At 58.7% G+C, this 115,343-nt stretch carries 93 protein-coding genes, 3 tRNA genes and 8 pseudogenes; 42 read left to right on the top strand and 62 right to left on the bottom strand.

The genetic code is table 11. From position 1 onward, the window contains the following. Positions 1-94 precede the first annotated feature (94 nt). The 5 genes from P5704_000520 to P5704_000500 all read left to right on the top strand — a co-directional run bounded on the left by P5704_000520 (position 95) and on the right by P5704_000500 (position 4,406). Positions 95-472, top strand: coding sequence for a hypothetical protein (locus P5704_000520; protein WOF79030.1), 378 nt, complete (start codon positions 95-97; stop codon positions 470-472). Positions 473-729: 257 nt separating this feature from the next. After that, positions 730-2,067 carry a TRZ/ATZ family hydrolase gene (locus P5704_000515; GenBank protein WOF79029.1) on the top strand — a complete coding sequence of 446 codons (1,338 nt, stop codon included), beginning with the start codon at positions 730-732 and terminating at the stop codon, positions 2,065-2,067. A 143-nt stretch (positions 2,068-2,210) separates the two neighbouring features. Beyond that, positions 2,211-2,909 (top strand): bifunctional 2-polyprenyl-6-hydroxyphenol methylase/3-demethylubiquinol 3-O-methyltransferase UbiG, encoded by a 699-nt coding sequence (gene ubiG / locus P5704_000510; protein WOF79028.1) that lies wholly within the window; start codon positions 2,211-2,213, stop codon positions 2,907-2,909. After that, complete coding sequence (gene mupP, locus P5704_000505) at positions 2,909-3,580, top strand: N-acetylmuramic acid 6-phosphate phosphatase MupP (GenBank protein WOF79027.1); 672 nt, start codon at positions 2,909-2,911, stop codon at positions 3,578-3,580. Before ubiG ends, mupP begins: the two co-directional genes overlap by 1 nt. Positions 3,581-3,665: 85 nt before the next feature. Further along, the gene (locus P5704_000500; protein ID WOF79026.1) at positions 3,666-4,406 is read left to right on the top strand and encodes a YciK family oxidoreductase; all 741 of its coding nucleotides are present in this window, start codon (positions 3,666-3,668) and stop codon (positions 4,404-4,406) included. Positions 4,407-4,473: 67 nt separating this feature from the next. On the opposite strand, the gene P5704_000495 is transcribed toward P5704_000500, so the two are convergent. The 5 genes from P5704_000495 to prmB form a co-directional block, all read right to left on the bottom strand. Further along, the gene (locus P5704_000495) at positions 4,474-5,607 is read right to left on the bottom strand and encodes a pseudouridine synthase (protein WOF79025.1); all 1,134 of its coding nucleotides are present in this window, start codon (positions 5,605-5,607) and stop codon (positions 4,474-4,476) included. A gap of 112 nt (positions 5,608-5,719) precedes the next feature. Next, entirely contained in the window at positions 5,720-6,364 is a 645-nt protein-coding gene (locus P5704_000490; GenBank protein ID WOF79024.1) for a bifunctional 4-hydroxy-2-oxoglutarate aldolase/2-dehydro-3-deoxy-phosphogluconate aldolase, read from the bottom strand. Between the two features lie 17 nt (positions 6,365-6,381). Next, positions 6,382-7,095: a 6-phosphogluconolactonase gene (gene pgl, locus P5704_000485; GenBank protein WOF79023.1), complete on the bottom strand. Its 714-nt coding sequence runs from the start codon at positions 7,093-7,095 to the stop codon at positions 6,382-6,384. Continuing rightward, complete coding sequence (gene zwf, locus P5704_000480; GenBank protein WOF79022.1) at positions 7,082-8,551, bottom strand: glucose-6-phosphate dehydrogenase; 1,470 nt, start codon at positions 8,549-8,551, stop codon at positions 7,082-7,084. The genes pgl and zwf overlap by 14 nt, the downstream gene beginning before the upstream one ends. 226 nt (positions 8,552-8,777) lie before the next feature. After that, a complete protein-coding gene (prmB, locus tag P5704_000475; protein ID WOF79021.1) occupies positions 8,778-9,701 on the bottom strand; it encodes a 50S ribosomal protein L3 N(5)-glutamine methyltransferase in 924 nt (307 codons plus the stop codon). A gap of 312 nt (positions 9,702-10,013) precedes the next feature. Between prmB and P5704_000470 the strand changes: the two genes are divergently transcribed. The 3 genes from P5704_000470 to folE all read left to right on the top strand — a co-directional run bounded on the left by P5704_000470 (position 10,014) and on the right by folE (position 11,961). Further along, positions 10,014-10,610 (top strand): cysteine hydrolase family protein, encoded by a 597-nt coding sequence (locus tag P5704_000470; protein ID WOF79020.1) that lies wholly within the window; start codon positions 10,014-10,016, stop codon positions 10,608-10,610. Positions 10,611-10,762: 152 nt separating this feature from the next. Then, on the top strand, positions 10,763-11,320 hold the full coding sequence (locus P5704_000465; GenBank protein ID WOF79019.1) for a Smr/MutS family protein: 558 nt from the start codon (positions 10,763-10,765) through the stop codon (positions 11,318-11,320). 95 nt (positions 11,321-11,415) lie between these two features. Next, complete coding sequence (folE, locus tag P5704_000460; protein WOF79018.1) at positions 11,416-11,961, top strand: GTP cyclohydrolase I FolE; 546 nt, start codon at positions 11,416-11,418, stop codon at positions 11,959-11,961. Positions 11,962-12,005: 44 nt separating this feature from the next. Here folE and P5704_000455 read toward each other — a convergent pair whose 3' ends face one another. Together P5704_000455 and P5704_000450 are read right to left on the bottom strand one after the other, a co-directional pair. Next, positions 12,006-12,608, bottom strand: a complete 603-nt coding sequence (locus tag P5704_000455; GenBank protein ID WOF79017.1) for a glutathione S-transferase family protein — start codon at positions 12,606-12,608, stop codon at positions 12,006-12,008. Between the two features lie 41 nt (positions 12,609-12,649). Then, a complete protein-coding gene (locus P5704_000450; GenBank protein ID WOF79016.1) occupies positions 12,650-13,816 on the bottom strand; it encodes a PLP-dependent aminotransferase family protein in 1,167 nt (388 codons plus the stop codon). Between the two features lie 80 nt (positions 13,817-13,896). Between P5704_000450 and P5704_000445 the strand changes: the two genes are divergently transcribed. After that, positions 13,897-14,340: a MarR family transcriptional regulator gene (locus tag P5704_000445; protein WOF79015.1), complete on the top strand. Its 444-nt coding sequence runs from the start codon at positions 13,897-13,899 to the stop codon at positions 14,338-14,340. A 30-nt stretch (positions 14,341-14,370) separates the two neighbouring features. On the opposite strand, the pseudogene P5704_000440 reads toward P5704_000445, so the two are convergent. Then, positions 14,371-15,098 (bottom strand): annotated as a pseudogene (locus P5704_000440) (IS3 family transposase). 39 nt (positions 15,099-15,137) lie between these two features. On the opposite strand from P5704_000440, the pseudogene P5704_000435 reads away from it, so the two are divergent. Next, positions 15,138-16,289 (top strand): annotated as a pseudogene (locus tag P5704_000435) (IS3 family transposase). Between the two features lie 176 nt (positions 16,290-16,465). Here the strand turns inward: P5704_000435 and rpsA are convergent. The 9 genes from rpsA to P5704_000390 form a co-directional block, all read right to left on the bottom strand. Then, positions 16,466-18,148, bottom strand: a complete 1,683-nt coding sequence (rpsA, locus tag P5704_000430) for a 30S ribosomal protein S1 (GenBank protein WOF79014.1) — start codon at positions 18,146-18,148, stop codon at positions 16,466-16,468. A 193-nt stretch (positions 18,149-18,341) separates the two neighbouring features. Then, complete coding sequence (cmk, locus tag P5704_000425) at positions 18,342-19,031, bottom strand: (d)CMP kinase (protein WOF79013.1); 690 nt, start codon at positions 19,029-19,031, stop codon at positions 18,342-18,344. Continuing rightward, positions 19,028-21,271 (bottom strand): bifunctional prephenate dehydrogenase/3-phosphoshikimate 1-carboxyvinyltransferase, encoded by a 2,244-nt coding sequence (locus P5704_000420; GenBank protein ID WOF79012.1) that lies wholly within the window; start codon positions 21,269-21,271, stop codon positions 19,028-19,030. The genes cmk and P5704_000420 overlap by 4 nt, the downstream gene beginning before the upstream one ends. Next, positions 21,268-22,377, bottom strand: coding sequence for a histidinol-phosphate transaminase (hisC, locus tag P5704_000415; protein WOF79011.1), 1,110 nt, complete (start codon positions 22,375-22,377; stop codon positions 21,268-21,270). Before hisC ends, P5704_000420 begins: the two co-directional genes overlap by 4 nt. Positions 22,378-22,505: 128 nt before the next feature. Then, entirely contained in the window at positions 22,506-23,603 is a 1,098-nt protein-coding gene (pheA, locus tag P5704_000410; protein ID WOF79010.1) for a prephenate dehydratase, read from the bottom strand. Beyond that, positions 23,603-24,688 carry a 3-phosphoserine/phosphohydroxythreonine transaminase gene (gene serC / locus P5704_000405; protein ID WOF79009.1) on the bottom strand — a complete coding sequence of 362 codons (1,086 nt, stop codon included), beginning with the start codon at positions 24,686-24,688 and terminating at the stop codon, positions 23,603-23,605. Before serC ends, pheA begins: the two co-directional genes overlap by 1 nt. 102 nt (positions 24,689-24,790) lie before the next feature. Next, positions 24,791-27,601 (bottom strand): DNA gyrase subunit A, encoded by a 2,811-nt coding sequence (gene gyrA, locus P5704_000400; protein ID WOF79008.1) that lies wholly within the window; start codon positions 27,599-27,601, stop codon positions 24,791-24,793. Positions 27,602-27,735: 134 nt separating this feature from the next. Then, positions 27,736-28,812 (bottom strand): S-methyl-5-thioribose-1-phosphate isomerase, encoded by a 1,077-nt coding sequence (mtnA, locus tag P5704_000395; GenBank protein ID WOF79007.1) that lies wholly within the window; start codon positions 28,810-28,812, stop codon positions 27,736-27,738. A 361-nt stretch (positions 28,813-29,173) separates the two neighbouring features. Continuing rightward, positions 29,174-30,967, bottom strand: a complete 1,794-nt coding sequence (locus P5704_000390) for a thiamine pyrophosphate-requiring protein (GenBank protein WOF79006.1) — start codon at positions 30,965-30,967, stop codon at positions 29,174-29,176. 199 nt (positions 30,968-31,166) lie between these two features. Here P5704_000390 and P5704_000385 point away from each other — a divergent pair, with 199 nt between their 5' ends. Continuing rightward, a complete protein-coding gene (locus P5704_000385) occupies positions 31,167-31,508 on the top strand; it encodes a type II toxin-antitoxin system RelE/ParE family toxin (GenBank protein WOF81323.1) in 342 nt (113 codons plus the stop codon). Positions 31,509-31,527: 19 nt separating this feature from the next. After that, positions 31,528-31,830, top strand: a complete 303-nt coding sequence (locus P5704_000380; protein ID WOF79005.1) for a helix-turn-helix transcriptional regulator — start codon at positions 31,528-31,530, stop codon at positions 31,828-31,830. A 1-nt stretch (position 31,831) separates the two neighbouring features. Here the strand turns inward: P5704_000380 and P5704_000375 are convergent, their stop codons facing one another. From P5704_000375 to P5704_000360, 4 genes are read right to left on the bottom strand one after another with little or no spacing between them, the layout of a single operon-like run. After that, entirely contained in the window at positions 31,832-32,161 is a 330-nt protein-coding gene (locus tag P5704_000375; protein WOF79004.1) for a DUF2149 domain-containing protein, read from the bottom strand. Further along, positions 32,161-32,637: a MotA/TolQ/ExbB proton channel family protein gene (locus tag P5704_000370; GenBank protein WOF79003.1), complete on the bottom strand. Its 477-nt coding sequence runs from the start codon at positions 32,635-32,637 to the stop codon at positions 32,161-32,163. Before P5704_000370 ends, P5704_000375 begins: the two co-directional genes overlap by 1 nt. Beyond that, a complete protein-coding gene (gene cobN, locus P5704_000365) occupies positions 32,638-36,489 on the bottom strand; it encodes a cobaltochelatase subunit CobN (GenBank protein ID WOF79002.1) in 3,852 nt (1,283 codons plus the stop codon). After that, complete coding sequence (locus P5704_000360; protein ID WOF79001.1) at positions 36,489-38,444, bottom strand: TonB-dependent receptor; 1,956 nt, start codon at positions 38,442-38,444, stop codon at positions 36,489-36,491. Before P5704_000360 ends, cobN begins: the two co-directional genes overlap by 1 nt. A 164-nt stretch (positions 38,445-38,608) precedes the next feature. Between P5704_000360 and imuA the strand changes: the two genes are divergently transcribed. From imuA to tcyN, 7 genes and pseudogenes are all read left to right on the top strand, one after another. Beyond that, a complete protein-coding gene (gene imuA, locus P5704_000355; protein WOF79000.1) occupies positions 38,609-39,226 on the top strand; it encodes a translesion DNA synthesis-associated protein ImuA in 618 nt (205 codons plus the stop codon). A 7-nt stretch (positions 39,227-39,233) separates the two neighbouring features. Beyond that, positions 39,234-40,649: a DNA polymerase Y family protein gene (locus tag P5704_000350; GenBank protein WOF78999.1), complete on the top strand. Its 1,416-nt coding sequence runs from the start codon at positions 39,234-39,236 to the stop codon at positions 40,647-40,649. Further along, positions 40,646-43,729, top strand: a complete 3,084-nt coding sequence (locus P5704_000345; protein WOF78998.1) for an error-prone DNA polymerase — start codon at positions 40,646-40,648, stop codon at positions 43,727-43,729. The genes P5704_000350 and P5704_000345 overlap by 4 nt, the downstream gene beginning before the upstream one ends. A 231-nt stretch (positions 43,730-43,960) precedes the next feature. Further along, positions 43,961-44,223: pseudogene (locus tag P5704_000340) on the top strand (IS30 family transposase). Between the two features lie 389 nt (positions 44,224-44,612). Next, positions 44,613-45,407 (top strand): cystine ABC transporter substrate-binding protein, encoded by a 795-nt coding sequence (gene tcyJ / locus P5704_000335; GenBank protein WOF78997.1) that lies wholly within the window; start codon positions 44,613-44,615, stop codon positions 45,405-45,407. Then, complete coding sequence (tcyL, locus tag P5704_000330) at positions 45,404-46,072, top strand: cystine ABC transporter permease (protein WOF78996.1); 669 nt, start codon at positions 45,404-45,406, stop codon at positions 46,070-46,072. Before tcyJ ends, tcyL begins: the two co-directional genes overlap by 4 nt. Continuing rightward, positions 46,072-46,830, top strand: coding sequence for an L-cystine ABC transporter ATP-binding protein TcyN (tcyN, locus tag P5704_000325; GenBank protein ID WOF78995.1), 759 nt, complete (start codon positions 46,072-46,074; stop codon positions 46,828-46,830). Before tcyL ends, tcyN begins: the two co-directional genes overlap by 1 nt. An 84-nt stretch (positions 46,831-46,914) precedes the next feature. Here the strand turns inward: tcyN and P5704_000320 are convergent, their stop codons facing one another. Both P5704_000320 and P5704_000315 read right to left on the bottom strand, forming a co-directional pair. After that, positions 46,915-47,394: a VOC family protein gene (locus P5704_000320; protein WOF78994.1), complete on the bottom strand. Its 480-nt coding sequence runs from the start codon at positions 47,392-47,394 to the stop codon at positions 46,915-46,917. A gap of 214 nt (positions 47,395-47,608) precedes the next feature. Next, the gene (locus P5704_000315) at positions 47,609-47,890 is read right to left on the bottom strand and encodes an ATP-binding cassette domain-containing protein (GenBank protein ID WOF78993.1); all 282 of its coding nucleotides are present in this window, start codon (positions 47,888-47,890) and stop codon (positions 47,609-47,611) included. Between the two features lie 362 nt (positions 47,891-48,252). On the opposite strand from P5704_000315, the pseudogene P5704_000310 reads away from it, so the two are divergent. Together P5704_000310 and P5704_000305 are read left to right on the top strand one after the other, a co-directional pair. After that, positions 48,253-48,454: pseudogene (locus P5704_000310) on the top strand (site-specific integrase). Positions 48,455-48,759: 305 nt separating this feature from the next. Next, positions 48,760-50,163: a tyrosine-type recombinase/integrase gene (locus P5704_000305; protein WOF78992.1), complete on the top strand. Its 1,404-nt coding sequence runs from the start codon at positions 48,760-48,762 to the stop codon at positions 50,161-50,163. Here P5704_000305 and P5704_000300 read toward each other — a convergent pair. From P5704_000300 to P5704_000290, 3 genes are all read right to left on the bottom strand, one after another. Continuing rightward, entirely contained in the window at positions 50,157-50,450 is a 294-nt protein-coding gene (locus P5704_000300) for a type II toxin-antitoxin system RelE/ParE family toxin (protein ID WOF78991.1), read from the bottom strand. The two genes, P5704_000305 and P5704_000300, sit on opposite strands and share 7 nt — an antisense overlap. After that, positions 50,438-50,710 (bottom strand): CopG family ribbon-helix-helix protein, encoded by a 273-nt coding sequence (locus P5704_000295; GenBank protein ID WOF78990.1) that lies wholly within the window; start codon positions 50,708-50,710, stop codon positions 50,438-50,440. Before P5704_000295 ends, P5704_000300 begins: the two co-directional genes overlap by 13 nt. A 700-nt stretch (positions 50,711-51,410) precedes the next feature. Beyond that, positions 51,411-52,949, bottom strand: a complete 1,539-nt coding sequence (locus P5704_000290; protein WOF78989.1) for an SEC-C metal-binding domain-containing protein — start codon at positions 52,947-52,949, stop codon at positions 51,411-51,413. A gap of 329 nt (positions 52,950-53,278) precedes the next feature. On the opposite strand from P5704_000290, the pseudogene P5704_000285 reads away from it, so the two are divergent. From P5704_000285 to P5704_000270, 4 genes and pseudogenes are all read left to right on the top strand, one after another. Next, a pseudogene (locus tag P5704_000285) lies at positions 53,279-54,647 on the top strand (IS1182 family transposase). 367 nt (positions 54,648-55,014) lie between these two features. After that, positions 55,015-55,527 (top strand): annotated as a pseudogene (locus tag P5704_000280) (IS5-like element ISPa16 family transposase). Between the two features lie 519 nt (positions 55,528-56,046). Next, entirely contained in the window at positions 56,047-57,315 is a 1,269-nt protein-coding gene (gene ltrA / locus P5704_000275) for a group II intron reverse transcriptase/maturase (protein WOF78988.1), read from the top strand. A 59-nt stretch (positions 57,316-57,374) separates the two neighbouring features. Beyond that, positions 57,375-57,845, top strand: a pseudogene (locus tag P5704_000270) (IS5 family transposase). A 213-nt stretch (positions 57,846-58,058) separates the two neighbouring features. Here the strand turns inward: P5704_000270 and P5704_000265 are convergent. From P5704_000265 to P5704_000195, 15 genes are all read right to left on the bottom strand, one after another. Continuing rightward, positions 58,059-60,470, bottom strand: coding sequence for a DUF262 domain-containing protein (locus P5704_000265; GenBank protein ID WOF78987.1), 2,412 nt, complete (start codon positions 60,468-60,470; stop codon positions 58,059-58,061). After that, complete coding sequence (locus P5704_000260) at positions 60,467-62,263, bottom strand: DUF262 domain-containing protein (GenBank protein ID WOF78986.1); 1,797 nt, start codon at positions 62,261-62,263, stop codon at positions 60,467-60,469. The genes P5704_000265 and P5704_000260 overlap by 4 nt, the downstream gene beginning before the upstream one ends. A gap of 273 nt (positions 62,264-62,536) precedes the next feature. Beyond that, positions 62,537-64,720, bottom strand: coding sequence for a helicase-related protein (locus P5704_000255; protein WOF78985.1), 2,184 nt, complete (start codon positions 64,718-64,720; stop codon positions 62,537-62,539). Then, positions 64,717-66,333, bottom strand: coding sequence for a dsDNA nuclease domain-containing protein (locus P5704_000250; GenBank protein WOF78984.1), 1,617 nt, complete (start codon positions 66,331-66,333; stop codon positions 64,717-64,719). Before P5704_000250 ends, P5704_000255 begins: the two co-directional genes overlap by 4 nt. A gap of 154 nt (positions 66,334-66,487) precedes the next feature. Then, the gene (gene brxL, locus P5704_000245; protein ID WOF78983.1) at positions 66,488-68,539 is read right to left on the bottom strand and encodes a protease Lon-related BREX system protein BrxL; all 2,052 of its coding nucleotides are present in this window, start codon (positions 68,537-68,539) and stop codon (positions 66,488-66,490) included. Then, positions 68,536-70,857, bottom strand: coding sequence for a BREX-1 system phosphatase PglZ type B (gene pglZ / locus P5704_000240; GenBank protein WOF78982.1), 2,322 nt, complete (start codon positions 70,855-70,857; stop codon positions 68,536-68,538). Before pglZ ends, brxL begins: the two co-directional genes overlap by 4 nt. A 125-nt stretch (positions 70,858-70,982) precedes the next feature. Continuing rightward, a complete protein-coding gene (locus P5704_000235) occupies positions 70,983-71,954 on the bottom strand; it encodes a hypothetical protein (GenBank protein ID WOF78981.1) in 972 nt (323 codons plus the stop codon). Beyond that, positions 71,951-73,627, bottom strand: coding sequence for a hypothetical protein (locus tag P5704_000230; protein ID WOF78980.1), 1,677 nt, complete (start codon positions 73,625-73,627; stop codon positions 71,951-71,953). The genes P5704_000235 and P5704_000230 overlap by 4 nt, the downstream gene beginning before the upstream one ends. 8 nt (positions 73,628-73,635) lie before the next feature. Further along, entirely contained in the window at positions 73,636-74,148 is a 513-nt protein-coding gene (locus P5704_000225; GenBank protein WOF78979.1) for an SMI1/KNR4 family protein, read from the bottom strand. Between the two features lie 57 nt (positions 74,149-74,205). After that, positions 74,206-77,538, bottom strand: a complete 3,333-nt coding sequence (locus tag P5704_000220; protein WOF78978.1) for an N-6 DNA methylase — start codon at positions 77,536-77,538, stop codon at positions 74,206-74,208. Between the two features lie 160 nt (positions 77,539-77,698). Further along, positions 77,699-81,163 (bottom strand): BREX system P-loop protein BrxC, encoded by a 3,465-nt coding sequence (brxC, locus tag P5704_000215; protein WOF78977.1) that lies wholly within the window; start codon positions 81,161-81,163, stop codon positions 77,699-77,701. 23 nt (positions 81,164-81,186) lie between these two features. Further along, positions 81,187-81,732, bottom strand: a complete 546-nt coding sequence (locus tag P5704_000210; protein ID WOF78976.1) for a DUF1788 domain-containing protein — start codon at positions 81,730-81,732, stop codon at positions 81,187-81,189. Beyond that, positions 81,725-82,504, bottom strand: coding sequence for a hypothetical protein (locus P5704_000205; protein ID WOF78975.1), 780 nt, complete (start codon positions 82,502-82,504; stop codon positions 81,725-81,727). The genes P5704_000210 and P5704_000205 overlap by 8 nt, the downstream gene beginning before the upstream one ends. A gap of 489 nt (positions 82,505-82,993) precedes the next feature. Continuing rightward, positions 82,994-84,004: a competence protein CoiA family protein gene (locus tag P5704_000200; protein WOF78974.1), complete on the bottom strand. Its 1,011-nt coding sequence runs from the start codon at positions 84,002-84,004 to the stop codon at positions 82,994-82,996. Positions 84,005-84,082: 78 nt separating this feature from the next. Then, positions 84,083-85,735: a nuclease-related domain-containing protein gene (locus P5704_000195; GenBank protein ID WOF78973.1), complete on the bottom strand. Its 1,653-nt coding sequence runs from the start codon at positions 85,733-85,735 to the stop codon at positions 84,083-84,085. 227 nt (positions 85,736-85,962) lie between these two features. On the opposite strand from P5704_000195, the gene P5704_000190 reads away from it, so the two are divergent. The 5 genes from P5704_000190 to radC all read left to right on the top strand — a co-directional run bounded on the left by P5704_000190 (position 85,963) and on the right by radC (position 89,912). Continuing rightward, the gene (locus P5704_000190) at positions 85,963-86,295 is read left to right on the top strand and encodes a hypothetical protein (protein ID WOF78972.1); all 333 of its coding nucleotides are present in this window, start codon (positions 85,963-85,965) and stop codon (positions 86,293-86,295) included. A gap of 57 nt (positions 86,296-86,352) precedes the next feature. After that, positions 86,353-87,321, top strand: coding sequence for a DUF932 domain-containing protein (locus P5704_000185; GenBank protein WOF78971.1), 969 nt, complete (start codon positions 86,353-86,355; stop codon positions 87,319-87,321). Positions 87,322-87,393: 72 nt separating this feature from the next. After that, positions 87,394-88,398 carry a YqaJ viral recombinase family protein gene (locus P5704_000180; GenBank protein WOF78970.1) on the top strand — a complete coding sequence of 335 codons (1,005 nt, stop codon included), beginning with the start codon at positions 87,394-87,396 and terminating at the stop codon, positions 88,396-88,398. An 85-nt stretch (positions 88,399-88,483) separates the two neighbouring features. Beyond that, positions 88,484-89,386: a hydrolase or metal-binding protein gene (locus P5704_000175; protein WOF78969.1), complete on the top strand. Its 903-nt coding sequence runs from the start codon at positions 88,484-88,486 to the stop codon at positions 89,384-89,386. Positions 89,387-89,414: 28 nt separating this feature from the next. Further along, complete coding sequence (gene radC, locus P5704_000170) at positions 89,415-89,912, top strand: DNA repair protein RadC (GenBank protein ID WOF78968.1); 498 nt, start codon at positions 89,415-89,417, stop codon at positions 89,910-89,912. Positions 89,913-90,231: 319 nt separating this feature from the next. On the opposite strand, the gene P5704_000165 is transcribed toward radC, so the two are convergent. From P5704_000165 to P5704_000145, 5 genes are all read right to left on the bottom strand, one after another. Next, positions 90,232-90,513, bottom strand: coding sequence for a type II toxin-antitoxin system RelE/ParE family toxin (locus P5704_000165; GenBank protein ID WOF78967.1), 282 nt, complete (start codon positions 90,511-90,513; stop codon positions 90,232-90,234). Beyond that, positions 90,503-90,748, bottom strand: a complete 246-nt coding sequence (locus P5704_000160; GenBank protein ID WOF81322.1) for a type II toxin-antitoxin system prevent-host-death family antitoxin — start codon at positions 90,746-90,748, stop codon at positions 90,503-90,505. Before P5704_000160 ends, P5704_000165 begins: the two co-directional genes overlap by 11 nt. 110 nt (positions 90,749-90,858) lie before the next feature. After that, a protein-coding gene (locus tag P5704_000155; protein ID WOF78966.1) for an IS3 family transposase occupies positions 90,859-92,012 on the bottom strand; the annotation gives its coding sequence in 2 pieces (ribosomal slippage) (positions 90,859-91,766 and positions 91,766-92,012; 1,155 coding nt in all). A 64-nt stretch (positions 92,013-92,076) separates the two neighbouring features. Then, the gene (locus P5704_000150) at positions 92,077-92,733 is read right to left on the bottom strand and encodes an inovirus Gp2 family protein (protein WOF78965.1); all 657 of its coding nucleotides are present in this window, start codon (positions 92,731-92,733) and stop codon (positions 92,077-92,079) included. Positions 92,734-93,046: 313 nt separating this feature from the next. Next, entirely contained in the window at positions 93,047-93,241 is a 195-nt protein-coding gene (locus P5704_000145; protein ID WOF78964.1) for an AlpA family transcriptional regulator, read from the bottom strand. 332 nt (positions 93,242-93,573) lie between these two features. Here P5704_000145 and P5704_000140 point away from each other — a divergent pair, with 332 nt between their 5' ends. Further along, positions 93,574-94,473: a hypothetical protein gene (locus P5704_000140; GenBank protein ID WOF78963.1), complete on the top strand. Its 900-nt coding sequence runs from the start codon at positions 93,574-93,576 to the stop codon at positions 94,471-94,473. On the opposite strand, the pseudogene P5704_000135 reads toward P5704_000140, so the two are convergent. The 11 genes and pseudogenes from P5704_000135 to P5704_000085 form a co-directional block, all read right to left on the bottom strand. Beyond that, positions 94,444-95,224 (bottom strand): annotated as a pseudogene (locus P5704_000135) (IS5 family transposase). The gene P5704_000140 and the pseudogene P5704_000135 sit on opposite strands and share 30 nt — an antisense overlap. Before the next feature lie 325 nt (positions 95,225-95,549). Further along, positions 95,550-95,626 (bottom strand) — tRNA-Pro (locus P5704_000130). Between the two features lie 85 nt (positions 95,627-95,711). Then, a complete protein-coding gene (locus P5704_000125) occupies positions 95,712-96,068 on the bottom strand; it encodes a MerR family transcriptional regulator (protein WOF78962.1) in 357 nt (118 codons plus the stop codon). Further along, complete coding sequence (gene ihfA / locus P5704_000120) at positions 96,049-96,351, bottom strand: integration host factor subunit alpha (protein ID WOF78961.1); 303 nt, start codon at positions 96,349-96,351, stop codon at positions 96,049-96,051. Before ihfA ends, P5704_000125 begins: the two co-directional genes overlap by 20 nt. A gap of 3 nt (positions 96,352-96,354) precedes the next feature. Then, positions 96,355-98,733, bottom strand: coding sequence for a phenylalanine--tRNA ligase subunit beta (pheT, locus tag P5704_000115; GenBank protein WOF78960.1), 2,379 nt, complete (start codon positions 98,731-98,733; stop codon positions 96,355-96,357). Positions 98,734-98,769: 36 nt separating this feature from the next. After that, positions 98,770-99,786, bottom strand: coding sequence for a phenylalanine--tRNA ligase subunit alpha (gene pheS / locus P5704_000110; protein WOF81321.1), 1,017 nt, complete (start codon positions 99,784-99,786; stop codon positions 98,770-98,772). A 173-nt stretch (positions 99,787-99,959) separates the two neighbouring features. Then, entirely contained in the window at positions 99,960-100,316 is a 357-nt protein-coding gene (gene rplT / locus P5704_000105; protein WOF78959.1) for a 50S ribosomal protein L20, read from the bottom strand. Between the two features lie 27 nt (positions 100,317-100,343). After that, on the bottom strand, positions 100,344-100,538 hold the full coding sequence (rpmI, locus tag P5704_000100; GenBank protein ID WOF78958.1) for a 50S ribosomal protein L35: 195 nt from the start codon (positions 100,536-100,538) through the stop codon (positions 100,344-100,346). A gap of 62 nt (positions 100,539-100,600) precedes the next feature. Beyond that, on the bottom strand, positions 100,601-101,152 hold the full coding sequence (gene infC, locus P5704_000095) for a translation initiation factor IF-3 (GenBank protein ID WOF78957.1): 552 nt from the start codon (positions 101,150-101,152) through the stop codon (positions 100,601-100,603). Next, positions 101,152-103,074 (bottom strand): threonine--tRNA ligase, encoded by a 1,923-nt coding sequence (gene thrS / locus P5704_000090; GenBank protein WOF78956.1) that lies wholly within the window; start codon positions 103,072-103,074, stop codon positions 101,152-101,154. Before thrS ends, infC begins: the two co-directional genes overlap by 1 nt. Before the next feature lie 227 nt (positions 103,075-103,301). Then, positions 103,302-103,378: transfer RNA gene (locus P5704_000085), tRNA-Val, on the bottom strand. Between the two features lie 168 nt (positions 103,379-103,546). On the opposite strand from P5704_000085, the gene P5704_000080 reads away from it, so the two are divergent. After that, positions 103,547-104,830, top strand: a complete 1,284-nt coding sequence (locus P5704_000080; GenBank protein WOF78955.1) for an FAD-binding oxidoreductase — start codon at positions 103,547-103,549, stop codon at positions 104,828-104,830. A gap of 6 nt (positions 104,831-104,836) precedes the next feature. On the opposite strand, the gene P5704_000075 is transcribed toward P5704_000080, so the two are convergent. Together P5704_000075 and P5704_000070 are read right to left on the bottom strand one after the other, a co-directional pair. Beyond that, complete coding sequence (locus P5704_000075) at positions 104,837-105,790, bottom strand: PA2778 family cysteine peptidase (protein WOF78954.1); 954 nt, start codon at positions 105,788-105,790, stop codon at positions 104,837-104,839. Continuing rightward, positions 105,787-106,188: a PA2779 family protein gene (locus P5704_000070; protein ID WOF78953.1), complete on the bottom strand. Its 402-nt coding sequence runs from the start codon at positions 106,186-106,188 to the stop codon at positions 105,787-105,789. Before P5704_000070 ends, P5704_000075 begins: the two co-directional genes overlap by 4 nt. A gap of 183 nt (positions 106,189-106,371) precedes the next feature. Here P5704_000070 and P5704_000065 point away from each other — a divergent pair, with 183 nt between their 5' ends. Beyond that, the gene (locus P5704_000065) at positions 106,372-106,689 is read left to right on the top strand and encodes an I78 family peptidase inhibitor (protein WOF78952.1); all 318 of its coding nucleotides are present in this window, start codon (positions 106,372-106,374) and stop codon (positions 106,687-106,689) included. A 73-nt stretch (positions 106,690-106,762) separates the two neighbouring features. On the opposite strand, the gene P5704_000060 is transcribed toward P5704_000065, so the two are convergent. Further along, entirely contained in the window at positions 106,763-107,794 is a 1,032-nt protein-coding gene (locus P5704_000060; GenBank protein WOF78951.1) for an acyltransferase, read from the bottom strand. A gap of 241 nt (positions 107,795-108,035) precedes the next feature. Here P5704_000060 and mobA point away from each other — a divergent pair, with 241 nt between their 5' ends. The 3 genes from mobA (at position 108,036) to P5704_000045 (ending at position 109,149) form a co-directional block, all read left to right on the top strand. Continuing rightward, positions 108,036-108,644, top strand: coding sequence for a molybdenum cofactor guanylyltransferase MobA (gene mobA, locus P5704_000055; protein ID WOF78950.1), 609 nt, complete (start codon positions 108,036-108,038; stop codon positions 108,642-108,644). A gap of 46 nt (positions 108,645-108,690) precedes the next feature. Then, positions 108,691-108,912, top strand: coding sequence for a YgdI/YgdR family lipoprotein (locus P5704_000050; GenBank protein WOF78949.1), 222 nt, complete (start codon positions 108,691-108,693; stop codon positions 108,910-108,912). A gap of 160 nt (positions 108,913-109,072) precedes the next feature. Next, a tRNA-Pro gene (locus P5704_000045) sits at positions 109,073-109,149 on the top strand. 85 nt (positions 109,150-109,234) lie between these two features. Here P5704_000045 and P5704_000040 read toward each other — a convergent pair. Next, positions 109,235-109,480 carry a glutaredoxin family protein gene (locus tag P5704_000040; protein ID WOF78948.1) on the bottom strand — a complete coding sequence of 82 codons (246 nt, stop codon included), beginning with the start codon at positions 109,478-109,480 and terminating at the stop codon, positions 109,235-109,237. 421 nt (positions 109,481-109,901) lie between these two features. On the opposite strand from P5704_000040, the gene P5704_000035 reads away from it, so the two are divergent. From P5704_000035 to P5704_000010, 6 genes are all read left to right on the top strand, one after another. Beyond that, positions 109,902-111,152: an OprD family porin gene (locus P5704_000035; GenBank protein ID WOF78947.1), complete on the top strand. Its 1,251-nt coding sequence runs from the start codon at positions 109,902-109,904 to the stop codon at positions 111,150-111,152. Between the two features lie 201 nt (positions 111,153-111,353). Beyond that, a complete protein-coding gene (locus P5704_000030; GenBank protein WOF78946.1) occupies positions 111,354-111,755 on the top strand; it encodes a DUF883 family protein in 402 nt (133 codons plus the stop codon). Between the two features lie 14 nt (positions 111,756-111,769). Next, entirely contained in the window at positions 111,770-112,150 is a 381-nt protein-coding gene (locus P5704_000025) for a phage holin family protein (GenBank protein ID WOF78945.1), read from the top strand. Continuing rightward, positions 112,147-112,467, top strand: coding sequence for a hypothetical protein (locus tag P5704_000020; GenBank protein ID WOF78944.1), 321 nt, complete (start codon positions 112,147-112,149; stop codon positions 112,465-112,467). Before P5704_000025 ends, P5704_000020 begins: the two co-directional genes overlap by 4 nt. Positions 112,468-112,632: 165 nt before the next feature. After that, positions 112,633-113,964: a deoxyguanosinetriphosphate triphosphohydrolase gene (locus tag P5704_000015; GenBank protein WOF78943.1), complete on the top strand. Its 1,332-nt coding sequence runs from the start codon at positions 112,633-112,635 to the stop codon at positions 113,962-113,964. Positions 113,965-113,969: 5 nt separating this feature from the next. Continuing rightward, a complete protein-coding gene (locus P5704_000010; protein WOF78942.1) occupies positions 113,970-115,064 on the top strand; it encodes an FUSC family protein in 1,095 nt (364 codons plus the stop codon). Here P5704_000010 and P5704_000005 read toward each other — a convergent pair. After that, complete coding sequence (locus P5704_000005; GenBank protein WOF81320.1) at positions 115,048-115,296, bottom strand: 50S ribosome-binding protein YggL; 249 nt, start codon at positions 115,294-115,296, stop codon at positions 115,048-115,050. The two genes, P5704_000010 and P5704_000005, sit on opposite strands and share 17 nt — an antisense overlap. Positions 115,297-115,343 lie beyond the last annotated feature (47 nt).

The following is a 115,343-nucleotide window of genomic DNA, read 5'->3' as shown; positions in this document are numbered from 1 at the left end:
TGCTTGGGTTTTGAGAAAACCCTAAACTTGGCTCAGCAATCGCAAATCCCTTTAACGAGTAAAGAGTAACTCTCGAATAAACGAGTGTTGCTTTGTGATGCTGATAATCTATCTGACCATCAGTCTTACATTCACAAGCACCCACACGAATTGCTTGATTCAGTTGTTAAAGAGCGTTTCGATCAAGCCTTTCGTCTCAACCGAGGCCGCGCATTCTACAGCAGCCTTGTTACCTGTCAAGCTGTTTTTGAAGAAGTTTTTCTTTCTTCTCAACCGCTTGCGCTTCAGATCAACCCAGCGTCTCTCATCAGCGGGAGGCGAATCATACAGCGTTCAAATCCGCTGTCAACCACCTCTTTCAACCGCTTCCGATCAACCTGACCGAAGCCGCCAACAGGACTCAACCACCACCCTGCCAGCCCGGCGCATTCTACTCGAATCCGCCACCGGTGCAACCCTTTTATTTCGCTAACCTTTTGATTTACAAGAGGTTTTGCTTAAGGACTGCGCCGGAAGTGGTGCGCATTATAGGGACCTGAAAACTGCCGTCAACCGTTTATTTCAGTTTTATTCAGATGGCGACCCGGCGAGCCCCAAAGTAACAACCGTACGAGTGATACCAGCTACAGCTATATAAGGAGCACTACAAAGAATCATGGCTCGCTCGTTTCTTCAATCCTAAGTCACCAGCCTTTACACTAGCCTTCTCCTCCCAAGTCATGGCCCCACATGTCCCGGCACAGCGATGCTCCGCTCGATCTGCTTTTATTTCCCACCTGGCTCGTTCCGGTGGAACCGGCTGGCGTGGTACTGAAGGGGCACGGGCTCGGCGTTCGAGCCGGACGCATTGCACTCATCGCTCCGCGTGCCGAGGCGCTCAAACATCAGGCGATAGAAACGCGAGAGCTCGAGGGGATGCTTCTTGCTCCAGGCATGATCAATTCGCATGGGCATGCCGCGATGACCCTGTTTCGTGGCCTCGCTGATGACCTCCCCCTGCAGCGCTGGCTTAAAGATCACATCTGGCCAGCCGAATCACGCTGGGTCGACGAGGATTTCGTTCGCTGTGGCACCGAGCTGGCGATTGCCGAGCAATTGAAAAGCGGGATCACCTGTTTTTCTGACATGTACTTCTATCCCAATGTCGTCAGCGAACTGGTGCACAAGCACGGCGTGCGAGCGCAAATCACCGTCCCGGTTCTTGACTTCCCCATTCCCGGCGCACGCGATGCGGATGAAGCGCTACGCAAAGGCGTGGCGCTGTTCGACGATCTCAAGCATCACTCCCGCATCACGATCGCCTTCGGGCCGCATGCTCCTTATTCGGTTGCCGACGATAAACTTGAAAGCATTCGCGTTCTGGTAGCGGAGATGGATGCAGGCATCCAGATGCACGTCCATGAAACCGCCCATGAAGTCCAAGAGGCGTTGCGGAAACACGGTGAGCGGCCGCTAGCGCGATTAGCAAGATTGCAACTGCTAGGGCCGCGGTTTCAGGCAGTGCACATGACTCAGGTAGATGATGAAGATCTCGCGCTGCTCACCGAGCATAATTGCAGCGTTATTCACTGCCCGGAATCCAACCTCAAGCTCGCCAGTGGCTTCTGTCCAGTTGAGCGCCTGTGGGAAGCGGGAATCAACGTGGCAGTCGGCACGGATGGGGCGGCAAGCAATAACGACCTAGACCTGCTAGGCGAAACTCGTATGGCAGCGCTGCTGGCCAAGGCCGTCGCTGGTTCGGCCACGGCACTGGACGCCCATCGCGCTCTGCGCATGGCCACACTGAATGGCGCCCGAGCGCTGGGCATCGATGAGCACACCGGCTCTCTGGAGACAGGCAAATTCGCCGATCTCGTCGCGCTGGATCTTTCCGGTCTGGCACAACAACCGATATACGACCCGGTTTCCCAATTGATCTACGCCACCGGTAGAGACGCGGTGCGACATGTATGGGTAGGCGGCAAGCAACTGCTGGAACACGGTCGCCTTACGCGAATGGACGAACAGCGAGTGATTGCGAACGCTCGCCAATGGGGCGAGAGAATTGCGAGCACCGATCAACGCTGAATCAGACCAACCATACACGGCCTCTGCGCGACCAAATGACATACAAATCACGGCGGCTACCATGCCCTCGACCTTAGCTGAAGCTGGCAACATGAGCCCTTGCAGCTCAAGCTTCTCCCTCAAGCTTTCAAACGGACCGGATCATGAGCAACGTCGACCACGCTGAAATCGCCAAATTCGAAGCCCTTGCACATCGCTGGTGGGATCGCGAAAGCGAGTTCAAGCCGCTTCACGAAATCAACCCGCTTCGGGTGAACTGGATAGACGAGCACATTTCCCTGGCGGGCAAGAAGGTTATCGATATCGGTTGCGGAGGCGGCATTCTCAGCGAAGCCATGGCTCAGCGAGGCGCTCAGGTCACCGGCATAGACATGGGTGAGGCGCCGCTTTCGGTAGCACGCTTGCACCTGCTGGAATCCGGACTCGAAATCGATTATCGGCAGATCACTGCCGAAGCCATGGCCGAGGAAGCTCCCGAGCAATTCGATGTGGTCACCTGTCTCGAAATGCTCGAGCACGTGCCGGACCCGGCATCGGTCATCCGGGCCTGCTGTGCACTGGTCAAGCCAGGCGGGCAGGTCTTCTTCTCGACGATCAACCGCAACCCGAAAGCCTATGCGTTCGCCATTATCGGCGCTGAGTACGTATTGCAGCTACTGCCGCGCGGCACCCACGACTTCAAGAAATTCATTCGCCCCTCAGAACTGGGAGCCTGGAGTCGCGATGCGGGCCTGGTCGTCAAGGACATCATCGGTCTTACCTACAACCCGCTGACCAAGCACTACAAGCTGGCTGCGGACGTCGATGTCAACTACATGGTCCAGACCATCAAGGAGGCATGATGCGCCTGCGAGCTGTTCTGTTCGACATGGACGGTACTCTGCTCGATACCGCCCCCGACTTCATTGCCGTCGTGCAAGCCATGCGAGGCGCCAGGGGACTGGCACCGGTTTCCGAACAACAGGTTCGTGATGTCGTGTCAGGCGGAGCGAGGGCCATGGTGCTCAGCGCTTTCGATGTCGACCCGCTATCGGCCGAGTTCGAAGAACTGCGTCTCGAGTTCCTCGCGCGGTATCAGGAGAACTGCGCGGTGCACAGTCATCTTTACGATGGCATGGCCGAACTGCTCGACGAGATCGAACGGGCGAACCTGATCTGGGGCGTAGTGACCAACAAACCGCTGCGCTTCGCCGAGCCGATCATGCATCAACTGGGCCTGGCTTCCCGCTCCGCCGTGCTGATCTGCCCTGATCATGTCACCAAGAGCAAGCCTGATCCCGAACCCATGCTCTTGGCCTGCAGCCAACTCGACCTGGATCCATCCACGGTCCTGTTCGTCGGCGACGACCTGCGAGACATCGAATCAGGTCGCGCGGCAGGCAGTCGAACAGCCGCAGTGCGGTATGGCTACATTCACCCCGAAGACAACCCGGGAAGCTGGGGCGCTGATGTGGTGGTAGACCACCCGCTGGAGCTCCGGCAAGTCCTGGATAGGGCACTGTGCAGTTGCTGAAACAGCGACAGCGCAAACCACCCTAGCCTTATCGTCCGACGCACACTTGTCGGACGCCACCTACCATCGATTCAAGAGGCATCCGATGTTCGAGTATTCCGCCCGCCCCGACTTGCTCGCAGGGCGCATCATTCTGGTTACGGGAGCCGGCCGCGGTATCGGAGAAGCTGCCGCGAAAGCCTATGCAGCACACGGGGCAACCGTACTGCTGCTTGGCAAGAATGAAGACAACCTGAACCGGGTTTACGATGACATCGAAGCCGCGGGCCATCCTTGTCCTGCCGTTATTCCGTTCAATCTGGAAACCGCACTGCCGCACCAGTACGACGAACTGGCCGCCATGATCGAACGTGAGTTCGGTCATCTCGACGGCCTTTTGCACAACGCTGCGATCGTTGGTCCGCGGACACCGCTTGAGCAGTTGTCCGGCGACAACTTCATGCGCGTGATGCAAGTGAATGTAAACGCGATGTTCATGTTGACGAGCACCCTGCTGCCGCTGCTGAAGTTAGCCAAGGACGCTTCGGTGATCTTCACGTCGAGCAGCGTCGGCCGCAAGGGACGCGCATATTGGGGCGCCTACGCTGTATCGAAGTTTGCCACCGAAGGGCTGATGCAGGTGCTGGCGGATGAAGTGGATGACACCGCTGCGGTCCGCGCCAACAGCGTCAATCCGGGGGCCACTCGTACCGACATGCGCGCGAAGGCTTATCCCGGCGAGAACCCGCTGGTGAACCCGCTCCCCGAGGAAATCATGCCTGTCTATCTGTACCTGATGGGCCCGGACAGCATCGGCGTGAATGGCCAGGCGCTGGACGCGCAATAACCAGGGCTTGCCAAAGCAAAACCGCTGCGCAGCGGCTTCGACCACTGCGCAGCGCTGGATACAGCGATCAGGTGCGTTTGCTACGCCCGAAGCCTGGGCGCTGACCATCTCCGGCCGGCCTTTTACCTGGCCCCGACGGACGCCCTGCCCCGTCCTTACGCTTACCACCTTTACGCGCGTCGCCCGGACGCTCAGCGACCGGCGTTCCACGCGTTTTTTCACTACGCCCTTCGCTGACACGTGGCTTGCGCCCGCCTTCACCACCCTTCGGTGCCCGCGGCTTTTCCGAAGCTGGCACATCGGCCTCGCTTGACGAACGCAGCACGCGAGGTCGCCGCTCACCGCGGCTCAACGGCTTCGCCACCTTGCGCTGCATGCGATCGATCTTTTCCTTGGCCTTGGCTTTCATGCTCGGCAATGCAACCGGCTTGAGCCCAACCTCCTGGCTGAGAATATCCACTTCGGTTTGCGACATTTCTCGCCAGCGGCCCATCGGCAGATCGGAGGTCATGAAGACCGGACCGAAACGCACACGCTTCAATCGACTTACGACCAATCCCTGGGACTCCCACAGACGGCGAACCTCGCGATTACGGCCTTCCATCACCACGCAGTGATACCAATGATTGAAGCCTTCACCGCCGGGCGCTTCCTGGATGTCAGTGAAGCGTGCCGGACCGTCTTCCAGCATCACACCGGCCTTCAGCCTCTCGATCATCTCGTCGTCGACTTCCCCACGCACCCGCACCGCATACTCGCGGTCCATCTCATAAGAAGGATGCATGAGACGGTTGGCCAGTTCGCCGTCGGTGGTGAACAGCAGAAGGCCGGTGGTGTTGATGTCGAGACGACCGATATTGATCCACCGCCCCTCCTTCGGGCGCGGCAGACGGTCAAACACCGTTGGGCGACCTTCCGGATCGTTGCGTGTGCAGATCTCGCCGTCCGGCTTGTTGTAGATCAGTACACGGCGGACTACTTCGCTGACCTCTTCCCGCTTGAGCAGGCGGCCGTCGACTGCGATCGCATCATGAGAGTCGACGCGCTGGCCCAGGCTCGCGACTACGCCATTGACCTTGACGCGACCTTCGGAAATCCATTTTTCGACATCGCGACGCGACGCCATGCCCAAGCGAGCCAGGACTTTCTGCAGCTTTTCGCCGTGAGTAACGTGAGTGCTTGTTTCTTCGTGCTCGGTCATCTGGGCACCTCCCGGTGTGGCAATCCGATTGAAAGGGCGCGAATCATACGCGCATCGCTGCCGCTACGCACCAATCACAGCGTAGCAGCGATCCCGACCAGCGCTGGCAGCGTTACACTAGTGCGGCCAGTGCCTGAGCGGTGCGTCGTTGAATGCCGGCCCAGTCGCCCGAGCGGAGGCTCGCACCGTCGATCATCCAGGTGCCGCCGACGCACATCACGTTCGCCAGGGCCAGATATTGCGCGGCGTTTGCTGCGTTTACGCCGCCGGTCGGGCAGAAACGCACGTCGGCAAAGGGGCCGCCGAGCGCCTTCAGCGCAGCGATGCCGCCACAGATCTCTGCCGGGAAGAGCTTGAAGCGGCGATAACCCAGCGCGTAGCCCTCCATAACATCCGATGCGCTACTGGTACCTGGCAGCAGTGGCACCGAGCAGCTCACCCCCGCTTCCAGGATTTCCCGCGTGGAGCCGGGTGTGACGATGAACTGCGCCCCCGCCGCCTCCACTTCATCCATCATGCGTCGGTCCAGAACGGTACCAGCGCCGATACAAAGATCAGGACGCTCTTCACGGAGCCGTCGAATGGCTGTCAGGCCATGACTGGATCGCAGGGTGATCTCCAGCGTACGAAGGCCGCCAGCGGCCAATGCGTCAGCAAGAGGCAGGATCTGCTCTTCGCTACCGATGGTGATGACCGGCAGGATCCGCGCATCTGCACAGATTCGTTCGATCAGAGCGTTCTTCTGGTCCATGGTCATGCGAAAGTCCTCGGGCCTCACGGGCACCAATAGATTTCGAGCGGGGAATGCAGGAATGCGCGAATCGGCATCTGCAACGGATCGACATTCAGTGCCGCGCGCAGCGTTTCGAGCTTGTCAGCGCCCTGGATAGCCAGACACTGCATTCGAGCACCAGCGAGCAGCGGATAGGTCATCGTCAGGCGTGCCTGCGGATCGACCGGCGCCTGCATCGGCAGGCACCGCTCCGGACAGTCATCGCGCAACGCATGTGGCAGATTCGGGTTGCCGGGAAACAGCGAAGCGGTATGACCATCGTCCCCCATTCCCAGTATCAGCACATCGATAGGCCGCTGCAGCTGCGCCAGGGCATGGTCGCCGAACGATGCAGCCTGCTCGACGGATTCAGCCGGATGGTACAGCCCGATCAGCCGCGCCTCGCGCGCCGCATTCTGCAGCAGATGACGCCGCACCAAGCCTTCGTTGCTGGCCGGTTCGGTCACAGGCACCCAGCGCTCGTCAGCCAGACTGATCTGCACCTTCGACCAGTTCAGTTCTCGTGTCGACAAAGCTTCGAAGAATGCAATCGGACTGCGCCCACCGGATACGACGAGACAGGCTATGCCATGGGTCTGCACCGCATAGGCCAGCGCCTTGGCCACGTTGTCAGCCATCAGTTCGGCCTGCCGTTGCGGATTGGCCAAACTATGTGCCACCACACCGGTAGGAAGATCCAGTTCAGAGATCGCCATACCACGCCCTCCCGTCGCGTGTGATCAGTGCAATCGAAGCAACTGGCCCCCAGGAGCCAGCGGGATAAAGCTTGAGCTCTGCGCCGAGACGATTCCAGCCCTCGATCAGCTGATCGCACCAATGCCATGCGTACTCGATTTCATCCCTGCGCACAAAGAGGTTCTGGTTGCCCTGCATGACCTCAAGCAGAAGACGCTCATAGGCATCTGGAATGCGCGTGCTCTTGTAGGTCTCGGAGAAATTCAGCTGCAAGGGTCCGCTGCGCAGATGCATGCCTTTGTCCAATCCCTGCTCCTTGGTCATCACCTGCAGCGAGATGCCCTCGTCAGGCTGCAGTCGAATGATCAGGCGATTGCTGATCAGCGCTCGCTGCTCAGGGGCGAAGATGTAGAACGGTGGCTCCTTGAAATGAATCACGATCTGCGAAAGCTTCTGCGCCATGCGTTTGCCGGTACGCAGATAGAACGGTACGCCCGACCAGCGCCAGTTGCAGATATCGGCACGCAACGCGACGAAGGTTTCCGTACTGCTTTCAGCGTTCGAGTTCTCTTCGTCCAAATAGCCTGGCACCGAAACGCCCGCAACGTTGCCGGCGGCGTACTGGCCCCGCACCACCCGCTGATGAAGGGATTCGGCAGTGATCGGTGCCAGCGCCTTGAGCACCTTCACCTTCTCATCGCGGATGCTGTCGGCGGTCAGATTGCTCGGCGGGTCCATGGCGATCAGGCAGAGCAGTTGCAGCAAATGGTTCTGGACCATGTCACGCAGTTGGCCGGCCTGGTCGAAATAGCCCCAGCGTCCTTCGATGCCGACCGTTTCGGCCACGGTGATTTCTACATGGGAGATATGATGCTGGTCCCACTGCGTCTCGAACAGGCTATTGGCGAAGCGCAGCGCTATGAGGTTCTGGACCGTTTCCTTGCCCAGATAGTGATCGATGCGATAGATGCGACTCTCGGGAAAGTGCTCGGCGACCGCATCGTTGATGACGCGCGAAGACGCCAGATCATGGCCGATGGGCTTTTCCAGAACGACCCGCGCCTGCTCGGCGAGCCCTGCCGCAGCCAGGAACCTGCAGATGTCACCGTAGACCGCCGCGGGCGTCGCGAAATAGGCGATCAGGGGTTGCTCGGCCGGCACGCAGTCACATAGCGCGGTGTAACCCTCGGGGCGACGAAAATCCATCGCCAGATAGTGCAGCCGGACGCTGAAGCGATCGAGGGCCTGCTCATCCAGCTCGCCCGCAGGAACACGCGTACGCAATGCCTGCTCGATTCGCGCCTTGTGTGTGGCCGGCTCACCGCTCTCACGCGATAGCGCCAGGATCTGGGTATCGGCATGTAGCAGGCCGGCGCGATCCAACTGATACAGCGCGGGAAACAGCTTGCGCAACGCCAGGTCGCCCAGGGCGCCGAACAACGAGAATGTGATGGGTTCTACCATAATGCCTGGCATGGTCCGTCCGCTTGAATGCAGGATGCAATGACGTGCAACGCGAGCACGACGATGACCGGTCAACGAGTTCGCGCTCGTCGCCTTCCGATCAGACGCCACATGCAACAGACCACTCGGCGACTCAAATGCTCAGGTATCGGCGGAAAATTCCCAAGGTTGCCGCGCCGCAGGAACAGCACGAACACCTGAGCGCGACAGCTCGGTCGTTAATGGGGACCAACCTGGATCAGTTTCCTGCGAGGCGTGCGCGGAACAGGGCCTGATGCTTTCGGCACTGCTGCGCTGCGAGCAGGAAGACGCCATGCCCCCCGCGCGAGAACTCCAGCCAGGTGAAATCCACCTCGGGATAAAGAGCCTGGACATGAACCTGACTATTTCCCACTTCGACGATCAGGATGCCATCCTCAGTGAGGTGATCCGCGGCTTCGGCGAGCATACGTCGCACCAGATCCAGTCCGTCTTCACCGCATGCCAGGCCCAGGGCCGGTTCGTGATGAAACTCAGCGGGCATGTCGTCGAAATCTTCGGCATCGACATAGGGAGGATTGGAAACGATCAGATCGAAACGTTGGTTTGGCAGCCCGTCGAAACCATCGCTTTGCACGGTATAAACCCGCTCTTCGAGTCCGTGATGCTCGATGTTTCGGTTGGCCACCTCGATCGCATCGAACGACAGGTCAGCGAGCACCACCTCGGCCTTGAGAAACTCGTAAGCGCAAGCGATGCCGATGCAGCCTGACCCTGCGCACAGATCGAGAATCCGCTTGGGCGTGTCGGGCAGCCAGGGTTCGAAGCGATGCTCGATCAACTCAGCAATCGGCGAACGTGGAATCAGCACGCGCTCGTCTACGATAAAGGGCAAGCCGCAGAACCAGGCTTGCCCAAGGAGATAAGCGGTCGGCACACGCTCCTCGATACGGCGACGCAGCAGTTCCTGTAGATGCTCGCACTCGTCAAGTTCGAGTCGGCAGTCCAGATAGCTGTCAGCCATTTCCCATGGCAGGTGCAGCGCACCCAGCACCAACTGGCGCGCATCATCCCAGGCATTGTCGGTGCCATGGCCGAAGAACAACTGCTCCGCCTGAAACCGGCTGACGGCCCAGCGGATATGGTCACGCAGCGTACGCAAGCGGGAGAGCGAAGCGGTCACAAGGGCGTCTCCTGTAAAAAGGGCGCGAGTGTAGCAGGCATACGAAAACCCGAGCCATGCCTGCTATGACCACGCGAGCAAGGCTCTCGAGCCACCCACTCAGGTTGTAAATACTCAATTCGTTTCAACACCAGATGAGCGGCCGGCATTACCCTTCGGCTCGCAGTCGGGGCCCGATATCTCCGACATATCGTGCGGCCATGCAGTTCGACTGAGCAGTCAGCAAAACGTCCAGCGAAACATGAGCCGGACGGTTCACATCGGCGCATTCTGGCGCCACAATCAGCCCCCTCACAGCACAAGGAGCCGAAAATGACCAAGCCACAGACCATGCTTCAGCTCAGTGGCCGCAGCTATAACCCGGCGACGCTGACGAATGCCACCTTGCTGGTCATCGATGTGCAGGAAGAGTACCGCAGTGGTGTTCTTGCCCTGCCTGCCCTGGATCGGGCACTTCCGGAAATCACCCGTTTGCTGGCAGCCGCGCGCGAAGCTGGCGCGCCGATCGTGCACGTGCATCACCTGGGTATCAGCGGTGGCCTTTTCGATCCGCAGGGCTTCCGTGGGCAGATCATGCCGGAAGCGGCACCGCTGCCCGGAGAGGCAGTGGTTGCCAAACGCTTGCCGAACGCCTTCTCCGGCACCGAGCTCCACGAACTGCTGCAGAAACTGGGTCATCTGGATTTGATCGTTTGCGGCTTCATGACCCACTCCAGCATCAGCACAACGGTTCGGGCTGCCAAGGATTACGGCTATCGCTGCACCCTGGTGGACAGCGCCTGTGCCACACGCAATCTGCCGATGGGCGAAGGCAGCATCGATGCCGAACAGGTGCACCGCATCGAGATGACCATTCTTGCCGACAACTTTGCCGTTTGCGTGCAAGACGCTGCGGCGCTGGCGCGCTGAAGACCCACGATTCAAACGCTGCCTGAGCTGAACGAGCTGGCAGCTTTTCCAGACACACGCCGCCTGATGCAAACAAAAATACGCCTGGATGGAAGGCTCGTCCGCCAGGCGCCGTGACTGGGGTAAACTGCCGTCCTGTTTGGAGGCTCCCCATGCAAGACGATGACTTCTCTCTCTTCCAGTCGGCCGTGCGCGGCGTCAAGCCGATCAAGCACGACCGCGCCGAAATCGGCAAAGCGCGCAGCAATCGCGAACAGATCGCGACTCGCCGCAGCAACGCCACCGTCAGCAACGAAACCACACGCGTCGACGGTTTATCGGATCAGTTCGTCATCGACGTAGGCGCCGAAGACGAGCTTTATTGGGCCCGCGACGGGGTGCAGGACAGTCAGGTCCGCAAGCTCAAAGCCGGCCAGATCCCATTCGAGGGAAGCCTCGACCTGCATGGCATGAGCGTCGAGAAAGCCCGGGAGCTGTTATGGGATTTCATCGCCGAAGCGACACGGCTCGAAGTACGCTGCGTCCGCGTGACCCATGGCAAGGCGGCAAGGCTCGACGGCAAGCGGCCACTGATCAAGAGCCACGTCAACACCTGGTTGCGGCAGCATCCGCAAGTGCTCGGCTTCACCTCCTGCCTGCCACGTCATGGCGGTACCGGAGCCATTTACGTGATGCTCAAACGCACCATGCTGGAAGGCCGGGACGAATGAGCCGTGGCCAGCGTCTCGCTCGCCATACTTGCCAGCCGAGCGGCGGCCCCCTACCCTTCGCGTTCGCGACCCCATGAAGCCTGACAGGTAGCTCAATGTCCCTGGAACAACACTACACCGCGATCCTCGGCCAACTCGGCGAGGACGTTAGCCGCGAAGGCCTGCTCGACACGCCCAAGCGCGCCGCCAAAGCCATGCAGTACCTGTGCAAGGGCTATCAGCAAACCCTCGAGGAAGTCACCAACGGCGCACTGTTCACGTCAGATAACAGCGAGATGGTGCTGGTCAAGAATATCGAGCTGTACTCGCTGTGCGAGCATCACATGCTGCCTTTCATCGGCAAGGCGCACGTTGCGTATCTTCCCAATGGCAAGGTACTCGGCCTCTCGAAGGTCGCTCGCATCGTGGATATGTATGCGCGCCGCCTGCAGATTCAGGAAAACCTGACTCGTGAAATCGCCGAGGCGATGCAGCAGGTTACCGGCGCATCAGGTGTGGCGGTGGTCATCGAAGCCCAGCACATGTGCATGATGATGCGCGGCGTGGAAAAGCAGAACTCGTCGATGGTCACATCGGTGATGCTGGGTCAGTTCCGCGATAGCGCCGCGACCCGCAGCGAGTTTCTCGGCTTGGTGAAATAGCCCCGACCACAGTAAAACAGGGCCGTTGCGGCCCTGTTTTTCATTCAATCGTACATACCTACATGCCGCGGATGACTGGCGACACGCTCCAGCCATCGGCGAATTGCGGGATAGTCATCGAGCCTGAACCCTCCCTCTTCAGCCACATGCGTGTAGGCGTACAGCGCAACGTCGGCAATCGAGTAATGCTCACCCACCAGGTAGGGCGTGCGTAGCAACTGCTGCTCCATAACGTTCAACGCATGGTAGCCATCGAGCTGCTTGGCCTCGTACTCCTCACGGCGATCCTCCGGCATGCCGAGATACACCTTGATATAGCGGGCGACAGCCAGAAACGGCTCATGGCTGTACTGCTCGAAGAACTGCCACTGCAGCACCTGGGTGCGCAGCCGCGGGTCCGCCGGAAGAAACTCGCTGCCGTCGGCCAGATAGTTGAGGATGGCGTTGGACTCCCACAGGCAGGCGCCATCCTCCAACTCCAGAACCGGAATCTTGCCGTTCGGATTCTTCTTGAGAAACTCCTCGGAGCGGGACTCACCGCGAAGGATATTGATCGAAATCCATTCGTAAGGCTGCTCCAGCAGGTGCAGCATCAGCTTGACCTTGTAGCAATTACCCGACCGGTAATCACCATAGACTTTCAACATGCTCCCTCCGATCGACCCGCAACGCAGGCCGGCGATATCTCTCAGGCGGCTTGCAGCACGGCACCTTCGCGGATGACCTGCGCCAGACGACGCACCCCTTCTTCCATTCTCTCAGCAGCCACATGGCTGAAGTTCAGCCGCAGATAACCCGGATTGGCGTCCGGGTCCACGAAAAAGGGCTCACCTGGCATGAACACCACATCATTGGCGAGCGCCCGGTCAAGCAGGGTTCGCGTATCCAGCGGCTGCTTCAGCGTCAGCCAGAAGAACAGCCCTCCCTGCGGCAGCTGCCAGGTCGCGAGATCACCGAAGTGCTCGCTGAGCGCAGCCTGCATGGCATCACGACGAACGCGATAGAAATCGCGAAGCTCCGCCAGATGCGCCTGATACCGCTCGCTACCCAGCCACTGCAGCGCCTGCCACTGCCCGATCCGGTTGGTGTGCAGATCAGCCGACTGCTTCAGTCGTAGCAAATAAGGGAACAGATCCGGTGAGGCGATCAGATAGCCGACGCGCAGCCCGGGCAGCAGCGTTTTGGATACGGTGCCGGTGTAAATCCAGCTTGCTCGTTGCAGACGTGACACGATGGGCCGGGCACTGCCCTGATCGAAAACCAGCTCGCGGTAGGGCTCATCCTCGAGCAGCGTCACGCCAAACTCGTCCAGTAATGCAGCGACAGCGTCACGCTTGTCTTCGCTGTAGCGAACGGCAGATGGATTCTGGAACGTAGGAATCAGATAGGCGAAAGCAGGTTTGTGCTGCTCCAGCGTGGCGCGCAGAGCAGCCAGATCCGGACCATCGGCCTGCTGGGGAACCGCCAGGCATTCGGCTCCGAACAATTGAAAGGACTGCAGCGCGGCGAGATAGGTTGGCGCCTCAACCAACACTTCTGTGCCCGAGTCGATAAACAGCTTCGACGCGAGATCCAGCGTCTGCTGCGAGCCACTGACGATCAGCACCTGGCTCGCCTCACAGGGTACGCCCAATGCTCGTGCCTGCGCCGCAATGGCTTCTCGAAGAGCAGGTTCGCCTTCGCTCATGCCGTACTGCCCCATGCCTGCTGGCAGCTCGGCCCAATCGACCGCGGGCAGCATCGCCTCGGCCGGCAGGCCGCCAGCGAAGGACATCACTTCCGGACGCTGGGCTGCAGCTAGGATTTCACGAATGAGAGAACTTTTAAGGCGAGTAATACGTTCGGAGAAGGCCATTTTCATACCAGATGCGAGGCGCTGCAAAATAAGTCAAACTTCTTGACCGAAATTACGCCTCTCACGATAAATACGTCAATATGCCTGACCTAAAAAAAAGCGCAGTGCAGCGCCAGATCATGGAGAGCTTCTTTCTCGGCTATCAGGCCTTCACGGCCAAGCCTGACGAAATGCTCGCCCGCCGCGGCCTATCCCGCGTGCATCACCGCATTCTTTTCTTTATCGCCAGCTACCCGGACCTGAGCGTCAAGGAGTTGCTGAGCTATCTCGGTGTCTCCAAGCAGGCACTGAATACACCGCTACGCCAGTTAATCGAAATGCACCTGGTGGAGAGCCTGACTGCAGAGGATGACAAGCGAAAGCGCATGCTGCGCTTTACCGCAGAGGGGGCAAAGCTGGAGCAGGCCTTGCGCAGGGAACAGGTCCGTCTGCTTCAACGGGCCTTCAATGATGTCGGCGAGCAAGCCGTGGATGGCTGGCTGGTAGTCAACCAGGCACTTGCCATGGAAAAGGCCAGAGGCTAGGCGAGGACTCGGCGACCCGAGCGGACGGCAGACTTGCTCCGGGCCGCTTGGAACCACCTGATCAGGACCCGGTTTGAGCAGGTTCGGATGTCGCCGAAAGCGATGATGGCTTTCAGTCGTTTTGTGATACGCCCGCTTGCGGGCCACCAATAAACGTCTCTCGCGCAGAATGGAAAACAGGCGATCTCGGCCCACTTGCAGCTCATGCTGTGGCTGACAATGCATCAAATAATGCAGCTTTCGCGTCCCCATGCGGGGTTGCCGCAGACGTTTTTGGGTAACGAAATCAACAACTTCCTGATCCAGTACCAAACGAGCAGCATAGGCGCGATTGCGCTTGTAGTAAGCCTGTCGGCTTATCCCCATGAACTGGCAAGCCCTGCTGATGCTCAGGTTTTGGATTCGTTTTTGCGAGAGGACTTGCCGGGACGCTTTTTTACGACAGAAAGACCGTAGTCAGTTTGCAACACATCCACGACAGCTTCGAAAAACTGCGCTTTTTGATTCGACAGAGCAAGCTGCTCTTCAAGCTCTTTGATGCGTTGCTCTGGCGTCAATGGGCGGTTTTGCTCGGGCATGATCCCCATCCTCGGCGAGCCAAGATATGCGCCTGGATTCCAGTTTTGCCGACCATGCTTGCGTAACCACGTCAGAACGGTCGTCTTGCCTTGGATCCCGTAACGCTCCTGAGCCTCCTTATAACTCAGCTCGCCTTTTTCGACCTGGTCGACATGTAGTGGTCTGCTGATCCCGGACACCCATTTAGGGCGAGAATACTCGCCATAGAGAGGTGTCTGATGACCAAGCAACGTCGTTCCTTTACGCCCGAGTTCAAACGGGAGGCCGCCAGTCTGGTGCTCGACCAGGGCTATAGCCATATCGAAGCAGCCCGTTCATTGGGGCTGGTTGAGTCAGCTCTGCGTCGATGGGTAAAACAGCTTCAAGAGGAGCGCGCGGGCGTTACCCCGAAGAGTAAAGCACTGACTCCCGAGCAGCAGAAAATCCAGGAGCTGGAAGCCAGGATCGACCGGCTGGAACGGGAGAAAACGATCCTAAAAAAGGCTACCGCTCTCTTGATGTCGGATGAGTTCAATCGTACGTGCTGATAGACCAGTTAAGTGAGCAGGAGTCGGTGGAAGTGGTCTGTTCAGCGTTCGACGTGGTGCGATCTTGCTACTACGCCCATCGTCTACGCCACTACCGTGTTGATGCACACCGCGTTGCACTGCGCAGTCAGGTCAATCAGCTGTTCAACCAGAGTCGAGGGTCGGCTGGCAGCCGAAGCATTCTGGGCATGCTGCGTGAGGATGGCGTAAGCATTGGCCGCTTTCGCGTGCGTCGGTTGATGCGCGAGTTGGGCCTGGTCAGCAAACAACCAGGCTCGCACGCGTACAAGCAGGCTACGGTTGAGCGGCCAGATATCCCGAACCGGCTGAACCGCGAGTTCACCGCTGAGCGCACCAATCAGGTGTGGTGCGGCGACATCACCTACATCTGGGCGCAAGGCCGCTGGAATTACTTAGCGGTGGTGCTGGATCTGCATGCACGGCGAGTAATTGGCTGGGCATTCTCCGCCAAGCCGGATGCGGCATTGGTCATCAAGGCGCTGGATATGGCCTACGAACAACGAGGTAAACCGCAGCAGGTGCTGTTAGGGCAGCCAGTACGCCAGCCGCCTGTTTCGGCAGCGGTTGTGGCGATATCGGATGGAGCAGAGCATGAGTCGCCGGGGAAACTGTTGGGACAACTCGCCAATGGAACGACTGTTCCGCAGCTTGAAATCCGAATGGATTCCGGCGACAGGCTACGTGACCGCTTCGGAAGCTCAACGGGACATCAGTCATTACCTGATGCACCGTTACAACTGGATCAGGCCGCATCAGTTCAACGACGGACTGCCACCTGCGGTGGCCGAAGAAAAACTTAATCCACTGTCCGGGATGGGTTGACCACTACAACAACCGACAATTTAAAAGTCATCGTGTAGTCCCGCTGGCTGCGCCTTTTTGCTGCTTCCATTACATCCTCCTGAAAATCGATCAGAAGGTGTAAACCCTATTCAGGACGGGACAACAGACACAAAAAAGGGCGACCGAAGTCGCCCTTTTTCATGAAGAACCCGAACTTAGTTCTGGTTTTCCATCTGAGCACGAATCAGATCACCAATGGTGGTCGGGCCAGTGCTTTCTACGTCCTGCTTGGTGCGCAGCTCTTTCATCGCATCCTTTTCGTCTTCGACGTCTTTGGACTTGATGGACAGGCTGATCACGCGGGACTTGCGGTCGATGCTGATGATCTTGGCTTCGACTTCGTCGCCTTCCTTCAGCACATTGCGTGCGTCTTCAACGCGGTCGCGGCTGATTTCGGAAGCTTTCAGAGTGGCTTCGATATCGTTGCCCAGATCGATGATGGCGCCCTTGGCGTCAACTTCTTTCACGGTACCGCGAACGATGCTGCCCTTGTCATTGACAGCAGCGTAGTTGGAGAACGGATCGTCTTCCAGCTGCTTGATGCCCAGGGAGATGCGCTCACGCTCCGGGTCGACCGACAGGATGACGGTATCCAGCTCGTCGCCCTTCTTGAAGCGGCGGACGGCTTCTTCACCCGGCTCGTTCCAGGAGATGTCGGACAGGTGCACCAGACCGTCGATGCCGCCGTCCAGACCAATGAAGATACCGAAATCGGTGATCGACTTGATGGTGCCGGAGATGCGGTCGCCCTTGTTGAACTGGCCAGAGAAGTCTTCCCATGGGTTGGACTTGCACTGCTTGATGCCCAGGGAGATGCGACGACGCTCTTCGTCGATGTCCAGAACCATGACTTCCACTTCGTCGCCGACCTGTACGACCTTCGACGGGTGGATGTTCTTGTTGGTCCAATCCATTTCGGAAACGTGTACCAGACCTTCGACGCCTTCTTCCAACTCGGCAAAGCAGCCGTAGTCGGTGAGGTTGGTGACGCGCGCCTGAACGCGGGTGCCTTCCGGGTAACGAGCCTTGATGGCAACCCATGGGTCTTCGCCCAGCTGCTTCAGGCCCAGGGAGACGCGGTTGCGCTCGCGGTCGAACTTCAGCACCTTGACGTCGATCTCGTCGCCAACGTTGACGATTTCGGACGGATGCTTGATACGCTTCCAGGCCATGTCGGTGATGTGCAGCAGGCCATCTACGCCGCCCAGGTCAACGAACGCACCGTAGTCGGTGAGGTTCTTGACGATACCCTTGACCTGCTGACCTTCCTGCAGGGACTCGAGCAGAGCTTCGCGCTCGGCGCTGTTCTCGGCTTCCAGTACGCTGCGGCGGGAAACGACAACGTTGTTGCGCTTCTGGTCCAGCTTGATGACCTTGAACTCGAGCTCTTTGCCTTCCAGGTGGGTGGTGTCGCGCACAGGGCGGACATCGACCAGGGAACCCGGCAGGAACGCACGAATGCCGTTGACGTCGACGGTGAAGCCACCTTTGACTTTGCCGTTGATGACGCCCTTGACCACTTCTTCTGCAGCGAAAGCCGCTTCCAGAACAATCCAGGATTCCGCGCGCTTGGCTTTTTCACGGGACAGCTTGGTTTCGCCAAAGCCATCTTCAACCGCGTCCAGAGCAACGTGGACCTCGTCACCCACCTTGATGGTCAGCTCGCCCTGCTCGTTGTAGAACTGCTCGACCGGGATGACGCCCTCGGACTTGAGGCCGGCATGCACGGTGACCCAGTCACCGTCGATGTCGACCACGATGCCGGTGATGATGGCGCCCGGCTGCATGTCGAGGGATTTAAGGCTTTCTTCAAATAGTTCTGCGAAGCTTTCGCTCATGTTGATTCCTGCTGTTTTCAGGCGAGAATCCGCCCAATCTCCACACTCCAGACAATGTGGGTTCATTCATATAAAAAAAGGCCTGTGGGACTGGATCTGGTCTCCCACATGCCTCCTTGTTAACGGCCCCGAGCACACAACCTACTGGCTGCAATTTACTCAAGGTCCGTTTGGCCGCCTTTCGGCGTTCCGATCATCCAGCCAAATCGCGCTCGGCGACTTCGCTCAGAATCTTTTGCAACACCTCTTCGATGGAGAGTGTAGTGGAATCCAGTTGAACGGCATCGTCTGCCGGCTTCAGCGGTGCCACCGCACGTTGGGTATCGCGCTCATCGCGCTCCCGGATCTCCTCAAGAAGACTCGCGAGATTAACATCATCGCCCCGCGCCTTCAACTGCAAGTAACGTCTGCGAGCACGTTCTTCCGCACTTGCAGTGAGGAATATCTTCAACGGTGCATCGGGAAACACCACGGTGCCCATATCACGTCCGTCGGCGACCAATCCCGGCGCCTCGCGAAACGCCTTCTGTCGCTGCAGCAAAGCAGTGCGAACCACCGGTAACGCGGCGACCTGGGATGCGCCGGCGCCGACCTGCTCGTTACGGATGGACTCGGTGACCTCCTCCCCTTCCAGAGTGATGATCATGCCGCGCCCATCGCGAGCAGCACCAAACTGAACATCGAGGTGCTCGGCGAGCACTTTCAGCGCTTCTTCGTTGGTCAGATCGACGCCGTGGTTACGCGCTGCGAATGCCAGCAGGCGATACAAGGCACCCGAGTCGAGGAAATTCCAGCCAAGCTTGCCCGCGAGCAAGGCTGCGACTGTGCCCTTTCCCGAGCCACTCGGCCCGTCGATGGTGATGACCGGAACGGGCCTGATCATGAATCACCCTCCGAATGAACCTGCATGCCGGCACGCTGCGCCAGGGCGAGGAAGTTGGGGAACGACGTTGCCACGTTGGCGCAGTCATGGATTCGGATCGGGCCATTGGCTCGCAGCGCAGCCACGCTGAAGGACATCGCGATGCGGTGATCGCCATGCGCCCAGACTTCACCGGAGCCGATTGCGCCACCTTCGATGACAATCCCGTCCGGGGTCGGTTCAGCCTTGACCCCCAGCGTCTGCAGGCCGTCAGCCATCACCTGGATGCGGTCAGACTCCTTGACGCGCAGCTCTTCGGCACCGCGCAACGTGGTGCGACCTTCGGCACAGGCCGCAGCTACGAAGAGCACCGGGAATTCGTCGATCGCCAGCGGAACCAGATCCTCAGGAATGTCGATACCCTTGAGTTGCGCGCCACGCACGCGAATATCCGCTACCGGCTCGCCGCCCACCTCGCGCGGATTCTCCAGAGAGAGGTCACCGCCCATCAACTTCAGAATGTCGATTACGCCGGTACGGGTCGGATTCACGCCGACATGCTCGAGCACGATCTCTGAACCCTGCGCAATGCTCGCCGCCACCATGAAGAAGGCCGCTGAAGAAATATCGGCGGGCACTTCAATATGGGTACCACGCAGCTTGTGCCCTGGCTCGACAACCGCAGTACTGCCTTTGACGGTCACCGGATAGCCGAAACCGCGAAGCATCCGCTCGGTGTGATCACGCGTCGGAGCCGGTTCGGTTACCGAGGTCTGATCAGCTGCATACAGGCCAGCCAGTAACAGACAGGACTTTACCTGCGCACTGGCCATCGGCATTTCGTAATGCATGCCGGACAGACGCTGGCCGCCGCGAATGGTCAGCGGCGGGCGCCCTTCCGGCGCCGTTTCGATCACAGCTCCCATCTCGCGCAGCGGCTTGGCGACGCGGTTCATCGGCCGCTTGGACAGAGACGCATCACCTGTCAGCGTCGTATCGAACGGCTGCGCCGCGAGCAGACCGGACAGCAGCCGCATGGAAGTTCCGGAGTTGCCCAGGTAGATCGGCCCGGGCGGAACCTTGAGGCCGTGCAGGCCGACACCATGGACCGTCACGCGCCCCTGATGAGGGCCCTCGATGACGACGCCCATGTCCCGGAACGCCTGAATGGTCGCCAGAGCATCTTCGCCTTCGAGGAAGCCTTCGACTTCCGTCACGCCCTCGGCAAGGGAGCCGAGCATGATCGAACGGTGAGAAATGGATTTGTCGCCTGGCACACGTAGATGGCCAGTCAGGCTGCCGCCGGGGTTGGCGAGGAAAACGAGGTCATTGGAATGCATAACGTCCACATAGGCTCGGCGAGCCAGTATTTTACTGAAATGTTCCCGGGCCGCCTTGGCGCGAGTGAAAACGCCCAACAGCTTGTGCCCGTCTCCTTCATCGACCGCGGCGCGCAGCGCGTCGAGATCGGCACGAAAATCGTCCAGGGTGTGCAGCACGGCCTCGCGATTGGCGAGAAAAATGTCGTGCCACATCACCGGATCGCTACCGGCGATACGGGTGAAATCGCGAAAGCCACCTGCCGCGTAACGGAAGATCTCGAGATTTTCATGGCGCTTGGCGAGCGAATCAACCAGACCGAAGGCCAGCAGATGCGGTAAATGACTAGTGGCAGCCAGCACCTCATCGTGATGCGCCACCTCCATATGCTCGACATCCGCACCCAGCGCCGACCAGAGCTTGCTCACCAGCGCGAGCGCTTGTGGATCGGTATTTTCCAGCGGCGTCAGGATCACCTTGTGCCGCCGAAACAGCGTACTGTTCGCCGCCGTCACGCCACTGAGTTCGGAGCCGGCGATGGGATGGCCAGGCACGAACCTTGAAGGCATGCTGCCGAACACCTTGCACGCACAGCGCACGACATTGCCCTTGGCGCTGCCGACGTCAGTGATCACTGCGTCGCCCAGTTCAATGTTTGCCAGCTCGGCGAGCAGCCGCTCCAGCGCAAGAATAGGCGTCGCGAGCTGAATCACCTCAGCCCCATGACAAGCCTCCGCAAGCGTCTCGGCGCAGCGATCCACCACGCCCAGCTCGACCGCCAGCTCACGCGAGCGTGCATCCAGATCGAAACCGATCACCTCGCGACAAAAGCCAGCCTCACGCAAGCCTTTGGCGAATGAGCCGCCAATCAGCCCGAGGCCGATCACCGCCAGACGATTCACAATGGGCGAAGGCTGCTGCGCGTGACGAACGTGATTCACTTAGCGAGCACCTGGCGCAATACATCGAGAAAGCGTGCATTTTCCTGCTCGGTGCCAATTGAGACACGCAGGAACGTTGGCATACCGTATCCGGCCACAGAACGCACAATCACCCCTTCACGCAACAGCGCCTGATTGATCGGCGCGGCGTCGCGGGCGAAGTCCACCGCGATGAAGTTGCCCTTCGAAGGAATCCAGTCCAGCCCCAGTTGACGGAACCCCTCCTCCAGTTGGTGCATGCCGGCATCGTTGAGGCGGCGGCTGGCGGCCAGGTAGTCGACGTCATCCAGCGCGGCGCAGGCCGCCGCCTGGGCGAGGCTGTTGACGTTGAACGGCTGGCGGACGCGGTTGAGCACATCGGCGATGACCGGCGAACTGATCGCATAGCCAACCCGCAACGCAGCAAGCCCATAAGCCTTGGAGAACGTGCGCGAAACCAGCAGGTTCGGATAGTCGGCCAGAAACGCCAGGCCATCCGGCAACTCCTGCCCTTCGGCATATTCAATATAGGCCTCGTCCAGCACCACCAGCACGTGCGGCGGCACGCGCGCGAGGAATTCGCCCAGCGCTGCAGCATCGAACCAGGTACCGGTGGGGTTGTTGGGGTTGGCGACGAAGACCACCTGGGAATTCTCGTCGACGGCCGCCACCATTGCGTCGAGGTCGTGGCCCCAGTTGCTGGCCGGCACGGCACGTCCCTCGGCCCCAACCGCCTGCGTCGCAATCGGATAGACAGCGAAGGCATGTTCACTGAACACGGCGTTGAGCCCCGGTGCCAGATAGGCGCGCGCAACCAGCTCAAGAATGTCGTTGGAACCGTTGCCCAGGGTGACCTGATTGATGCCGACCGAATAGCGTTCGGCGAGTCGCTGCTTGAGCGCGAAACCGTTGCCGTCCGGGTAGCGAGTCAGCTCCGAAAGCTCAGCCCTGATCGCATCAAGCACTTTCGGGCTTGGCCCCAGCGGGTTCTCGTTGCTGGCCAGCTTGACGATTCCAACGGGATCCAAATTCAGCTCACGCGCCAGCTCGTCAACCGGCTTGCCGGGCACGTAGGGCGACAGCTTTTGCACACCCGGCTGGGCCAGGGCGAGGAAATCACAGGGCATAGCTACAAGCCTCAAGCTACAAGCTTCAAGAAAAAAGCCAACTCACAACGGCGCCACCAGCCTCGAGCGACAAGCCGTGCAAAGAGCGATACTCCGCGCTCTTGCGGCTTGAGCTTGAAGCTTGCAGCTCAAAGTACGGCTTTGGGGTAGGAGCCCAACACTTTCAGCGCTACCGCTTCCTGGCCGATCTTCTCCAGCACGTCCTTGATCAGCGGGTCCTGATGGTGACCGAGGAAGTCGATGAAGAACACGTAGGTCCATTTGCCGCTGCGCGACGGCCGCGTTTCGATGCGGGTGAGGTCGATGCCGTTGGCATGGAACGGCACCAGCAGCTCGTGCAGCGCGCCCGGCTTGTTGCGCGTGGAGACGATGATCGAGGTCTTGTCGTCGCCGGTCGGCGGCACTTCCTGGCTGCCAATGATCAGGAATCGCGTGGAGTTGTCCGGGCGATCCTCGATCTTCTCCGCCAGCTTGGTCAGCCCGTACAGCTGCGCCGCCATGTCGCCGGCGATGGCCGCCGAGTTCCACTCGCTCTTCACCCGCCTGGCAGCGTCGGCGTTGCTGGAAACCGCTACACGCTCGACATTCGGGTAGTGGGCATCAAGCCACTTGCGGCACTGCGCCAGCGATTGCGCATGGGAATAGATACGCGTGATGCGATCGGTCTTGGTCGTCTCGCCCACCAACAAATGGTGGTGGATACGCAGCTCCACTTCGCCGCAGATCACGATGTCGTGCTCGAGAAAGCTGTCCAGCGTGTGATTGACTGCACCTTCTGTGGAGTTCTCCACCGGCACTACGCCGAAATTCACGGCCCCCGCCACAACCTCACGGAACACCTCGTCGATGGCCGCCATCGGCGTGCTGATCACCGCATGACCGAAATGCTTGAGCGCCGCGGCCTGGGAGAAAGTACCTTCCGGACCGAGATAGGCAACCCGGAGCGGCTGCTCCAGGGCCAGGCAGGACGACATGATCTCACGGAACAGGCGCGCCATTTCCTCGTTGTCGAGCGGGCCGCGATTGAGTTCCATGATGTGCTTGAGCACCCAGGCTTCGCGCTCCGGACGGTAGAACACCGCCGGTTCGCCCTCGGCCAGCGCCGCGGTCTTGACCCGGGCGACTTCCTGGGCACAGCGGGCGCGCTCGCTGATCAGGTCGAGAATGCGCTCGTCGAGGCTGTCGATTCGAACCCGCAGGGCCTTCAGCTGATCGGCGTCGCTCATCAGCCGTGCTCCTTCTCGAACTCGGCCATGTAGGCCACCAGCGCCTCGACCGCGTCCAGGCCGACGGCGTTGTAGATCGAGGCGCGCATGCCGCCCACGGAGCGGTGACCTTTGAGGTTCAACAGACCGCGCGCGTCAGCGCCGGCCAGGAACGTTTTGTCCAGGCGCTCATCGGCCAGACGGAACGGCACGTTCATCCACGAGCGCGCGTTGACGGCGATCGGGTTGGTGTAGAAATCGCTGGCATCGATGGCGCCGTAGAGCATGTCCTTCTTGGCGCGGTTGCGCTGCTCCATCGCCTCGACGCCGCCCTGCGCCTTCAGCCACTCGAAGACCAGCCCCGAGAGATACCAGGAAAAGGTTGCCGGCGTGTTGTACATCGAGCCGTTGTCCGCCGCGACCTTGTAGTCGAGCATGGTCGGACAGGCGGAACGCGCATAACCGAGCAGGTCTTCACGAACGATGACGACCACCAGCCCGGACGGGCCGATGTTCTTCTGCGCGCCGGCGTAGATCAGGCCGAACTTCGAGACGTCGATCGAGCGCGAGAGGATGTCCGAAGACATGTCGACGACCAACGGCGTATCGCCGAGATCCGGGATCCAATCGAACTGCAGGCCGCCAATGGTCTCGTTGCTCGCGTAGTGCAGATACGCAGCGCGCTCACTCAACTGCCAGTCGTTCTGCCCCGGAATGGCGAAGTAATCGAGGGATTTGGCGCTGGCCGCTACATTGACGCTACCGAAACGACGCGCCTCTTCGATCGCCTTGCGCGACCAGATGCCGGTATCGATGTAGTCGGCAACACCGTCCTCGGGCAGCAGGTTCAGCGGAATCTCGGCAAACTGCTGGCTGGCGCCCCCCTGGAGGAACAGCACCTTGTAGTTCGACGGAATCGCCAGCAGGTCGCGCAGATCCTGTTCGGCCTTTTCGGCGATAGCGGTGTATTCGTCGCTACGGTGACTCATCTCCATGACCGACAGGCCCTTGCCATGCCAGTCGAGAAGCTCCGCCTGGGCGCGCTGAAGGACGGCTTCGGGAAGCGCAGCCGGACCGGCACAGAAGTTAAAAGCGCGTTTGCTCACTGCAGTTCTCTCGCTCTTGCTCGATATTGAATCCCGCGGCGCGGCGACCGGCACCTCTACCGACCGCCTCGCTACCACCTGTTTGCGGATTGCTGTCGCCGATCAGTCTTCGTCGTCTGTCGGCACCACATCCGGCGATACGTCACCAGCCCCACCAAGCAGTTCATCCTCGCTAGGCTCGGTGCTGAGTACCGGCATTTCCTTTTCGAGCGCGTCGCCATCGAGCAACGCGTCGATGTCTTCCAGCACGTCTTCCTCGGATGGTTCCTGCACACGCTCCAGACCAACCAGGTGTTCGCCCTTGCTCAGCTTGATCAGGGTGACGCCCTGAGTATTGCGCCCCAGCGACGACACCTCGTCGACGCGGGTCCGCACGAGCGTGCCCTGATCGGAGATCAGCATGATCTCCTCACCCTCGAGCACCTGCACGGCACCGATCAGCGGGCCATTACGCTCGTTGGTGACCATGGCGATGACGCCCTGCCCCCCCCGGCCGCGGCGAGGAAACTCTTCCATCGCGGTGCGCTTGCCATAACCACGCAAAGAGGCGGTAAGAATCTGCGCACCGGATTCCGGAATCAGCATGGAGATGATGCGCTGGCCTTCGGGCAGACGCATACCGCGTACCCCGCGGGCATTACGGCCCATGATACGAACCTTGCTTTCCTTGAAACGGATGACCTTGCCGCCATCGGAGAACATCATCACTTCCTGAGCACCGTCGGTGACGGCCGCTGCGATGAGGGTGTCGCCTTCTTCCAGCTTGAGCGCAATCAGGCCGGACGTACGCGGACGACTGAACTGCACCAGCGGTGTCTTCTTGACCGTGCCATTGGCGGTAGCCATGAAAATGTAGGAGCCGGTCGGCTCGTCTTTTTCGTCGCTGTCGGCGTCATCGCTTTCGACTTCGTCCGTATCATCGTGCTCGATGACCAGACCCTCTGCTTCGTCCAGATCCTCCTCACCTTCGGCGGCCTGCTTGCGCAGCGCTTCCAGATCGACCTGAAGCATCGCGGTGATGCGCTCGCCCTCGTCGAGCGGTAGCAGGTTGACCAGTGGACGGCCACGCGAGGTGCGTGACGCCTCGGGAATCTCGTAGGTCTTGAGCCAGTACACCTTGCCCTTGCTGGAGAACAGCAGCAGCGTGGTGTGACTGTTGGCAACCAGCAGATGCTCGACGTAATCCTCTTCCTTCACACCAGTCGCAGCCTTGCCGCGACCACCGCGGCGCTGCGCCTGATAGGCGGCCAGCGGTTGCGACTTGGCGTAGCCACCATGAGAGATGGTGACGACGCGCTCTTCCTCGGTGATCAGGTCCGCCAGCGTCAGGTCCAGACGCGACTCGAGAATCTCGGTACGCCGTGCATCGCCGAAATCGCGCTTCACGCCTTCCAGTTCTTCGCGGATGACTTCCATCAAGCGAACCGGATTGGTCAGGATGCGGATCAACTCGCCGATCTGGGTAAGGATTTCCTGGTATTCGCTGAGCAGTTTCTCGTGCTCAAGGCCGGTCAGGCGGTGCAGACGCAGATCGAGAATCGCCTGCGCCTGCTCCGGCGACAGGAAATACTTGCCGTCACGTAGGCCAAACTGCGGATCGAGGCCTTCCGGACGACAGGCATCAGCCCCCGCACGCTCGACCATGGCTTCAACGGCGCTCGACTCCCAGGCAGTGGAAATCAGCGCGTCCTTGGCTTCGGCCGGCGTCGGCGAGGCCTTGATCAGTGCGATGACCGGATCGATGTTGGACAGCGCGACCGCCTGCCCTTCAAGAATATGCCCACGCTCGCGCGCCTTGCGCAGTTCGTAGACGGTACGGCGGGTGACGACTTCGCGGCGGTGGCGAACGAAGGCTTCCAGCAGCTCCTTGAGGTTCAGCGTACGCGGCTGGCCATCGATGAGCGCCACCACGTTGATACCGAACACGCTCTGCAGCTGGGTCTGCGCATAGAGGTTGTTGAGGATCACCTCCGGCACTTCGCCGCGGCGAAGCTCGATGACCACGCGCATGCCGTCCTTGTCGGACTCGTCACGCAGCTCGGTGATGCCTTCGATCTTCTTCTCTTTCACCAGCTCGGCGATCTTCTCGATCAGCCGCGCCTTGTTCAGCTGGTAAGGCAGCTCGGTGATGACGATCTGCTGGCGACCGCCGACCTTGTCGATATCTTCGATATCGGCGCGAGCACGGATATAGATGCGGCCACGGCCGGTGCGGTAGGCCTCGATGATGCCAGCACGGCCATTGATGATACCGGCGGTGGGGAAATCGGGACCCGGGATGAACTGCATGAGTTCGTCGATGGTGATATCGGCGTTGTCGATCAGCGCCAGGCAACCATCGATGACTTCGCCCAGGTTGTGCGGCGGGATGTTGGTCGCCATGCCTACCGCAATACCGCTGGAGCCGTTCACCAGCAGATTGGGAACCTTGGTCGGCATGACCGCCGGGATCTGCTCGGTGCCGTCGTAGTTGGGCACCCAGTCGACGGTTTCCTTTTCCAGGTCGGCCAGCAGCTCATGGGCCAGCTTGGCCATGCGCACTTCGGTGTAACGCATCGCTGCAGCGCTGTCGCCGTCGACCGAACCGAAGTTGCCCTGGCCGTCGACCAGCATGTAGCGCAACGAAAACGGCTGCGCCATACGCACGATGGTGTCGTATACCGCCGAATCACCGTGCGGGTGGTATTTACCGATCACGTCACCGACCACACGGGCGGATTTCTTGTACGGCTTGTTCCAGTCGTTGCCGAGTTCGCTCATGGCGAACAGTACGCGGCGGTGTACCGGTTTCAGGCCATCGCGCGCGTCCGGCAGCGCACGGCCGATGATCACGCTCATGGCGTAATCAAGGTAGGACTGCTTGAGCTCGTCTTCGATATTGACCGGGAGGATTTCTTTGGCCAGTTCGCCCATGGAAGCCTGGTTCCTTATAGTCAGCAGGGTCCTGTAATAAGCGCGGGATGGTAACACAGACGACTGCTATAAACTGAGCCTTGCACGGAGCAAAACCGGCTTGCACGCCACACCCAAGCGCAACCGACCGTTGCTCAGTGCAGCCGCTTGCGGCTCATCAGCTCGGCCAGCTTGGCCGCGCTGGGGCGCTCGACCACGCCTTTCTCGGTGACGATGGCATCGATGAGATCGGCCGGCGTCACGTCGAAGACCGGGTTGTAGGCCTCCACGTCGGCGGCGAAGCGCCGCCCGTTGATCTCCAGCAGCTCGCTGCCGGCACGTTCCTCGATGGGGATGTCATCGCCGTGTTCGAGTGCCATATCGATGCTCGAGCTCGACGCGACGACCATGAAGCGCACGCCGTGGTGCATCGCCAGCACGGCCAGTTGGTAGGTGCCGATCTTGTTCGCCACGTCGCCATTGGCGGCAATGCGATCCGCGCCGACGATGACCCAACTGATGCTGCGGGTCTTCATCAGGTGGGCCACCGTGGAATCGGCGTTCAGGATCACCGGGACGCCCTCGCCGGCCAGTTCCCAGGCCGTCAACCGGGAGCCCTGCAGCCAGGGCCGTGTCTCGTCGACATGGACGTGCTCGACCAGCCCCTCCAGGTGCGCCGCGCGGATCACGCCCAGCGCCGTACCGAAGCCGCCGGTCGCCAGCGCGCCGGTATTGCAGTGGGTCAGCAGGTTCTGCGGATGGCCCTGGTGCCTGCGGATCAGCTCGACACCGTACTGGGCCATGGTGAGGTTGGCTTCGCGGTCGCTCTGGTGGATCGCCACGGCCTGGGCCTCGAGCGCCGCCAGGGGCTCCTCGCCAGGCTTGAGCCGTTCCAGGCGTTCGCGCATCTGGCGCAATGCCCAGAACAGGTTCACCGCCGTCGGGCGCGCTTCGGCGAGCACGCGGAAATCCGCCTCCATGCGCTCGCGCCAGTCATCGCCCTCGGCCAGGCGCGCGCGCAGGGCGAGCACGATCCCGTAGGCGGCGCTGATGCCGATGGCCGGCGCGCCGCGCACTAGCATGTCGCGGATGGCCTCGGCCACGCCCTGCGCGGAGTCGTAGCCGCACCAGCGCTCCTCGAGCGGAAGCTTGCGCTGATCCAGCAGGAACAGACGACCGTCCCGCCACTCGATGGCCTTCACCTTCTCCGCGGCCAGCAGGCGCTCGCGCATGGCATTCCCCTCGTTCAACGTCGTCGAAGCAGGACCCATCATGCGCCCCGCACAGCAAAGAAAAAGCCCGGATCGTGACCGAACCAGGCTTTTTTCATCTCGATATGATCGGGACGCGGCGACTCCCCTGCGTCCCGGGCGCGAATGCTAATCGACCGATTTTCCAAGCACAAGCAACACCCACGCACGAGTCGAGCGGCGGTCGCCGGCGTTCAGGAATGCGGCGCCGCAGGTTGGCTCGGGGCGCCCAGTCTGAGGAGCGAAACGGCGAAGGCCGGCACGCTCATGCCCGACTTTCGTTGGGCTTCGCTGCGCTCAGCGCCAACCTACCCGGGAACCCATGATCGGCTGGTACGGGCAGTCATTCCCTGTCCGTGTGCCCCGGCATCAGCGAGCCGAACATCTGCCTGGCGGTCTGCCTGAGAATCCCGCGGCTATCCGGGTCGCGCGGCAGCGCCGAGAGGTAGGCCCGGGCCTGTTCGAGCTTGATGTGCGGCGGCAGCGGCGGCACGTCCGGGTCGGTCTTGAACTCGATCAGCACCGGCCGGTCGGCGCCCAGCGCCGCCTCCCAGGCAGCGGCGACGGCGTCCTCGCGGTCGACGTAGAGGCCCTTGAGGCCGATCGATTCGGCGAAGCGGTGGTACGGCACGTCGGGGATGTTCTGCGAGGCCTCGAACTTCGGGTCGCCCTCCATCGCCCGCTGCTCCCAGGTCACCTGGTTGAGGTCCTCGTTGTTGAACACGCAGCAGATCCAGTGCGGGTTCTCCCATTCCCGCCAGTATTTGGCGACGGTGATCAGCTCGGCCATGTTGTTCATCTGCATCGCGCCGTCGCCGACCAGCGCCACTACCGGGCGATCCGGATGGACGAACTTGGCGGCGATGGCATAGGGCACGCCCGCGCCCATCGAGGCCAGGCCCCCGGACAGCGAGCACTTCATGCCGCGGCGGATCTTCAGGTCGCGGGCGAACCAGTTGGCGCAGGAGCCCGAGTCGCAGGTGATGATCGCCCGCTCGGGCAGCCGCGGCGACAGCTCGAAGACCACCCGCTGCGGGTTGATCGGGTCGGCCGTGGCCATGGCCCGCTCTTCCAGCTTCGCCTCCCAATCCGCGCGCCATTGCTCCACCTCGCTGCGCCAGCCACGGTCGGTCTTCTCGTCGAGCAGCGGCAGCAGTGCGCGCAGGGTCTGCGCGGCCTCACCGTGCAGGTTCACCTCCATCGGATAACGAATGCTCAGCATGTCGGCCTTGAGGTCGATCTGCACGCCGCGCGCCTGGCCCTCCTCGGGCAGGAACTCGGAATAGGGAAAGCCCGAGCCGATCATCAGCAAGGTGTCGCACTCGGTCATCAGCCTGTAGCTGGCCTCGGTGCCGAGCAGGCCGATCGAGCCGGTGACCCAGGGCAGCTCGTCCGGCAGCGCCGCCTTGCCGAGCAGCGCCTTGGCCGCGCCGGCGCCCAGCCGCTCGGCGACGGCGATGACCGCGTCGGTCGCCTCCAGCGCGCCGGCGCCGACCAGGATGGCGACCCTGCTGCCGGCATTGAGCACCTCGGCGGCGCGGCGCAGGTCCTCGTCGTGGGGCACGACCTGCGGCCGGCTGTAGCCGATCCCCGAGCGCACCGCGCCATGCGCGCGTGGCGGCTCGGCGTATTCCGCCTCCTGCAGGTCGTTGGGCAGGATGATCGCCGCGACCCGGCGCTCGGCCAGCGCGGTGCGTATCCCGCGGTCGAGCAGATGGCGGACCTGCGCCGGCGCGGCGGCCTGCTGGACGAAGGCGCCGGCGACGTCCTTGAACATCGACGCCAGGTCGATCTCCTGCTGGTAGTGCGCGCCCAGGGCGGTGCGCGCCTGCTGGCCGCAGATGGCCAGCACCGGCATATGGTCGAGCCGGGCGTCGTAGAGGCCGGTGAGCAGGTGCGAGGCGCCGGGGCCGGAAGTGGCGATGCACACGCCCAGGCCGCCGCCGAACTTGGCGTCGGCCGAGGCCATGAACGCCGCCATTTCCTCATGCCGCGCCTGGATGAAGCGGATCTTGCCACCGGCCCGGTTCAGCGCGCCGAACACGCCGTTGATGCCATCGCCCGGATAGCCGTAGAGGCGGCGCACACCCCACTGGTACAGGCGCTCGACGAAAAAATCGCTGACGGTCGTGCTCATTGCGCTCTCCTCCTGCCGGCATGCCCAGCGCGGCAAGGAAGCCTGCGCCGATAGGGAACCCTCGTTCCTTTCGGGACAGGCCGCGACGCCGCAAAGTTCGTCCGGCCTGCCGACCGGCGATGCTCGGCGCCGCGAGCAACTCGAAGCGACCCGATACCGGGTCATTGCCCCGAGCACCATTTTTGATACACTCCAGCGCATGACGAATATCCCACCCATCTTGAGTGTTCGCTTCTTCCGCACGGATGCCGGCAACGAACCCGTTCGCGAATGGCTGACGGACCTGCCGAAAGAACACAAGCGCCTGATCGGTACGGATATCAAGACGGTACAGTTCGGTTGGCCCATTGGCATGCCCATGGTCCGGAAGCTCGATAACGCGCTTTGGGAAGTAAGGACGACGCTCGGCGACACCATAGCCCGGGTGATCTTTACTGTCGTCGAGGCAGAGATGGTACTGCTCCACGGCTTCATCAAGAAAAGCCAGAAGACACCGGCCATCGATTTGCAAACCGCCAAGCAACGCAAGGCAAGACTGTGAGCACACAGAGGCACCCCACATGAACAGCCACATCGGTTCCGATTTCGACGATTTCCTGGCCGAACAAGGCCTGGCCGAGGAAGTATCGGCCGCAGCGCTGAAGCGCGTCATCGCCTGGCAGATCGCCGAAGCGATGAAAAGCCAGAACCTGACCAAGAAGGCCCTGGCCGAGCGGATGCATACCAGCCGTGCCGCACTGGACAGGGCGCTTGACCAGGATGATGCGGGGATGACTCTCGCCACCCTGGCCAGCGCCGCACGCGCCCTGAAGCAGCGCGTGGAAATCCGCCTGGTCCCGGAAGAGCAAGCGGCCCACGCCTGAATCACTCGCCTCCCGCCGCGCCCTTGTCCTCGGGCACGTAGATCATCCGCCCGTCGGCCAGGCGGTAGGTCACGCCGGCCTTGGTCCCCTGCCCTTCGCCGATCTCGCCGCTGGATTCGTAGCGCTTCAGTTCCTGGCCGTCCTTGACCAGCATGCGCATGTCCGCCTCGCCGGGGTTCTCGATGACCACCACCTTGTCCTGGCCGAAGGGATTCAGCGGATTCTGCACGATGACGATCAGCAGGATGCCGATCACCACCAGGAACAGGTCGATCAGGTTGACCATCGAGAGGATCGGGTCGTCCGCCTCGTCGTGCTCGAGAAAGCGCATCAGCCCTGCTCCCGCGCGCGCTCGATGACGCGCAGTTCCTGCAGCAGCCAGCGGCGGCGCACGGTGAGGATGAAGAAGGTGATGCTCGCGCTGACCAGCGCCAGGATCACCGCGGAGAAGGCCACCACCAGGTTCTCGCCGATGCCCTGGGCATCGTTCCGGGTCAGCGCCAGCAGCGCCGGGCCCATGGGGATCATGGTCGCCACCAGGCCGAGCATCGGCGCGCTGCGCGAGGTCACGCGCAGCCATTCGAGGCGCTGCATGATCCACAGTTCGAGGTCGTCGCTGCTGCCGCCATGCGCGCGGTGCCAGGCCGCCAGGCACGAGCGGTAGCGGCCGGCGCGGCGCTGCCAGGCCTCCAGGGCGAAGGCGCCCAGGGCGACGAAGGCGTAGGCCAGCGCGGCGAGGATCAGCAGCAGGACCGGCAGCAGGAACAACCGGGTGAGTTCGTAGAGACTGGTTTCCAGACCGTTCATTTATAGGTGTTCCACAAGACGTCGATTGGAGAGAGATTGCCGGGCGGCGCCGGCGATGAAGAGTGCGAGCAGGATTGCGAAGCCGAGCCACGGCAACCAGCGCGGCCGCTCGTCGCCGCCCGAGGCCGATATGTCCTCGAGCACCTGCCCGCTGACGGTCTGGCCGGCATCGGCGCTTGCGCCTTCCGCTGCCGGACCGCCCTGCAGGCCGAAGCCGGCGGCGATGCGCTCGATGAAGTCGCGGGTCGCCGGCTGGCCGACCTCACCGGCCTCGGTCGCCGCCAGTTGCCGGCGGCGCTCGGCCAGTTCGCGGCGGGTCTGCTCGGTGGCATCCCAGTAGCCCTTGCGGATGGCCTCGACCATGCGCTCGATCAGTTGCGCCTGGGCCGTCGGGTTGTGCTGCTCGAACCAGGCGTTCAGGCCGAGCTCACGCTTGTCCATGACGAAGGTGTCGTGGATCGCCTGCCACTGGTCGGCGCGCACCATGCTGCGGTCGGCGGCCTGCCAGCCCCACAGGTTGTTGACCAGATCGAGCATTTCCAGGGTGCCGGCGTAGCCCTCCCGCTGCATGGCGCCGATCCACTGCGGGTTGAGGTAGCGGCCGCGCAGCTCGCTGGCGAGGAACTGCGCCGCGCCGGTGGTGCGCGGCTCGCGCTGGCGCAGATCGCTGATGTACAGCGCCGGGCTGCTGCCGTCCAGGTGACGCACCGCCAGCGACAGACCGCCGAGGAACTCGAACGGATGGTCGCTGGAGAGCACGCCGTTGAGCTCCGAGGAACGCGACATCACCGCCGCCTGCACGCCCTTCAGTTGCTCGGCGAACAGGTTGGTGCCCTCCAGCCTGACGCCCCAGTCCTGGCTGTCGTAGCCGTACTGCAGGCGACCGAGGAACTGCTCGGCCAGCGCCGATTCGTCGTCCCACTCGGTGGAGTCGAGGGTCAGTTGCGGCAGGCCGGTGCCATAGTCGCCCGGCTCGTTGCCGAACACCCGCAGGCGCGCCAGCCGCCGGGCCTGCTCTTCGGCCATGCCCTGCTGCTGAAGGCGCTCGGCCAGCGCCCGGCTGTTCTCGGCGATGGCGTTGCCCGGCTCGTCCAGCTCGGCCAGCCGCTCGACGGCCTCGGCCAGCAGCCGCATGAAGCCGTCGAACTGGTCGCGATAGACGCTGGTGACCTGCAGCACGGCATCGATGCGCGGCCGTCCCAGTCGCTCGGCGGGAATGATCCGCAGTTCGGTGACCCGCCCACCGGCATCCCACACCGGCCGCAGGCCGAGCGCATGCAGCACCTGGCTCTCGACGATGCCCAGGTGGCGCAGCGCCTCGGACGACCACAGGCTGAAGGCCAGCTTGCGCGGGGCCTGCCCGTCGTGCTCGGCGCGATACTGCTCGATCAGTTGCCGCAGCGCCGCTTCACCGGCCTCGAAGGCGGCCCGGGTGGGAATCTTGTCCGCCTCGAAGGCGTACAGGTTGCGGCCACTGGGCACGTCCGGATTGCGGATCGGATCGCCGCCCGGCCCCGGCGCGACGAAGCGCCCCGCCAGCCCGGCCAGCAGCGCCTCGATCTCGTGGGTTTCGGCGAGGTGGCGGTCCAGTTCGGTAGCGCGGGCCAGTTGCTCGCGCAGCGCGGGGTCGTCCACCTCGTCCGGGGAATGGCCGTCGCGCAGGTAGGTCTTCAGCGTCCGGTAGGGTGGCGTTTCCTGCAGGACGGCGAAGTCCACGGCGAACATCTCTTCAGGGTCGAGCCCCAGCGCCTGGTAATAGGGCGCGCCCAGTTGCTGCATCACTATGCCCAGGCGGTGCTCGGGCGACGCTGGTTCGCCGAAGGTGTGCAGGCCCAGTGGCGTGGCACCGCGCGCCAGCTCGTGCAGATGATCGTGCAGCGCGGCGAGAAAGACTGGGAAGTCCTCGCGCATGCCGGCCTCGTCCCAGCTGAAGTCGGCCTGCAGGCCCGTTTCCAGCACCGCGGCGCGGATCTGCTCGGCGCTGCGCTGACGCACCGCGCCCTCGTCCAGTTGCTGGTATTCGTGGATCAGCTGGTGCAGGTCGCGCAGCTCGTCGTACAGCCCGGCCGGGGCGAACGGTGGCGTCTGGTGGCTGACGGTGACCGCCCTTCCACGCCGCCGGGCCTGGATGGCCTCGCCGATATTGTCCTGGATATAGGGGTAGAACACCGGCAGGTCGCCGAGCACCCGGAACGGGTAGTCGCCGATGGCCAGCGCGCGGTCCTTGCCGGGCAGCCATTCCTGGGTGCCGTGGGTGCCGAAGTGGATCAGCGCGTCGGCGTCGAAACGCTCGCGCAGGTACTGGTAGACCGCCAGGTAGAGGTGGTCCGGCGGCACCAGGGCGTCGTGGTAGGCCTCGCCCGGCCGTCCGGCACGCGGCGGCTGGGGCAATAGCAGCAGCTTGCCCAGGCGCAGCGCCGGCACGATGAAACGCCGCTCGCCGTCGATCTCGCGCAGCGCCCAATGCTCGGCCGGATCGCCCCAGCGCGCGCGCAAGGCTTCGCGCGTGGCCTCGGGCAATCGATCGAACCAGGCCTGGTAGTCGCTCAGCGGCAGGCTCTCGGCGAGGCCGTCGCGGTACAACTGGTCGAGGGTTTCCGGGCGGTAGTAGCCGGCCAGCAGGCGCTGCGCCGGGGCGATCAGCTCCGCCTCGGCCTTGGCCGGCACGTCGTAGCCGGCGCGCTGCAGCGCATCGCTCAAACCGGCCAGGCTGGCCGGCACGTTGAGGTGCGAGGCGGACAGGTTGCGCTCGCCATCCGGGTGGTTCCAGAACATCAGCGCCAGGTGTTTCTCGTCCGCCGGCCGCTGGCGCAGGCGCACCAGCCGGTCGAGCTTGTCCAGCAGGGCCTCGACCTGCCCTTCCATCAGCTGCGGCTCGCCGTCCTGCAGCGCGCTGATCACCAGCGTATCGCTCATGCCCCAGGCTTCCGGCACGCTGAGGAAGGCCGCCGCCGTGCGCGCCTGCATGCCACTCGGCTCGGCCAGCCAGTCGGCCTCGCTGCCGTCGCGGTAGCCGAAGGTCTGCAGCACCGGCACGTCCAGCTCGAGGAACTCGGCCTTGCGCGCCGGGCCGTTCTGCATGTGCTGCAGGTTGACCAGCGCCTGCACGTCGGCCCCGGCGAACAGCTCCGTCAACCCCTGCGGGTCGCTCTCGTCGAACCAGAACGCCAGCGGCGCCTGGCCGTGCCGCTCGCTGCGCCTGATCAGTTCGTCGATGGCCGCGAGCTGGCCGTCGGCGATGGCGCCGCGATGAATGGCGAAGGCGATGCGCGGCGCGCCCTCGGCCCAGCGCTCGCGGCCCCAGCTCAGGTAGTCGTCCAGGGAAGCGAACGGCGCGGCGGCAGCAGGGTGATGGAAGCCGGTCTGCGGCAATTCGACCGCTGCCGGCAGGTCGTCGAACGGCAAACCTGCGTGTCGACGCTGCACCAGGGTGAACAGCTGCCGCAGGTTGGCCGCGCCGCCGTTGCCGTAGTAGCCGATCAGGCGCATCGCCAAGGGCGGCGGCAGATTGCCGAAGGCCGGCGGCCCGCCGCCGACCCGAATCCAGGGCACCGGCTGGCGTTCCAGCAGGTCGCCGAGCCGCTGCTGCACGGCGGCCAGGTCCGTCGGCCGCGGCGTATCGAGGATCAGCAGGTCGGCGCCCTCCAGCCAGGCGGCATCGGGCGCGCGCTCGTCGCCACTGCGCAGGCTCGCCAGGCGTACGCCCGCCTCGTGCGCCCAGTCGGCCAGGCGCTGGTGCTTGCCGGGCAGGACGAAGTCGCTGCTCAGCACGCGCACCTGCGCCGGATCGTCCGCGGCCCGGGCGCCGAAACAGGCCAGCATGAGGCAAAAGAGAATGATCGATCGGCGCATCAGAACGTCGCCACCAGGCCGATATGGTAGGTGCGGCCCGGTTCGGCGTAGTTGAAGCTCTCGCTCTGATCGGCCAGGCGCTCGTCGCCGATGTTCTCGATGCCGCCGCGCAGGGTCAGGTTGGCGCTCAGCTTCTGGCTCAGCTCCAGGTGCCACAGACTGTAGGCCGGCAGGGCGTAGGCGACGTTGCTGCTGTAGGTCAGCTGGCTGCCGACGTACTCGGTGCGCAGTTGCGCATCGAAGGTGGCGCTCGGCGTCCATTTCAGCACGCTGTTGGCCAGGTGCCGGGAGCGGTCGCCCAGGCGCTGGCCAGCCGTGAGGTTGCGTGCATCCAGGTAGGTGTAGTTCAGCTCCCAGCGCAGATCCGCCGGCAGGTCGATGCCGCCGCCCAGTTCGAGGCCGCGGATGCGTGCCTTTTCCACGTTCTCGTAGTTGCGCACCTCGGCGCCGCGAATGCCGCAGCGGGCCACGCAGACCGTCTGGATCAGGTCGTGCACGTCGTTCTGGAACAGCATGCCGGTCAGCGACCAGCCATCGCCCCGGTAGTCGGCGCCCAGTTCGTAGGAGGTGTTGGTTTCCGGCTGCAGTTCCGGGTTGCCATAGATGGTGAAACGCCCACCGCCGCCGACGGCGGCATAGTCGGGCGACAGCTGCTTGAGGCTCGGCGCCTTGTAGCCACGGCCGACACCGGCACGGAAGGTCAGCGCATCGTTGTAGTGATGCAGCAGGTAGGCGCGGGGACTGGTCTCCCAGCCGAACGCCTCGTGCTTGTCGAAGCGGCTGCCGAGGGTCAGCGACCAGTCGGGGGCGAAGGCGATCTCGTCCTGCAGGAACAGCGCACGATGCACGGCGCTCTCGTCTCCCGCGGCGTTCACCGTGCTGTCTTCCAGCTCTTCCTTGCGCCATTCGCCGCCCGCGCTGAGCAGGTGCATGTCGAACAGCGGCAGGCTGAACTGGCCGTCGACCACGGTATCGGTCAGCCGTTGCGGATCGTTGGCGGGCTGCGCGTCGCTGCGCGCGTTCTCACGGTCGAGCTGGTTGCGATAGAGGCGCAGTTGGCTGCTGCCCCAGGACCAGTCGCCGCTATGGGCAAGCGACCAGCGCTGGCGCTCGATCACGTCGGTGGACTCGTAGCTGCCCGGATTCGCGCCGGCGGTCAGGCTGTTGCGCCAGCGGCGTTCGCGGCCGGCTGCGTAACCCAGGTCGATGCGCTGCGCATCGTCCGGCGTCCAGCTCAGGGTCGCGCCACCGCTGTTGGCGTTGCGTCCTTCCAGCTCGGAAAGGCGTTCGTCGTCGAAATCCGGGGTTTCCTGCTTCCGGCGCGTCTCGCCATTCAGGGTCAGGCCGAGCACGCCCGGCACCAGCGGGCCGGCGACATAGGCGCCCATCTGATGACTCTGGCCGCCGAGGCCGTCCTCGCGCACGCCGCCGTCGAGGACGCCGCTGCCCCGCCAGGTATCGGTGGCCTTGCGGGTGATGATGTTGACCACGCCGCCCAGCGCTTCCGAACCATAGAGCGACGACATCGGCCCGCGCACCACCTCGATGCGCTCGATGGCCTCCACCGGCACCCAGCCGAGGTCGAAGTCCGCGTGGGCGATGGCGTCGGCCGAACCGCCGATGCGCTTGCCATCCACCAGCACCAGCGTGTGCTCGCTGGGCATGCCGCGCACGCTGATGCCGCGGCGCTCGAAGCCGACACCGTTGAACTGCAGGCTTTCGGTCCCACGCAGGGCTTCCTGCAGATCCTGCACGGGGCGCTTGCTCAGTTCCTCGGCGCTGATGACCGTCATGCTCGCCGGCGCATCCTCGAGCGTACGCTCGGTGCTGGTGGCGGTGACCACCAGGGGCTTGAGCGCGACGGGCTCGGCCTGGGCGAGCAGCGGGAAAAACCAGAATGCAGGCATGGCCAAGGCCAGGCGCTGCCGTGGGAAGCGGCACGTTAGAAAGGACATGATCGAAGAACCGGATTGAGAAAAATGTTATTTAATAACATTGCATAATCCGAGTGCAACGCTCGAATCGACAGCGCCGAATGCCTGCGCTCGTCGCAACGGCTTGACCAATGCACGAAAGCCCGAATACTGTATTTATATACAGCTTAGTTGGAATCTCCTTCATGACATCCGTGGTCGCCCTCGACCGCCTGCTGGATGCGCGCCGCATCTGGCGCGGCCAGGCCGTCGCTTCCCGATCGGCCACCCACCCGAGCGGGCACGCCATGCTGGATGCCATCCTGCCCGGCGGCGGCTGGCCGCAGTCGGCGCTCAGCGAACTGCTCGTCGCGGCCACCGGCATCGGCGAACTGCGCCTGCTCTGGCCGACCCTCGCGCGCCTGACTGCCGCCGGCGAGCCTGTGGTGCTGGTGGCGCCGCCTCATCGTCCCTGCCCCCAGGCCTGGCTCGCCGCCGGCGTGGATCTGCGCCAGTTGATCATCGTGCAAGCCGAAGGACGCGATGCGCTGTGGGCCGCCGAGCAATGCCTGCGCTCCGGCAGCTGCGCCGCCGTGCTGTGCTGGCCGCGGCAGGCCGACGACCGAGCCCTGCGCCGTTTGCAGGTCGCCGCCGAGACCGGCCAGGCCCTGGGCTTCGCCTACCGCCCGCTGCGCGAGGCGGCGAATCCTTCGCCGGCGGCGCTGCGCCTGGCCATCGAGGCGCAACCGGCGCAGCTGCGCGTGATCAAGTGCCGTGGCGGCCTGGCTCCGGCGCGGCCGCTGCCGGCCAGCGCCTGGCAATAGGTCGGACATGCTCTGGGCCTGCATCCTGCTGCCGCAACTGGCCATGGACGGTGTGCTGCGCCACCGCGACGACACCGCCGCGCCGCTGGCCCTGCTCACCGGCCCGCCGCAACGCCGCGTGCTGCAGGCCGTCAACGACGCCGCGCGCAGCCTCGGCCTCGCGCCCGGGCAGTCGCTGGTCGCAGCCCAGGCACTGGCGCGTGATTTCGCCACCGCCGAATACGACCTGGCGGCGATCGATCGCTGGCAGCGCTTCCTCGCGGCCTGGGCCTATGGCTACAGCGCGCAGGTCAGCCTGCACTACCCCCGCTGCCTGTTGCTGGAGGTGCACTCCAGCCTCGGCCTGTTCGGCCCCTGGCCACGTTTCGAGGCGCGCCTGCGCGAGGAGCTGACGGCCCTGGGCTTTCGTCAGCGCATCACCCTGGCGCCCAATCCGGCGGCCGCACGCATCCTGGCCAACGCTCACGACGGACTGGCCGTGACCGATGCCGCCACACTGCGCCGGGTGCTCGGCGCGCTGCCGGTGAAATGCCTTGGCCTGCCGCGCGAAGTGACCACGGCCCTCGTCCGCATGGGCCTGCTGCATCTGCGCCAGTTGCTCGCCCTGCCCCGCGACAGCCTGGCCAGGCGCTTCCCCGCCGAGCTGCTGGTCCAGCTCGACACGCTGCTCGGCCAGCGCCCGCTCGCGCTGGACTTCTACCGGCCACCGGAGGTGTTCGATGAACGCCTGGAACTGAACTTCGAGGTCGAGTCGCACCAGGCGCTGCTGTTCCCGCTGCGGCGCCTGACCGCCGACCTCGCCGCTCACCTGGCCGGGCGCGACAGCGGCGTGCAGCGCTTCACCCTGTATCTGGAGCATCGCACCCTGGCCGCCAGTCGCCTGCCGGTCGGCCTGCTCACCGCCGAGCGCGATCCGGCCATGCTCTTCGAGCTGACCCGCGGCCGCCTGGAGCATCTGCAGTTGCCGGCGCCGGTGCAGGCGCTGCGCCTGGTCGCCCGCGAGCTGCCGGCCTTCGCTCCCGAGCACCGACAACTGTTCGACGAACGGCCGCAACAGTCGCTGCCCTGGGAGCAGTTGCGCGAACGCCTGCGCGCGCGCCTGGGCGACGATGCCGTGCAGGGCCTCGGCGCCCGCGCCGACCATCGTCCCGAACACGCCTGGCAACCCGGCGAACAGGCGCCGGGCGAACCGCTGCCAGCCTGTGGTCCGCGCCCCGGCTGGCTGCTGGCCGAACCGCAGCCGCTGCGCGAAACCTCGCCGCGCATCCTCGCCGGTCCCGAACGCATCGAGTCCGGCTGGTGGGACGGCAACGACGTGCGCCGCGACTATTACCAGGTGCAGACCCGCGCCGGCCAGCGCGGCTGGGCCTTTCGCGCGCCCGGCAGCGACGGGCCGCTGCTGCTGCACGGCTGGTTCGCATGACGCCCGACTACGCCGAGCTGCACTGCCTGTCCAACTTCAGCTTCCAGCGTGGCGCGTCCAGCGCCCGGGAACTGTTCGAACGCGCCGCCCGCCTGGGCTACCGCGCCCTGGCGATCACCGACGAGGGCAGCCTGGCCGGCATCGTCCGTGCCTGGCAGGCCTCGAAGGAAACGCGCCTGCCGTTGATCGTCGGCAGCGAGATGAGCATCGACGACGGCCCCAGGCTGGTCCTGCTGGCCGAGAATCTCGCCGGCTACCAGGCGCTGTGCCGGCTGATCACCCGTGCCCGGCGGCGTGCCGGGAAAGGTCGCTACCGCCTGCTGCGCGAGGACCTGGACGAGCGACTGGACGGCCTCCTGGCGATCTGGACTCCCTGGCACGCCGCCGACGACGCGGAAGGCCGCTGGCTGCACGAACGCTTCCCCGCCCGCCTGTGGCTGGGTGTCCAGCTGCACCGTGGCGCCGACGACGCACGCCAGCTGCGCGAGTGCCTGGCCCTGGCCGGGCGCCTGGGCATCACCCCGGTGGCCTGTGGCGACGTGCACATGCATGCCCGTGGCCGCCGCGCGCTGCAGGACTGCATGACCGCCATCCGTCACCACCTGCCGGTGGCCGAGGCCGGCGCCCACCTGTTCCCGAACGGCGAGCATCACCTGCGCCGTCGCGGGGAACTGGCCGAACTCTATCCGCCCGAACTGCTCGCCGAGACGCTGCGCATCGCCGAACGCTGCCACTTCGATCTCGGCCAGCTGAAATATCAGTACCCTCATGAATTGGTACCCGCCGGCCACGACGCCACCTCCTGGCTGCGCACGCTGGTCGAACGGGGCGCAGGCTGGCGCTGGCCGGACGGCGTCCCGGCGCCGGTCCGCCGCCAGATCGAGCACGAGCTGGCGCTGATCGCCGAGCTGCGCTACGAGAGCTACTTCCTCACCGTCCACGACATCGTCCGCTTCGCCCGCGAGCAGCACATCCTCTGCCAGGGCCGTGGCTCGGCGGCCAACTCGACGGTGTGCTATGCGCTGGGCATCACCGAACTGGACCCGGCGCGGCCGGGCAGCCGGCTGCTGTTCGAGCGCTTCCTCTCCCGCGAACGCAACGAACCGCCGGATATCGACGTCGATTTCGAACACGAACGCCGCGAGGAAGTCATCCAGTACGTGTTCCGCCGTTATGGCCGCGGGCGCGCCGCGCTCGCCGCGGTGGCCAGCACCTACCACGGCGCCGGCGCCGTGCGCGACGTGGCCCGGGCACTCGGCCTGCCAGCGGACCAGATCGATGCGCTGGCCGGGTGTTGCGGACGTCACCACGAGGGTGCGCCGTCCGCCGAGCGCCTGGCCGAGGCCGGCTTCGATCCGCACAGCCCGCTGCTGCGCCGGGTGCTGGCGCTGAGCGAGTCGCTGATCGGCTTTCCCCGCCACCTGTCGCAGCATCCCGGCGGCTTCGTCATCTCCGAACATCCGCTGGAAACCCTGGTGCCGGTGGAGAACGCGACAATGGCCGAACGCACGGTGATCCAGTGGGACAAGGACGATCTCGACCTGGTCGGCCTGCTCAAGGTCGACGTGCTGGCCCTCGGCATGCTCAGCGCGCTGCGCCGCTGCTTCGCGCTGATCGAACGCTACCGCGGCACGCGCTGGACACTGGCCAGCCTGCCGCCGGAAGACCCGGCAACCTACGCCATGATCAGCCGCGCCGACACCATCGGCGTATTCCAGATCGAGTCGCGGGCGCAGATGGCCATGCTGCCACGCCTGCGCCCGCGGACCTTCTACGACCTGGTGATCCAGGTGGCCATCGTCCGCCCGGGCCCGATCCAGGGCGACATGGTGCATCCCTACCTGCGCCGGCGGAACGGCGAGGAAGCGGTGGAATACCCTTCCGCGGAATTGCGCCCGGTGTTCGAGCGCACCCTCGGCGTGCCGCTGTTCCAGGAGCAGGTGATGGAACTGGCCATCGTCGCCGCCGGCTACAGCCCCGGCGAGGCCGACGAGCTGCGCCGTTCCATGGCTGCCTGGAAACGCCACGGCGGCCTGGAAGCGCACCGCCAGCGACTGACCTCGCGGATGCTCGAAAAGCGCTACACGGTGGAATTCACCGAACGCATCTTCCGGCAGATCGAGGGCTTCGGCAGCTACGGCTTCCCCGAATCCCACGCCGCCAGCTTCGCCCTGCTCACCTACGCCAGCTGCTGGCTGAAATGCCACGAGCCGGCGGCCTACGCCTGCGCCCTGGTCAACAGCTGGCCGATGGGCTTCTACAGCCCCGACCAGGTATTGCAGGACGCCCGCCGCCACGGCATCGAGGTGCGCCCGGTGGACGTGCGCTACAGCGACTGGGACTGCGCCCTGGAACCCAGCGGCAACCCGCAGCCGGCGATCCGCCTCGGCCTGCGCATGATCCGCGGCCTGCGCGAAGAAGCGGCGCACCGCATCGAAGCCGCGCGCCAGACGCGCCCGTTCGCCGATGCCGAGGACCTGAGCCGGCGCGCCGGTCTCGACGCCCATAGCCGCGAACGCCTGGCCGACGCCGGCGCCCTGCGCGGCCTCGCCGGCCACCGGCATCGGGCGCGCTGGGCGGTGGCCGGCGTCGAACCGCAACTGCCGCTGTTCGCCGGGCCGGGCGCACCACGGGAATCCCCTGTAAACCTGCCGCTGCCCTCGGTCGGCGAGGACCTGCTCGCCGACTACGCCACGCTCGGCACCACGCTCGGCCCGCACCCGCTGGCGCTGCTGCGCCGCCAGCTCAGGGCCAGGCGCTGTCGCAGTTCGCGCGAGCTGCTCGACATCGAGCCCGGCCGCCCGGTCAGCGTCGCCGGCCTGGTGGTCGGCCGCCAGCGCCCGCAGACCGCCAGCGGCATCATCTTCGTCACCCTGGAAGACGAGTTCGGCATGACCAACGTGGTGGTCCGCCACGACCTGGCCGAGCGCCAGCGCCGGGTACTGGTGCAATCGCGGATGCTGCGCATCGACGGCCACCTGGAGGCAGCGGACGGCGTGCACCACCTGATCGCCGGCCGCTTGAGCGACCTCACTCCGCTGCTCACCGGGCTGGACGTGCGCAGCCGGGACTTCCAGTGATCCCGCTATCTGCTTACGCCAGCTCCTGAGTCATGACGAAGCGTTCGCGCGGGTCGGCGATCTGGATATCCAGTTTCACACTGACTCCCCCACATAGCCCAACATGCTTACTCGTCCTGCCGGAAAAATAGCCGTGATTCCGGTTCAACGTTGGCACTGCTGATCCAGCATTGAAGGATACGAAATCCAAAAGCTTTAGCAGCTCAAATGCGTAGCGCGCCTGATCTCTTTGCCACGCCGGTAGAGCGCCAAAGCCGCTACGTGATGCTGGTGAAGGTGGCTGGGAAAGACACCACACCCAGACAGTGGTGGACGCGCTGATCGAAAACGCTCGGAGATTGCCTCAGTACTTCCGAAGGGGAACTGATCGCTCGCTCTACTCGCAGGATAAGCTGGATGAAGTCACTCGGCAGTTGAACGATCGCCCCAGGAAAACTCTGAGTTACTCAACTCCTGCCGAGAGCTTTAACCACGCTGTTGCGTCGACCGGTTGAATCCACACCCAAAGGCGGCCAGTGGTCTTCAGGCGTCAGAAATACCTTTCCAAGCACTTGATCGTCCAGTAACCACCTCCTGACACCTGAGCCGCCGCGATGTGATGAGTGCCATTTGGCCCGCACCTAGGCCTGCAGGGCCTGCTCCAGCTCCAACTCATTCATACAGAACACTCCACAGCAACGCAGGCCAGCCCAATTCAAACAAGGGCGACAACGAAGTATCCGTGCTAACGGGGTAGAACCCGCATTGTTCGCCTATTATCCATGGGCACTGGGTGCATAACGCCATATTCCTTTGGTGTTGGTTCTGATGCCTTCTAATTATTTTCTCGAATAAATATCCGTCGTTAGAGTTGTGACCTTTCCGTTCCCCCTGGAGGCCTGCCATGACGTTTGCGATCCTGCGTCGCCATTTCCTGCTCGGCAGTCTGAGCCTGCTGCTCGGAAGCCTGTTCATGCCGGTGTTCGCGGCCGATCTATTGGATGAGATCAAGTCCGACGGCACGCTCGAGGTTGGCCTGGAAGGCACTTACCCGCCCTTCAACTTCCAGGATGAAAGCGGTGAGTTGACCGGCTTCGAGGTGGACTTCGCCAATGCCCTGGCGGAGGAACTGGGGGTCAAGACCGAGTTCCAGCCGACCAAGTGGGACGGCATCCTCGCCGCCCTGGAATCCAAGCGCCTGGACGTGGTGATCAACCAGGTGACCATTTCCGAGGAGCGCAAGCAGAAGTACGACTTCTCCACGCCCTACACCGTCTCCGGCATCCAGGCGCTCACCCGCAAGGCCGATGCCGACAGCATCAGGCGTCCGGCCGACCTCGCCAGCAAGAAGGTCGGTGTGGGCCTGGGCACCAACTACGAGCAGTGGTTGAAGGAGAACGTGCCACAGGCCGATATCCGCACCTACGACGATGACCCGACCAAGTTCCAGGACCTTGCCGTCGGCCGCATCGACGTGATCCTGGTCGACCGTCTGGCCGCCTTCGAGATGGTCGAGAAAACCGGCAATCGCTTGGCAGTGGCTGGTGAAGCTTTCTCCCGCCAGGAGTCCGGCGTTGCCCTGCGCAAGGGCAACCCGCAGCTGCTCGCCGCCATTAACGAAGCCATAGCCAAGCTGCGCGCCGCCGGCACACTCAAAGAGCTATCGGAGAAATGGTTCGGGGCTGACGTCACGCAATGATCGAGGGCAGCCTGCAGCTGGTACTGGACTCCCTGCCCTTCCTGCTCAAGGGTGCGTGGTGGACCGTGGTGCTGAGCCTGGGTGGGATGTTCTTCGGCCTGCTGCTGGGCTTCGGTCTGGCGTTGTTGCGGCTATATGCGTTCTGGCCGCTGCAGTGGCTGGCACGGGTCTACGTGTCGTTCTTCCGCGGCACGCCGCTGTTGGTGCAGCTGTTCATGATCTACTACGGCCTGCCGCAACTGGGTATTCAGCTGGACCCGCTGCCGGCGGCGCTGATCGGTTTCTCGCTGAACATGGCGGCCTACACCGCCGAGATCCTGCGCGCCGCCATCGCCTCCATCGACCGTGGCCAGTGGGAGGCGGCCGCCAGCATCGGCATGGGTCGCGCGCAAACCCTGTACCGGGCCATCCTGCCGCAGGCCGCACGCACCGCCCTGCCACCGCTGGGCAACAGCTTCATCTCGCTGGTCAAGGACACCGCGCTGGCTGCCACCATCCAGGTGCCGGAGCTGTTCCGCCAGGCGCAGCTAATCACCGCGCGCACGTTCGAAATCTTCACCATGTACCTGGCCGCCGCGCTGATCTACTGGTTGCTGGCTAGCGTGCTGGCGTACTTCCAGGGTCGCCTGGAATACCGGGTCAACCGCCACGAGCAGGACGCCTGATGATCACCGTGCGCAACCTGAGCAAATCCTTCAACGACCAGGAAGTACTCAAGGGCATCGACCTGGACATCGCGCCCGGCGAGGTGCTGGCGATCATCGGCCCCAGCGGTTCGGGCAAGACCACCCTGCTGCGCTGCCTCAACCTGCTGGAGCAACCCAGCGGCGGGCAGATTGGCGTGGGTGAGATCCACATCGACGCCGACCGGCCGCTGAAGGCACAGCAGGGGCTGATTCGCGAACTGCGCCAGCACGTCGGTTTCGTGTTCCAGAACTTCAACCTGTTCCCCCATCGCACCGCGCTAGAGAACGTCATCGAAGGCCCGGTGCAGGTGAAGAAGGAGCCACGCCGCGAGGCCATCGAGCGCGGCCGGGCACTGCTGGCCAAGGTGGGCCTGGAGGGTAAGGAAGATGCCTATCCCAGGCGCCTCTCCGGCGGCCAGCAACAGCGCGTGGCGATTGCCCGCGCGCTGGCCATGCAGCCGGACGTGATCCTGTTCGACGAACCGACCTCGGCGCTCGATCCGGAATTGGTCGGCGAAGTGCTCGCTGCCATCCGCGGTCTGGCCGAGGAAAGGCGCACCATGGTCATCGTCACGCACGAAATGAGCTTTGCGCGTGACGTGGCCGACAGGGCGATCTTCATCGACGACGGGGTGATCGTCGAACAGGGCGACGCCAGGCAACTGCTCAACGCACCGCAGCACGAACGCACGCGGCAGTTCCTGAGCAAGTTCATTGGCGACCACCCGGGGCACTAAAGCGCTGGCTCGCTGCAGCCTTGGGCTCCAGGTGCTTGTCGGGCGCCGGTTTGGCTGCCGCCTTTTGCTGAATCGCCGGCCCGATTAGCCCCTCAACGCCGCTTCGATCGTAGCGATGTCGATCTTGCGCATGCCCATCATTGCGTCGAACGCGCGCTTGGCCGCTGCCCGATCAGGGCTGGTATAGGCGGCCGTCAGAACGCGTGGAGTGATTTGCCATGACAGGCCCCACTTGTCCTTGCACCAACCGCATTCACTTTCCTGGCCGCCGTTATCGACGACCGCGCTCCACAAGCGGTCCGTCTCGGCCTGGTCGTCAGTGGCAACCTGGAACGAGAACGCCTCGGAATGCTTGAAGGCCGGCCCCCCGTTTAGCCCGAGGCACGGGATCCCCATCACCGTGAACTCGACCGTGAGGACATCGCCCTGCTTGCCCGAGGGAAAGTCACCAGGCGCACGATGCACAGCACCCACGGCACTGTCCGGAAAGGTTTCGGCATAGAAGGTAGCCGCCTCGAGGGCGGCACCGTCGTACCAGAGGCAGATGGTGTTCTTACTGATCATTCTAAGTCTCCGTGTTGCTTAACGAGATGACACCGAGCAGGTTCGGTGAAGCGCTCGCCAACCTTGGCGCCTCTTGGATATGGCTGCGGCCAGGGCGGCTTTGGCGACGACCACGCGATCCCCTCAAATAGTCGTACGGGCGCCTACGAAATCGACACCTCGCTCAGATTGTTCAGGTTCGGGAATTTGCCGCCTACTGTAGCCGGGCCTTCGCCTAGGATTGAGACGAATTCATGCGCACCCTCCCGTCGCCGTCGAGGTGAATAACATAGTCGGCCTTGGCGACGACCGACGGGCGATGGGTGACCGGCACCAGCGTCCTGGCGTTGGCCATGAGCATATCGATGGTGCGCTCCTCGCTCGCGACATCCAGGACCGAGATGGGCTCGTCCACGAGGATCGTCGGTGTTCCGCGCGCCAATGCCCGGGCGATGGCGATACGCGGCTTCTCGCCGCCCGACACGGCAGCGGCATCGAAGCGGACATATCTGTCCATGGTCGGAGTGTCGCTGACGTGGACGTCGAGTCCGAGTTGGCCAAGGAGGCATCGCTCAGGTTTCGCTTTGCACCGTAGCGGACGTTGTCGGCCACGCTGCCGGCAATGAGCAGCGGATGTTGGATGACGACCGAAACGGCGTAGAGCAACGCAGTGCCGTCGAAGGTTCTCGTGTCCGTGCCGAACGCCCTGACTGTGCCCTTCTCAGGCTGGATCAGTCCAACCAGCAGGCCAGCAGACGCAGCAGGGTCATTCAGGACCATTGCGGCCAGCCGTACCGTGGGTGGTGGCGCTCAGCTTGCTCAAGTGGCAGGCACCGACCGTCGATATAAATTCCTGCCCGAACACCTCCTGCATTTCCGGACCTGAAGCACACGTGGTCGCAGGCGTCGCGCCGCGGTCGTGACGGAGGAAGACAGGAAGGTCCTGTTGGGACACAAGAACGGCAGCGTCACCAGTCACTACTCGGCGGCGGAGCTGGGAAAACTCGATGAGGCCAACAAGATATCGGCGACGGACTCGCGAGGGCCGGCGCTGACGATACTGAGGAGGAAGGCAGGATGAAAAGTCTCGCAAAAGTCCCTGAAACGAAAAAGGCCAGTCGTTACCGAACTGACCTAAGTCGTTGAGGTATATGGTCGGGACGGAGTGATTCGAACACTCTACCCCTTGCACCCCATGCGCTTTTTTGGTGGATTACTATAGATCCACATGGACTCTTATGGACTCACGAATCCTAGAAAATACGGGTCTTACAGGCTATTCTGTCGTCCCATAGCGTCCAATGCTATCCACCACCAGCCAAGCGATTAGGTGGGGTAAAAGTGGGGTAAAATTCTAAGGCAACCAAATCAGGCAAGGGGTAGAGAGTGGCAAAGTTAACGGCGAAGCAGCTAGACGCCCTTACTTCTGCCGATGACGGCAGAATCCTTCGGGAGGACGGCGGCCTGGTTGCCAGGGTTCGCGCAGGCGTCCGTGGTGTAACAGTGCAGTTTCGCTACGAATTCAAACAAGACGGACTGAAACGCGATCAAAGCCTGGGCAGCTGGCCAAAGAAGTCTCTTGCTCAGATTCGTGCCGAACGTGATGAGGTTAGAGCGACGGCCGCAAAAGGCATCGATCCAACCGCTGCTCGCAAAGCCGCCAAGATCGAAGCTCAAGCTGCAGTCGCAGCGACCATCGCCGAAGCCGAACGCCAAGCGGCCGAAAACAAGACGGTGGCGGACCTCTTCGACGAATGGATTCGCGACGGCGTCTCCCGCCAGGATGGCAATGCCGAACTGATCCGCAGCTTCAAGAAAGATGTCCTACCGCTGATTGGCAAGAAACCACTACGCAACCTGACCGAAAAGGATCTGCTCGCGGTGCTGCGCTCAATCAAAGCCCGTGGCCTGAACCGCACCGTCGTTATCCGCAACAACGACATTGGCCAGATGCTGCGCTGGGGTGAGAAACGCAAACCCTGGCGAGGCCTGATGACTGACGGCAATCCAGCCGACCTTATAGATGTCAGCAAGCTGCTCGATCACGATTATGAAGAACAACGCGACCGCCTGCTCTCCCCCGACGAGATTCGCGAGCTGCGTGACATCCTCGAATGCCTAGAGAAAGACTACGAAGAGCTTCCCGCTGGCCAGAAGTATTCCGGCATTCGCCCGGTCAACACGCGAGTCCAGTGCGCTCTGTGGATCTGCCTGAGCACTCTCTGTCGTATCGGCGAGCTGCTTAAGGCCGAGTGGCGCTACCTGGACCTGAAGAAAGGCGCCTGGTTCATTCCCGCCGAGGCTACCAAAGGCCATAAAGGCAAACGCCAGGATCACCATGTGTTCCTATCAGCTTTCGCCATAGAGCAGTTCAAGCGTTTGCAAAAAGAAACCGGCCATACGCCGTTCTGCTTTCCCAGCAAGGACAGCCAAAGCCATGTCGATACCAAGACGGTCAGCAAGCTCATCGGCGATCGGCAGTGCCGCTTCAAGAACCGCAGCAAGCCCCTGGCCGGCCGGCATCATGATGACTCACTGGTGCTTAGCAAAGGAGCCAAAGGGGAATGGACGCCGCATGACCTGCGCCGCACCGGGGCCACCATGATGCAGGAGCTGGGTGTGACACTGGAAATCATCGACCGCTGCCAGAACCACTTGCTGGGCGGCTCCAAGGTACGCCGGCATTACCTGCACCACGATTACGCTAAGGAAAAGACCGAAGCATGGCGATTATTGGGAGAGAAGCTGGAGTCGATTCTCGCTACAGGCGCAGTAGATCAAACTCAGTAACCCGCTTCCTTTTGATGGCGAAAGGCCAAGACATACGCAGTATCGTCTATGCGCTCATAGCGGTAGAGAGCGACGTACCCTGAGTCACCAAACTCTATAATCAGCTCACGCAGCTGCGGTAGATCTGGAAACGGACGCCCTACTTCCGGACTTTCTTCCAGGCGAGCTAACTGGCGCTCAATCGCCTGCGCAGCGCGCCGCGCAACCAGCGGATCTTTATCGGCAAGGAACCGTCGGCAACGCTCCAAGCCCTTCCCCGCACCTTCAGTGACAATCAATCGTGGCACTTGGGAAGCTCTACCTCAGCATCTGTACCCCAGGTACCAAGCCAGGTCCGAGCTTCTTGGCTGGTTAAATGCCGTCCGGTTTCCTGATACGCCGCCCACGAGGCCAACGCTTCCTGCTTGAAGCTCTCTCGGGCCTCCTCGCGCTCGACGTACTGGGTTATCGCCTCGCGCATGATCCAGTGAGACGAGCGTTGGCGTTGGCTCGCCAACTGCTGAATGCGGCCTTTTAGCTCGTCATCAATTTTGATGGATGTGGCCATGGTTAGCCCTCTTTATCTATAGGTACTACCTCTGAATAAGGTAGCAGCAGACGCATAAAGCTGTCCATTCGATGCTCACAAACAGATTACGATGAAGGAGGCTAGGTAAGGTTCACTCAACCGAAATGGGGCCTCACTCGCGTGTGCGTTTACAATCTGCCGGCTTGAAATCGTCTAGGTGCTCCATCATCTGCAGGCGGTGGTAGGCATGCCTGATGCACGGGTCAGGGTGGATATGATTGTTCTCCATCTCAGAACTGCGGACAGCTAATACAACCAGACCGGTTATAAAGCAGATCCTCACAATCTCGTGACTGGCCGTATCCGGCCGATTCTGTTGAAAAAGGCGGTCTAGGCTGGAGCCACCTTTCGAGCGTTCAAGATACGCACGATTTTGACGTTGCTGCGCGAAATCTGAAGCTGATCGGGAGCGGAACTGCTTCAGATGTCAGAGGCCTACTTTCGAATGCGGACATTGCAGAGGGACTTTTTCAACAGAATCGGCCAGAAGCAGTCACCCAAAGCCGTAGGCCTCAGGTTGCGTTAAGGTGCAGCTTTGTGCGTGGAGCTCCGCACCATCTATACAAAATTCTGTACAGGCCAGAGCGGGGAACGCATGTGGTTTGATGAGTACTCGGCTCGCAGAACTAGATTCGATTGAGTAACATCCAGCAGGCCGCCTAGGGCTGCCAGCGCTTCACTATCTCATACAGCAATGCTTATATTTAGAGCCCTTACCACAGGGACATGGGTCATTCCTGCCGACTTTCGGACCTGTGTAATCCAATGCCCCCTGTGCAGGCTCCGCGGCTCCAAATTGGAACCGGAAATGGGGGAATTCACGGGACATGGCAGCTGCCTGCTTGTTCAGGAGAACACTATTGATTCTGTTGCACCCCGATAGCGAGTAATGGTACTGAGGGTTGGCCTGGATTTCTTCCGCGCATTGGGAAATGCAATGGCGTGCTGATTCCAGTTCTTGAAGGTCATCTGAGTGTGTCGCCACCAGATTGGCATACGCATACAGGGCCCGAATCCGAAGGTGCGGGGTGTTGATGCACTGCTCATATAAATGTTGTGCATCTGCGACGCTGCGATTCGCTACTTTCTTAACCTCTATCAGCCCTGCCAACGCCATCATGGCATCGGGATGGCGTTGGTCTGCGGCTGCGGTTAGCCAGTGGAGGGCGGTTGTGTGTTCCCCTACAAATGCGTCCCCCTGTCTATGCAGCGCATACAAGTGATATTGAGCTTGCGGGAATCCAGACTCTGCGGCTCTCAGTGAGCACTCGATGGCTTTCTTGAGGTCCTTCGGTCCGCCAAGCCCATGCTCATGCATTCTTCCCAGTTGAGCCAATGCCCGCGGGTGCGACTGCTCAGCTGCCTCCTGATAGTGCTCTCTTGCGCGCTCATAATCGCTGTCAAGGTGCTCAGTGCCATTCAAGAAGAAGTCGCCCATCATGGCTTGGGCATCCGCATGACCCGCCTGGCATGCCCACCAGATATAGCGTTCACCGCGCCAACGATCGTCGCGACGACTTACAGTCCCGTCAGGGTTGTCCTTGAGTCGAAACAGATACGCGCCATATTCATATCGTGCACCTGGATGATCGCTGTCGGCAGCACATTTGAACCAGTGCATAGCCTGATCAATGGCCTCACGCGAGAGCATACCGGCCGCCCCATAGCCGTCATCAAATCGATGCAACCCATAATCGGACTTCTCTCGATCAGCTTTCTCTTTGAAGTAGACGCCTAGCGTATATCGAGACTGCGCATCCTCTTCGAATATGGCTTTGTAGCTGAGGTCTCGCTGGATGTGCAGGGTGGGCTCGATGACTTCATATTTAGGCGTTGTCGATCTGCCGGTTTTCAGCCAGTTGAGATGCTCCAAGAGCTCACGAGCGAGCTGCAGCCCCTTAGCAACCATCGAAGGGAAGTCGAGGGTGCCCGGCGCATATTCTTCCGGGTGGGCAGCTTTGTTCCCACTGTCGCGCAATGTGTCCAAGGCTGACAGTATCTTCCTAGATGAGCCCTCCGCGTTGTGCACCTTTTGGATCTTGCTGGCGATATTGAACTCAAACCTTGCCGACGGCGTTATCTCATCGCAGAACACAGCTGCAAAGCTACGCAAGTGGGTTAAAGCGTACGCTGGGGTAATGAAGGCCAGGTCTTTAGCCTGCTCGTAATGCCCGGCCAGGTCGGGGCTGACGCTCTGTGCAAAATCGATGTCGTTCATAGGTGGCAAGAAGGCGTGAATGTGGCGAGAGTGGATAGATGCTTGGCACAAAATACTCGGACTCAGCCGGTCAGTCACAGACTTTGAGAAGGGGCCCGTTATCGGCGCTGGTTAGGGCTTCATGCGGCGGGAGCGATTGCGTGCGTCGATAATTGCTTAGACTTGACCACCCATTTGCACTCATCAACCTTACCAGTTATTAGCAGCGAATCTGACCGGCATGCTTCATGCCCCTGGCAGGCAGGGAACGGCCGATTCTGTTGAAAAAATAGCTGCTTCCCCATGCCTTCGGCAGAATTGCTCTGTCAGCGAGCGCGGGGGCGAACAGCATGATGGGACAGTTACCGGGAGGACAGCAGCGGCTGTTCTACTCGTTCAACTTGGAAGATCACGTCCCGCCCCAACACCTCCTGCGCAGCATCGACCAGTGCCTGGATCTCAGTGACCTGCGCGCCACCTGGCGGATTTCTATAGCCCCATCGGGCGACCCTCGATTGACCCGGAGTTGATAGTGCGCATGCTGGTCATCGGCTACTGCTATGGCATCCGCTCCGAACGACGGCTATGCGAAGAAGTGCACCTCAACCTGGCCTACCGTTGGTTCTGCCGGTTGGGTCTGGAGGATGAAGTCCCCAATCACTCGACCTTTTCGAAGAATCGCCACGGCCGCTTCCGTGACAGCGGCCTGTTCCGCTGGTTGTTCAATGAGGTGCTGCGACGCTGCATGGCGGCCGGCCTGGTCAAGGGCGAAGGCTTCGCCGTCGACGCCAGCATCATCAAGGCGGATGCCAGCCGGCAACGTGGGGTGGCGGGAGATGAAGTCGATTGGAGTGATCCAACGCTCAGCAGCCGCGCCGTACGCGAGTACCTCGAAGCCCTTGATGAAGAGGCGTTGGCTGAAGCCCTCCCCAAGAAGATTTCACTCACCGATCCGCTGTCTCGTTGGACAGCAGCGCCAGGCGGCCCGGCTTACTTTGCCTACTCCACCAACTACCTGATCGACACCGAGCACGGCGTGATCATGGATGTAGAAGCGACTCCGGCGCATCGTACCGCCGAGGTCGATTCGACCAGGACGATGGTTGAGCGTGTCGAAGCGCAGTTCGACCTCACACCGGCACGCCTCATCGGCGACACCGCCTATGGCACTGCCCCGATGCTGTCCTGGATGGTTGAAGAAAAGAACATCGAGCCGCACGTGCCGGTGTGGGACAAGACCGAACGCAAGGACGACAGCCTCTCCAGTAATGACTTCCACTGGAATCAGGAGGCCAATGAATACCGCTGCCCAGCCGGCAAACCGCTGCGCAGTGCATGGCGCACCTTCACCCAGCAAAGATCGCGGGTGACCAAGGCCAACACCATCATCTACCGCTCCAGCCAAACTGACTGCGCCACCTGCCCGCTGAAAGCGAAGTGCTGCCCCAATACTGCATTCCGCAAGATCGCTCGGAGCATCCATGAAGCGGCCCGTGACGTGGCGCGACGCATCGCCAAGACGCCGGAATACCTCGTCTCTCGTTGCGAACGGAAGAAGGTGGAGATGCTGTTCGCCCACCTCAACGGATCATGAAACTCGACCGTTTACGACTGCGTGGACTGACGGGTGCGACTGACGAATTCACCTTGGCCGCGACTGTGCAAAACCTTAGACGTATGGCCAAGCTGCTGCCTCACGGGCCACCGATCACGGGATAGGTGCGCCTGCGGCGAGCAGAAACCCTCGAATTAACCCTCACACCTGGGCAAGGAAGCTCAGTGAAACGCCGAAAGGCAACTTGAAGTGGCTTCCAGCCACTTCGACAGCAGGCACATCCGACCGGCCGGCTGCCGCTGAACCTACTTTTTCAACAGAATCGGCCGAAAGCAGTCATCGAGTGCCTAAGAAACTCGAAACGATTCAGGCCGCCAAAACCTGTGGCGGCAAAACGAAATAGTATCGGAGTTGTGGATAACAGCATGACATCAGCGGCTAACGATGACCTTGATTTCCGATCTAGGGAAGGTCTGAAAAAGACTTCCCGAATCTGGTGAAATACGCCGATCCCGCCAGCCGAGTTTTTCCATGAAGCAGATGACCTTCGCCGACGCCGAGTACGCCGGCAAGCGCAAGCAGACCCGTAAGGAATTGTTCCTGATCGAGATGGATCAGGTTGTGCCGTGGAAGGGATTGATTGCCCTGATCGAGCCACACTACCCAAAGGGTGAAGGTGGTCGTCCAGCCTATCCGCTGATGGCCATGTTACGTATCCATCTGATGCAGAACTGGTTCGGCTACAGCGACCCGGCCATGGAAGAAGCGCTCTACGAGACGACCATCCTGCGTCAGTTCGCCGGGCTGAGCCTGGAGCGCATTCCCGACGAAACCACCATCCTCAACTTCCGTCGCTTGCTGGAGAAACATGAGCTGGCAGCCGGCATCCTCGGCGTAATCAATGGCTACCTGGGGGATCGCGGCCTGTCGCTGCGCCAGGGCACTATCGTCGATGCCACACTGATCCACGCGCCCAGCTCGACCAAGAACCAGGACGGCAAGCGTGACCCGGAAATGCACCAGAGCAAGAAGGGCAACCAGTATTGTGTGTCACGAACACAGGTCAGATGACCTGTGCTGCTGTGCCGAAGATGGAAGTAGGCCTTCCGAAGTCGGCTTGCAGGAGCGGACTTCAAACCACCCGGTGCTGCTGCATCCAAAAGGTGTGGTGGTGAGCGACCGAGGAAAAGTCATCCCTGAGGATGGCAGGTGAGTATGGAGAAGATGAGCGAAAGCAAACCGTCCGATGACGCATCGTTATGCCCAAGGTGCTGCCGAAACTGAGGTGGAGTACTGGCTTCAGGACAAGTCGGGGCGTTACCTGCTTACGGACCCGATGGCAGCCGGTGTATAGGCGGCATGATCTTCATACAGGCTTTGGTACGGAACGTGAGAACCTTGTTCCAGATGCGAAGGAAAATGACAAATGGCCAACACCATGAGGAAGAATACCGATGCTGGAACGAGGGGCGGAGCCTCCCGTAGTAGCGATGAAGCCTCTGTAATGGAGGTGGAGCGAAGGGGCGGCGTTATCCGGCCGACGAGCGTTGCCAACCTCCGGGGATGAGTGGCGTGAGCTCGGCGAAACCTTATGACATAGCGAAACGCACGGTATGGGACGCCTACCAGCAGGTCAGGGCCAACCGCGGTGCTGCCGGCATCGACGATGAAACCATCGCCGATTTCGAGCGGGATCTGTCTAAGAATCTCTACAAGCTGTGGAATCGGATGTCGTCGGGGTCGTACTTCCCGCCTCCGGTCAAGCAAGTAGAAATTCCCAAGGCATCGGGAGGCACGCGCAAGCTGGGAGTGCCCACGGTTGGTGATCGTGTCGCGCAAACCGTGGTCAAGCTTCTCATCGAGCCGGAGCTGGACTCGATCTTCCACTCGGACTCCTATGGGTACCGGCCGGGACGATCAGCGAAGCAGGCGGTGGCGATCACGCGTGAGCGCTGCTGGCGATACGACTGGGTGGTGGAGTTTGATATCAAGGCAGCCTTCGATCAGATCAATCATGGATTGCTGATGAAGGCGGTGCGCCTGCACATCAAGGAGGACTGGATACTTCTGTACATCGAGCGGTGGCTGGTTGCGCCGTTCGAAACGGATGACGGCATGCGCGTCCCACGCGAACGCGGCACCCCGCAAGGTGGAGTGATCAGTCCCCTCCTGATGAATCTGTTCATGCACTATGCCTTCGACACCTGGATGCAACGTACCAGCCCCAACTGCCCGTTTGCCCGCTACGCCGATGATGCGGTGGTGCACTGCCGCAGTCGAAAGCAAGCGGAGTACGTGATGCGCTCCATTGCTTCACGGCTGGCTGCCTGTGGCTTGACGATGCACCCCGAGAAATCGAAGGTCGTGTACTGCAAGGACAGTAACCGTCGCGCAGGTTATCCGCATGTGAGCTTTACCTTCCTCGGCTTCACCTTTAGGCCGAGGAAGGCGCTCAGCAAACAAGACCAGCTCTTCACGAGCTTCCTTCCGGGAGCGAGTGCGGATGCCTTAAAGCGGATGCGGCAAGCGGTACGCAGGTGGCGACTCAATCGCCAAACCCACGTGACGCTGGTCGACGTGGCTCGGCTCTACAATCCAGTGATACAGGGGTGGTGGCAATACTATGGCTCGTTCTATCGGACAGCCATGCTTGGCATCTTCCAGCACATTGACCGCGCGCTTGAACGCTGGGCCCGACGAAAATACAAGGCCCTTCATAGGCGCAAGCGGCGCATTAGCCAATGGCTGGACAAGATGCGGACTGTGGTACCCCGGCTGTTTCATCACTGGCGAGTGACCGGGCAGCAAGGTTGGATAACGGGAGCCGTATGACGCGAGAGTGTCACGTACGGTTCTGCGAGCGGCTGCGGGGGCAGTTCCCGCGGCCGACTCACCACTTTGGCATGAAGGCGCACATCGGTGTGGATGACGAGTCGGGGCTGGTGCACAGCGTGGTCGGCACGGCGGCAAACGTGGCGGATGTCACCCAGGTCGACAAACTGCTGCATGGTGAAGAGAACGTCGTCTGCGCCGATGCCGGCTACACTGGCGTCGAAAAGCGCCCCGAACATGCTGGCCGCGAAGTGATCTGGCAGGTCGCAGCACGCCGCAGCACCTACAAGAAGCTCGATAAACGCAGCGCCCTGTACAAAGCCAAGCGCAAGATCGAGAAGGCCAAGGCACAAGTGCGAGCGAAGGTCGAGCACCCGTTTCGAGTGATCAAGCGCCAGTTCGGTTACGTGAAGGTGCGCTTCCGTGGCCTGGCCAAGAACACCGCTCAGCTGGTGACGCTGTTCGCGCTGTCGAACCTATGGATGGCGCGCCGACATTTGCTGACTACCGCAGGAGAGGTACGCCTGTAATGCGGAAAATGGCTGCTGCGAGGTGCCCGCGGCGGCCAAAAACGGAGAACTGAGCGGGTTACCTGGTCGATTTTGATCGACGGCCCGCTTTCAAAAGCAGCGAGGGCTGAAGTCGACCGGAAATACAGGGTTACTTCAGACCTTCCCTAGCGGGATAAAAGGCACGTAGGCCATCGCGAACGAATCCGCTAGGCCCACGTCCCCAACAAGATCTCACAAACCATCAGCCATACGCTCCTCCAAAGCCTTAATATTCCGGGCTATGGCGCGGAGGGTTGTGTGAATGCGACCGCGTGCAACGTCTAGTGTGATCTGTTCCTTGTGCACGTCAAACTTGAATTTATCGACCAACAAGTCTTCCACATTAGGCAAGGGTTTCAGTAGTTTTCGAGATACTTGAATCCTAAAAAGCCCTAAAGTTGAAAAGACGGCGATACTCAAGCTGCGGCTCAGGAATGAGAGAGCCAAGCTCACGTACGGTTCGTACTCCGAGCCACTGACTGATTGGTACTCCTGGAGCCTCAGCGGTAAGAGCTTCTTCTGCAGCTGCTCCGCTTTAAGCTCCGCGTGCAAGTGAAAGCTGAACAACTCAGCGTGCATCCCGCTCATGCGACTCTTCTTGAGCAGGTAGATCTCATCGTTATTCCACCGTAACGCGTGCTCACCACAGTAGCGGAACACGTCGGGCGTATTCACCATGATTTGACGCCAGGGCTCAAGGTCTTCAGCGATGGCAATCAAGTTGTCCAACTGTTCATCAAGCGGGATGTCCAGATTGATCTGATCCAACAATCTTTGCAAAATCGCTCGAGCATGATGCGCATTTTCCCAGGTGCTGCCACGTAACAACCGCTTCCAACTTGCCTGTTCCGACGCTGAGTTAACCAAGAACGAGTAGTTGGATCCACTGCGCAAAAAGTAGTCCCCTAGTGATAATAAAGCCCGCTCCCAGCGGTACTCCGTCAAGCTGTTCAATCCGCGCGCATTGAACATTACTTCCGCCTTTTCGAGGTATCCGGAAAAGCGTTGTTGTAGCGCAAGGTGGTCGCTAGATCGCCAGTGTGACAAGCCGGTTTTGCATTGATCGGTGGAGGCGCCGCTGAACTCCAGCAAGAACTCAATCTGCCCCTTGAAGTAGCCATGTTTTTCAGCGCGCTCGATTAGCTCGCGCCAACCACAGTGCCGCAGCAACAACTTGGCCTTTATCTGCTCTTCACCGACCTGCTGTAGGTTAAAACCTGGGGTGGGCTTTTCGTTACTGGCGAAGTAGGTGAGGATATCTCCGGCGTGCGGCAGCAACCCCTGTACTGCCAGCAAACTGCGCTGCATATCGGCGGGGCGTTCGTAGCTGGAGTTGACTGACAGGTTGTAAATCACCCGCATCCATTCCAGTAGTGCTTGCCGCTCGGGCTGCTCAGCAGTAGCACGTAGGAACGCGACGAATGCAAAAAGCTGCACAAGATCGGTATAGGACAGACTCGCAGGATCGCTGACCAAACGTTGGAATATGTTCGCTTCGTTAAAGTATGGGTTGCCCGGCAATAGCGGCGTGAACTGGTTGCCCTGACCACTCCAGGTTTCCAGCAGCAACATCAGGGTTGCAGAGAAGTCCCGCTCCAGCCAGCTTCCTTTTTGATAAAGGGCATAGGCTGACTTCAATGGTTTAGTCCTAAATGTACTGACATCCTCTAGGTAGCTGGATTGCTCCGGATCCCGGCAAAGGAAAGCTACGGTATGGAAGAAATTCATGATCGCATCGTCGTAAAGGTGGGTTTCCTTGTCGCGATACGCCCAGAAGAAATCGGCCCAACTGGTATCCATGCGACGAGCGAAGTAATCGGCGATTGAGAAGGTTTGACGGCCGATAATTCTGGTCTCATCGGCGAACTGACTCTTCAGTTCATGTTCATAGCGGGCCTTAAATGTCTCGAACGCAGTCAGCGGTTTACCACGGGCGTTCATCTTGATGTACAGGTCATCGGACAGCCCAAAATGGTCGAGGTCCAGCAACTGGAAGGTGATCACAGGTTGTTTTTCATCCATCAACCGGGCATACGCACCCATGATGTTGGCGAATCGTTTATGAATTGCCTCCAACATAATCAGGCATGATTGAATGGTTGGGTCCAAGCGCCAGTAACGAAAATACCAAGCCTGGTTGGTTATCAGCTTGATCAATGAAGCTCCGTCAGCGGCCCCACGCGACGGCCAGAAGTTCACCAGTGCATCGAAGAACTCGGCACTGCTCGATCGTACTCGGTAAGAAAACCGAGAGCCTTCTCCTTCGCAGAACACCTCCTGAAACTCAGCCTGGCAGCCGTCGCGCCAGGCCAGGTACCAATGCAGTAGGAACAGGGTGGTTAGCCGCTGCTGGCCATCGAGTGGTAGGAAACGGACCGGGCCGTCAATATCGACGCTACCGTAAATGAAGTCCAGGTTTAGTGGCAGAGCGGTGTCATTGGGTAACAACTCAAATGCCTGCTGCAGAGTCCCAAGAAACTCCTCGCGTACATCCTCTGCCGCCGGGCGGCCCTGGGCATAATCGCGCTGGATCATCGGGATTTGAATGCGCTGGTGGCGACTCATCAGCTGTTTCAGGGTGATCTGGCTGCCAGACTCGCTCATTGGGTAATCTCCTGGGCTGCACTGAAGAAGCCCACTAGGGATCGGGTGAGTTCGGCTTGGTAGGCCTCACGATCATCTTTGCTCCAGAACATCACGTTGTCGGCCTGCGGGCTGTAACATTTGAGGAACACATTGCGAGTGCAAAGCGGCACGAAGATCCCCGACTGGTCGAGGTCAAGCAGAGCCTTGCGCTTGACGGCGAACACAGCGTTCTTGTAGCTGCGGTTGGTTCTTTTATCCAGCAGAGTCAGGTTGCAGATGCCATGGTCGGTCGGCGCCTCGTCGTTCTCTTGGAAGAAGGCCAACAATTTTTTGTACAGCGCTTCGAAGGCCTCATCTGAATGATCTTTCTTTGATCTTTCGATAAAAGAATGAATGCTCTTCAACAGTTGCCTGATCTGCTTCACCTTGTCTTCCTGTTTCTGGGCTTCCAAGTAGCCCGCACACAGGTTCAACCAGTGCACTTGGTCATGCAGGCGCATCGGGCGGCTGGAGGCAATCGAGCGTACATGTTCAATGTCCCACTCCCCGGACTTGAAACTGTCGAACTGGAAGCGCAGGTTGGAGCGAGGGCTCCCCAGAAGAGTCGCCAGATTGAACAGCAATAACAGCGAGCGAATGCTTGGTGAATGACGGCCATATTCCAGTTCGGCGAGACGTTCGCTGACACACAGGAGAAGCGCCTCAGGTGACAGTGCGTCGATGTCTTCGTCACCGATGGTGCGTATAAAAACCTCTTTGCGAAGCTTACGTTCAAAATCACTCTTGGTGGTATGAAGCGAAAGTTCGCAGATTTTTGCGACATCCATGCCCTGACTAATCAGGAATCCAACGATGTGGTAAAGCGTGCGATCCTCAAACCACTCCTCGAGCATCATGAAGGTCTGCTTGATGCGTAACCATTCATTCGAGGTAGCGCAGGAAACTTTAAGTTTCCTGCTATAGGCATGGAATACGCTATGCTCGCCCTGGTCTATTCCGTCACTCTGTCCATCGGACTTGGCCACCAACTCAAATAGCAGGCCGATCCGGTTCTGCGGGCGGCCCTGCTGGTTGCTGAGGAAGTACCAGAATTCGTCTGCTTGCAGGGCCTTCTCCAGTTGATCCCATTCGTGGGCGATCTTCAGTTGCCTGAGAGCGCTGCCTGAATCGCTAGCATCCTCATACTTGAGGAACAGAGCGCGGATTAGCTCGTCATCGGTCAGGGGAATCTTGCCTACGTTGAGTCGAGTGAAGGCATCAACAGCGTTGTCTTTGGCAGCCAACTCGAACCAGATTACCCGGGTCTTGTTCAACAGCGTCGACTTAATTTCATCTACTTCATGAGCGTGCTTGCTGAACCAACTCTCGATGGTTTTGATTGCATTGAACAAGTGGAAGTAGTCGACATTGCTTTCAGCAAGAGATTCACTTGGTCCATCAAGAAATGCCAGTAAGTGCGGCCGGGTTTCGTAGTCCAGCGTGAATAGCGGCTGGCGGTACTTTTCCGCCAGCCGCTCATTGAAATGACGAAGAATCAGCAGCAGTGTGGTCAACCGTTGCTGGCCATCGACAACCTCAAATAGGCCGTATTCAGATATCTTGATAACCAGTGGTTGGAGACAGTAGAAATCGTCCGGCTGCGGGTTGCGGCGGCGGATGAATTCGCGGATGTCGTCCAGCAACTGGGTCACCTGCAGGGGTTTCCAGCGATAGCCGCGTTGGTAGGCTGGAATCCAGAATTTTGCCGGGTTGCCCTGCTTGTCAGTGAGCAGTTCATGTATCGGTTTAAGGTATAGATCGGAACTATTCATTCGAATCCTTTCGGGGCGGGACGACGCAATGCGGTAGCGCTATCAAGGCAGTTGGCCATCATTATGCTATCCGACAATGGCTTCTGCATATGAGGGACGGTCAGCCACCTCGAACCGTTTACGCACGAAATGGGGAAAATATATTTTCTCTGCCCTAAACGTCCGTTTTTGGGCCGAAAGCGGACGGATGCTGCCGGGAATAACTCAGTTCCTTTTCCCCACTGGCTGGTTCTTCAGAGCTCAACAAGCCATTGCAGGAATTCGGGGGCGATGTTATCCAATACCGAGCGCGCGCCTGATAAACGTTAAATCCACGTACCCAATCGATTGACTCCAGACGTCCTGTGTATCCCGAAGATACTGGCTTAACTGATCCACATCAGCCTCAGTGGGAAATTCCAGCAAGTCTGCCAAGCGGTGTAACGTCTGAATGGGAATCCCGATCTCCTCCAGGGCATTGACGCCTGCTGGTAGGTGGAAGCTTTCGAACGCCATTTTGACGTGCGTGTAATCAATCTTGCTGCGGATACTTCGCTTCAACGCTTGGTGCTTGACAACATCCTCCATCAAGCTGAGCAGCTTGGGTAGCGTGTAACCGAAGGTATTGGTAATGATCTTCAAATCATTGTTGAGGGCGCCAGAAAGCGTGCGCTTCTCCCCTTCTGTCACCCATTGCCGCGCGTAATCAATCTGGCTTTTCAGGTAATCCGAATAGCTCGACGCGTTGAGGTAGCCAGCGAGCTTGGCGACCATAACGTCCGTTGGTTTAATTGTGACTCCGTTGCGAGTGAACGTTTGGGGCACCAGCCTGGCGATAATCTTTGCGAAGGTCTTGAGGAAATTTGTCGCAGGGGCCCAGTGAAACACCAGCGTGGCGAATTCAGAGTCGTCCATCATCTCGACCATGCTTTGCAGCTCTTCGAACTGCTCAACGCGGAAGTACGAATGCTTCTTCACTAGGTCAATAGAGACCCGATCGCTCGTGAAGATTTCATCGAAGCGACCCTGAGAAAACTCAGACAGATGGTCTGGCTGAACGCTCGCTAGGAGATTAATCGGAGTTTCGACGTCTTGAATACCGAGCGGTATCTCCACCTCTTGATTGAGATTGTCCTCCGGAATTTCCTCCAGACAGAAGATTTTTCCCACAAAGTGAACGCCCATTCGCCCGGCGCGTCCCTTGATATTTCCGTGGGTAAATTTGTCGATACTGCGAGTGCCATCACGGTTGTCGTAGATCACGACATTCTTCGCGACGGTATTGACGCCTTCGATGATAGTGGAGGTGCAAAGCAAGAAGCGCAGGTTTCCCGCATTGAACTGGTCCACGGTGTATTGCTGAAGCGCCCTCGGCAGCGCACCAAAATGCAACCCAATGCCGTGTTTTAGGGCAATGGTGTAATCCCAATCGGCATCGAATTCTTCGCTCACCCAATCGATATGAGGACTCTCAGTCGGCGTGCCATGTCCGAGCCTTATCAACTCGCGTGCCACAAGCCCGGCCACAGTTGGCGACTTGCAGTAGATGATCGTAGCGCCGACACATGCGCGCGCAATCTCTGCCAGCGCACTGAGTTTCGCTTCATCCTCGTTCGCTTTGATACCAAAGGTCTGGACATCAAGTGCGACCGTGTTGAAGTCGGTGGAAATGAAAGTGTGTGCATAACCAAGTTTTTCTAGACCGCGAATGCTATTGACGAACGGCCCAGTCAGGTAGAACTGCTTGGAGACTTTCAGCAGCTTGCTCAGCGCGATATTGAGCTCAATAACTCGCTCATCCTTGTAATCCACTGTGCCATTTTTTAACTCTCGGAATGCCAGCTTGTAAAACTCGTCGATGACGAAGAGGTCGATATCGGCAATGTCGTTTCGCTCGTTCACTCGCTCCTGCGTCAGGACGTAGACGACCCTATCGGAATGGCACTCTTGCGAGCTGTGGTGAATGATCTGGTAATGCTCGCCGAACCGCACCTGCAAGCGGCGACGAGTTTCGTCGGCAAGCGCCACGGTCGGAACAACCAAGACGAGCCGCTTTAAGTCACCCAGGCCGAGCAGCGAGTCCACGATGGCGCTTTTTCCCATGCTTGTAGGCGCGCTGAGCACCACATTCTGACCAGCCTTAAGCAGATCGAATATATGGAATTGCATCGAGTGAAAAACGTAACTGTCCGAGAACGGTGTGCGGTACAAATCCAGAACCCTCAGCTCTTCCGGCGTTAGGTCGGAGAACTCCTTTTTCAGGTACGGGAACAGGCCTGCTTTTCTCACCATATTTTTCAGGAGGATAACGTGGTCAGAGAAGCGATCGCGCGCATCCAGGGCACGTACGATTAAGTCTCGGCCCAGGTCGTACGACACAGGGTTGGACAGCAACGTATTGATCGCGGACAGATACCTGAACGACGAGAAATCTTCGCTGTACAGGCTGTGCTTCGCCTGGTCATACACCTGCGTCATACCACCGCCCTTACTTTGTCCTCGACCAATTTGGTTAGCCGCTCAAGGCTAGGAGCGGGGTAGAGAAATACGTGGACGCACAGATCCGCGAAGGGAGATTGCTCCGTGAGGTCGGCTGCGAATTGCTCAAATAGCGCTGCCGTTTCCCCCTCTAATTCATCTTCGTGACCCAGCGTTTCAGGGTCGGTGAGCAGGTGAGAGTCATAGCCCACAAATAGGACGAAAGTGAAGCGATCAAGGTGGGCATCAAAGGGCCGGCTGCCATCTAGGATTTCGTCGATATCGTGGCGAAGCAGGTAGTCGTCGTCTTTGACGTCGAGGATCTTGCTGCGCGCAGAATCGAAGCAGTCCGAGATATCCTCGTACAGCCGATCCCGTATCTCCAGCAACCGGACAGCGACGTCAATATCAGTCACCAACTCGCTGAAGCCAATCCAAAGTTGATCACCTTCTGGATCGCGGCGAACGATATGCACGTTTTCAAGAATTTTCTCTGCCCCTGATCTTTCCACGTGCAGCATGCAGGGTATGGGCTGGCTTTCATGGTGCTGGCGGATAGTGGCGTGCAATAGCACCCGGCCCAAAAACGCCCCGACATCGCAGAGCGATTTGAAGACGGACGTTCGCAGCCGCTCGCGCTTTTCCACGAGCGTCAACTTGTGGATATCGGCCATTTCTTTAGGCCGAAGAAAGACCTCATCCAACCATTGGCAGACGTTGTCCACTATGTGTCTGTAGCGGTATCGTTTAAGCGAATACTGCTGATGTAGAACCTGCCCCTTACGCTTAGCGCAGACCGAAGCCATAGGCGCTCCGAATGGCATAAGGATGTGCGGCAAGTCCCGCCTGACGTAGATCTTTCGGCCTGAGCGAGACTGGTCATCCTCGACGCGCAACTTGAACCAGTCAAAGAGATCAGTCCGTGTGTAGGACTTGTCATCAACACTGTGGATCCGTCGTGAATGCTCGCCCTTGCGCGTCACGGTATCGAGGATACGGAGCCATATGTCTTCGGCGACGGTTTCGGAACTGAGAATAACGCCGTGCAGATCCTGGGAGGCCATCCGTATGTTTTTGATCCCCAGAAGTTCCAGTTCGCGCACGGTGTGGTAGACCTGCCAGGTTGCAGCGTCGACCCAGTCGGCGACGGTCACGCCTGACGGAGTCTGGTAGCCCGCCGTGCGCTTATTGAGGTCGTCGATCAGTTCCTGCCGTCCTGACTTGCCTGCCCTGGCTGTTGAGCTGATCGTCAGGTACTCTAAGGTTTTGTTCACCTTATCTTCGGTGACGATCGAATACCTTCGGGACAGACCGGGGCTGGACTTGCACTGCATCGACTTGTGCAATATTGAGCTGCAAGGGATTGTTTTTTTATCGGCTCCCTTGGAATTCAGGACGATGTCGGAAATATTCCAGCGCGTTTTCTCGGTACTTTTCACCTGCACGAAGTCGACGTACCCGTCAGATACGATGTCGATATCGTCTGTGACCTCGCAGCGAACACTGCGGATAGTCTTATCACGAAGCATTCGGGTTACATGGTAAGCGGCTACACAGTCTTGGAATAGGAAACCGTGCTTGGCGGCAACACCGCCCGAATCATTTGATTCCATCTCGACGTCCGTGACAATTTGCCAAGAATCTAGGGGATTCCGACGCCATAGTCCATGCAATGGCGGCATTTTGCCATCTGAATGCCAGGAGGCAGAGCTTTGGAATGGCCGATTTCGGCGGCTCCAGGAGCGGATTGCAGTTATTGAGTTGAATCTACTCAACAATCGCCTTTAAAAACGCGTCCCTAGCATCCTGATAAAACTGAATGTCGATCTTCGTCGCCATGTCATCAGACAGGTCATAGAGCTGGCGGCGGCAGGTGACCGGCATCAGCAGCGCACTAGCCCCCTTCTCCACCGCCAATTCGGCGATGCTCACCGGGTTAAGCACCGGCTCGATGGACCCACCCAGGTTGATCTCACCCACCACAATCAAGCCGCCCCGAACAGACTTCTTCAGCAGACTGCTACACATCGCAATCAGAGCGGCGACACCGAGCTTGGAGCCGCGCTTGGCGGCGTCGAAAGCGCGCAGCTGGACGGTGAACTCATGTGCGCGAGGATCCCGATCACCAATCAGCTGGGAGGCACGAGCGTAAAGATTTTGCTCGGCGTAACGCACCGACTCCTTGAAGGCTGGCGGCACTGGATTGTTGAGGATCTTCACTCCAGAACCTGGCCCTTCGTTAACCTCAATCCGGTAAAGCCCCGCGTTATCATCGATTTCTGCTCCACCCTCGCTGATTGTCCAGATCTGGCCAGGCTCGAGGGGGTCGTCACCAATCTCGTTATCCGCACGCAGCTCAGGGGTTGCAACGAACTTCTCGATGCCGTCATCACCGATGAAGTAGCTGAAGTGGGTGTTTCGAAACTCAGCAGAGCCGATACGCTTCTGCTGCTCTTTAACCCGGCGACGCACCTCCAGAGCGAGGCGCGTTGCCCACTCCAGGTCTTCATCTGCAACCGTCTGAGATGAGTCGGGATAGAGCAGCTTGAGAAGTCCGGACACCGTCTTGTTCACTGCATTGGTATCTCGGCCGCTCAAAGCGCCGCCCAGATGGACTCGGTTTTGCAGCGCACTGACCCTACTTTCGTAGCGGAGACGGCTCAGGCACTCCGAGAAAAAATCACTCACTAGCCCGAAATGATCGGTGGTCAGCTCTCGATTCATCTTGGGCACATCCCAGCCAGGTAGGAAGCAGTGAATCCGATCCATCCAGGCGGTGTCATCACGCATTTCCTGAGGCAGCGGCCCAAACAGATGCCCCACTCGCTGCTGGTGCTCAACGTCTACATCGAAATTTCCCACGAAAACCAGCGAACCATCGGCACGGATACTCTCCTTGCCGCGGCTGAATTCGCCGGACTCCATATACCCTTTCATGATGTTGATGCCTTCCTTCGAGTCGAAGGAAATGCCGCTGATCTCGTCAAAGCAGACCACGTCGTATTGGCACACCAGACCTCTCTGGCCGCTGGCGTTATTGACGAACATCTTGGCAATGGTGGCCTTGCCGCCAGAGATCAGATGCGCATAGGGGGAGACCTGCTGAAACAGATGGCTCTTACCCGTACCGCGGGGCCCCAACTCAACCAGGTTGTAGTTCCGCTCAACGAACGGAACCATACGAAGCAGGAGCGCATCCTTGGCTCGGGCATCTAACCTCTCAGGTTCAAGGCCGATGGACCTCAGCAGAAAGTCCTTCCACTCCTCACTGCTGAATGTTTTTCGCGCCTCGCCAAGGGTGTCGAGCACGTCGCGCTTCGAAAGCTGAATGGGCCGCAGATCCTGCACGCCAAAAGGATTACCGCGCTCCTCCGCTATCGCGGGATCGTACTCCAACGTGATTTCCGCATAGAAACCACCAGTGAGCAGGCGCTCGTTATCGTCCACTAACTTATCTGCGATACGAACGTTTGTGAGCTGCACGCTGGGCAGACTTGCGAGATAACCGTTGTCTTTCTGGCTAAAGCGCGCACTTACAAGATCAATCAACTTCACCGTGCCGTTCTTGTATGCACGTGCCTTGAACAGCTCCTCCTCGCCGGCCTTGACGGTCCGGGAGGAAAGCTGACGTTCTACGATCTCGATACCCTCTTCGATCTCATCGGGATCGGTGCTGGCGCAGTATCGACCCAACAAAAACTCGACAACATAGGTCGGCACAGGGAATTGCCTGGCAAAGGTTCTGACCAGATCCTTGCGGACGATATATCCCTCAAAGGCTGCCGCAGCTTTCGAGTCAAGAGTATCCAATTCGATCACGCTTCATCTCCAACCAAGGTCGCCTGCTTAGCGAGCACGTTCCCAGCGCTGTCCAGCACTACTACCACAACTGCATCTCCCTCCCGGTCATCGTCCTCCACCGGCAGGCTGCACTTGCCCCCCTTGAGGTTTTTAGTGCGCACAAGCGAGGTTGTCGGATCTGCAGGGCTGCTGCGCAGATCGACAACCAGATCGGTAGCACTGCTTTGCACCTCAACACGACAGGTCAAACCCAACCACTGCACCTTTGTGATAACCGCAGCACTTAGCTTCATCGACGGCGCAGATGTACTGAGCACTTCGATGATCGGCGTCAAACACTCCTGCAGGCTCAAGCCGCCGTGATCATAGTGACGGCCAGCAAGGAAGGCACTGGCTCCAGGTGCAACGGCAATGGTTTGCTCCGGATTCCAGTGCCAATTGACGGTTGGCAGATTGGTTTGAACGGTGCCTTTGATTTCAGCACAGCGGGCCCAGCGCACCTCTGCAAGGTGCTTGGGTAGATCAACTTTAGCCATTGGCTGTGGCGTCAAAAGCCAACCGTGATCCGTGACGATACGGATTTTTCGCCAGCCGGCCTGCAGTAGCTCCTCAATGCGCAGGTATACGTCCTGCAGCAGAGCATCAATCCGGCCTGCCAGACGCAGATTGTCTGTGTGGCCTGCTTCATCGATATTGCCGGTCTGCACCCAGGCCAATCCTTGAGGATCACCATTCTCCTCAGCCCCCAGGACCTGCCAACCGCCCTCCTCCATTAACTTTCGGAAGTAATAAGCGCTCAGCGGCTTGTCTTCACTCTTCAAGCTAGGCTGGAAGTCGGTATCGGTTAGGCGTCCCGTTACCTGCTGATGAATCGGCATGACGGCAGCTTTGGCCGTGGCCGTCACGGAAGGCAGCGCTGCCCAGTTTGACTGCTGTCGAACCTTTCCCAAGCTTTGCAGGCGACCGACCAAACGCTGCGCCACGTCATAGCGCAGCCCATCGACAAAGAAAACGACTTCACTGGAGGTTTGATAGGTGGCAACAGCTTCATTCACGCCGTCGCTCCCGGGATAGCCTTTCGCTCTCACCAGCTGCTGGAAGTTTAGCGCCGTCTCGTGCAGCCAGGGCGTATACAGGCTGTTGAGAATATCCCTCACCAACAATTGCATTGACGGTTCTCGGGCCATCGCCAGGGCCCGGAGTTGAGCATCGTCAACGACCCAATAATGGCTCCGATAATGCTCGGCCATTTCCTCGGGAGAGGTACCGGAAAGACCACTATCTCCAACTGCTTTAGCAATCAGTACCAGCGGTTCAAGCAACTGGGCAATAGGAGCCGAACCCATTTCCGCCCAAACCCATGACCGACGAACGCCATGGTGGACATCAAGATCAATCAGCCCTTTACGCAGCTCGTTGCTACCGCAAGTGGAAAGCGAACGCAACTGCGCCAACAGATCGTTTTCCTGCTGCTGGTTATAGCTCGGATAGGTCGAGACATCTGCTGCCAGATCTGGCTGACAGCGCATCAACACATTGGGCAACCGTGAAAAGGCAGCCGTGTTTTCCGTGAACCGCTCCCAGACACGAGCCCAAGGGCCCAACCGGGCACACAGCTTCTCCGCCGCGACCAGATCCCCATCTTTCTCAGGATGGACCAGAAACTCGCCATGACAGATGCCGACAAAAGCTTCCCAACGCGCTCCCGCCCAACTTGCCTGCACACCCTTGCTATCACACAGCCAGGTCAGCACATCCCGGACGCTGTCTGTGCTTAGAAGCTGGTTGAAGTCACTGGCCTCCAGTCGACGCCCTTGGAGTTGCGAGACGTTGGTATCGAGCAATGGCTCGAGCGCGCGTAGCATCGCAGTTTGGGTCTTCGCGTCCTGGGCTACATCCAGTCCTAGGCCACCAGCGCGGGAAATTAAGAATGCATTGGTCGTCCAGTCTTTGGCGTTCACCTGGCTCCACAGCACGCCCCGATACTGCAACTCGGCCAAGGGCTGCAGTTCCACAGGGCATGCAGTAATCGCCCGCAAATCCTGCCGGCTCACACCCGGCAAATAGATGATCGGGGTCTGGCCAACCGGAAGGGAAATCTCAGGCAACGCATCTGCGATTACACACTTGAGCCATATGGCCGGGCCTTGCCGGTGATCGGGCTTGTAGCTTCCGAGCGAAAAAAGCTCTGGAAGCGCACTTTGGAGTTGACCAAGTACAGGCAACCACTCTCGATCCTTGTCAGGCCAAAGGATCGCTGTAGGTGCAGCCTGGGAACTGGCGTTGTACTGCGCTGCTGCACGTAGACTCGCAGCCAAAGCCTCAATTACGGTCATCGCTTCTCACTCAAATCTTGGGATTGCCGTAGCCGCGCAGATGCTCAGCGGAATCACATGAAGCACTGCCGGTTGCGGCTTCCGGAACTGCCGGAAAACCATCTGCCGGCAATTCCGTACCGCGCTTAAAACACCCCATTCTGCCTTAAGAGGAGCATGGCGAGTGCCAGACCTGCCAGCGCAACTCCAGCCAAGCTGGAGCTTGCCACCACCCACTTCGCCAATTTTGATTGCTGTAGGGCCAGCTCGCCATTGCGCTGCTCAAGCACCCCCACTCGGTGGAAGACAGGAGCGACAAGCTGGCTGATCGATTTTTCTATCTGCTGCGGCATCGCTTCCTCGAAGCGAGCCAAGCGCCCCTGAAGCTCTTGCTGCAGCGCTGAGTGGCTCGCAAGCTGATGCTCATGTCCTTCGATTAACCGAACTAGCTCGTCACCACGTGACTCGAGGGCAGCCACCGCCGAAGACTGGGATGCACCAAGATCTTTACGAACCTGGTTGAGATGCTCCTCGATCGCTACCAGGAGCTGGCGGTTGACCTCCGAAATCCGCTCCTCTGCCGCCTCGACCCTTTGCACACAACCGACCAGGTTGCGCGCTTGTTCGGCAGTAACACCCTTGGCCTCCATCAGCCCTTGATTCGCCTTTTTAATCTCGCCCTGTTGGATCTCAAGCGCCTTCTGCTGATCGAGAATTTCCAGGTTCTGTTGCTTAAGCTGAGCGGCCTGTTCTTCGAGAATTTTTTGCTGGCGAAGCAATATATCCTGCTGATCACATAGGACTTTAGAAATAGCGGTGTTGAAAATTAACAACTGAGATGAATGGCGATTTAGATTAGAAATTGTCGTAGTAAGATCAAGCTGAGCGTCTTTAATCTTATCTTCTGTATTATTCCACCACCTTGACACTGCGTTCTGCGAATCTTTTTCACTGCGAGCAGCCTGCAACTTATCGTTGGCGGCTTTAGTCTGTTGCTGTGCGCCAACAACAGCCCCAACTAGTTCCTTAACGCAACTATTACCAATCAGTGCTTCCGGCAGATCCGCTGTTGATAGTGCGGTAACGATTTGGACTTCTTTACCAGTCAAACTGCTCATTCCGTTGCCTTCTTACCAAAAAAATCGTCTAACAATGCATTGGTTTCGTCGAGGTAGGAAATCATCTCCTTCGTCTCGACCACTTGCGTCTTCGCACTTTCGACAGCTTGCGCAAGGCTGGACGCCACCGCTTGTGATGCGCGCCCAGCCGCGCCCAACAGCTCACCAGTTTTTTCGTAGCTTTTTATCGACTCACCGTATTTCGCGATAGACGAGAGTGACGCTTCGGAAGCTACCACCAAGTCACTCGCCATTTTCTCGGTGAGCTTGGCATCGGTAGCTATAGCATCGAGGAGTTTTTCGTCATAAGCGTACCGGTAACGCGCGAACACGTTATCCAGCTGATACGCCAGAAATGCGGAAAGCAGCCCCGTCATGATGCCAATCAATACCCCGGAGACCGCATCCGCGACGGGAATGAGAAATGGCACGGTCTTTAGAAAGGTCGCCACACTCTCCTGCAGCAGAAAGCCCACACTGGTCACCACAACGGCGGTCAGGACCTTCAATCCTTCCTGCAGTGCCTCACTGGATGTCATGCCTTTAGGTGGGAACATGATCATCTTGAAAGCCTTGACCAGACCCAGCAGCCCCTCGCGGATGATGGTAACGAAGCGCTTGGCCGTAGAGAGAAAGTTGTTGATCAAGAAGGTGATCAGGTTGCTCATAAAGCCACTGACCCCACCCTGAAAGGCTTGGGAAGCAGCTGCGGGGATTTTCTTGACCACAGAGGCTATCACGCGCTGAAGACGCTCTTTGATCTCCTCGAAGAGCGTCTTGCCTGCCTCAACGCCAGCCTTGATCAGTACTTTAAATTCGTTGAAAAGGCCATTGACCAGTTCAGTCAACAGCAACCCAAGCGATTGCCTGAGGCCCATTAGAGCAGCCTGCTTGCCACCAGTTTGTAGCAGTTCTGTTGCTTGTTTCTTTAGAAGAGCGCTATTTGCCGTGTTCTCGGCATGAGCCCTAGCTTTCGAATAGGCCTCATTAACCAGCTTATCGTCTAACCCAAACTCTTCTGCGTTAGTCGTACCATCAGCCCTCTCCCTACCAGCCCACTCCTTGAGATCATGAGCTTTCTTAGAGCCGTTAGCTGGCTTATTCGTCAGAGCCAGATTGTCATCGTGATTCACCATTTCTCGAATGCGAGAAGTATCAACCACCTGCTCACCTGTTGCGGGATCGGTAACAACCTTACCTAGAGCAAGATGATTCTTCGCAGTACTGTGGGTTTCGCCAATCGACACAACATGGTCGAGCTCAGCATTTACCACTTCACCGCTTTTAACTTTAGTTTTCCCATCTGATGAAACAGCTGCGCCAGTGTACTCATCCACACCTAACTTTATTTTATCAGCGCGCTTTTGTTCCCAAGTCTTGCCACCCGCATTCTTGGCTTTTTTTTGTGTGTCTACCTCGTAGAGTGACCTCACATCTTCGTCATACTCAATTTTTGAGTGCGCATGAAGTGTCTTATCTGATTCCGTCGCGACATAGGTGTCGTCATCGCGCGAGAAATTACGTAGCGTCGTAACGTTGCCCCCGTTCTTGTCTTCGAACATGGCCATGGACAGGCCAAAGGGGCCAATGATCTGCCCAAGCACTTGCTGCTGACAGTCAGCAAATAATTTCTGCAGGCGCTCCTCGCGCAGCTCGGTAAGCGTTTTTTCCATATCGCACCTCAGCAGCCGACTTTGGCTTTCACAAACGACTCAAACCACTTGGAGAAACTCGATGCCTTCAAACGCCTGGAGGGCAACTCACCTGAATACTTGATGACTTGGCCAGGTGTGCCCTTTGAGGAAGGCGCAAGATCCAGGCAGAGATGGTCGCCACCACCACTGGAAGTAAACGGCACCCAGCTTGGGCTCCACCACTCAGCAATCACTTCAGGATCCGGCTTTGCGGCTTCTCCGTCGAAATCGCCACCTTTAAGCAGCCGATTCAAGGTCGCCCAGTCCATCAGAATTTTCTCAATTGAGAGAAACTCGTGCCCCTCGAACAACCAGTCAGCTTTGCCCTTTTGCCCATTGTGAATTTTCAGGCAGGCGACAAAAACGGCAGGCAGTTGCGCGCCTATGGTCTTTTCGAGCTCGCGAATCTGGGCATCGGTAGCCGGGGGGTTTAGGTCGGCAATCAGCTCGGGATTGTGAGCGCTTAGGTGGTTTTCCAGTTGCTGCCAGAGCTGCTTCATGTCTCGCCTCCTGCGGTGCATAAGCCCTGCCAGCACAAAGCTGGCAGGGCTGCAGTTTTATTTTTGTGCGTCTTTTTTCTTGGCCAAAGTCAGGTGGTGGTCGTTGATGCGGGCGCCTTCTTTTTCGCCGTACTCAAGGCCCAGGGTGTACCAGGGGGCACTGGGGACGTCGTTGCCGCGATCCTTTTTCCACTCGATGTTGAGCTTGGGCTTTTTGTTGTGGCGCAGGACTTCAGCCGTCATAAAGGGACGGATGTTGACGCGCACACCGTCGTTGAGGTCCGGGTTCCAGCCAATGGGCTGCTGCTCCATTGGCTTCCAGCGTACGAAGATGTCGTAGGGGGCTTCGCCTTCGAGGATGCGAACCAGACGGTCTTTCAGATTCTGGGCGGCGGCCACGCGGACATCTGCACCTTCCACACCCTTACTCACAGCACGCTGCTGGTCGCTGATCCAAGTATCCAGGTAGGTGTAAATCAGCCGCTCCAGGTTGTTGCGGTCGAGCTTGTGATAATTGACCAAAGCACTAAAGCCATCCTTAAGGCCGTCCCAGATCTGCCAGATAAAGGGGCGGTGGTGGAATAGCTTGCAGTGCTGTTCGAAGAACTTGTCTCGCAGCCAGGCGTCGAGACTTTTGGCACCGACCTGGTCCAATAACTGATTACGACGCTGCGGCGTCCAATCCCCACCGAAGGCCGCTTCCAACAAGCCGTCCAGCCGAACATCAGCCGCTTTTTCAGCGCGCAGTGGCGAAAGGCAAACGATACCGTCGTCGTCGGCCAAGGTATTCAGCCTAGCGCTACGATCGATCCAGACTCGTGCCTCATCGGATAGCTCCATCTCGGCGTCCGATTCTGCCGGCCAGTGGTAGCCAAGTAAGCGTGCGACTGCGACCTGCAGCGGCTCGCTAGCGGGCTGCGGATTACCATGAAAAATCCACTGGGTGGGATCGTCTGAGTATGGTTCTGGCAAGCCGTCGGGGTAACGCTCGGCGGCGACTTGCTGCCAATAAGTCAAATCAAACGGCACTTTTACGAGTGCACCATTTGCAACGATGACAGCCTGTTCAAGCTGCCTCACTGCCGAGTTGAATTCAGGGCTAGAACAGAACGACCAGATAGCTGCAAGGTGGCATTCGCTCTTTGGAACAAGAACTGCCAGAGACTTATCGTACCTTTGACCTTGGAAAAGCGATGCTTTTAGATCACGCATCACTGAAACCGAAACACCCCGCTTCCCCCACGCCTGCTGACCACTTTGATCTTGGTTATGAATACGCTCACGATGAAGCGAGTCCATTCCACGAACACGCATCTGAGAAGAGTCCCAAGCAACTAAATGCGATAGCCCTTGAAATGGGCCATGCTCAACTGGCGAACACTGTAAATAACTCCACCCCGAGGGAGCATTTCCAGCCAGTTCCCAAAAATTGCGTCCGAACTTTTCAAAGTCGCCGGTACCAAGCCCAAGGAAGGAACTCGCATGCTCGGACAGCAAAGAACCAAGCTGCACATCCCCAAGAGCAATCCGAGCATCCGGGTTAGCCAGCTGTGTCTTCTGCCCAACAGCTACCAGCTCCTCACTACGCAGAGTTTCCGCTTTTTCCTGCGCATACTTAAAATTACTCGCATCTATACCGTGCAACAGAAAATCTTCCGCAGGCATAGTTTGCGTTTGAGTCAAAAGAATAACGTTTACGACCTCGCCACTGATCGTATCAAAAGCCCCTGAGCCCAAGCGCGCCAAAAGATTCCAGCTCACCTTCTTGAGCAGGTATTCGCGAAGCTTCCTGTAGCTGGTCATGAATAGCCAGTTCTGGGGCATGACAAACTGCACGGTTCCTTCGGCCGTGGTTAATTCCAGACAGCGGTCCAGAAATACGTTAGCCAAATCGTTCTTGGCGAGCTCGTAGTTGCTTTCACAGAAACTCCTGAGAGTTTCGCACTGCTTGCCACGTGCTAAATAGGGTACGTTGGTAATCACTAACTGATAGCGATGCCCGAGTAACTCCGCAGCTCTAGCTAACCCTTGAGCTGTAATAGCCGCCTCCTGCAGGTCGTCCTCACCTGCGTCTCCGACTGTAAGCGCCTTGCTTAAAAGAGGCTGTACCTGGCTCCAATCAGCCGTAAGCAAATCGCCTTTTAGACTGCGGGCCGGATCAATTAGCGAGCCCAGAATCGGCGCATCACGGAAGGTGTCATACAGCCGAGCCATGCCGGCTTTGAGTTCAGGGTTATCGCCAGCCAGCGCCAACCACTGCTCACGCGGCGTCTGAATCCGTTGCCCCACACAAGCAATATTGAGCGTCGGCAAGTTGCGATAACCACCGGCACCGGGATAACGCCAGGCTTCAAGAGCAACGGCAAAAGCAGCCAGCTCGACGCACCGCTGATCCAGCTCCAGGCCGTGGAGGTTCTGGCTGATCACCGCATCAACGGCTTGATCTGCTGACAGGCCTTCGGCCGCCATACGCATCGGCACCAGCATTAACAGGGTGGCGACCAGGAAGTGCCCCGAGCCGCAACACGGATCCAGCATCTTGAACTGCGCCAGATTTTGCGGCCAACCGTCGAAAGTGCCTGCGGCGGGCACCTGGGTATTTTCGGTCGAATCAACTTCGGCAGATGCCGGCACCGTGCGCAGGTAGGTGAGTGGCAGCAAATCACGATGCTGCGGGTAGTGGGTCACCCACCAGGCGCCCAGGCTATTATCCAGCAGGAACTGCACCATGTAGGGTTCAGTGAAGAGTTGGGTCACCGGCGACAGTTCGTCCGCTCCAATCTTCACGCCCGAAGCGTTCACTTCATCCTTTTTCTTGGCCTGCCAGTATTGGTAAACCCAGCCCAAGCTATCGGCCGCCTCGAAGGTGGCCTTGTCCAGGTCAGCAATCAGCTTTTCCAACGCACGTACGTGGTTAAAGGCCAGGGGCACCGCCAAAGCGGGTGAGTCGGCACGAAACACTTGGGGCAGCATGCGTGAGGCCAGCTTGCCCGCCAGCTCCCAGCCATTGGCACAGCCTTCATCCGCTGCCAGCTCCTGGCACTCTTCCAGGGTAAGCGCGGTATGCGGGTCGTACATCAGCAGGTGGTTCTGCTCGAGGAAGCGCGCAAAGAGCATACGGTGCCAATGCTCATAGGCAATCTCCACACAAAGGCGCTGAGTTTCCTGCTGGCCGGTACGGGTATCACGCAGATCCCCGAGCTGACGACCATGGGCACGCAAGCGGTTGCGCAATGCACGCTGCTCGTCATCCAGGTAACTAGCCGCGCTGGCGTCGCCAACACTGAGCCGGGTGAGTGCTTCTTGCGCGGCTTGCTCGGCAATATCTCGCGCCTTGATGACGGTGGTTTCCAGTTGCTTGCGAAGCTTTTTGTCGAGGAACTCGCGCATGGGTACGTCCTTGCCACAGCCAGTGCTGTAGGTATTCAGTCGGCCTGCCCTATCAACCGGCAAGCCACGTAATCATTTATTCGATTTTTTGGGCGCCGCTTAGGTGGGTTACGCCGCGCCGCGGCCAAGCCACCAATGGGCCACTATGCTACGGGTGCCATCAGACCATCACGGGGCCTTCCGCCAGCTTGGCCAGCAGCTGAGCCTCGATTTCCGCCAACCATTGGCGCAGCTGCGCTTCGTTTTCGAAGGTGCGCTTAGGCAAGCTGACATGCTGAACCTTGGGTTGCAGCAGCTTGACTGCTTCCTGGCGGGCGCTTTCAAACTTGGCAGCCAGGCTGTCTTTACGATCAGTCCACTGCTCCAGACTGGTGGTTTCCAGGCTGTCGATAACTTCTTCACGGCTACCGAGGCTCAGCGCTTCGGGCTCAACCAGGCCGCGGCGAGTGAGCAGTTCATTCTGCTGAGCAGCAGAGAGCTGCTGCCAGTGGCTGTCTGCTGTCAGCTCAGCCTGGCGCTTTTGGTACTCGATATGGAAGGCGCGGAAGTGGTGGTTGATCGCCTCACGCAACTGGCTAACGGTGGTGCTGATCAGGCTCTCGAGCGGATTGGGCTCGGCCAGCAGGCTGCGATTACCCTTGATGGCATCCACTTCGCCTTTGAGCTTCTCACCGAAGGCCAATCCCTTGCTAAGCCGCAGTAAGGTTTGCAGCAGATCCCAGTCACTGCGGCGGGAACGCAGCTGTTCACCCAGGCTACGCCAGGCGTCAAGCAGCGGTTTGATGGCATCCTTGTTGTCCAGCACCAGTTTGAGCTGGGTATTGCCACTTTCTTTGGCGATCTCATCAATCAAGCTGGCGTCCGGACGCGCAGGAGCCGGCGCCTCACCACCTGCAGCTTGGTGCAGCTCGCGGGCCAGGGTGACCAGCGCTGGCAAGCGGGCCTGCTCTTCTCCTGGCGGACAATCGATGCCTAGCGAGCTGATCAAGCCACGAATCTTGATCAGATCCACCGGGCGGATGGTTACAGTCTCAGGGCGGAATGTGGTTTGAGTTAGCTTTTGGCGCTCTAAGGTTTGAGCCGTTAACGCGTTACCGCTTATGTCCGTTGCGCGCAGAGCGCCTGCTGCTACCAGGGCGAACAGCGCTCCATCTACAGTGTCCTGCTGCCACCCATACGGCGGCGCAGCAAATTGCTCACGGATCTCGGTGCCTTTTTTTGAGCCACCGATGTACCGCATAACGGTAGCGCATACCGGATGCTTCTCCGTATCGCCAGTAAAGCCTACGGCTTCCAGGGCGTTCTGACCGCCGTCCTTGCGGGCACGGTCGTAAACCTTGGCCCAATGCGGGCTGTCGGCCATGTCGAATTCGCGGTAGAGACGCACCACGGAGGCTTGAGCAGCGGTTTGAATGCGCTCGGCAATACTGTTGCCGTCGACTTCCGCACCTCCGGCTTGCAGTACCTGTACACCCGAAAGGATTTCCTTAAGGAGCTGGTCAACCTGCTTCTGCGCATCGCGCTGGCGGGTCTCCATCGCCTTGCGGGCATCATTGCCCGCCTCGGTATTGGGCATGCCGCGCAGGCTCAGGGTCGCATCGGCGGCTTCCTGGTGGATGATGGCGTTGTTCAGCTCGGAACGGTTGCGCGCGGGGATATAGAGGTACAGCGTCGGTAGATCCGGGTTCGCTTTACGCGCCTCTGCAAGGAAGGATGATTCGTTCAGGCTCCAACCGTCCTGTACCCAGAGATAGATTTTCTGGTTGGCATCTTTGGGCACTTCTGCATCGAAGCAGGCAATTATTTGGCGGTTTTCTTTGCACGCCCCCTGAGTGACACGGACCTTGGCCAGTTCGGACTTGATTTGCTTGTGCAGCAGGTCGATCCGGAAATTCTCGACACGTTGCATATTGCCGCGCAGGTCGGCCTCTTGCTGGCGGAAGGTATCGTACCACTGAGCACTTTCTTGGGTTTGCAGACGGTACTCGACACCGGCACTGGTCTCCATGGCCATCAGTTGACCATTCTTGGCCATGGCATCCAGTTGAACGGGGATGCGCGCACGGAGCTCGTCTTTGCCCTGGTTGAGGTTATCTACCAGAAGGTCAGCCAACATGTCGGCGGTGGCGCGTACACCGCAGTCGGAAATCAAGTCTGTCGGCAGCTTGCCAATCAGCAGAATCAGCGAGAGCAGACGCGACTGCAGTTGCTGGTCGTCATCTCCAGCCGACAGCTCGGCAATGCGCTCGTAGTCCTCCTTGGAAATGACGCCGGTCTGCAGCAGATTGGGCGCGATCTGCTGGTAGATAAAGTCGCCGGGAACGATATTGCCCAACTCTTTCTCCGCCGTGGCCTTGGCGGCCTCGTGGATGACTTTGAGCTGGTTACGCAGCTGCGAAACAGTGCCGGTGGTATCGACAATACGCAGCACCTTCTCCCAGAAACGGCGGCGCACGGGCAACAGTGGGTAGTCGGCCAGCATGACCTTCTCGTCATCCTGGTGATACTCCACCTTGGTGCCCCGCAGATGACGAGAAATCTCGCCTAGGTGCTTGGTCAGAAGCGCCTGCAGCCCGGCACGAGCGGTCTCGACCTTTTGCAGGATGACCTTACGGATGACCGACTCCACGTCGGTGTCGCTGAGCATGATAGGAATCTGGAAACGACCCATCAGACGCATCAAGTTCGGCATACCGGACAGCGCATTCTGGCCGGTAGCAATGAACAACAGACGATTACCGAAAGCCGAGTGTTTACAGCAGGTCTCAACGACCTCCTGGATCATGTGTGCACGGTCTACATCGTTACCCACGTATTGCTGGACTTCGTCGAGCACAACCAGGGTGAGCGGGAACTGGCCTTCGCGATCCAGCGCATCGGCGATAGCCTGGACCATTTGGTCGTTGGTCACATCAGTGACTGTCGGGAATTGACCTTTGAGCAGTTGATGCACACCTTGCGTGTCGCTGGCCATGTCCGGGTAGGTCTGGAGCAAAGCATTGGCAATTAGTGGCGAGACGTACAGCTTGCTCAGCTCACGCTCCCAGGGTTTGCCGGCATTTTCTACTGCCTGTCTAACGGCATCGAAGTAGCCTTGCTCTTTCAGCCAGAGGACAAAACGAGCCTGGTGGTACTGCTCCGGCAGGCCCGCCGACTTGAAGATGATGCCCAACAGTGCGAGGCGCACATTGTTGTTCGCACCAGCACCGAGCGTGCCGGATGCAGCATGCAGGCCGCCATAGCGACGCGACTGAATGCTCAGCTCTTTGAATGCGTCAGCAACGTTCTGAGGTAGGTTGGCAATATGGCGTGCGGTAAGGCCGTCCGGGAAAGCCTGGTCGACCCACAGGGTGCGCAGCATCTTGGCCATGTGCGACTTACCCGAACCGAAGAAACCGCTGATCCATACACCCGGCTGCTCATGATTGCTGCCCAGGTTGCGCAGATAGGTAGACAGGATCTTGTCCATACCGGCCTGGTACTCACCTTCACAGACGAACGTCTTGAGCTCATAACGAAGGGTGTTGAGCGCCTGCTCGGACAGATCGTCCTTCACTTCGGCGACACCGTTGTTAGCCAGGCGGTTTTCCAGCGGATCGTGCAGGTAAATTTCGCGGTTAAGCATGTCAGTCCCTTAAAGCAAAACAGTCAGTTGTCAGCCGTCAGCGGCGTGGCGTGGTAGCCCCAGCCGTCACGGGCGTCCAATAAGCGATAGGTGTTGTCGATGTACTCGCCCGGGAAGAGCACCAGCAGCCTACCGGGCACATGCGCAGAGAGCGCTTTGACGAACCCCGCGACTGAGCCGAAACCAAACAAGGCACCGCTGCCAATCAGCGCTACGAGGGTGTTCTCGTTAGCTTGGTCACCCAGTTGCTGCTCCAGTCGATCTAGAAGGTCCTGAATGAAATCGGGGTAGTTACCGATCAGATCGCTGGGGTCAGTGAAATAGGCATCCCGGTACTCTTCCGCAGCCATCCACTCGGGAAATGCATTGGTGATATCCAGCGCCAGCCAGGGATGGCCTGCGCCTTCCGTGGCCACTTTGAATTCTTCGATTCGCGCACGCAGCTTAAGCTCGTCTTCCTTGTGATAAACGGCAAACAGAACGCGCTGCTCATCTGCCAGGCCCACTTGCCAAGGCAGGCTGATATGGCGAGCGTAGTTTTTGATGAGCTTATTGAGGCGACTACTCATGGAGCCAGGCCTTTTCGGTTTGAGTGAGGAAGTCAGGGAAACCGACCTCTATGACTTCACCCGATTGTTTGAATGTGATCAGCCCCCGCAAGGATGCCGTACGTGCAAGCTCTGTCAGGCGTTCAACACGGCAATCCAGCAGCTTGCACCACTCACTGGAGAACAGGCGCTGCCCGCTCAAACCATTGAGATAAGCCTGAAACAGGGCATAGGCGACGTTCACCTCGGTTACCTGCGGCTGCGCCCTACTCTTTTTGATGCGCCCACTCAGAAATCCGGCCTGAGTCCAGCTGCCGTTGATGTTTTGGGCATAGGACTTGAGTGACGCAGGACTGAAACGATTGGGATCTTGAGCAGCCAATACCGCCTCAGTTTGCTCACGCTGCAGAGGCTCACCGGGCTTGAGCTCCAACATCAGCGGAACAGACACACGTAACAGTGGATCACGAGCCACCGCTAGTTGCAGCGCGAGCAATGGCTGCGCCTCAATGCGCACATCCCAAAGCTGGCGAAAAATGCGAAACAGTGGGATATCAGGTGACAGACCGTAGAGATCGACCAGATGCCCGACCGTGAGCTTGCGCGCTCGGCTAGTGGGCTTGTCTAGGCAGTTCAACTCCGTGATTTGCTCACGATACAGCGGGCGACTATCGGTAAATTGCGTGCTGGAGAAAAGGCGACGCAGCTCCGGCAACATCATGGTGCGGGAGTCATGCGCTCCGCTTCTGCCGAACTTGAAGCCGAAATTGATCAGAGACTGCTGATTGGTCATGGCATCACTTGTGGGTTCCCAGCTCACAGCACCCGCTGAGCGGGCGTTGAGGGACGGAATGATCTGCAAAGCTGCCATTATCTCTGACTATCCAATGTTGGTCTTGCGTCAATCCGTTAATCGTCAAGCTTGATATCAGTTTGATATCAGCCCACATCCTGCCTAATCAGGTAGTAATTGTCATCTTCAACCGTTCAAGCTGCTTCGTGTTGCCGCCAACGCCTGTGGTGGTGAGCTGGCGCTTCGACAAATCGGTGGAGGGCACCCGATTGCTCTTCCCCTGCGCTACGACAACCCATCTGAATCGCCCCTGTTTGAGTAGGCATCCATTCCAGTGGCTCTATCCCGCCCATACAGTGGGCATGACGCAGGATATGTCGCCGAACTAGTCATACCAATGATGTACTTTCATACAGGTCAATTTTTCAGGCAGGTTGCCGGAAGCGAGTCGCAGATTGTGGCGAAGGTGAACGCTGTGCCTATCAAGATCTAAACAGCTCTCCGATACCGCTCGCAATCGGCCGCCTCGTTAGACCCACAAGCCTTTTTAAACGTCTTGCAGAAAATTGGAAGGCCTTTTAGGGCATCGTAACTTTCCGCGTGATAGCGGCAGAGATAACAGTTCTTAATTGATACGTTCCGGTTTGCAGCGAGCTCAACCTGTTCGATAAATAAACGGCCACCCTCCGCCTGGTTCTCAAAAGGAGACTTTGCTCCCGCATTGGAAAAAAATAAATTACTATAAATAAGCTTATCTGATTTACGCGCTTTTGAATGCACCACTCTCAGCTCGTTAAACTCCAGATTGGCTTTGCCACTTTCGTACACAAAAAAAGCGTAACACTTCCTAGCTGCGCACTTACACTCAGAGTCAGTGATAGCTTCTGTTGCGTGATTAAAACCAATAAAAAGGGCGTCACTTGCCGACAAACTCGATTTTCTAATTTTATTGATATCTTCTTCTGTCTCTATAGGTATCTCAATTACTCGATTTCCAGAGCTTTCTTTTCGCTCCGACATGAAATGAGTATGAGCTATTTCAATGTATATTTTTTCAGAAGGCCTGGATTCGCTAGAAATCAACACATCTGGAACAAATTGACCATCCCGCTTTTCAACCTGAATGTTGTGAAAGTATTCCGTCAGGTCATATTCCTTCTCAACACAACCCAGATCACAAGCAGTTATTATCGCAGGGTGAAATTTGCGGCATACCTTCGTAGCCGCCAGCTTAATTACAAATGGCTCACCAGCCTCCAGACATCTCGTGTATACATCAACAAACGTCGCTTTACCGAGCTTATGCAAGTATGTTTCGCCGCTGCACTCCACCTGCGCTTTATGAGCAAAGTGCGGACGCACCTTCTCTCCGTTAACCCTTGCGATCAGCGGGTTTTCACAACCTAGACAGGTGAACTTTTCACTTATGACCTTTCCGGCGATGTCGTCTGCACATATGGTCTGGCCATTTTCATTTAATGCGTAGCGGTATTTTATCATCCATGAACCCGATCAAAGATATAAGTAGCAATTATAGATCCGAAGCAGAAGAAGTAAGCCGCTGCATAACGCAGGCACCTATAGTTCTTTCCACACTTCACTTTGCTCGATTATCCGTGCAAATGCCGACGCACTGAACCCTTCCGGATAAAGCGTGGCCACCTCATTCGCGCCCTGTTTATCTAGCGCCTTCAGGTAATGAAGCTCGTCACGAAGAGCTAGTTCAATAACTTCGCGCGAAACGATACGAAAGCCATCAACCACCTCGCCATCAAATTCGATCGAAGTATCAACTACCCAACCATGCAAGGTGGGCAGCGGATCGGGCGCAGCAAGCCCCAACGCCGCACGTAAGCCTAGGTCATGTTGCAGTGCTTGCCGCACCGCCACACTTTTACGCCTTAACTGCCTGGCAGCCTTGCGTAGCGTATTTGTGCGATGTAACCAGACCTCCTGTTGGGTGGAGCGAATAAATCCCGACTTCACTTCAAGCAAAAGAATTACACCAGCCAGGCACGCCAACAGGTCAATCTCTCCAGCATCCTGCGCGTCTACTCGTCGAGGCTCGTAGCCCACAACGACGTGGAACCCGCGTTGCCGAAGAGAATGGGCGAGGTTATGCTCAATCCGTTCTGTTTCGCTGCGCAGCTCTGACCGACGCTGCTCGACTCGCCGGAGATTGTTTACAGCAGCCGACAGGGAGTTTTGCCGGCCAGCCACCCAAGGGAACTGAAAGCTGTAACGACCTATCTTGTAAAACGGCTTCTCCGATAGCCTTGGCGTTGGCAAATTCGGGGGTTGCTTCACTTGCTCGGATAGTGTCTGGAGATCACTAGTCCAAAACTGCAAGATCGCCTTCGCTGCTTCAGGATCCCCATCGGGGTGATCATCACTCACCGTCCATGCGCGGATCCGCTGAATTTTTTCTGGCTGCTCCGACCAGGTCATGGGAAAACGATTCTCGCCCTGTAGCAGACCCTCAAAGGCCAAACGCCCAAGCGCGGTTATGGGCTCGCCCGACTCATCCAAGTAACGCTGATAAGGCTGCAGGTAGGCTTGTTCGAAAAACGCTCTGGTCAGCTCACTCGCCAACATTGCGTGGAACAACGTCACTTCAGCTCCGTTGTTCAACCTTACGCGCTCTCCAAGCCCGAAAACCACTTGCAGATAAAGCTGGCTGCGTATGGTCTTGATGTAGGCGAGCTGGTTAGCCTCATGGTTGTCGGTACTGCCGATCAGCTTTCCGGCAAGCTCAGAAGCGGCAAAGGTCTCAATCGCGCGGCGCATCCAGTAGCACCACAACAGCTGGCTTTTCTGTTCATCTATGAACGTCTGCCATTGCAGGCCCGCGCAACTCTTGCGCAGGTGGACCCAGAGCGGCGAATCCCTGCGCGTAAACAACTTTGAATAACGGACGGCCCATCGCAGCTGATCTGCGTTGTGCGTGGCCAGATGACTCAGCAAATCGATATCGATCACGTCATCAAAGTGGAGCACCCGTGCCAATGCCAGACTGGCTAGGTCAGCCTCGGCTACTGTCTCCGAGGCCCACCAAAACTGTGCGGACGCCAAGCCAGCTGCACGGTTGCGTGAGCTGTACTTCCCGCTTGGTCGCTGATCCAAAAAATCATGCAGGCACTCATTGAGTGCTTCGCCAGGGGTATAGCACTGCAAATATTTGGCGTATTGGTCTTGGTAGAACTGCTGGCAACGTTTATCAGAGTCACGCACGTGCTATCCCTGCCTGCCCCAGGAAGGGCCTATGTCCTTTTGGATGGCTCACGTTATCTCACGAACATCATGTGCCATTACCGATTCGAGCATACAGCTCTAACATCAAGGCCGCTGTCACGCTACAGGATTCAAAAAATTTTCAGCCCTGTATTACCTACTGGAAGCCGGGCACAAAAAGCTCGTCTCTACCTCGGGGTATTTTCTCTTGAACAGGAGTCTGAATAATGAGTATTTGCTGTCCTTCCTGCGGTTCTCTTCGCGTTGTTGCTCGCCATTATGGTCGCAAGATCGGTGGTGCGGTTGGTGCCGTTGGCGGTACAGCGAGCGGAGCAGCCGGCGCTATGGCCGGTGCAAAAAGCGGTGCTCTAATCGGGGCTTTCGCTGGCCCCGTGGGCGTGACGCTGGGTAGCCTGGCCGGCGCGATTCTGGGCGGCCTGGCTGGTGGAACTGCCGGAGGTCTGGCCGGAGCCAAGATGGGTGAGGAAATCGACTCTCAAGTTCTCGACAATTATGAGTGTCACCACTGCGGTATTGCTTTTTCACAAACTGAACGTTGATTTCACCTCAGTGCAGAACGAAACGTTATTACATTTGATGTTTTGAGGAGTATCACGATGGCTCATCTCGTTGAAACAATGGCCTACGCTGGCGCTACCCCATGGCACGGGCTGGGCAACAACCTGCCGCGGAAACAGCCTATCGAAGTCTGGCAACGCGAAGCCGGCATGAACTGGCAGATACTGGAAAGCCCTGTTCATTTCAAATCGGACGCTATCGGCCATCTCGGCTCAATTCATTCCTTCCCAGAGCAGAAGGTGCTCTACCGTTCCGACACCAAGGCGCCACTGTCAGTGGTCTCCAAGCGATATCACACCGTGCAGCCACGGGAGGTACTCGAGTTCTACCGGGACCTGACCGAGGTCTCCGGCTACGAGCTGGAAACCGCTGGAGTGCTCAAGGGCGGCCGCAAGTTCTGGGCGCTTGCACGCACTGGGCAAGGCACAGCGATCAAGGGTAACGACCAGGTCAACGGCTACCTGCTGTTGGCTACGTCGTGCGACGGCACACTGGCCACCACCGCAACGCCGACCACTGTACGCGTGGTGTGCAACAACACCCTGACCGTCGCTCTGGACGGCACCAGCCGAGCGATCAAGGTGCCGCACAACACTCGCTTCGATCCGGCGGTTGTAAAGAAACAACTAGGTATTGCCGTCTCGCAATGGGACGACTTCATGTACCGCATGCGCCATCTGGCCGAACGCAGGGTTCAGTGGCATGAGGCCATGGGGTTTTTCATGAATGTGATGTGCGATGTCAGCCCTACCGGCCAGCTACCCGAACAGCTGCCGAACGAGCGCGCCCTGCGCAAGGTTCAGGAAATGTACGAAGGCCGTGGCCGGGGCAGTCAGTTGGACTCAGCCAAAGGCACTGCCTGGGGCCTGCTCAATGCCGTGACCGAGTACGTCGATCACGAGCGTCGGGCACGAAGCACCGAATACCGCCTCGACTCGGCCTGGTTTGGCCAGGGCGCGCAGATCAAGCAACGTGCTCTGGACGCGGCTCTACAGCTCGCCGCTTAACCCCCATTTCAACCTTATCGCCCGGTCAGCTTCGCGCTGATCGGGCTTTTTTATGCCCGTAAGGTGAACAGCATGAAAGCGACTTCATTGAACCGCAGCACCAGCAGACCCCGGTCAGCCCTTCGCCTGATCAGTACAAAGGAATTACCCCGAGAAGAGTGGCTGGAAGTACGCAAACGAGGCATCGGTAGCTCGGATGCCGCGGCATCCGTTGGCCTCAACCCCTACAAGTCGCAGCTGGAACTGTGGTTGGAGAAGACCGGACGCGACACCGGATTACCAAAAACCGACCCCGATGATGAAGAAAGCGCGATGTACTGGGGCAACGTCCTTGAGCCGATTGTGGCCTGGCACTACAGCAAGCGCACCGGCAACAAGGTTCGACGCATCAACGCTGTGCTGCAGCATCCGGACCCTGACCTGTCTTGGATGCTGGCAAACATCGATCGCGAGGTAATCGGTGCCGACGATGTACAAATTCTCGAATGCAAGACTGCCGGCATAAACGGGGCACGCCTCTGGAAAGAAGGGGTACCCGAGTATGTGCAACTGCAGGTGATGCACCAGCTCGCCGTCACCGGCAAGCAGGCTGCGGATGTGGCGGTTGTGCTCGGCGGTCAGCACCTGGAGATCCATCGCATCGAGCGCGACGAAGAGATGATCGCTCGCTTGATAGAGCTGGAGCGCACGTTCTGGAGATACGTCGAAACCGACACGCCGCCACCCGCAGATGGGACAGCGTCCGCTGAATCTGCGCTGCGCTGCCTGTATCCAGAGGACGATGGCCAGACGGTGGACTTCAGGGACCAGCCCGGACTGTCAGCTGCATTCGTCGAGCTCAAGGCGCTGCGTCAATCCATCGAAGAGAAGCACACGCGTGAGGCACAGCTCAAGCAGATGCTTCAGCAGGCGATGGGCGAAGCGACGAGGGCCGAGTTTGCTAACGGCTGCGTCAGCTGGAGAAAGGCCAAAGACAGCATCGGCTTCGATGTGGCCCGACTGCTCAGGGACAGGCCTCATCTGCGAGACAAATATTCACTCATCAAGCCCGGCGCCCGACGCTTCCTAATCGGCTGATTTCCCTCAATCACTTCCCTCCCCTTGGCCAGTCCACGCAGTTGGCGCTGCGTGGCTGGCCTTTTTTTATTTCAGGAGAACCACCATGCTCAAAGGTCTGGCTATTACCCCGCCGGTACTCGGGCGGATTTCCATTGGCAAGGTCATCGAGAAGAACGGCAAGCGTCTGCCAGAGAAGGATGACCAGTTCACCATCACTTCCCAGGTGCAGAGCCGCGACGGCTGGCTGGTACACCCACTAAACGATGAGCTGCGTCAGAGCAAGGACGACAAGCTGCGCAGTATCCCGGTGCGCCTGCTGTTCAACGAACCGGAGCTGAATTTTCGTGCTGACTACACGCTATTTGATCGCCAGTCAGGTCGCCCGGTCTGCGTCGGCAATGGCGAAACCTGCAAGCGAGTCACCCAGGACGGCATGCAATCGCTGCCCTGCCCTTCGCCAGATGCCTGCCCGCTGGCGAAAGGCGGAGCCTGCAAGCCCTATGGCCGGCTGAACGTGGTGATTGGCGATGAGGATCTGTTGGGTAGCTTCGTCTTCCGTACCACCGGCTTCAACAGCATCCGCACCCTGGCCGCACGCCTTCATTACTTCCAGGCCATCTCCGGAAACCGCCTGGCCTGCCTGCCGCTGGAACTGCGACTTCGTGGCAAGTCCACCCGGCAGAGCCACGGCACACCGATCTTCTACACCGACCTGACCGTACGCAGCGGAATGGACATGACCGAGGCGCTGCGTAACGCAACTGAGCTCGATCAACAGCGGCAAAAGGCGGGCTTCGATCAGAACGCGCTGGACGAAGCGGCAAGACGCGGCTTCGGCAACGGTGCCTTCGAGGAAAACGAGGAAGACGTCAGCGCCATCGTCGAAGAATTCTTCCCCATCGAGAGCGCCCACGAACAGCCGCTTTCCAAAGCCATATCGCACTCGTCGGGCAAACCCAGCCTGACTGAAAAGCTGGAAGCCAAGCACCAAACCCTGAATGCCTAGACTGGCCACCCGGCCCATGGAGCTGAATATGCGATTGCACAAAATCAAGGCCGGTGAGACCGCTGGCACCTACCTGATCGAGTCACCAGTCACTGAAGCCGACATCCTGTTGATGGCCAAACAGCTGGCCAGCCAGCGCTTGCGTCGGGGACGGCAACTTACAGCGCCACAGGACGTATTCAGCCACCTGCAGACGCTACTGGAGGCCTATGAGTACGAAGTCTTTGCCCTGCTGATGCTGGACTGTAAGCACCGGGTCATTGCGTTTCACGAGCTGTTCCGGGGCACCCTGGATGGCGCGAGCGTTTACCCAAGGGAGGTCGTGAAGATCGCTCTGGAGCACAACGCTGCCGCCATGATTTTGGTGCACAACCATCCATCCGGCGATCCCGAACCCAGCCAAGCGGATCGCACGCTAACCCACAAGTTGAAGGATGCGCTGGATCTGGTCGGTGTGAGAACGCTCGATCACATCGTTGTAGGCCACGAAGGCTGCGTTTCGCTGGCGGAACAGGGTTACCTGTAAGAGACGGATGAAACAGCTGCTACCGATCTTTGCCGCCGTTTTATGTACGGCGGCATCCTCGCCGGCTGCATAGCGGTACTACTGCTGGTGATTCTGATTCTGTGCTTTCCGCGCCTCGCTGCGGTGCTGGCATGCGGGATGCTCGGGAAATGGCAAAGCGGCACAATTCATCCAGTCAATGAGCGATACAGGAGGGGCAGCCGAAAGGCTGTCCACTCCGGCTGCTGTACCACTTTTCTTTTTTGCTCAATTGCCAATTCCATCAGAGGTAAGCAACGAAAGCTTGATGATCCCCCTGAGCATCAGATCCTGCCTGTAGCTAACGCTTCTTGGCCGACTGGTACGCTGCTCCACGCTCGCGTTTGCCCACGGAAACTACAATTACAACCACTCGTTCCTCCTCGACCCGATAGACCAGGCGATACCCGGAAGTGCGAAGCTTGATTTTGAAGTGTCCCGGCATGTCCCGCAAAGCATCAGCCTGCACCCGAGGCGCTTCCAGGCGCTCTCTAAGCTTCTTCTTGATCTGCTCACGCACCGTATGGCCAAGCTTCTCCCATTCCTTGAGCGCTGTAGGAAGAAACTCAAGCTTATAGGTCATCCAGGCTCACCGGGATGCCCTTTTCAGCGGAACGAGCCCTCGCAATTTCGACCAGTTCAAGATCGTCAAGTCGCTCCATCATCTGCTCGTACAGGTCAGCAGGCACCATGTAACCCATCACGCGATTGTGGTTGAGAACCGCCACCGGCAAACCGCCAGCTCCGGCCATGACTCCAGATGGATTCTTCTTCAGCTCAGAAACGCTAACGGCAACCTCGGCCAAAACACTCTGCATATTCAAGCCCTCATTTTCGGTCTTTATTTTGGTCTTTTTATTCAGCCCGAGCAAGCCCTAGCTTTAGGTTGCCCGAGCCTCATCACCAAGCGGCTCCGTTCGGATGGGTTCTACCCCATTTCCACGGACGGTTTGAAAAGGGCTGAAAACTTCAGATCTTGCCGGGCGACTCTACGACGCATTCGTGGGTTATGAAACCGCTCGATGTAGTCGAATAAATCCGCCCGTGCTTCATCACGAGTTCGATACGACTGATGGGCAACGCGCTCCCGTTTGAGCTGACCGAAGAAGCCTTCGCAGGCAGCGTTGTCGCCGCAATGCCCGACTGCACTCATGCTGCAGACCAGCGTGTTGCGATTCAGAAAGCGCTGGTAGTCAGCACTGGTGAATTGGCTGCCGCGATCCGAATGCAGGATCACTGACCAGTCACCCTGGCGCTGCCAGATCGCCATCTCCACCGCTCGAATCACCATCTGCCGATCCTGACGGTGATGCATCGACCAACCGATCACCAGCTTGCTGTACAAGTCGAGCACCACGCATAGGAAGAGTTTGCCTTCCAGTGTGGCTATTTCCGTGATGTCCGTGACCCACTTGCGCTCCGGTTCCTGCGCAGTGAAATCGCGCTCCAGCAGGTTTTTCACGCCTGCTGGACGCCCGCTGGCGACTCTTCCAAAGCCACGCCTCTTGCGGCGTGGCCAACCTTGAATTCGCTCAGCCGCCATCAGGCGAGCAACGCGGTTCAGGCTGACGGTTTCGCCCTCGTCGAGCAGATCCTCGTGCATCCGGGGCGCTCCGATCACACCACGGCTGTCCTCGTGAATCTCCCGAATGCGCCTTACCAGGCGTGCATTCTCTTGAGTTCGCGGGCTTGGATCACGATCCTGCCAGGCGTAATAGCCACTGGCAGAAACCTTCAGGCAACGGCACATCAGACGTACCGGGTACTCGTTGCGGCAGCGCTGGATCACCGTGTACCGCTCGATGATTCCCTGGCAAAGTACGCTGCCGCGTCTCTTAAAAAATCACGTTCCTTGGTCACCCGGGCCAACTCACGCTTGAGGCGGGCCAGCTCCTCATCTCGCGGACTACCGGTTCCGGGAAAGGCCTTTTCTGTGCCTGGTTGTGCTTCTCGAACCCAGCGTGTGAGCAGGTTCGGAGCTACACCAATCTCCAGGGCCACTTGTCGACAGCTCGCCCCTGAACGACGAACCAACTCGATGGCTTCCCGCTTGAATTCAGGACTGTATTTCTTGCGCTTCATGAACACTCCTTCAGCTCGGTATGAGCTTACTCGAAAGTGTCCGTGCTAACGGGGTAGAACCCGATCAAACCCGACTGGATCCAAATCCATGCTGACCACTCCCGTAGACTTTCGTGGCCGCCTTGCAGAGGTAGCTTGCCCGATAGAAGAAGTCGACCACTCCCTGCGGCTCATCACGACGGAGGCAATAGGTTGGATTGCTTGGTATCTCTACCAACCCCTTGGCCTCGTCAACTGACGAGCCCAGAGCACTTGCCCACGCCTCTTGGAGACGGTTGAACATGTTATCCCTTCCTGGCTCAAACTTACCTAAAGCATTGAATGCATCGTAATTGAGAAAGAATGCAACATGGTAATGCGGCCTCCCATGTTGCCCAACTTCTCTAGCCCAAACGTATCGCACACCGCTCTGATGCGCATGTTTATTTTCCCTACGCGCAATACAACGATTGTGGCGTATTCTTGCCTTAAAGGATTCTACAAACCTTTCAAATACTTGATTTGTATAATCGCCTCTGCCATAAACAAACGCTGCTGGAAACCTAAGATCAACTCTAAATGCAAAGACACGAGAATGCTGTTGAAGAGCACGATCAATCGTAGCATGCAGCCTTTCCAGATACTGACGTATGAAAGGCCCTTTATCTATCTGAATAGGCAAGCCACGATAGCCAAGCTCATTATGGATAACAAGATTACTATTTTGACTATGACGTAACATGTTAAATACTCCAATGCTTAAGTGCATAACCTAGGAGCATCATGTATTTATTCACTGAAACAATATCCATACGTCAGGTATCTAAGGGATACCTGACTTAGCATGTGGTGACTCTATGGAAAACAATGGATCTTTTATTATCTCTAGGTAGCATACTACCAATACCGAGACGAACGTATTTAACAATACACAGAAAAGCACACAGAAACCCGAACGAAAATCGCAATTAAGCGAAAAAACAACTCTGAGAAAAAACCATCAAGACCGACTGGCGGCCTTGATGATCTCTTCAAAGTAACCAAGCCCACAAAAATTAATAACCAGCCTGCGTATCGCGCTCTTCTATCCGAGCTAAAATCCATTCATGGACCTCACTCTCCACCCACCCAACACTCCGCCCACCCAGAGGGACTGACCTAGGGAACCAACCGTCCGAGATATGCTTATAAATAGTCGAGCGGCCCAAGCCAGTAAGCGCCATTACCTGCTGCAGTCGAATCAATTTCATTGATGAGTCCTCATATCCATTCAAGGAATAGGGCTCACCGGTAACAATTAACTTATCGCGCAAACAAAATTACCAGCTACGGAAAACCATCCCATCAAAACATTCGTAGCACCGATTAACTCCTCCCAAGCCAAAAGTATGCAGTTTGCGCTAGACGACTTACCCTTCCTAGTTTTCCCGCATACAACGTGGCTGAAACCGCGTTTTTGTGGGCCTGGCAGCATGAATGTAACCTAGGAATATTCTATATTAATGCCTAGGAATCACCTAATGTAGAATCCTTAGGATACTGATATACTCCAAGCGTCATTCAATAAAAAAGACTTCACATCATGCCAATCAATCAAGCAAAAAAGACTCTCAGATTAGTTAGTGAAAAGACCGACAAAAGAACTCTAATGTGGTTATGGATGTTTATAAGCAAACATTTCCAAAATCTTTATATCGGCCAATACGGCATGCCCGGGATGCTTGAAAACATCCAAAATGCTCTAAATGAGATCAATCCAGCCATAATAGAACAGCAATACCAGGCAAACATTTTAGAAGAATCATTTTATGCCTGGGTAAAAGATGACATAGAGCAACTAGCATGGCTGACTGAAAACTTAATAATTGCTACAAAAGCGACAGCCCCAATTATATACTCCACGCAAAATGACCGGGATTACGTAATAGGCCTGCTAGATTTATTAAACTCGACAACAATGATAAACATGGATTCGAGACAGATAAATGATCACATAATAAAATCTATCCACGCAAAGAAAGAACTAGCGTACAAGATAAAGAACGAGTGGGAAAAGTACAGCCAGGAAAGAAAAGCTTTAGATTGGTTTAATGATAAGAAAGAGCCAATGAAGCTAAAAGCTGGGTGGCATATTTTTAAAAAGCAATTTCCAAATCTTGCGCAAAACCATCCAGAATTCAACAGCTACCAAGAGCTCCTCTACGTTCTCGACTGCAACCATGTACCTACGATTGACAGACTATTTTTTCTATCAAGCGCAAAAAAACGATGCAGTCAACTCAAAAACAAAGAGAAGTATAAAGGCAAGAAAGTGCAGTGCAATGTGGAAATATCGCCCAGCACGGTTAACAAGCTAAAAAAACTATCTGCCAAGCACCAGTTATCACAAGCAGCAGTTATTGAAATTCTCTTGAATAAAGAATACGAAACAAATACTTTTATCCCAGAAGCATTAGGTTCTGTACGAAAAGTATTGCGGTAGGCGTCGCAGCGTGCAGGCCAGCATAACCATGGCGGCAGACTTCTTTTCAAGCTTGTCTTAGCGAGTGCCGATCCTGCGGCTCTCTTCAGCCAGTTGAATATCCGCTCGATGATGTTCAGCTGCCGATTATTTGGGCAATCGGCAGTAGAGGTAGCCCCGGCTTGGAGTTGCGCTTCATGGTTCACAGCGGAATCAACAGGCTGCATTCAGTAACGGTCGCAGTAGGCTCAAGTGTTCGGCATCTTAGCTCTTGTCTGCCAGCAACCAGCGGCAGCGCTTTCGAGGCCGGCCTTGTTTGCCGAGGACGCGGATCTGATCCAGGAGCACTTGAGCATTCGAGATGTCGCTAGCCTGGCCCGGCGACAGCAAAACACGCAGAAGGCACGCCGCTGGCATTGCAAACCACATGGATTTGGGTGGTCCGGCCACCTCGGCTGCGCCCCAATGCATGGTCTGACGGTTCTCCGGGCCCCCGCGCCAGAAGAGGCTCAGATTGGTACCGCCGTGGAGTCGATCATCAAGGAGGCCAGATCGGTCAGCCCTTCTGATTCGGGCAAATGCGCAGACGCCCAAGCACTTGCTTGAATGTGCCGTCATCCCGCCAATCAAGAAAGCGCTGATACACGGTCGACCATGCGCCGAAGCGCTCCGCTATATCGCGCCAAGCGGCGCCTGAGCGCAACCCAGAGGATGCTATTGAGCGTTAGGCGGTCATCACCCCATCTCCAGTTCAGGGGAACCAGATCCTGATCTGTTCTCAAGCAGCATCAGAGAGTTCGTAACGTTTTGCCATGCGGGCCTCCAGCCGTCATGACGCTGATTCTAGATCCTTGGACAGAACCCGAGAGTTTTGTCGAGCATAGGTCAGCGCGCTACCACTAGGCAGTGAATTGTGATGGGAGACCTGTACCCCGGACAGCACGTCTAGCAAAGCTGCTCTGCGAGTGCTAATCCCCGCAACAAGTTGAAGAATTACCGGTGGGGTAAAAAGTGGGGTAAAAACAGCAGCCACTCAAAAGCTATTAGACATAAAAAAATCCAGTCACCGCTAAGTGACTGGATTTCTTGAGGTTTTTTGGTCGGGACGGAGTGATTCGAACACTCGACCCCTTGCACCCCATGCAAGTGCGCTACCAGGCTGCGCTACGCCCCGACTGTTGCCATCAGCACTGCTGAAAGCGGATCGAACTATACATTAAGCATCTGAAAATGTGAAAGTTTTTTAGATGCCGGGACTACTATTTCCTCAGCACCTGAAGGACTTCTTCCAGCTCCGAGATCATCTGCCGAATGAGCTGCTTGTACTGAGTGGTGTCGTCGCGCGCTTCGTCCCCGGACATACGTTGCCTGGCACCACCGATAGTGAAGCCCTGATCATAGAGCAGCGCACGAATCTGGCGAATCATCAGAACATCCTGACGCTGGTAGTAGCGCCGGTTGCCGCGCCGCTTAACCGGGTTGAGTTGAGGAAACTCCTGCTCCCAGTAACGCAGAACGTGGGGCTTGACCGCACAAAGCTCACTCACCTCACCAATGGTGAAATAGCGCTTGCCGGGGATCGACGGAAGCTCGTCGTTATGACTTGGTTCCAGCATAGGCCTCGACTCTCGCTTTGAGTTTCTGCCCCGGGCGGAACGTCACCACACGACGTGCCGTGATAGGTATCTCCTCACCTGTTTTCGGATTGCGGCCCGGCCGCTGACGCTTGTCGCGCAGGTCAAAGTTGCCGAACCCGGACAATTTGACCTGCTCGTTATGCTCGAGCGCCTGACGAATCTCCTCGAAAAACAGCTCCACCAACTCCTTGGCCTCGCGCTTATTCAAGCCCAGCTCTTCATATAGACGTTCCGCCATTTCAGCTTTCGTCAGAGCCCCCATACGCTATTTCCTTAACGTGGCGTTGAACCTTTCTTCCAGGGAGGTGAGGATTTTCTGCATCGCACCGTTCACCTCATCGTCGTTTAGAGTGCGCGATGGGTGCTGCCAGGTCAAGCCGACTGCCATACTTTTGCTAAGGGGATCAATACCTTTCCCCTGATAGACATCAAATAGCTTGAGGTCTGTCAGATTCTCGCCCGCAGCATCACGAATGCAACTCAGGATATCTTCGGCCGCAATCTCCCGTCCGACCAGCACGGCAAGATCACGCCGGACTTCCGGGAATCGCGACAGCTCCGCAAAGGAAGGCATACGCCCCTCGGTAATCTCGCCGAGCTTCAGCTCGAACATGTAAACAGGCTGATCGATACCCAAGATGCCTGCCAGCTCAGGGTGGAGACTCCCAACGAATCCGACCAATCGCCCATCGCGTTCGATACGAGCCGTCTGCCCCGGATGCAACGCCGGGTGTTCTCCCGCAACGAAACGATAGGCGCCAGCATTTCCGGCAAAAGCCAGCAGCGCCTCGACATCTGCCTTGATATCGTAAAAGTCCACCGCTTCGCGCGAATTCGTCCAACCCTCTGGCTGGCGGCTCCCGGTTAACACGCCAGCCAGCATGCTTTCCTGCTCAAGCTCTTGCAACTGACCAACGAAGCGCAGCCCCGCCTCGAACAGACGCACGCGTTGTTGCTGTCGGTTGAGGTTGTACTGCAGCACTTTGACCAGCCCCGGCCAAAGCGACGCGCGCATAGCCGCCATATCAGCGGAGATCGGATTGGCAAGCTGCAGCGGCTTCATGCCAGGACTGAAGAGCTCGAACAGCTTGGGATCGATGAAACTGTAAGTGATAGCCTCCTGATATCCGCGGGCGACCAGCAAACGCCGAAGCAGCGGTAGCTCGGCACGAGCCTCGGGCTTCGCCTCAGGCGCAAGCCGAGCCTGCGGATAACGCACGGGCAGGCGATCATAGCCGTACAGCCGACCCAGCTCTTCGATCAGATCGACCTCAAGGCTGATATCGAAGCGGTGACTCGGAACACAGACTTGCCAGCGGCCTTTAGCCTCTTCGGCAACCACCAAGCCCAAGGATGTCAGCAGGCGCACCACTTCGGCGCCATCCATTTCCAGACCCAGCATCTGGTTGATACGTTCAGCGCGCAAAGTTACCGGAGCAACTTTCGGCAAGTCGCCTTCGCTGACCGCCTCAATGATCGGCCCCGCCTCGCCGCCGACGATATCCAGTAGCAGACTCGTTGCGCGCTCCATTGCCTGACGGGCTAGCTGCGAGTCGACGCCGCGCTCGTAGCGATGAGACGCATCGGTGTGCAAACCGTAGGAACGAGCCTTGCCAGCCAAAGCAATGGTGTCGAAAAATGCACTTTCTAGAAAGATATTCTGGGTAGCGGTGCTTACGCCGCTGTGCTCTCCACCCATGACGCCAGCGATGGCAAGCGCGCGCTGATGATCTGCAATAACGAGCGTATCCGCACGCAGGGTGATCTCCTGACCGTCGAGCAAGACGAGTTTTTCGCCCTCTTCAGCCATTCGAACCCGAATACCGCCTTTGATCTCAGCAAGATCGAAGGCATGCAGGGGCTGACCCAGTTCGAGCATTACGTAGTTGGTTACATCGACGACCGCATCAATGCTACGGATCTCGGAGCGTCGAAGACGCTCAACCATCCAAAGCGGCGTCGGGCGCGACAGATCAACATTGCGTACAACGCGTCCAAGATAACGCGGGCACGCCTTGGGAGCCAGGACCTCGACTGGACGTGTGTCGTCATGATGCACCGGCGCCACGGCGAATTGCACCGGACTGACCACTGAGCCATAAATCGCGCCAACTTCACGAGCCAAGCCAGCGATGGAAAGGCAATCACCGCGGTTGGGGGTCAAACCGATTTCGATACTTGCATCGTCGAGACTGAGATACTCACGAAAGTCAGTACCGACCGGCGCATCGCCGGCCAGCTCCATCAGGCCGCTATCGTCACTCCCCACCTGCAACTCGGTTTCAGAGCAAAGCATGCCGTTGGATTCGACACCGCGGAGCTTGGCCTTCTTGATCTTGAAATCGCCGGGCAATTGAGCGCCGATCATTGCAAACGGGATCTTCAGCCCAGGCCGCACGTTCGGCGCTCCACACACGACCTGAAAGGTTTCACTTCCATTGCTGACCTGACAGACCCGAAGCTTATCGGCATCAGGATGCTGCACGGTTTCGAGGACCTCACCGACAACCACACCGCTGAAGCTGCCCGCTACGGGGGTCACAGCATCAACCTCAAGCCCCACCATGGACAGACGAGCAACCAGCTCCTCGCGGGAAACCTGCGGATTTACCCAGCTCCGCAGCCATTGTTCACTGAATTTCATCCTGCTCTCCTAATAGTTCATTGACGGGCGGCGGTACTAGCGAAATTGCGCAAGAAACCGCAGATCGTTGTCGAAGAACAGGCGCAAATCATTGACACCGTAACGCAGCATAGCGAGACGTTCGACACCCATGCCGAAAGCGAACCCGGAGTAACGCTCCGGATCGATCCCGGACATCCTCAATACGTTCGGATGCACCATGCCGCAGCCCATGACTTCAAGCCAGCCGGTCTGCTTGCACACTCGGCAACCCTTGCCGCTGCACATCACGCACTGCATGTCGACTTCTGCAGAGGGCTCGGTGAACGGAAAGAAGGAAGGCCGGAAGCGAACACCCAGCGGCTTCTCAAAGAACACCCGCAGGAACTCCTCAATGGTGCCTTTCAGATCGGCAAAGCTGACGCCCTCGTCGATCAGCAGCCCTTCGACCTGATGGAACATGGGGGAATGGGTGATATCGGAATCGCAACGATAGACGCGCCCAGGGCAGACGATGCGAATCGGAGGCTGGCGTGATTCCATGGTACGCACCTGAACCGGCGAGGTATGCGTGCGCAGCAACATGTTGGCGTTGAAGTAGAAGGTATCGTGCATCGCCCTCGCCGGGTGATGTCCTGGGATATTCAGCGCCTCGAAGTTATGGTAATCATCTTCAACCTCAGGGCCTTCCGCCACGCTGTAACCAATGTGGCTGAAGAACTGCTCGACGCGCTCCAGGGTGCGAGTTACCGGATGCAGCCCGCCAGACGCCTCGCCGCGTCCAGGCAGTGTCACGTCGATTCGCTCGGCTGACAGTTTGGCATCCAAGGCAGCCTTATCCAGGTCAGCCTTGCGAGCATTCAGCACATCCTGAACACTGCTCTTGGCGGCGTTGATCAACGCACCGGCTTGCGGACGCTCCTCGGCAGAAAGCTTGCCTAGCGTTTGCATCAACTGAGTGAGTTCACCCTTCTTACCCAGGTACTGGACACGTACCTGCTCGAGAGCACCGATATCCTCGCTTCGTTGCACGGCCTCAAGCGCTTGCGAGACCAGCGCATCCAAATTTTCCATGTACACAACCTCCAGAGGTTCTTGCAGAACCGCGTTGGTCAAGCGCCCTTATTGGTAGCCGCCATACGCATTTTTGCAAAAGCCCCTTTCCAGATACGAAATAGGGGAAGAGCCAAGGCTCTTCCCCTATTGATGACGTTGCAACGAATCCGAAGATCCGTGATTGTCGGGGCTTAAGCCAGGGAAGCCTTGGCTTTCTCGACAATCGCAGCGAACGCCGCTTTCTCGTTCACTGCCAGATCGGCCAGAACCTTGCGATCGATCTCGATGGCCGCTTTCTTCAGACCGGCGATCAGACGGCTGTAGGACAGACCGTTGACACGAGCACCAGCATTGATACGGGCGATCCACAGAGCGCGGAACTGACGCTTGCGCTGACGGCGGTCACGGTAGGCGTATTGGCCAGCCTTGATTACCGCCTGCTTGGCAACGCGGAATACGCGCGAACGCGCACCGTAGTAGCCTTTGGCGAGTTTCAGAATTTTCTTGTGACGGCGACGGGCAACGACGCCACGCTTAACACGAGCCATGAGTTATTCCTCTGAGTCTTGACCGGATCAACGAACGCGCAGCATGCGCTCCACTTTTGCAACGTCGGACGGGTGCACTTGCGAGCAACCGCGCAGCTGACGCTTACGCTTGGTGGTCATCTTGGTCAGGATGTGGCTCTTGAAAGCGTGCTTGTGCTTGAAGCCGTTCGCAGTCTTCTTGAAGCGCTTCGCAGCACCACTTTTAGTCTTCATCTTTGGCATGTTCGGTACTCCACATTGTGGGTGATTACAAATAACCGCAAGGCCTGCCAGTGCCCTGGAGGTTACTTTTTCTTCTTGGGAGCGATGACCATGATCAGCTGGCGTCCTTCCATCTTCGGATGCTGCTCGACCGAACCGTATTCAGCGAGATCTGTTTCGACCCGCTTCAACAGTTCCATCCCCAGCTCCTGATGGGCCATCTCACGGCCACGGAATCGCAAGGATACCTTGGCCCTGTCCCCGTCACTCAGGAAACGCACCAGATTGCGTAGCTTGACCTGGTAGTCCCCTTCTTCCGTCCCTGGACGAAACTTTACTTCTTTAACCTGAACCTGCTTCTGGTTCTTCTTCGCCGCAGCAACCTGCTTCTTCTTTTCGAACAGATGCTTGCCGTAATCCATGATCCGGCATACCGGAGGATTGGCATCGGCGGAGATCTCAACCAGATCCAGTTTGGCCTCTTCTGCAACCTGCAGCGCTTCATCAATCGAGACGATGCCAATCTGCTCGCCATCAGCGCCAATCAAACGGACCTCACGAGCCGAGATATTCTCGTTGATCGGGGCCTTGGGTGCAGTTCGTTTATCCTGTCTCATTTCACGCTTAATAGTCATTACTCCAATTCTTGGCGACCACGCCGGGAAACCGCCTGTGCCAACAGCTGCGCGAATTGATCGAGGGGCATGGAGCCCAAATCGACGCCTTCACGGGTGCGCACAGCAACGGATCGAGTCTCAACCTCCCGATCCCCGATAACCAAGAGATAAGGAGTCTTGAGCAAAGTATGCTCGCGGATTTTAAAGCCGATCTTTTCGTTTCTCAAGTCACACTTGGCACGGAATCCGCTTTGGACAAGGGTTTTCTCGACTTCGGAAGCAAAAGCGGCCTGCTTGTCGGTGATATTCATGATCACCGCCTGGGTGGGCGCCAGCCAGGCCGGGAACGCCCCCTCGTAATGCTCGATCAGGATGCCGATGAAACGCTCGAACGAGCCGAGGATGGCCCGATGCAGCATCACCGGATGCTGCCTGTCGTTGTTCTCGCTGACGTACTCGGCGCCGAGCCGTACCGGCAGGTTGAAATCCAGCTGCAGCGTACCGCATTGCCAGACGCGCCCCAGGCAATCGCGCAGGGAGAACTCGATCTTGGGGCCATAAAAAGCCCCCTCGCCCGGCTGCAGGTCATAGGGCAGGCCCGCGCTATCCAGCGCCGCCGCCAGCGCCGCCTCGGCCCGATCCCAGAGCTCATCGGAGCCGACACGCTTCTCGGGACGGGTCGACAGCTTCAGCTCGATATCAGAAAAACCAAAATCGGCATACACCGCTTGCGTCAGCTTGATGAACGCCGCCGACTCGGCCTGCATCTGCTCTTCCGTGCAGAAGATGTGCGCATCATCCTGAGTAAAGCCACGCACCCGCATGATGCCATGCAGCGCACCAGAGGGCTCGTTACGGTGGCAAGCGCCAAATTCGGCGAGCCGCAGCGGCAGCTCGCGATAGCTCTTCAAGCCCTGATTGTAAACCTGCACATGACACGGACAGTTCATCGGCTTGATCGCGTAATCACGGCTTTCCGACTCAGTCGTGAACATGTTTTCGGCGTAGTTCGCCCAGTGCCCGGATTTCTCCCAGAGCACGCGATCAACCACCTGCGGCGTCCTGATTTCCAGGTAACCGTTTTCGCGCTGAACCTGGCGCATGTACTGCTCAAGCACCTGATACAGCGTCCACCCATTGGGATGCCAGAATACCATCCCAGGCGCTTCTTCCTGGGTATGAAACAGATCCAGACGCTTGCCGATCTTGCGGTGGTCGCGCTTTTCAGCCTCTTCGATACGCTGAATATAAGCAGCCAGCTGCTTCTTGTCGGCCCAAGCCGTACCATAGATGCGCTGGAGCTGCTCATTCTTCGCATCCCCACGCCAATAGGCACCAGACAGCTTGGTGAGCTTGAAAGACTTCAGAAAGCGTGTATTCGGCACATGCGGACCACGGCACATGTCGACGTATTCTTCGTGATAATACAGGCCCATCGCCTGCTCATCAGGCATATCCTCGACCAGGCGAAGCTTGTAATCCTCACCGCGCGAAGCGAACACCTCGATCACTTGGGCCCGCGGCGTCACTTTCTTGATGACATCGTAGTCCCGATCGATCAGCTCTTTCATACGCTGCTCGATGGCAGCAACGTCATCGGGAGTGAAAGGCCGCTCGTAAGCGATGTCGTAGTAAAAGCCCTCATCGATGACCGGCCCGATGACCATGCGGGCGGTCGGATAGAGTTGCTTCACAGCATGTCCAATGAGGTGCGCACAGGAGTGGCGAATGATCTCCAGCCCTTCCTCATCCTTTGGCGTGATGATCTGCAGTGCTGCATCCTTTTCGATCAGATCACAAGCATCGACCAGCCTGCCGTCGACCTTGCCAGCCACGGTCGCTTTGGCGAGGCCTGCACCAATGGACTGAGCCACTTCAGCCACAGTAACCGGATGATCGAACGAACGCTGACTGCCATCGGGAAGAGTAATGGTGGGCATGGCGCCTCCTCTCCTAGTGGTGACCCGTACCAAAGGCCACATGGGTTGGGATGAGCCAGTAAAGCGATTCGGCGAGCATATCTGCCGCACAATGGCAGGAGCCTGAGGCTCACCCGACCGAACCGAAGTCACTGGAAGGAAAACAAGGCTGGCGATGCTTGCAGAAACCCTAACCGCTGACAAGCAAGCCAAAAAAAAGGGCCGCGTAAGCGACCCTTTTATCGAATTGGTAGGCACAATTGGATTCGAACCAACGACCCCCACCATGTCAAGGTGGTGCTCTAACCAACTGAGCTATGTGCCTTCGATGGGGGCGCATTCTAAAGCCCGTAGAAAAAGAGTCAAGCAGTTTTTTCGTCTAACTCACTGATATTTGGAAATTTTGAAAATTCCTGCTCGCCATGCCGTCGTGCTGGCGAACTACAGAGTCAAGCGCTAGCATGCGTAAAAAATTCAGAACAGAGAATCCAAGATGCTGCACAACAGCTATCCAGCCTCCTACTACGCAGCGACGGCCAACTCGACCGTTGTTCGGCCAGAACTCCAGGACAACAAGCAGGCCGACGTGTGCGTGATCGGTGCTGGATACACCGGTTTATCGACGGCCCTGTTTCTCCTTGAAAAGGGTTTCAGCGTAATCGTATTGGAAGCCGCGAAGGTTGGTTTCGGCGCTTCTGGGCGCAATGGCGGCCAGATCGTCAATAGCTACAGCCGAGACCTTGACAGCATCGAGCGCACTGCGAGCGCCTCGGCCGCGAAGTTGATCGGGGATATGGCATTCGAAGGCGGACGAATCATCCGCGAACGTGTAGCACGCTATGGCATTCAGTGCGACCTGAAAGACGGAGGCGTATTCGCCGCCTTCAATCAGAAGCAGATGCACCACCTCGAAGCGCAGAAGGCCTTGTGGGAAAGATATGGTTACCAGCACCTCGAGCTACTGGATGAGCAAGACATACGGCGAGTGGTCGCTTGCGAGCGCTATGCCGGAGGCATGCTCGACACGCAAGGCGGCCATATTCACCCTCTCAATCTGGCACTCGGAGAAGCCGCAGCTGTTGAATCCCTGGGAGGCAGCATCTTCGAGCAATCCCCCGCGCTTCGCGTCGAATATGGCGACGCACCGCTGGTACACACTCCGAAGGGATCCGTACGCGCAAGATTCGTCGTGGCTGCAGGCAACGCCTATCTTGGCAATTTGATTCCCGAGCTCGCAGCCAAATCCATGCCTTGCGGCACGCAAGTGGTCGCGACGGAGCCACTTGACGATGAATTCGCGAGCGGCCTTCTGCCCCAGGACTATTGCGTAGAAGACTGCAATTATCTGCTCGATTACTACCGGCTCTCAGCGGATAAACGGCTCATCTATGGTGGCGGCGTCGTGTATGGCGCACGTGATCCCGCCGACATCGAATCGATCATTCGGCCCAAAATGCTGAAAACCTTTCCGCAGCTGGGAAAAGTGAAGATCGACTTTGCCTGGACAGGCAATTTCCTGCTGACGCTTTCACGGCTTCCCCAGGTTGGGCGGCTGGGCAGCAACATTTATTATTCGCAGGGCTGTAGCGGTCATGGCGTCACCTATACACATGTCGCTGGAAAGGTGATCGCCGAAGCCTTGAGCGGCCAGGCAGAGCGCTTCGATGCGTTCGCCAGCCTGCCTCACTACCCTTTCCCAGGAGGACAGCGTTTTCAGGTACCGCTCAGCGCACTTGGGGCGATGTACTACAACCTGCGCGACAAGCTTGGCTTCTGACCGAGCTCATTTCGACACGCACGGCGGGCTTGGCAAGCATTGCGCCGCGTGCTGGTCCTCCTGGACCGGCAGCGGCGCTCTGAGTCGAGCATCATCCGGATCCATTCGCATGGCGCAGGCTTGCGCTTGGCGAGCGCCCGAATCACACCCCCTCTCAGCCATCACCTGGGAAAGATTGAACCAGCCAATGGCGAAACCGGGGTCGAGACGAACACTGACCCGTAACGATTCCTCAGCCGCAGCTTTTTCTCCAGCTGCATACTGGCTGTTCGCCAATGCGAATTGCGTGAGCGCCGAGTTCCAGCGCTTCGCGCCGACTTCGTATGCCGTCCGAGCCGCACGCACTTGCCCCACTTCTTCCAGATCGCTGGCACTGCGCAGCCAGACTGTTTCTTGCGCAGTTTGTGGTACCTGCTGTGGCTGCAAAGTAAGCACGGCCCAACGCTCGGCCTTGCGCCACGATCGCTCGAACTCATGAAAGCTCACCACCAAACGCTTCGTAGTACCAGACCGAAGAACAATTTTCTGTTCTGCAAGGTCATAGCCGACCACCACGGCAAAATGCCACTGGGGCCAACGATCGAAAGCGAGATTCTGCAGAACCAGCACCGGATTGCCGGCCGCAACCTCGGCAAGGAGATCACTGAGACTAGGCTGCAGCGGATAGACGAGAAGCCCAGCAGAACGGGCGGCAGCGACCATCTCCACCTGCAAACTGCCTTTGCGCTTGGGAATGTAGACCTGCTCTACAAGCGCTTCCGGCGTTGCATCAATATCACGCTGCGCAAGCATGGTTGCCAACGCAGCTGGACCGCATTGGTAGTCTTGCTGCGGGTAAAACGGCACGTCCACCAGCTCGGCTCGTGCCGGGAGCTGTGCATGATCGACAAGCGTAACCGCCGTTCGCGCGCAGCCCCCGAGCAGACCGATCAGCAGCAGTATGAGCAGCCGCTGGCTCAACGATTGATGCAGTTGACGAAGTTGAAGATGTTAGTGGCGCAGAGCATGTCCGTGATGATGAAGATCACCAGAAACAGCACGATCACGCCAACAACGCCTGCCCCTGCAGGGGCCTGATCAAGCTGCTGATTGAACTGGGCTAATTCTGCCGCCGTCAGGCCGTTGATGCGCTTTTCAACCTGATCACGTTCGACGCCCATAGCTTCCAGCTTTTTTTGCACCTCCTGATCATCCAGCATTGTTAGCAGCTGTTGCCGATCGACCTGCTGCTGATGTTCAGCAACGACCTCAGGCGTGCCGATCATCGCAGCTTGTGCCAGCGGCACCTGAGCCACCAGCAGCAAGTGCAGAGCAGCCAGCACCGTAGCGACACGCTTGAGTAGAGAGGATTTGAACATAGCGGAACTCCTTATTTTTCTCGCAGCCAGGGATTGCAAAGCGCCATCAGCCATTAAGACGAGTCAGCGCCGCTTCGGTTCCCATCCACAGCTATTTTTTCCAACCGGCATGGAGGCCTATCGGCACGCTCGTATCTTTGATAGTAGTTGCGCTCCGACAAACCCGACGAAAAAGGAGATGTTGTGCAGCGCATCAAAAGAGTCCTACCGATCGCCATAGCCTCAGCCACATTTGTACTGACAGGTTGTCAAACAGCTTCTACAGCACCGTCAGATGGCAATCCGCCCCAGTCAGCCGGACGGTGCAACGCCGATGCCGTGGCAAACCTGATTGGCCAAACCGCCACGCCTGAAAAACTTGAGCGAGCAAGGGAGCAATCCGGCGCCACCAGCGCGCGCGTCCTGCGGCCAGACGATATCGTCACGCTGGAATACAACTCGCAGAGACTGAATATTTATACCGACAAGGATATGAACATAGAGCGCATCGGCTGCGGCTAATGCCTCATTCGCGATACCGCTCAGCAAGCAAGGCCTGCTGAGCGGTATCTCTGCCTGAATATTGCAAGCTGCGCTAGTGGGCAACAGCCTTGCGCATATGGAACTGAGATGCCGAAATCTGCTTGGGAGGGGTGAGCAAGAAGTGCAGTTTGTAGCGATTGATCACCACTTGCGCCAGCAACGGAGCCGCCGTGCCGATCAGCGTTCCGACCACCAGATGCGCGGCGATGGAGTCGATACCAAGAAATTTGCTGAGTATTACCCGCACTCCGCTACCAGCAAGAATATGCATCAGGTAGATCGTCATCGACGAAGCGCCGATAAATAGAAACCAATCCGCACGAAACTGACCGAGCCACATCGACAACGCGATCATGAAAAAGATGGATATGGTTGCAAGCGCGAGTACCGCCATACCACCATCGGCATAATTCAGCCCGAACGTCACGTGAAACAGATACTGCCCCAAGATGAACAGCGCACCAAAAAATAATGTCAGCTGCGTATAACGCGCGAGAAAGAACGCCTTGACCTCGTTGAACCAGACGCCCAAGGCGAAGAAGACGGTGTTGCCCAGGATGAAGCGGGTCATGTTGTTCACCGTCAGATCCTGTTGGAATACGTACAGCAGGCCGAACAAGACCACGAATGGCAGGAAGTAGCGCCGATCTGCCCGCGCATAAAGAAATGCGCAAACCACAAACACCAGAAACAGAGCGTACAGAAACCAGAACTGCGCCCGTGGCATCCAGAGCAACGAGAACACTTCGACCAGGGTGACCTGGCCGTTCGTGTAATTCGACAGGACAACCTCGAAAAGACCTTGCAGTAATGACCAGACGATAAAGGGATAGACGATTGTGTCGACCTTATTGATGATCAACCCACCCCTTCCCCGCTTCTGCAACGAGTCAAAGAAGAACAAACCCGACAGGAAGAAAAACAGCGGCATGTGAAAGCTGTAGATGATGCTGTCTACCAGCACGAATCGCGCCTCGTCCATCGGCAATCCGGCATTGAATACACCTCGCGCGACATGCCCATAGACAACAAGAATGATTCCGATCGCCTTGGCATAATCAACCCAAACGTTTCTCTCCTGCATTTGATTGTTCTCCTTGTATCAGCCAATTAAGCAGGCGCACCCGCTTCCAGAGAAAGTGGATGGAGGAGATAGACAACAGGATTTTCCGTTGGTTTAGCCAAAGCAACGCCATGTGACCGAAGCGCGACACAGGTTCTAACAACCCGAGCGCCAAGCCTGCGCGCTTCCGCGAGCATGAACGCCAGGTGTTGCCTGGCCGCCAGCCTGAGTGCTATACGCAAGCCTTTTCCGGAGCGACGCCATGTCCGACCCGCTGCTGCCTTCCTGTTCCATTCTGCTTCTGGCGGGCGGTCGTGGACAGCGCATGGGGGGACAGGACAAGGGGCTGGTCGAGTGGCAGGGCCGCCCACTGATTGCCTGGCTGCATGAGACTGTTCGGCCGATGACAGACGACCTCCTGCTGTCCTGCAACCGTAATCGATCTCGCTATGCGGACTATGCCGACCTGCTGATAAGCGATGAAGAGCAGGGATTTCCCGGCCCCCTTGCAGGAATACGAGGTGGCCTTGCATCTGCTCGCAACGAATGGATGCTCGTGCTGCCGTGCGACACACCGTTGATCGACCGCCCCTTGCTTCAATCGCTCTATCAGAGCGCTATCGAAGAGCCAGGCAGCCCCGTCATGCTGAGCTGCGAAGGCCAGTGGGAGCCGCTGTTCAGCATAATTCCAACCAGACGACGGACCGAGGTTGACGCTTGCTGGTTGGCTGGAGAGCGCAGCCCTTTGCGCGCACTTCTTCATCTTGGCGCCCGCGCGCTTGAGGTACCCCCCTGCGACCCTCGCCTTGCCAACCTGAATACAGCGGAGCTGCTCAAGACTACCGGCTCGGGCCGGGGAACTTCAGCCTAGCGGGTTTCGTCCCATGGGTATCGAAACCCGCAGAAGGAACAGCGTCATGCAACCACGCACCATCCCCGCCCTGCTACTCGCACTGGGCTTTACCGTCCTCGCCGGCTGCGCGAACCCCAGCGTGATCACGCTCAACGATGGCCGTGAAATTCAAACCCTGGACCGCCCTGATTTCGATGATGAGTCGGGCTTCTACGAATATGAGCAGATCGATGGCAAACCGGGCAAAGTGAACAAGGATCAGGTACGGACCGTACGCGAACTTTAAGCCAGGTCGACCTTCGTACCAGATAGATACCAGGGATACCAGGTTGTCTGCCGCGAAGGTCGGTGCTCCACCAGCAGCTCGCAAAAGCCTGGCAGCTCCAAAAAAATCCCTCCTAACGCCTTGTGCAACAAAACTTTTTCTGTAGAATGCGCGCCATCTTCGGAGCGTAGCGCAGCTTGGTAGCGCGTCTCGTTCGGGACGAGAAGGTCGCTGGTTCGAATCCAGTCGCTCCGACCATATCCCGCTGTTCAGCCAGCCGCTTTAGCTGAACAAAAAAACCGGCAAACATGCCGGTTTTTTTATGCCTGTAATTTGTTCACTGTCACGTCGAACCTTGTAGAAAGCCCACCACCTGCTCTGCCTCGAAGGGCCAGTCCAACTCGGCACCTGTGTCGACGCGACGAAGCACCGGGATTCGCAAACCGTAATCCTCGACCCAATCAGAACGCTCCGCGATATCGATCAACTCGACCAGCAGCCCATATTCGACCAAAGGCATGAGCACTTCCTCAGCCTGCTCACATAGATGGCAGCCCAAGGTCCCGAACAGTTGGCATTCCGGCAACATCTGACGTTCTCGCTATGTTAAGTGCTCGAATTCTAGCAAGCGCCCTTCGGCTCACCATTGATCAATCGACGACACGGCAAAAACACTAGCAACAAAAATGTGAATTCAGCCTCACTCATCAGGCGATTATGCGATGGCCATTCGACTCTGCCCGAGCAAAAGGCTAGGATGCTGCCACCCGTGGCGACGCAGATTGCCCGGCACACCCTTTAGTCTTTAACCGCCAGGCTGTTGTCTAGTGCAACATTACGAGTCGTACGCGAATATCGAGCACTTGCACGATATGCCTGCGACCGTCTAGCACGTTGACTTGCAGGGCTTGGCGACTAAAGTCTAAAGGTTGAAAAACCTCTGTAATGTTTTATTGCATGGCGCCGTAAAGAGCGACTTCAGAGCATCATCCAACGAGGAGAAATAAGAAATGCTCAAGACCCCCATCGCCCGGGGCGTGGCCCTCGCCACTCTGGGAGCAACACTGGCTATCCCAACCATGGCCCAAGCCGCCTTCATCGAAGACACCAAGGCTGGCCTGGAACTGCGTAACTTCTACTACAACTCTGACAACCGCACCAACGCCTCTACTGCACAGTCGAAGCAAGAGGAATGGGCTCAAGGTTTCATTCTGCGCGTTGAGTCCGGTTTTACCGAAGGCACGGTCGGATTTGGTGTTGATGCGCTCGGACTGCTGGGCGTCAAGCTGGATTCGAGTGCAGATCGCGCAGGCACAGGCCTTCTGCCAGGCGGTTTCGGAAATGAGGCGCCGGACGACTATTCCTCTCTTCATGCCACAGCGAAGGTGAAAGTCTCCAACACAATTTTGAAGGTTGGCGCGTTAGAGCCTAAGAATATGGCTATCGCCAGAAGCGACTCGCGTCTTCTGCCGCAGACTTTCCAAGGCGCACAGCTGATTTCGAAGGAAGTCGATGGGCTTACCCTGGACGTGGGGTATCTGACCGAAGAGAACAACCGTAACTCCTCCAACTACGAAGACATCAGCTACGCAGGGAAAGGCGGTCTTGTTGGCGAGCCAGATGATTTCATGTTTGCCGGCGCGACCTATTCGCTGATGAAGAACCTGACAGGTGCGTATTACTATAGCAACCTGGAAGAAGTGTATAAGCAGCATTCGTTCAATCTGGTTCACGTCCTGCCGATCGGTGAAAACCAGTCTCTGAAGACGGATCTTCGCTACGCACGCTCGACTGACGATGGTAACAGCGACGTCGACAACAAGGCGTTCGGCGCCATGGTCACTTACTCCGTAAGCGGCCACAGCTTTGGACTCGCCTATCAGGAAATGAGCGGAGATACCGGCTTCGCCTACGCTGGGCAAAGCACCGATCCGTTCCTGGTCAACTATGTAATGCTTAGCGCAGACTTTGCCAACGCGGACGAAAAGTCCTGGCAGGCTCGTTATGATTACAACTTCGCTGCCATCGGTATTCCTGGCCTGACCTTCATGACTCGCTATGTTACCGGCGACGACTTTGGTGCTGGCGGGAATAGCAAAGAATGGGAACGTAACACAGACATTGGTTACGTTTTCCAAGAAGGTGCACTGAAGAACCTTGGCGTGAAATGGCGTAATGGTACGTATCGCAGCAGCAACAACAACGATCGTGACATCGATCAGAACCGTCTGATCGTCAGCTACACCATTCCGCTGATGTAATAGCGGCTACTGCACTCGCTGCTGTAGACAAGAAAACCCGCTTCGGCGGGTTTTCTTTTTTGTTCCTTGCCGTTATTGCCAGAACCAAGCGACTAAACACGGTCTACACGGCTCAACGAAACGGGAACCTTTGCCAAGACGCAATGCTCGAAACTTATGGCAACAGGGCCTTCCGCCCTGGAGATTCAAGAGGAGCTGCGCATGTCTACCGAGTCCACTTTCGGCACCAGCGATAACACCCCGATTCCCGAAGGTCCCGCTGGGAGCACCCGCCCCCTGATCGATACATCCGCCCACCGCCGTAATCTGCAAGCTGCGCAGAGCGCTCTGATCGAAGAGTTTCACACTCTGATCGGCGACACCGAGCGCCTGCTCAAGCACACCCAGGAAACCGCAGGCGGCCAAACCGAAGAGCTGCGCAGCAAGATCAACGCGAACATTGCCAAGGCTCGTGAAATGCTCAAGGAGCGAGAAGGTTCGATGCGCGACCAGTGCCAGTCGGCTGTTCAGTGCACCGAAGAATACGTGCACACCCACCCCTGGCAATCGATCGGCATCGCTGCCGGGGTCGGTTTTCTGCTCGGTCTGATTTCACGCCGCTGATGGGAGAGCCAGCAATGGAAGCGAAGCCCGGCAACGAGGCCCCCAAACCATCGCTGAAGAAGCTGGGCGGCGCATTCGTCGGCCTGCTCCAGGGACACCTGGAGCTGGTGGGCATCGAGGTTCAGGAAGAGAAAGCTCGTACTTTTCGGCTGTTTCTCCTGGCTGGGATCAGCCTGATTCTCGGCTTACTGATTCTGGTAGGGCTTTCCGCAGCGATCGTCATCGCCTTTTGGGAGACACAACCGATCGCGGCGATTCTTACGTTATGCGCGATCTATGCGGTGGTGATGATTATCTGCGTAAGCCGCGCCGCTTCGCTCGCCAAACAATGTGCCGCACCGTTTCAGGCCACGCTTGAAGAACTGGAGCGCAACCGGGAGCGTTTATTGCCATGAGCCAACCCTTGAGCACGTCGAATGATCTGAGCATGCGCAAGGATCTGGTGCGGCTGCGTATGGAAATGCACCGTCAACAGATGCTCTACCACGCGCAACCTCTTTCACATCCACTTCAGCAGATGAAGAGCTTCGTAAGTTCGCGTCGATCATCCACCGAACACGGTTCCGCCAAGGGACCGATGATGATCGCTGCGACGGTCGTACTCGCGCTGTTCGGACGCAGGATGGGGAAGGTGGGAAAACTTGCTCGCGTGGCGCTGACGCTGTATCCGCTAATCAAGGGCCAGCAAAAACTGCGGGAAAAGCTGCACTAGCGTCAACCTCCTGTCCCTGACTAAACAGAACCTACCCGTGGCCCAGCCCGCGGGTAGGTTGGCACTACCCTGAACGCGCTCCTCCTAAGGCGCTAGTTCCGATCAGCAGTTCGGCAGTTATGGTAGCTTTGCACCAGCCCGCTAATGGCAATACGGAGATGGTCCTTGGACTGGCACACACTGCTTACCCGCGAACGACTCGGCAAATCCGCCCACAGCAGCGATGAATTGGGCCGCAGCCCTTTTCACAAGGATCATGACCGCATCATTTTTTCCGGTGCCTTTCGCCGGCTTGGGCGCAAGACTCAGGTTCATCCGGTATCCAGCAACGATCACATCCATACCCGCCTCACCCACTCGCTCGAGGTGAGTTGTGTTGGCCGCTCGCTCGGCATGCGTGTCGGTGAAGTATTGCGCGATGACCTGCCCGAATGGTGCAGCCCGGCCGACCTCGGCATGATCGTCCAGTCTGCCTGTCTGGCCCACGACATCGGCAACCCACCCTTCGGCCATTCCGGCGAGGACGCCATTCGCTGCTGGTTCCAGCAGGCCGCAGGGCGCGGATGGCTCGACGACATGAGCGATACGCAACGCGCGGACTTTCTCAACTTCGAAGGCAACGCACAGGGATTTCGAGTGCTTACGCAACTCGAATACCACCAGTTCGACGGCGGAACACGACTGACCTACGCCACCCTCGGCACCTATCTCAAGTACCCCTGGACTTCCCGTCATGCCGAGGCACTGGGGTACAAGAAGCACAAGTTCGGGTGCTATCAGAATGAACAGCCGTTGCTCGAGCAGATTGCACAGAAGCTGAATCTGCCCAACGTCGCCGAGCAACGCTGGGCTCGCCATCCCCTGGTTTATCTCATGGAGGCAGCAGACGACATCTGTTACGGCCTGATCGATCTGGAAGACGGTCTCGAGATGGAGCTGCTGGAGTATTCGGAAGTCGAAGCGCTGTTGCTGGACTTGGTGGGCGATGACATTCCGGAAACCTATCGTCAGCTGGGCCCCAGGGATTCAAGGCGGCGTAAACTGGCCATTCTGCGTGGCAAGGCGATCGAGCACCTGACCAATGCGGCCGCTGGTGCCTTCGTCGAGCAGCAGAACAACCTGCTTCGTGGCGAGTTGCATGGCGACCTGGTCGAGCACATGCATGGGCCGGCCAAGGAGTGCGTACTGCAGGCGAAGGCGATGGCGCGGCAGAAAATTTTTCAGGACAAGCGCAAAACCCTGCATGAGATTGGCGCCTACACAACGCTCGAAATACTGCTCAATGCATTTTGCGGCGCAGCACTGGAACAGCATCGCGGCGGCACTCCCTCGTTCAAGAATCAGCGGATCCTCGACCTGCTCGGACGCAGCGCGCCCTCTCCCGAGCTGCCGCTCTATCAGTCATTCCTGCGCATGATCGACTTCATCGCGGGCATGACCGATAGCTACGCCACGGAGATGGCCGGCGAGATGACCGGCCGCTCCAGCCCGGTCTGACCCCCATGAAGCGTCTGTTGCGGCAAAGCATCCACTGGCACCCTGGGCGCCCCGCCTGGGGCGCGGCCATGGTGGCCGGCTTTGGTTGCGCCTTGCCGTTGCTACTGGGGCTGTTCAGCGGTCATCCCGGTTTCCTCTGGGCAACGGTCGGCGCCTTTCAGGCCGCCAAAGCCAATCCGCTTCATCGCTTTGGCATGCTGCGCATGCTGCTGCTCATTGCACTGGGCGCCGGGAGTGCCGGACTGGGCTTCTGGTCGGCGACACATCCTCTGATCAGTCTCGGCCTGTTCGCTTTCTACGGCCTACTGCTGGCCTGGTTGCAGCGCTACGGCAGCGAAGCGGGAAAGCTCGGTATCGGTTTGGCAATCTGCCTATGCCTAGGCCAAGGACAGCACGGCATCGGCGACTTCAACAACCCGTACGCGATAGCCTTTCTTTTCGCGCTCGGCGGACTTTGGGTGACCTTGCTCGCCTTCGGTCTGCGAGGGATGCATGGGCTGCGCATGTGGCCATACATGCCGCGACTGATGAGCATCTTGCGAGTGCTGCGCAGGCATGCCCGCCGAACGCCGATCCGGCAATGGCGCGTGCACGCCCTGACCTACATCCTGGCCGGAGCATTGGGCGGGGTGATCGTGAATATGGCTGAACTGCCCAGAGGCTACTGGCTGACGCTGGCGGTGTTCACCACGCTGCAGATGGATCTGGAGCGGAGTCTGGTGCGGGCGCTACAGGCCAGCCTTGGAATATTGGCGGCCGCGACCATACTGATCTACATCGGCCACGGCCTGGCTGACCCGCCTCTGATGGTGATGATCCTGCTGCCGCTTATCGTGCTGGGCAGAGCGTTTCAGGCGAATCACTACGGGCTCTTCGTCCTGCAGACCACGCTGCTGTTCCTCTTGCTGGCAGAGACGCTGGCCCAGGACTGGAACCTGCCGCAGATACGCCTTATCAATGCAGCCATCGGTGTAGCTGTGGCGCTGCTTATCGCAACGCTGATGCATGTGTTGCAGATGCTGCTGACCAGGCGCTCGCGTAGAAAGGCCCGGCGGGCAGCATCGCAAGGATCAGACGAAGAGACTACTTCTCAGTCCTGATCGGGTTTTCCGGATACCACACATCCATCAGTGGGCTGACATTGTACTCAGCCAGCTCGCTGCGGCCTTTCAGCCAGGCGTCGACTTTCGCACGCTGCTCTTCGCTGACCGAACCACGACGGCCAAGGCAGACAAAACCGTAGTCTTCGCCACCGATATAGCCGAGTTCATTGGCTTCCATCGCTTCGCTGATAAACGCCTCGAGGAAGTCGTCCACAGCCTTGCTTTCGATACCTTCGCGGTAGGTGAGATTGACCTCGAAGCCGAGCTCTTTGTTTT

The organism is Pseudomonas sp. FeN3W (genome assembly GCA_030263805.2).
Classification (GTDB): Bacteria; Pseudomonadota; Gammaproteobacteria; order Pseudomonadales; family Pseudomonadaceae; genus Stutzerimonas; species Stutzerimonas stutzeri_G.
The sequence above is the reverse complement of the archived record's forward strand: the minus strand, read 5'-3'. Positions and strand labels throughout refer to the sequence as shown.

What these genes read in the sequence shown, in the direction of transcription:
- P5704_000515 (WOF79029.1), top strand. Translation starts at nt 730, where the DNA reads ATGTCCCGGCACAGCGATGCTCCGCTCGATCTGCTTTTATTTCCCACC.
- ubiG (WOF79028.1), top strand. Translation starts at nt 2,211, where the DNA reads ATGAGCAACGTCGACCACGCTGAAATCGCCAAATTCGAAGCCCTTGCA.
- mupP (WOF79027.1), top strand. Translation starts at nt 2,909, where the DNA reads ATGCGCCTGCGAGCTGTTCTGTTCGACATGGACGGTACTCTGCTCGAT.
- P5704_000500 (WOF79026.1), top strand. Translation starts at nt 3,666, where the DNA reads ATGTTCGAGTATTCCGCCCGCCCCGACTTGCTCGCAGGGCGCATCATT.
- P5704_000495 (WOF79025.1), bottom strand. Translation starts at nt 5,607, where the DNA reads ATGACCGAGCACGAAGAAACAAGCACTCACGTTACTCACGGCGAAAAG.
- P5704_000490 (WOF79024.1), bottom strand. Translation starts at nt 6,364, where the DNA reads ATGACCATGGACCAGAAGAACGCTCTGATCGAACGAATCTGTGCAGAT.
- pgl (WOF79023.1), bottom strand. Translation starts at nt 7,095, where the DNA reads ATGGCGATCTCTGAACTGGATCTTCCTACCGGTGTGGTGGCACATAGT.
- zwf (WOF79022.1), bottom strand. Translation starts at nt 8,551, where the DNA reads ATGCCAGGCATTATGGTAGAACCCATCACATTCTCGTTGTTCGGCGCC.
- P5704_000470 (WOF79020.1), top strand. Translation starts at nt 10,014, where the DNA reads ATGACCAAGCCACAGACCATGCTTCAGCTCAGTGGCCGCAGCTATAAC.
- P5704_000465 (WOF79019.1), top strand. Translation starts at nt 10,763, where the DNA reads ATGCAAGACGATGACTTCTCTCTCTTCCAGTCGGCCGTGCGCGGCGTC.
- folE (WOF79018.1), top strand. Translation starts at nt 11,416, where the DNA reads ATGTCCCTGGAACAACACTACACCGCGATCCTCGGCCAACTCGGCGAG.
- P5704_000455 (WOF79017.1), bottom strand. Translation starts at nt 12,608, where the DNA reads ATGTTGAAAGTCTATGGTGATTACCGGTCGGGTAATTGCTACAAGGTC.
- P5704_000450 (WOF79016.1), bottom strand. Translation starts at nt 13,816, where the DNA reads ATGGCCTTCTCCGAACGTATTACTCGCCTTAAAAGTTCTCTCATTCGT.
- P5704_000445 (WOF79015.1), top strand. Translation starts at nt 13,897, where the DNA reads ATGCCTGACCTAAAAAAAAGCGCAGTGCAGCGCCAGATCATGGAGAGC.
- rpsA (WOF79014.1), bottom strand. Translation starts at nt 18,148, where the DNA reads ATGAGCGAAAGCTTCGCAGAACTATTTGAAGAAAGCCTTAAATCCCTC.
- cmk (WOF79013.1), bottom strand. Translation starts at nt 19,031, where the DNA reads ATGATCAGGCCCGTTCCGGTCATCACCATCGACGGGCCGAGTGGCTCG.
- hisC (WOF79011.1), bottom strand. Translation starts at nt 22,377, where the DNA reads ATGCCCTGTGATTTCCTCGCCCTGGCCCAGCCGGGTGTGCAAAAGCTG.
- pheA (WOF79010.1), bottom strand. Translation starts at nt 23,603, where the DNA reads ATGAGCGACGCCGATCAGCTGAAGGCCCTGCGGGTTCGAATCGACAGC.
- gyrA (WOF79008.1), bottom strand. Translation starts at nt 27,601, where the DNA reads ATGGGCGAACTGGCCAAAGAAATCCTCCCGGTCAATATCGAAGACGAG.
- mtnA (WOF79007.1), bottom strand. Translation starts at nt 28,812, where the DNA reads ATGCGCGAGCGCCTGCTGGCCGCGGAGAAGGTGAAGGCCATCGAGTGG.
- P5704_000390 (WOF79006.1), bottom strand. Translation starts at nt 30,967, where the DNA reads ATGAGCACGACCGTCAGCGATTTTTTCGTCGAGCGCCTGTACCAGTGG.
- P5704_000385 (WOF81323.1), top strand. Translation starts at nt 31,167, where the DNA reads ATGACGAATATCCCACCCATCTTGAGTGTTCGCTTCTTCCGCACGGAT.
- P5704_000380 (WOF79005.1), top strand. Translation starts at nt 31,528, where the DNA reads ATGAACAGCCACATCGGTTCCGATTTCGACGATTTCCTGGCCGAACAA.
- P5704_000375 (WOF79004.1), bottom strand. Translation starts at nt 32,161, where the DNA reads ATGCGCTTTCTCGAGCACGACGAGGCGGACGACCCGATCCTCTCGATG.
- P5704_000370 (WOF79003.1), bottom strand. Translation starts at nt 32,637, where the DNA reads ATGAACGGTCTGGAAACCAGTCTCTACGAACTCACCCGGTTGTTCCTG.
- cobN (WOF79002.1), bottom strand. Translation starts at nt 36,489, where the DNA reads ATGCGCCGATCGATCATTCTCTTTTGCCTCATGCTGGCCTGTTTCGGC.
- P5704_000360 (WOF79001.1), bottom strand. Translation starts at nt 38,444, where the DNA reads ATGTCCTTTCTAACGTGCCGCTTCCCACGGCAGCGCCTGGCCTTGGCC.
- imuA (WOF79000.1), top strand. Translation starts at nt 38,609, where the DNA reads ATGACATCCGTGGTCGCCCTCGACCGCCTGCTGGATGCGCGCCGCATC.
- P5704_000350 (WOF78999.1), top strand. Translation starts at nt 39,234, where the DNA reads ATGCTCTGGGCCTGCATCCTGCTGCCGCAACTGGCCATGGACGGTGTG.
- P5704_000345 (WOF78998.1), top strand. Translation starts at nt 40,646, where the DNA reads ATGACGCCCGACTACGCCGAGCTGCACTGCCTGTCCAACTTCAGCTTC.
- tcyJ (WOF78997.1), top strand. Translation starts at nt 44,613, where the DNA reads ATGACGTTTGCGATCCTGCGTCGCCATTTCCTGCTCGGCAGTCTGAGC.
- tcyL (WOF78996.1), top strand. Translation starts at nt 45,404, where the DNA reads ATGATCGAGGGCAGCCTGCAGCTGGTACTGGACTCCCTGCCCTTCCTG.
- tcyN (WOF78995.1), top strand. Translation starts at nt 46,072, where the DNA reads ATGATCACCGTGCGCAACCTGAGCAAATCCTTCAACGACCAGGAAGTA.
- P5704_000320 (WOF78994.1), bottom strand. Translation starts at nt 47,394, where the DNA reads ATGATCAGTAAGAACACCATCTGCCTCTGGTACGACGGTGCCGCCCTC.
- P5704_000315 (WOF78993.1), bottom strand. Translation starts at nt 47,890, where the DNA reads ATGGACAGATATGTCCGCTTCGATGCCGCTGCCGTGTCGGGCGGCGAG.
- P5704_000295 (WOF78990.1), bottom strand. Translation starts at nt 50,710, where the DNA reads ATGGCCACATCCATCAAAATTGATGACGAGCTAAAAGGCCGCATTCAG.
- P5704_000290 (WOF78989.1), bottom strand. Translation starts at nt 52,949, where the DNA reads ATGAACGACATCGATTTTGCACAGAGCGTCAGCCCCGACCTGGCCGGG.
- ltrA (WOF78988.1), top strand. Translation starts at nt 56,047, where the DNA reads ATGAGTGGCGTGAGCTCGGCGAAACCTTATGACATAGCGAAACGCACG.
- P5704_000265 (WOF78987.1), bottom strand. Translation starts at nt 60,470, where the DNA reads ATGAGCGAGTCTGGCAGCCAGATCACCCTGAAACAGCTGATGAGTCGC.
- P5704_000260 (WOF78986.1), bottom strand. Translation starts at nt 62,263, where the DNA reads ATGAATAGTTCCGATCTATACCTTAAACCGATACATGAACTGCTCACT.
- P5704_000255 (WOF78985.1), bottom strand. Translation starts at nt 64,720, where the DNA reads ATGACGCAGGTGTATGACCAGGCGAAGCACAGCCTGTACAGCGAAGAT.
- P5704_000250 (WOF78984.1), bottom strand. Translation starts at nt 66,333, where the DNA reads ATGGAATCAAATGATTCGGGCGGTGTTGCCGCCAAGCACGGTTTCCTA.
- pglZ (WOF78982.1), bottom strand. Translation starts at nt 70,857, where the DNA reads ATGACCGTAATTGAGGCTTTGGCTGCGAGTCTACGTGCAGCAGCGCAG.
- P5704_000235 (WOF78981.1), bottom strand. Translation starts at nt 71,954, where the DNA reads ATGAGCAGTTTGACTGGTAAAGAAGTCCAAATCGTTACCGCACTATCA.
- P5704_000230 (WOF78980.1), bottom strand. Translation starts at nt 73,627, where the DNA reads ATGGAAAAAACGCTTACCGAGCTGCGCGAGGAGCGCCTGCAGAAATTA.
- P5704_000225 (WOF78979.1), bottom strand. Translation starts at nt 74,148, where the DNA reads ATGAAGCAGCTCTGGCAGCAACTGGAAAACCACCTAAGCGCTCACAAT.
- P5704_000220 (WOF78978.1), bottom strand. Translation starts at nt 77,538, where the DNA reads ATGCGCGAGTTCCTCGACAAAAAGCTTCGCAAGCAACTGGAAACCACC.
- brxC (WOF78977.1), bottom strand. Translation starts at nt 81,163, where the DNA reads ATGCTTAACCGCGAAATTTACCTGCACGATCCGCTGGAAAACCGCCTG.
- P5704_000210 (WOF78976.1), bottom strand. Translation starts at nt 81,732, where the DNA reads ATGAGTAGTCGCCTCAATAAGCTCATCAAAAACTACGCTCGCCATATC.
- P5704_000205 (WOF78975.1), bottom strand. Translation starts at nt 82,504, where the DNA reads ATGACCAATCAGCAGTCTCTGATCAATTTCGGCTTCAAGTTCGGCAGA.
- P5704_000200 (WOF78974.1), bottom strand. Translation starts at nt 84,004, where the DNA reads ATGATAAAATACCGCTACGCATTAAATGAAAATGGCCAGACCATATGT.
- P5704_000190 (WOF78972.1), top strand. Translation starts at nt 85,963, where the DNA reads ATGAGTATTTGCTGTCCTTCCTGCGGTTCTCTTCGCGTTGTTGCTCGC.
- P5704_000185 (WOF78971.1), top strand. Translation starts at nt 86,353, where the DNA reads ATGGCTCATCTCGTTGAAACAATGGCCTACGCTGGCGCTACCCCATGG.
- P5704_000180 (WOF78970.1), top strand. Translation starts at nt 87,394, where the DNA reads ATGAAAGCGACTTCATTGAACCGCAGCACCAGCAGACCCCGGTCAGCC.
- P5704_000175 (WOF78969.1), top strand. Translation starts at nt 88,484, where the DNA reads ATGCTCAAAGGTCTGGCTATTACCCCGCCGGTACTCGGGCGGATTTCC.
- radC (WOF78968.1), top strand. Translation starts at nt 89,415, where the DNA reads ATGCGATTGCACAAAATCAAGGCCGGTGAGACCGCTGGCACCTACCTG.
- P5704_000165 (WOF78967.1), bottom strand. Translation starts at nt 90,513, where the DNA reads ATGACCTATAAGCTTGAGTTTCTTCCTACAGCGCTCAAGGAATGGGAG.
- P5704_000160 (WOF81322.1), bottom strand. Translation starts at nt 90,748, where the DNA reads ATGCAGAGTGTTTTGGCCGAGGTTGCCGTTAGCGTTTCTGAGCTGAAG.
- P5704_000150 (WOF78965.1), bottom strand. Translation starts at nt 92,733, where the DNA reads ATGTTACGTCATAGTCAAAATAGTAATCTTGTTATCCATAATGAGCTT.
- P5704_000145 (WOF78964.1), bottom strand. Translation starts at nt 93,241, where the DNA reads ATGAAATTGATTCGACTGCAGCAGGTAATGGCGCTTACTGGCTTGGGC.
- P5704_000140 (WOF78963.1), top strand. Translation starts at nt 93,574, where the DNA reads ATGCCAATCAATCAAGCAAAAAAGACTCTCAGATTAGTTAGTGAAAAG.
- P5704_000125 (WOF78962.1), bottom strand. Translation starts at nt 96,068, where the DNA reads ATGCTGGAACCAAGTCATAACGACGAGCTTCCGTCGATCCCCGGCAAG.
- ihfA (WOF78961.1), bottom strand. Translation starts at nt 96,351, where the DNA reads ATGGGGGCTCTGACGAAAGCTGAAATGGCGGAACGTCTATATGAAGAG.
- pheT (WOF78960.1), bottom strand. Translation starts at nt 98,733, where the DNA reads ATGAAATTCAGTGAACAATGGCTGCGGAGCTGGGTAAATCCGCAGGTT.
- pheS (WOF81321.1), bottom strand. Translation starts at nt 99,786, where the DNA reads ATGGAAAATTTGGATGCGCTGGTCTCGCAAGCGCTTGAGGCCGTGCAA.
- rplT (WOF78959.1), bottom strand. Translation starts at nt 100,316, where the DNA reads ATGGCTCGTGTTAAGCGTGGCGTCGTTGCCCGTCGCCGTCACAAGAAA.
- rpmI (WOF78958.1), bottom strand. Translation starts at nt 100,538, where the DNA reads ATGCCAAAGATGAAGACTAAAAGTGGTGCTGCGAAGCGCTTCAAGAAG.
- infC (WOF78957.1), bottom strand. Translation starts at nt 101,152, where the DNA reads ATGACTATTAAGCGTGAAATGAGACAGGATAAACGAACTGCACCCAAG.
- thrS (WOF78956.1), bottom strand. Translation starts at nt 103,074, where the DNA reads ATGCCCACCATTACTCTTCCCGATGGCAGTCAGCGTTCGTTCGATCAT.
- P5704_000080 (WOF78955.1), top strand. Translation starts at nt 103,547, where the DNA reads ATGCTGCACAACAGCTATCCAGCCTCCTACTACGCAGCGACGGCCAAC.
- P5704_000070 (WOF78953.1), bottom strand. Translation starts at nt 106,188, where the DNA reads ATGTTCAAATCCTCTCTACTCAAGCGTGTCGCTACGGTGCTGGCTGCT.
- P5704_000060 (WOF78951.1), bottom strand. Translation starts at nt 107,794, where the DNA reads ATGCAGGAGAGAAACGTTTGGGTTGATTATGCCAAGGCGATCGGAATC.
- mobA (WOF78950.1), top strand. Translation starts at nt 108,036, where the DNA reads ATGTCCGACCCGCTGCTGCCTTCCTGTTCCATTCTGCTTCTGGCGGGC.
- P5704_000050 (WOF78949.1), top strand. Translation starts at nt 108,691, where the DNA reads ATGCAACCACGCACCATCCCCGCCCTGCTACTCGCACTGGGCTTTACC.
- P5704_000040 (WOF78948.1), bottom strand. Translation starts at nt 109,480, where the DNA reads ATGTTGCCGGAATGCCAACTGTTCGGGACCTTGGGCTGCCATCTATGT.
- P5704_000035 (WOF78947.1), top strand. Translation starts at nt 109,902, where the DNA reads ATGCTCAAGACCCCCATCGCCCGGGGCGTGGCCCTCGCCACTCTGGGA.
- P5704_000030 (WOF78946.1), top strand. Translation starts at nt 111,354, where the DNA reads ATGTCTACCGAGTCCACTTTCGGCACCAGCGATAACACCCCGATTCCC.
- P5704_000025 (WOF78945.1), top strand. Translation starts at nt 111,770, where the DNA reads ATGGAAGCGAAGCCCGGCAACGAGGCCCCCAAACCATCGCTGAAGAAG.
- P5704_000020 (WOF78944.1), top strand. Translation starts at nt 112,147, where the DNA reads ATGAGCCAACCCTTGAGCACGTCGAATGATCTGAGCATGCGCAAGGAT.
- P5704_000010 (WOF78942.1), top strand. Translation starts at nt 113,970, where the DNA reads ATGAAGCGTCTGTTGCGGCAAAGCATCCACTGGCACCCTGGGCGCCCC.